General features: G+C 61.4%; 92 protein-coding genes (2 of these 92 only partly in view). 54 read left to right on the top strand and 38 right to left on the bottom strand.

The window, feature by feature from the left end:
* The 10 genes in view from CRN80_RS09570 to tagH are tightly spaced (at most 57 nt apart) and all read right to left on the bottom strand, a layout consistent with a single transcriptional unit that may run on beyond the window.
* Window positions 1-855: the 5' portion of an FtsX-like permease family protein gene (locus CRN80_RS09570; protein ID WP_032894526.1), read on the bottom strand. Its footprint begins 330 nt before the window's first position; only the first 855 of its 1185 coding nucleotides appear in the window; its start codon is at window positions 853-855; the stop codon falls past the left edge of the window.
* Window positions 855-1559, bottom strand: coding sequence for an ABC transporter ATP-binding protein (locus CRN80_RS09565; RefSeq protein ID WP_032894523.1), 705 nt, complete (start codon window positions 1557-1559; stop codon window positions 855-857). The genes CRN80_RS09570 and CRN80_RS09565 overlap by 1 nt, the downstream gene beginning before the upstream one ends.
* Window positions 1559-4537, bottom strand: a complete 2979-nt coding sequence (locus CRN80_RS09560; protein ID WP_098950038.1) for a serine/threonine-protein kinase — start codon at window positions 4535-4537, stop codon at window positions 1559-1561. Before CRN80_RS09560 ends, CRN80_RS09565 begins: the two co-directional genes overlap by 1 nt.
* Window positions 4534-5253 (bottom strand): PP2C family serine/threonine-protein phosphatase, encoded by a 720-nt coding sequence (locus CRN80_RS09555; protein ID WP_098950037.1) that lies wholly within the window; start codon window positions 5251-5253, stop codon window positions 4534-4536. The genes CRN80_RS09560 and CRN80_RS09555 overlap by 4 nt, the downstream gene beginning before the upstream one ends.
* Window positions 5254-5907: a type VI secretion system-associated protein TagF gene (tagF, locus tag CRN80_RS09550; RefSeq protein ID WP_047712083.1), complete on the bottom strand. Its 654-nt coding sequence runs from the start codon at window positions 5905-5907 to the stop codon at window positions 5254-5256.
* Complete coding sequence (tssM, locus tag CRN80_RS09545) at window positions 5904-9404, bottom strand: type VI secretion system membrane subunit TssM (RefSeq protein ID WP_034129106.1); 3501 nt, start codon at window positions 9402-9404, stop codon at window positions 5904-5906. The genes tagF and tssM overlap by 4 nt, the downstream gene beginning before the upstream one ends.
* Window positions 9401-10690: a DotU family type VI secretion system protein gene (locus CRN80_RS09540; protein WP_098950036.1), complete on the bottom strand. Its 1290-nt coding sequence runs from the start codon at window positions 10688-10690 to the stop codon at window positions 9401-9403. The genes tssM and CRN80_RS09540 overlap by 4 nt, the downstream gene beginning before the upstream one ends.
* Window positions 10691-10696: 6 nt before the next feature.
* A complete protein-coding gene (gene tssK, locus CRN80_RS09535; protein ID WP_098950035.1) occupies window positions 10697-12031 on the bottom strand; it encodes a type VI secretion system baseplate subunit TssK in 1335 nt (444 codons plus the stop codon).
* A gap of 18 nt (window positions 12032-12049) precedes the next feature.
* Window positions 12050-12559: a type VI secretion system lipoprotein TssJ gene (gene tssJ, locus CRN80_RS09530; RefSeq protein WP_098950034.1), complete on the bottom strand. Its 510-nt coding sequence runs from the start codon at window positions 12557-12559 to the stop codon at window positions 12050-12052.
* A gap of 57 nt (window positions 12560-12616) precedes the next feature.
* Entirely contained in the window at window positions 12617-13945 is a 1329-nt protein-coding gene (tagH, locus tag CRN80_RS09525; protein ID WP_098950033.1) for a type VI secretion system-associated FHA domain protein TagH, read from the bottom strand.
* A 393-nt stretch (window positions 13946-14338) separates the two neighbouring features.
* On the opposite strand from tagH, the gene tssA reads away from it, so the two are divergent.
* From tssA to CRN80_RS09465, 12 genes are all read left to right on the top strand, one after another.
* Complete coding sequence (gene tssA, locus CRN80_RS09520) at window positions 14339-15358, top strand: type VI secretion system protein TssA (RefSeq protein ID WP_032894509.1); 1020 nt, start codon at window positions 14339-14341, stop codon at window positions 15356-15358.
* Window positions 15359-15412: 54 nt separating this feature from the next.
* Window positions 15413-15919: a type VI secretion system contractile sheath small subunit gene (gene tssB / locus CRN80_RS09515; RefSeq protein WP_073526210.1), complete on the top strand. Its 507-nt coding sequence runs from the start codon at window positions 15413-15415 to the stop codon at window positions 15917-15919.
* A 2-nt stretch (window positions 15920-15921) separates the two neighbouring features.
* Window positions 15922-17418 carry a type VI secretion system contractile sheath large subunit gene (gene tssC / locus CRN80_RS09510; RefSeq protein ID WP_003195559.1) on the top strand — a complete coding sequence of 499 codons (1497 nt, stop codon included), beginning with the start codon at window positions 15922-15924 and terminating at the stop codon, window positions 17416-17418.
* A 155-nt stretch (window positions 17419-17573) separates the two neighbouring features.
* Window positions 17574-18062: a type VI secretion system tube protein Hcp gene (locus CRN80_RS09505; protein WP_003195562.1), complete on the top strand. Its 489-nt coding sequence runs from the start codon at window positions 17574-17576 to the stop codon at window positions 18060-18062.
* A 72-nt stretch (window positions 18063-18134) separates the two neighbouring features.
* Complete coding sequence (gene tssE, locus CRN80_RS09500) at window positions 18135-18650, top strand: type VI secretion system baseplate subunit TssE (RefSeq protein WP_003195563.1); 516 nt, start codon at window positions 18135-18137, stop codon at window positions 18648-18650.
* Entirely contained in the window at window positions 18647-20506 is a 1860-nt protein-coding gene (gene tssF / locus CRN80_RS09495; protein WP_003195564.1) for a type VI secretion system baseplate subunit TssF, read from the top strand. Before tssE ends, tssF begins: the two co-directional genes overlap by 4 nt.
* The gene (tssG, locus tag CRN80_RS09490) at window positions 20470-21513 is read left to right on the top strand and encodes a type VI secretion system baseplate subunit TssG (RefSeq protein WP_044269921.1); all 1044 of its coding nucleotides are present in this window, start codon (window positions 20470-20472) and stop codon (window positions 21511-21513) included. The genes tssF and tssG overlap by 37 nt, the downstream gene beginning before the upstream one ends.
* A complete protein-coding gene (gene tssH, locus CRN80_RS09485) occupies window positions 21506-24166 on the top strand; it encodes a type VI secretion system ATPase TssH (protein ID WP_098950032.1) in 2661 nt (886 codons plus the stop codon). Before tssG ends, tssH begins: the two co-directional genes overlap by 8 nt.
* A 142-nt stretch (window positions 24167-24308) precedes the next feature.
* Entirely contained in the window at window positions 24309-26252 is a 1944-nt protein-coding gene (locus CRN80_RS09480) for a type VI secretion system Vgr family protein (protein ID WP_032894502.1), read from the top strand.
* 15 nt (window positions 26253-26267) lie between these two features.
* Window positions 26268-26702, top strand: a complete 435-nt coding sequence (locus CRN80_RS09475; protein ID WP_060763892.1) for a DcrB-related protein — start codon at window positions 26268-26270, stop codon at window positions 26700-26702.
* Between the two features lie 12 nt (window positions 26703-26714).
* Entirely contained in the window at window positions 26715-31079 is a 4365-nt protein-coding gene (locus tag CRN80_RS09470; protein WP_256588792.1) for an RHS repeat-associated core domain-containing protein, read from the top strand.
* Window positions 31080-31092: 13 nt separating this feature from the next.
* On the top strand, window positions 31093-31755 hold the full coding sequence (locus CRN80_RS09465; protein ID WP_032894500.1) for a hypothetical protein: 663 nt from the start codon (window positions 31093-31095) through the stop codon (window positions 31753-31755).
* A 93-nt stretch (window positions 31756-31848) separates the two neighbouring features.
* Here the strand turns inward: CRN80_RS09465 and CRN80_RS09460 are convergent, their stop codons facing one another.
* The 3 genes from CRN80_RS09460 to CRN80_RS09450 all read right to left on the bottom strand — a co-directional run bounded on the left by CRN80_RS09460 (window position 31849) and on the right by CRN80_RS09450 (window position 33667).
* Entirely contained in the window at window positions 31849-32124 is a 276-nt protein-coding gene (locus CRN80_RS09460; RefSeq protein WP_003213368.1) for an HU family DNA-binding protein, read from the bottom strand.
* Window positions 32125-32314: 190 nt separating this feature from the next.
* Entirely contained in the window at window positions 32315-33463 is a 1149-nt protein-coding gene (locus CRN80_RS09455) for an NAD(P)/FAD-dependent oxidoreductase (protein WP_003195591.1), read from the bottom strand.
* A 36-nt stretch (window positions 33464-33499) separates the two neighbouring features.
* A complete protein-coding gene (locus CRN80_RS09450; RefSeq protein WP_014720509.1) occupies window positions 33500-33667 on the bottom strand; it encodes a rubredoxin in 168 nt (55 codons plus the stop codon).
* 195 nt (window positions 33668-33862) lie between these two features.
* Here CRN80_RS09450 and CRN80_RS09445 point away from each other — a divergent pair, with 195 nt between their 5' ends.
* On the top strand, window positions 33863-34426 hold the full coding sequence (locus tag CRN80_RS09445; RefSeq protein ID WP_098950031.1) for a chorismate lyase: 564 nt from the start codon (window positions 33863-33865) through the stop codon (window positions 34424-34426).
* Window positions 34426-35316, top strand: coding sequence for a 4-hydroxybenzoate octaprenyltransferase (ubiA, locus tag CRN80_RS09440; RefSeq protein WP_098950030.1), 891 nt, complete (start codon window positions 34426-34428; stop codon window positions 35314-35316). The genes CRN80_RS09445 and ubiA overlap by 1 nt, the downstream gene beginning before the upstream one ends.
* Window positions 35317-35436: 120 nt before the next feature.
* Here the strand turns inward: ubiA and CRN80_RS09435 are convergent, their stop codons facing one another.
* Window positions 35437-35814 (bottom strand): hypothetical protein, encoded by a 378-nt coding sequence (locus CRN80_RS09435; RefSeq protein ID WP_032894496.1) that lies wholly within the window; start codon window positions 35812-35814, stop codon window positions 35437-35439.
* A gap of 154 nt (window positions 35815-35968) precedes the next feature.
* On the opposite strand from CRN80_RS09435, the gene phoB reads away from it, so the two are divergent.
* The 3 genes from phoB to CRN80_RS09420 all read left to right on the top strand — a co-directional run bounded on the left by phoB (window position 35969) and on the right by CRN80_RS09420 (window position 39648).
* Window positions 35969-36658: a phosphate regulon transcriptional regulator PhoB gene (gene phoB, locus CRN80_RS09430; protein WP_003195617.1), complete on the top strand. Its 690-nt coding sequence runs from the start codon at window positions 35969-35971 to the stop codon at window positions 36656-36658.
* Between the two features lie 95 nt (window positions 36659-36753).
* Complete coding sequence (gene phoR / locus CRN80_RS09425) at window positions 36754-38040, top strand: phosphate regulon sensor histidine kinase PhoR (RefSeq protein WP_178110596.1); 1287 nt, start codon at window positions 36754-36756, stop codon at window positions 38038-38040.
* A 267-nt stretch (window positions 38041-38307) separates the two neighbouring features.
* Window positions 38308-39648 carry a hemolysin family protein gene (locus CRN80_RS09420; protein ID WP_003195620.1) on the top strand — a complete coding sequence of 447 codons (1341 nt, stop codon included), beginning with the start codon at window positions 38308-38310 and terminating at the stop codon, window positions 39646-39648.
* A 131-nt stretch (window positions 39649-39779) separates the two neighbouring features.
* Here CRN80_RS09420 and CRN80_RS09415 read toward each other — a convergent pair whose 3' ends face one another.
* The 7 genes from CRN80_RS09415 to CRN80_RS09380 all read right to left on the bottom strand — a co-directional run bounded on the left by CRN80_RS09415 (window position 39780) and on the right by CRN80_RS09380 (window position 49240).
* Window positions 39780-40679, bottom strand: coding sequence for a response regulator (locus CRN80_RS09415; RefSeq protein ID WP_014720514.1), 900 nt, complete (start codon window positions 40677-40679; stop codon window positions 39780-39782).
* A 164-nt stretch (window positions 40680-40843) separates the two neighbouring features.
* Window positions 40844-41605: a phosphate signaling complex protein PhoU gene (gene phoU / locus CRN80_RS09410; RefSeq protein ID WP_003195624.1), complete on the bottom strand. Its 762-nt coding sequence runs from the start codon at window positions 41603-41605 to the stop codon at window positions 40844-40846.
* A gap of 70 nt (window positions 41606-41675) precedes the next feature.
* The gene (gene pstB / locus CRN80_RS09405; protein ID WP_003195626.1) at window positions 41676-42509 is read right to left on the bottom strand and encodes a phosphate ABC transporter ATP-binding protein PstB; all 834 of its coding nucleotides are present in this window, start codon (window positions 42507-42509) and stop codon (window positions 41676-41678) included.
* A gap of 140 nt (window positions 42510-42649) precedes the next feature.
* Complete coding sequence (gene pstA, locus CRN80_RS09400; protein WP_078466300.1) at window positions 42650-44320, bottom strand: phosphate ABC transporter permease PstA; 1671 nt, start codon at window positions 44318-44320, stop codon at window positions 42650-42652.
* A gap of 15 nt (window positions 44321-44335) precedes the next feature.
* Window positions 44336-46369: an ABC transporter permease subunit gene (locus tag CRN80_RS09395; protein ID WP_169918549.1), complete on the bottom strand. Its 2034-nt coding sequence runs from the start codon at window positions 46367-46369 to the stop codon at window positions 44336-44338.
* 484 nt (window positions 46370-46853) lie between these two features.
* Complete coding sequence (locus tag CRN80_RS09385; protein WP_003195633.1) at window positions 46854-47840, bottom strand: phosphate ABC transporter substrate-binding protein PstS; 987 nt, start codon at window positions 47838-47840, stop codon at window positions 46854-46856.
* Between the two features lie 119 nt (window positions 47841-47959).
* Window positions 47960-49240, bottom strand: a complete 1281-nt coding sequence (locus tag CRN80_RS09380; protein ID WP_169918550.1) for an MFS transporter — start codon at window positions 49238-49240, stop codon at window positions 47960-47962.
* Between the two features lie 561 nt (window positions 49241-49801).
* Between CRN80_RS09380 and CRN80_RS09370 the strand changes: the two genes are divergently transcribed.
* Together CRN80_RS09370 and CRN80_RS09365 are read left to right on the top strand one after the other, a co-directional pair.
* Window positions 49802-50206 (top strand): acyl-CoA thioesterase, encoded by a 405-nt coding sequence (locus tag CRN80_RS09370; RefSeq protein WP_003176975.1) that lies wholly within the window; start codon window positions 49802-49804, stop codon window positions 50204-50206.
* Between the two features lie 58 nt (window positions 50207-50264).
* Window positions 50265-51164 (top strand): D-hexose-6-phosphate mutarotase, encoded by a 900-nt coding sequence (locus CRN80_RS09365; protein ID WP_098950026.1) that lies wholly within the window; start codon window positions 50265-50267, stop codon window positions 51162-51164.
* 143 nt (window positions 51165-51307) lie between these two features.
* Here CRN80_RS09365 and CRN80_RS09360 read toward each other — a convergent pair whose 3' ends face one another.
* From CRN80_RS09360 to purE, 4 genes are all read right to left on the bottom strand, one after another.
* Window positions 51308-51844, bottom strand: a complete 537-nt coding sequence (locus CRN80_RS09360; protein ID WP_098950025.1) for a DUF3299 domain-containing protein — start codon at window positions 51842-51844, stop codon at window positions 51308-51310.
* 77 nt (window positions 51845-51921) lie between these two features.
* Complete coding sequence (locus tag CRN80_RS09355) at window positions 51922-52167, bottom strand: GlsB/YeaQ/YmgE family stress response membrane protein (protein WP_003195642.1); 246 nt, start codon at window positions 52165-52167, stop codon at window positions 51922-51924.
* Window positions 52168-52272: 105 nt separating this feature from the next.
* A complete protein-coding gene (locus CRN80_RS09350) occupies window positions 52273-53358 on the bottom strand; it encodes a 5-(carboxyamino)imidazole ribonucleotide synthase (protein WP_032894489.1) in 1086 nt (361 codons plus the stop codon).
* Window positions 53359-53369: 11 nt separating this feature from the next.
* A complete protein-coding gene (gene purE, locus CRN80_RS09345; RefSeq protein WP_003195648.1) occupies window positions 53370-53861 on the bottom strand; it encodes a 5-(carboxyamino)imidazole ribonucleotide mutase in 492 nt (163 codons plus the stop codon).
* Between the two features lie 361 nt (window positions 53862-54222).
* Between purE and CRN80_RS09340 the strand changes: the two genes are divergently transcribed.
* Entirely contained in the window at window positions 54223-54876 is a 654-nt protein-coding gene (locus tag CRN80_RS09340) for a reprolysin-like metallopeptidase (RefSeq protein ID WP_098950024.1), read from the top strand.
* A gap of 62 nt (window positions 54877-54938) precedes the next feature.
* Here the strand turns inward: CRN80_RS09340 and CRN80_RS09335 are convergent, their stop codons facing one another.
* Window positions 54939-55853: a LysR substrate-binding domain-containing protein gene (locus CRN80_RS09335; protein WP_032894486.1), complete on the bottom strand. Its 915-nt coding sequence runs from the start codon at window positions 55851-55853 to the stop codon at window positions 54939-54941.
* 181 nt (window positions 55854-56034) lie between these two features.
* On the opposite strand from CRN80_RS09335, the gene aspA reads away from it, so the two are divergent.
* The 18 genes from aspA to CRN80_RS09245 all read left to right on the top strand — a co-directional run bounded on the left by aspA (window position 56035) and on the right by CRN80_RS09245 (window position 74422).
* A complete protein-coding gene (gene aspA / locus CRN80_RS09330) occupies window positions 56035-57459 on the top strand; it encodes an aspartate ammonia-lyase (RefSeq protein ID WP_003195657.1) in 1425 nt (474 codons plus the stop codon).
* Between the two features lie 409 nt (window positions 57460-57868).
* Window positions 57869-58705: an ABC transporter ATP-binding protein gene (locus tag CRN80_RS09325; protein ID WP_050499539.1), complete on the top strand. Its 837-nt coding sequence runs from the start codon at window positions 57869-57871 to the stop codon at window positions 58703-58705.
* A gap of 39 nt (window positions 58706-58744) precedes the next feature.
* Window positions 58745-59737 carry an ABC transporter substrate-binding protein gene (locus tag CRN80_RS09320; RefSeq protein ID WP_003195661.1) on the top strand — a complete coding sequence of 331 codons (993 nt, stop codon included), beginning with the start codon at window positions 58745-58747 and terminating at the stop codon, window positions 59735-59737.
* 27 nt (window positions 59738-59764) lie between these two features.
* Entirely contained in the window at window positions 59765-60541 is a 777-nt protein-coding gene (locus CRN80_RS09315; protein ID WP_032894483.1) for an ABC transporter permease, read from the top strand.
* Window positions 60538-61305: an SDR family oxidoreductase gene (locus tag CRN80_RS09310; RefSeq protein WP_169918545.1), complete on the top strand. Its 768-nt coding sequence runs from the start codon at window positions 60538-60540 to the stop codon at window positions 61303-61305. Before CRN80_RS09315 ends, CRN80_RS09310 begins: the two co-directional genes overlap by 4 nt.
* Window positions 61306-61318: 13 nt before the next feature.
* On the top strand, window positions 61319-61858 hold the full coding sequence (locus CRN80_RS09305; protein ID WP_032894482.1) for a cupin domain-containing protein: 540 nt from the start codon (window positions 61319-61321) through the stop codon (window positions 61856-61858).
* Window positions 61859-61862: 4 nt separating this feature from the next.
* On the top strand, window positions 61863-62741 hold the full coding sequence (locus tag CRN80_RS09300) for an alpha/beta fold hydrolase (protein WP_098950023.1): 879 nt from the start codon (window positions 61863-61865) through the stop codon (window positions 62739-62741).
* Window positions 62738-63571: an IclR family transcriptional regulator gene (locus CRN80_RS09295; protein ID WP_003195671.1), complete on the top strand. Its 834-nt coding sequence runs from the start codon at window positions 62738-62740 to the stop codon at window positions 63569-63571. Before CRN80_RS09300 ends, CRN80_RS09295 begins: the two co-directional genes overlap by 4 nt.
* Before the next feature lies 1 nt (window position 63572).
* Window positions 63573-64370, top strand: a complete 798-nt coding sequence (locus CRN80_RS09290; protein ID WP_098950022.1) for an SDR family oxidoreductase — start codon at window positions 63573-63575, stop codon at window positions 64368-64370.
* Complete coding sequence (locus tag CRN80_RS09285; RefSeq protein ID WP_047712100.1) at window positions 64363-66048, top strand: thiamine pyrophosphate-binding protein; 1686 nt, start codon at window positions 64363-64365, stop codon at window positions 66046-66048. Before CRN80_RS09290 ends, CRN80_RS09285 begins: the two co-directional genes overlap by 8 nt.
* Window positions 66049-66058: 10 nt before the next feature.
* Window positions 66059-66862: an aspartate dehydrogenase gene (locus tag CRN80_RS09280; protein ID WP_003195676.1), complete on the top strand. Its 804-nt coding sequence runs from the start codon at window positions 66059-66061 to the stop codon at window positions 66860-66862.
* A 9-nt stretch (window positions 66863-66871) separates the two neighbouring features.
* Window positions 66872-68368: an aldehyde dehydrogenase gene (locus tag CRN80_RS09275; RefSeq protein ID WP_098950021.1), complete on the top strand. Its 1497-nt coding sequence runs from the start codon at window positions 66872-66874 to the stop codon at window positions 68366-68368.
* On the top strand, window positions 68365-69330 hold the full coding sequence (locus CRN80_RS09270; RefSeq protein ID WP_098950020.1) for a VOC family protein: 966 nt from the start codon (window positions 68365-68367) through the stop codon (window positions 69328-69330). The genes CRN80_RS09275 and CRN80_RS09270 overlap by 4 nt, the downstream gene beginning before the upstream one ends.
* 13 nt (window positions 69331-69343) lie before the next feature.
* Window positions 69344-70486 carry an FAD-dependent monooxygenase gene (locus CRN80_RS09265; protein WP_098950019.1) on the top strand — a complete coding sequence of 381 codons (1143 nt, stop codon included), beginning with the start codon at window positions 69344-69346 and terminating at the stop codon, window positions 70484-70486.
* A 17-nt stretch (window positions 70487-70503) separates the two neighbouring features.
* On the top strand, window positions 70504-70731 hold the full coding sequence (locus CRN80_RS09260) for a recombinase-like helix-turn-helix domain-containing protein (RefSeq protein WP_098950018.1): 228 nt from the start codon (window positions 70504-70506) through the stop codon (window positions 70729-70731).
* Between the two features lie 19 nt (window positions 70732-70750).
* The gene (locus CRN80_RS09255; RefSeq protein ID WP_034134089.1) at window positions 70751-71785 is read left to right on the top strand and encodes an aromatic ring-hydroxylating dioxygenase subunit alpha; all 1035 of its coding nucleotides are present in this window, start codon (window positions 70751-70753) and stop codon (window positions 71783-71785) included.
* On the top strand, window positions 71782-72741 hold the full coding sequence (locus tag CRN80_RS09250) for a PDR/VanB family oxidoreductase (RefSeq protein WP_078804065.1): 960 nt from the start codon (window positions 71782-71784) through the stop codon (window positions 72739-72741). Before CRN80_RS09255 ends, CRN80_RS09250 begins: the two co-directional genes overlap by 4 nt.
* Window positions 72742-73195: 454 nt before the next feature.
* A complete protein-coding gene (locus CRN80_RS09245; RefSeq protein ID WP_098950017.1) occupies window positions 73196-74422 on the top strand; it encodes a hypothetical protein in 1227 nt (408 codons plus the stop codon).
* Between the two features lie 126 nt (window positions 74423-74548).
* Here CRN80_RS09245 and CRN80_RS09240 read toward each other — a convergent pair whose 3' ends face one another.
* From CRN80_RS09240 to CRN80_RS09230, 3 genes are all read right to left on the bottom strand, one after another.
* A complete protein-coding gene (locus tag CRN80_RS09240; protein ID WP_032894468.1) occupies window positions 74549-74938 on the bottom strand; it encodes a hypothetical protein in 390 nt (129 codons plus the stop codon).
* Between the two features lie 540 nt (window positions 74939-75478).
* Complete coding sequence (locus CRN80_RS09235) at window positions 75479-75868, bottom strand: hypothetical protein (protein WP_098950016.1); 390 nt, start codon at window positions 75866-75868, stop codon at window positions 75479-75481.
* Window positions 75865-77286, bottom strand: a complete 1422-nt coding sequence (locus tag CRN80_RS09230) for a PAAR domain-containing protein (RefSeq protein WP_098950015.1) — start codon at window positions 77284-77286, stop codon at window positions 75865-75867. Before CRN80_RS09230 ends, CRN80_RS09235 begins: the two co-directional genes overlap by 4 nt.
* Before the next feature lie 636 nt (window positions 77287-77922).
* On the opposite strand from CRN80_RS09230, the gene CRN80_RS09225 reads away from it, so the two are divergent.
* The 7 genes from CRN80_RS09225 to CRN80_RS09195 all read left to right on the top strand — a co-directional run bounded on the left by CRN80_RS09225 (window position 77923) and on the right by CRN80_RS09195 (window position 93268).
* A complete protein-coding gene (locus tag CRN80_RS09225) occupies window positions 77923-79368 on the top strand; it encodes a sodium:alanine symporter family protein (RefSeq protein WP_003195697.1) in 1446 nt (481 codons plus the stop codon).
* A 76-nt stretch (window positions 79369-79444) separates the two neighbouring features.
* Window positions 79445-80422: an asparaginase gene (locus tag CRN80_RS09220; protein WP_098950014.1), complete on the top strand. Its 978-nt coding sequence runs from the start codon at window positions 79445-79447 to the stop codon at window positions 80420-80422.
* A 114-nt stretch (window positions 80423-80536) separates the two neighbouring features.
* Window positions 80537-85174 carry a hypothetical protein gene (locus CRN80_RS09215; RefSeq protein WP_098950013.1) on the top strand — a complete coding sequence of 1546 codons (4638 nt, stop codon included), beginning with the start codon at window positions 80537-80539 and terminating at the stop codon, window positions 85172-85174.
* A 63-nt stretch (window positions 85175-85237) separates the two neighbouring features.
* Window positions 85238-86230, top strand: coding sequence for an AraC family transcriptional regulator (locus CRN80_RS09210; RefSeq protein ID WP_098950012.1), 993 nt, complete (start codon window positions 85238-85240; stop codon window positions 86228-86230).
* A 127-nt stretch (window positions 86231-86357) separates the two neighbouring features.
* Entirely contained in the window at window positions 86358-87392 is a 1035-nt protein-coding gene (locus CRN80_RS09205; protein WP_098950011.1) for a histone deacetylase family protein, read from the top strand.
* Window positions 87389-88480: a polyamine ABC transporter substrate-binding protein gene (locus CRN80_RS09200; RefSeq protein WP_032894452.1), complete on the top strand. Its 1092-nt coding sequence runs from the start codon at window positions 87389-87391 to the stop codon at window positions 88478-88480. The genes CRN80_RS09205 and CRN80_RS09200 overlap by 4 nt, the downstream gene beginning before the upstream one ends.
* A gap of 177 nt (window positions 88481-88657) precedes the next feature.
* The gene (locus CRN80_RS09195) at window positions 88658-93268 is read left to right on the top strand and encodes a dermonecrotic toxin domain-containing protein (RefSeq protein WP_098950010.1); all 4611 of its coding nucleotides are present in this window, start codon (window positions 88658-88660) and stop codon (window positions 93266-93268) included.
* A 6-nt stretch (window positions 93269-93274) separates the two neighbouring features.
* Here the strand turns inward: CRN80_RS09195 and CRN80_RS09190 are convergent, their stop codons facing one another.
* Window positions 93275-94813: a PLP-dependent aminotransferase family protein gene (locus CRN80_RS09190; protein ID WP_098950009.1), complete on the bottom strand. Its 1539-nt coding sequence runs from the start codon at window positions 94811-94813 to the stop codon at window positions 93275-93277.
* Window positions 94814-94900: 87 nt separating this feature from the next.
* Between CRN80_RS09190 and CRN80_RS09185 the strand changes: the two genes are divergently transcribed.
* The 3 genes from CRN80_RS09185 to CRN80_RS09175 are packed head-to-tail and all read left to right on the top strand — an operon-like array spanning window position 94901 to window position 96664.
* A complete protein-coding gene (locus CRN80_RS09185; RefSeq protein ID WP_098950008.1) occupies window positions 94901-95539 on the top strand; it encodes an FMN-binding negative transcriptional regulator in 639 nt (212 codons plus the stop codon).
* Window positions 95536-95982 carry a GNAT family N-acetyltransferase gene (locus CRN80_RS09180; RefSeq protein ID WP_098950007.1) on the top strand — a complete coding sequence of 149 codons (447 nt, stop codon included), beginning with the start codon at window positions 95536-95538 and terminating at the stop codon, window positions 95980-95982. The genes CRN80_RS09185 and CRN80_RS09180 overlap by 4 nt, the downstream gene beginning before the upstream one ends.
* A gap of 10 nt (window positions 95983-95992) precedes the next feature.
* Window positions 95993-96664 (top strand): GNAT family N-acetyltransferase, encoded by a 672-nt coding sequence (locus CRN80_RS09175; RefSeq protein WP_098950006.1) that lies wholly within the window; start codon window positions 95993-95995, stop codon window positions 96662-96664.
* Between the two features lie 196 nt (window positions 96665-96860).
* On the opposite strand, the gene CRN80_RS09170 is transcribed toward CRN80_RS09175, so the two are convergent.
* Window positions 96861-97763, bottom strand: coding sequence for a homocysteine S-methyltransferase family protein (locus CRN80_RS09170; RefSeq protein ID WP_098950005.1), 903 nt, complete (start codon window positions 97761-97763; stop codon window positions 96861-96863).
* A 114-nt stretch (window positions 97764-97877) separates the two neighbouring features.
* Between CRN80_RS09170 and CRN80_RS09165 the strand changes: the two genes are divergently transcribed.
* Complete coding sequence (locus CRN80_RS09165) at window positions 97878-98699, top strand: ABC transporter substrate-binding protein (protein ID WP_098950004.1); 822 nt, start codon at window positions 97878-97880, stop codon at window positions 98697-98699.
* Window positions 98696-99466: an amino acid ABC transporter permease gene (locus CRN80_RS09160; RefSeq protein WP_014720547.1), complete on the top strand. Its 771-nt coding sequence runs from the start codon at window positions 98696-98698 to the stop codon at window positions 99464-99466. The genes CRN80_RS09165 and CRN80_RS09160 overlap by 4 nt, the downstream gene beginning before the upstream one ends.
* A 3-nt stretch (window positions 99467-99469) precedes the next feature.
* Here CRN80_RS09160 and CRN80_RS09155 read toward each other — a convergent pair whose 3' ends face one another.
* Complete coding sequence (locus CRN80_RS09155) at window positions 99470-99748, bottom strand: helix-turn-helix domain-containing protein (protein ID WP_032894437.1); 279 nt, start codon at window positions 99746-99748, stop codon at window positions 99470-99472.
* Window positions 99745-101085: a type II toxin-antitoxin system HipA family toxin gene (locus CRN80_RS09150; protein WP_098950003.1), complete on the bottom strand. Its 1341-nt coding sequence runs from the start codon at window positions 101083-101085 to the stop codon at window positions 99745-99747. The genes CRN80_RS09155 and CRN80_RS09150 overlap by 4 nt, the downstream gene beginning before the upstream one ends.
* Window positions 101086-101308: 223 nt before the next feature.
* On the opposite strand from CRN80_RS09150, the gene CRN80_RS09145 reads away from it, so the two are divergent.
* Window positions 101309-104275 (top strand): autotransporter domain-containing protein, encoded by a 2967-nt coding sequence (locus CRN80_RS09145; RefSeq protein WP_098950002.1) that lies wholly within the window; start codon window positions 101309-101311, stop codon window positions 104273-104275.
* A 109-nt stretch (window positions 104276-104384) separates the two neighbouring features.
* Complete coding sequence (locus CRN80_RS09140; RefSeq protein WP_098950001.1) at window positions 104385-105686, top strand: autotransporter domain-containing protein; 1302 nt, start codon at window positions 104385-104387, stop codon at window positions 105684-105686.
* An 84-nt stretch (window positions 105687-105770) separates the two neighbouring features.
* Here the strand turns inward: CRN80_RS09140 and oadA are convergent, their stop codons facing one another.
* On the bottom strand, window positions 105771-107579 hold the full coding sequence (gene oadA, locus CRN80_RS09135; RefSeq protein WP_003195730.1) for a sodium-extruding oxaloacetate decarboxylase subunit alpha: 1809 nt from the start codon (window positions 107577-107579) through the stop codon (window positions 105771-105773).
* An 11-nt stretch (window positions 107580-107590) separates the two neighbouring features.
* Complete coding sequence (locus CRN80_RS09130) at window positions 107591-109006, bottom strand: acetyl-CoA carboxylase biotin carboxylase subunit (RefSeq protein WP_003195732.1); 1416 nt, start codon at window positions 109004-109006, stop codon at window positions 107591-107593.
* 194 nt (window positions 109007-109200) lie between these two features.
* Here CRN80_RS09130 and CRN80_RS09125 point away from each other — a divergent pair, with 194 nt between their 5' ends.
* Window positions 109201-110175, top strand: coding sequence for a LysR family transcriptional regulator (locus tag CRN80_RS09125; RefSeq protein WP_098950000.1), 975 nt, complete (start codon window positions 109201-109203; stop codon window positions 110173-110175).
* Here the strand turns inward: CRN80_RS09125 and CRN80_RS09120 are convergent.
* The 3 genes from CRN80_RS09120 to CRN80_RS09105 form a co-directional block, all read right to left on the bottom strand.
* On the bottom strand, window positions 110105-110302 hold the full coding sequence (locus CRN80_RS09120; RefSeq protein WP_073526287.1) for a PA3496 family putative envelope integrity protein: 198 nt from the start codon (window positions 110300-110302) through the stop codon (window positions 110105-110107). The two genes, CRN80_RS09125 and CRN80_RS09120, sit on opposite strands and share 71 nt — an antisense overlap.
* 757 nt (window positions 110303-111059) lie before the next feature.
* A complete protein-coding gene (gene hexR, locus CRN80_RS09110; RefSeq protein ID WP_003177007.1) occupies window positions 111060-111926 on the bottom strand; it encodes a transcriptional regulator HexR in 867 nt (288 codons plus the stop codon).
* Window positions 111927-112088: 162 nt separating this feature from the next.
* The gene (locus tag CRN80_RS09105) at window positions 112089-114962 is read right to left on the bottom strand and encodes an EAL domain-containing protein (RefSeq protein ID WP_098949999.1); all 2874 of its coding nucleotides are present in this window, start codon (window positions 114960-114962) and stop codon (window positions 112089-112091) included.
* Window positions 114963-115240: 278 nt separating this feature from the next.
* Here CRN80_RS09105 and uvrD point away from each other — a divergent pair, with 278 nt between their 5' ends.
* Window positions 115241-115343: the 5' end (the start) of a DNA helicase II gene (uvrD, locus tag CRN80_RS09100; protein WP_044270067.1), read on the top strand. It continues 2081 nt past the right edge of the window; 103 of the gene's 2184 nt are visible here — the first part of the coding sequence; it begins with the start codon at window positions 115241-115243; its stop codon lies beyond the right edge, outside the window.

Here is a 115343-nt window from a genome sequence, read left to right as displayed (position 1 = left end):
GCCCGCGAAAATAGCCGCAAACGCCCCGGCCAACGCCAGCCCGGCGATGATCCAGAACACAATCGACAGGTTGCGGCTCAACGATTGCACTTGAGCGATGGTGTGCGCCTGGGTTGAAACCAACAGGTTCTGCCCGGCGAAATACACCCGCAACGGTTCCACATCACTGAGGCTGCGCGCATACAGGCGAAACGCCGGGTAGATACGCTGTTCGCTCACGCTCGCCGCTTCACCGGCCCAACCCAACGCCGGCACCGCACGGCCATCGCGGTAATCTTCCGCTGCCTCCAGCAACCCCAGATCGGCAAACAGGCCCTCGCGAGCGAAGGCTTCCAGCGGCAACACCGCCAGCACCTGCAACCGCGTGCGCTGGGCCTCGACGCGCCCCGCCACCTGCCGCGCAAAGCTGGTTTCCAGCCAGTCACCGGGCCTTGCCGCGAGCTTTTCAGCGGCGGTATGGCTGAGCACGATCTGGTCCAGGCCGTGGGGCAGCGGCAAGCCTGCCAACAACGGGTCGCCTGCGGCAGTCGGCAGCATTTCCAGGGTCAAGGTGCCCACCTGCGCCGTGGCTGCAATCTGCCGTGTGCGCGGCACAGCAAAGGCCACATCGCTGCGCTCACCCAGTTGCGCGATAAACGCCGCGCTGAATCGGCCACCACCCAATGGGATGATTTCACGGCTTGCGGGGTCGGTCTCCAAGCGTTCGGTCAAACTGCTAACCAGTCCAAATTTCAGCCCGAATAACACCAGCAATGGCGCGATAACCGCCACCAATGCCAGCACCGAACAGGCCGACAGCCACCCATCGTTGCGGTAGTCCTGCCACGCAAGCGAGGCAACCAGGCCGATGCGCATCAGCACGCCTCCCCAAGGGTTGCGGTGACGCCGCCGTCTGGATCGCGCTGGCAACGGATACGCCGCACCTGCAAGCCACTGGCGCGAGCCAGCGGTTCGTCATGGGTGGCGATCACACAGGCCGCACGGTGTTCGCGGGCCTGGGCCAGCAGCGCCTGCATCACGCGCTCGGCATTGAGCGGGTCCAGGGACGCCGTCGGCTCATCGGCCAGCACCAGTTGCGGCCCATGGGCCAGAGCCCGCGCACAGCTGACCCGCTGGCGTTGGCCCACCGACAAGGCAGCCGGGCGCTTGGCCAACTGGTCGCTGATCTGCAACTGCTCGGCCAGGCGCGCCACGCAGCCGTCGTCCTGCAAGCCCAGCAGTTGGCGCGACAGCGCGATATTGCCGCGCACATCCAGAAACCCCAGCAAGCCTCCGGTCTGCGGCACATAGCCCAAGTGCTGGCTGCGCAACGCGGCCAGCGCCGATTGCCGGTCAGCACGCCACAGCGCACCGATGTCCTGTTGGTTGAACGCAAACTGCCCCACCTGATCCGGCGCCAACACCAGCGCCAGCACGTCCAGCAAAGTGCTCTTGCCGCAACCACTGGGGCCGACAATCGCCAGTTGTTCACCCGCACCCAGCTGCAATGCCGGGATCACCAGGCTGTAGCGCTGGCTACCGACGCCCCGGCTCTTGTGCACCGCGCTCAGGTTCAGCATTACGGCAGCGTCGACAGTGGCACGCGGTACAACGCATCGCCCGGTTCGGCATCGCCGAAACGGACCCAGTTGGCCACGTCGTTATGGAAGGTTTCATACAGGCGGATTTTCGAATCCAGCTCGTCGATAAAGTCTTCCTGCTCGGCCACGCTCAATGACAACCACAGGTCCTGTGTCATGTTCAGCGACTTGCTGCGGTACGGCAGGCCCTCGAGGTATTCACCGAGCAGGCCGCCGTCAGCCAGGTTGCCGCCCTTGCGCAGGGCCTGCGGGTCGCGGCTCATATAGGCCGAGGCACTGGCGATTTCCTGGAAGAAATCCTTGGGCGAGCTTTGGGTCTTGCGCGCCGCATCCACGATCAACTTCAACGATTGTTGCAGGTCGTTGAGTTGCAGTTTGGTCAGCATCACGCACACCTGGAACGCCGGCAGCGCTGGGTTGGTCAGGTCGCGGTCGGCGGTCCAAGCGCTGACCAATTGCGGTGCCTGGCTCGCGGTTTTGCGCCCGAGAAAGTCCATGTGCATGGCATAGCCGACGGCGGCGGACTTGTCCGCCAGACTCGGCGCGGCACTGAGCAACGGCACGGGCTGCGGCGTGTTGCTGCGAACCTGATGCACGAGGTTGGCGAACACCGTGCCGATCTCATCGACGCGCTCACCCAGCTTGCGCACATCGCCGCCTGGCACTGGCGTGTACAGGTCGCCGATCTGCGGGTTGGCGTCGGCGGTGAGGACGCGATACTGGCTCTCGGCGCCGGCATGGGTTTTCTTGCCGGCGTCGGTGCGCAGGTGCAGCGCATAGATCTTGATCTGCTTGCCCAGCGCGGCCTGGCGCACCTCGGCTTCGTTCATCTGGGTGGCGGCGAACGGGTCGTTCTTGCGCAACGCGCCAGCATCGGAAACCAGCAGGATGATGCGCCCGCCGTAGCCGGACCAGTCCATGCCGTCCACCGCCTGCATCACCCCGGCAAACGCGTCTTCGTTGAAGGAGTGACTGGACACCGTCGACGCTTTGACCTGGCGCGCCATCTCCAGAAAGCGCTGCGGGTCGCGGCCTTGGTCGAGACTGATCAGGGTCTTGGCGACATACTCAAGGCCCGGGGTTTTCTGGACGCTACTGCGAAAGCCGACCATGCCGAAGCTGACGCTGTCCAACTCGCCACGCTCGGCAATGCGGGTTTGCAGCTCATGCACCACGTCGCGAATCTGGTCGATGTAGGGCTGCATCGACACGGTGGTGTCCACCACCAGCACCACGGCCGTGCGGAACGCGTCGGCATGGGCGCTGAGCGTCGGGCTGGCCGGTTTGGCCGTGGCGCGGCTGCCTGGGTCGATGGAAGCCACGTTGAGCAACTGCACCGGTTGGCCGTTGTCGTCGAAGCTCTCTTTGGAATCAAAGATCGGCAACAGGTAAAACTGGTTCTGCGGCACCGCGCTGGCGGTCGGCTCCAGGGCCAGGACTTGCTGGTTGTCTTCACGGTTGTTCTGCGCCTTGGCCAAGGCGCTTTTCGCGGCGGCGGGGTCGGCCAGCAGTTTTTCCACCTCTGCGGGCTGGCGCAGGAACATCACGGGCGCCCGCCCCGAGCGCTCGGTGAACTTGAGCACCAGGCTTTGTTTCCAGTCGCTGACCTGGGAGGCTGGCAGCCAACCGTCGCTGCGACCATCGGTGGCGGCGCCGACGCGTACCCACGGGCTGCCGTCGACGTCTTTGCGCTGGTACACGTAGAGCACGGAAAACGCCGGCAACGCTTTACCCGGCGGGCTCCCTGCGTCCGCTGAAAGCTGGGCGCCAGGTTTGCTGAGTACGCGCTGGAACAAGGTTTTCTTGCCTGCCATCAGCAATGGGCGTTGACCGCCATCCACTTCAGCGACAGCCACCGGTGGCGTCACCTTGGGCACCACGGCGGCTGGCGACTGGGCCGGTTCATCGCCGCCGCTCAACCACCAGTAGCTGGCGCCACCAATGGCCAACGCGACGGCGACCGCCACGGCGGCCAAGGCCAATACCGGCCCACGGCGCTGCTCGGACGGGGCATTGTGCTGCGTCGGCGTGACCACCGGTTGACGCGCTATTGGCTGCGGCTGCGGTTTATCCGTCGGAATATCGACGGTGACAGGGGTCATGCCCGCCAGATCAAAGCTCAATGGAATCGGCAGCGGCCGCACCAGCGTGGCGTCCGATTCATCCGCCGGCAGTTGATCCAACGCCAACAACAACGCTGCCGCATCTGGATAACGTTCCGCTGGGTCCTTGGCCAACAACTTGCGCAGCACGCCCTGATAGCGCCCATGGTGCACGGGCAATTCCGGCAAGGGTTCGGTCAAGTGCGCCAGCGCGGTGGAGAGCGCATCGGTGCCGTTGTAAGGCAGCTTGCCGACGAGGATTTCATACAGCACCACGCCCAGCGCGTAGAGGTCGGCGCGGCCATCGATCTCCTGGCCTCGCGCCTGCTCGGGGCTCATGTAGCTCGGCGTGCCCACGGCAAACCCGGCCTGGGTGAATTGGGTGCGATCGTCCAACGACTTGGCAATCCCGAAGTCCGACAACACTGCCGTACCATCGGCCCGGAACAGAATGTTCGCCGGCTTGACGTCGCGGTGCACCAGCCCTTGGGCATGGGCATAGCCCAGGGCCGAGGCAATCTGGCGGATCAGCGTCACGCCCTGCTCCGGGGTCAGCCCAGCGGCAATGCGCTCCTTGAGCGTGCCGTTGGGCAGGTATTCCATGGCCATGTAATACAGCTCACCAACGTTGCCGATGTCATGGATGGTCACCGTGTGCGGGTGCGACAAGCGCGCCAGGGTCTTGCCCTCGCGCAGGAAGCGCTCGCAGAAACTCGGGTCGGCCGCCAGCGCTGCCGCCATCACCTTCAGCGCCACCTTGCGCTCCAGCGAGCGCTGGGTCGCCAGGTACACGCTGGCCATGGCGCCTTCGCCAATCTCGCCTTCGATGTCATAACCCGGGATGACAATGTTCATGACGAGACCTTCACGACGAGGGTGGTGATGTTGTCCGGTGCGCCGCGATTGAGCCCCAGGTGCACCAGGCTGCGCACGATTTCATCCGGCGCGTCATGGCTGAGCACGTCGCGGATTTCGTGGTCTTCGACGGTCTTGTTCAGGCCATCGCTGCACAGCAAATAGCTGTCGCCGGGAGCGATCAACAGGTCCACTGAAGCGACGTCCAACTGGGCCTCCACACCAATGGCGCGGGTGACGATATTGGAGCGCGGGTGTGTACGGGCGTCGGCTTCGCTGAGCAGGCCGCTGTCTTGCAGGTCTTGCACGTAACTGTGGTCGCGGGAAATGCTTTCCAGCACGCCGTCGCGCAGGCGGTACAGGCGGCTGTCGCCGGCCCACAGGCACACCCCGCGCAAGCCGCGCGCGGCGAACACCACCACGGTGCTGCCCATCATGGTCACGCCACGGTTGGCGGTTTCTTCGCGCACAGCCGCGTTGATGCGCAGCAGGTCGTTGCGCAGCGTCGCCGAGTATTCATCCAGGGAACGGCCCAGCGGCACATGGCGCAGGCTGTCGACGATCAAGCTGCTGACATAGTCCCCCGCCGCGTGCCCGCCCATGCCATCGGCCACCACCCACAAACGGTTTTCCGGCAGGTCCAGAAAGGCATCTTCGTTGACTTGGCGAACCATGCCCACATGGCTTTTGCTCGCGGATTTGTACGTCACGCCCATCTACACCACACCTTCTTGTCCGAGCAAAAACTGCGCAAAATCGCTGGCGGCAGGCAAGCCCTGGCACCGTAATAAACCGGGGGAGATACGCTGCGAACCTCGCCCCCACCACAGGCTTGCACCCTCGCACGCCTGTTCGGCCAGCGCGGTCATACGCTGGTGCGGCACGGTGGCTGCCACCCTTTGCAGGCCGGCAAAACGGCTGTCCACCGCTCGCGGCTCGCTGGCCGGCACACCCAGTTCGTCGAGCCCGGCATTGAAGCCTTCGAAGGTTGCGCCGCTGTCCAGGGTGCTGAGCAACAAGGTTTCAGCCTGCTCGAACCAGGCGTCCGAACCGCCCACCAGCGACGCCGGGTTAGTGTCGTGATCCAACAAGGTCACCACTGCCAGCGGAAAGTACCGCCCGACCCGGTCAATGCTCGGCATCACCACGCCCGCCGCCGCATCCGGCCCGCACACGCCCGGCGCCAGCACAAAGCGCCACAACGGGCTGACCAGGTACGCATTCAGCCAGTCAGCGCCGAGGCTGTTCTGGCTGGCGAGCAAACCCGCCGCCAGCCAGCTGTCCCATGGGCCGATAAAACTCTGGGGCAAGGCGCGGCTGACAAAGTCGCCGCGGCTGGCCAACTTGCCGTAAAAACCCAGGGTCGTCATAGCCGCTCCGGCAGGCTGAAGCCGCTGAGCACTCGGCTCTTGAACGGGTTGAAGGCACTGTTGGCGCGCAACTCGTAGGCGATGCTCGCGCCATCGACCCGCAGGCGCAGGTTGAAACGGTCCGGCGAGTTGCCTGCCGTGAGGTCCGATTGCTCCAGCAGGCGGAACCAGGCCCAAGGGCCGTCCAGGGTGATGCCGGAGCGACCACTGGCCGACGGCGGCATGATGGAAATACGCACCACGCCAATGCTGCCGGGGTTCGGCCATTGCATCGCTACTGGGCGGCTCGGGCCGTGGTCGTAGCTCAGTTGCTGGCCGTCCAGGTCCAGCAGGAACTGGGTGATGGTGGGGTCCATCGACACCGGCTTGAGCTCGAAACGCACGATGGGCTGGGTGCCACCGGAGCGGAAGAATGCGTCCCGAATCGTCGCCGCACGCTGGAAGGTTTGCAGCACGCCCGGCGCAATCCCCAGCTTCTGCGCCGCCCCCGGTTGCCAGCGCCAGGTCTGTGCCGACGTGTCCACATAGGGCTGCAGGTATTTGCGGAAGTAGTTGTCCATCACCCCGCCCACGCCGAAGAACTGGCCGAAGTCATCCAGGGTGGCGTCCCGCGCACTGCCCGGCGACATCGGGTAACGCCCGGCCAATGACTGGCGATACACGTTGACCACTTCACTGACCCAGGCGGCGTTCAGCTGGTTACGCACCCCGCCCATCATGCTGTTGGTGGTGGAATTGACCACCGACTTGACCATGCCCTGCACCAGCGGCGGCTGACGCTCGGCGTTCAGGCTGACCCGCGTGGCCGCTGCCGCCGCCTGGTTCTTGGCCTCGCCGAGCAAGGCATCGCCGCTGGCACCGACCATGGCGCTGACCTGCACATACAGTGCATTCATGTCCGACAGCAGGCCGTCGATGGCCGCCGGTTCGCCTTCGTTTTTGCTGACGATGCTGTTGAGTTCGGCAAAGTGCGCAGTCACCGGATCATCCGCCGGCGCCGGGGCATTCGCCGTCGGTTGCGCCTCGCCCAACAAGCTGCCGAGGCGCTCCTTGAGCTTGTCCACGCCGCCTTCCACCGGCACGCCTTTGGCGGCCAATTGGCGTTCTTCGGCTTGCAGGTCGGTTTCCCTGGCGACCGCCACCAGCAGCTTTTTCAACGGCGAGGTCGGCCCGGAAATCACCCGCAGCACATCGGCGGCCTGGGCCACGCTGGTGATCGGCACAAAGTCGATGTCAGCGAGCAACGCGTCCCACTGGCGCTGGTAATCCTGGAAGTACAAGCGGCGCACGTCGGCGGCCAGGCTCACCACGTTCTGCTGATCGGCCTGTTCATGGCCCAGCACCCATTGCTCTTCGGCCAGGGTGCCGGTCTGGTTCAGGCTGCTAAGCAAGAACGCCTGGCGATAGCCCTTGGCGGTGAAGAAGCCACTCAACGGTTCGCCCAACGGCTTGCCGCTCTTGCGGCTGAACACCAGCGCGGCATCGCGGCCAGCGGCCTCATTGAGCCGAAAGTCCGGGATACCCTCGGGCAGCTTCTGGCGCTTGACCCGGTCGTACACGCGCTGGGCCACGGGCAGTTGCTGCAACTGCCGACGCAGGTCGTCGATCAGGCGCGGGTCCAGGCGCGCACTCGGCGGGTGGCGTTCGAACAGCGCCTGCAAGTGCCCGGCCAGGGCCTGACGCTGGTCGGCCGGCAGGTCGCGGGGCAGGTTGCGGTCCCAGTCCAGGGCGATCCAGGCCTTGATGAAGTCCGGGTCGTAATGCTCGGTGTCGGCGAGCATCAGGTAAGCCTTGAGGCCCTCGTAGAGGAAGTCGGAATTGCCGCCGCCGTGCAGTTGTTCTTCGATACGCGTCACCAGGCGTGGTGCGAAGACCGCGATCAACAGTTTGCGGTACACGCTGGCGGACTCGGCTTCGAGCATATCGCCCTGGTACAGCCCCAGCCCTTCGGACCAGCTCGGCGAATCGCCCGCCAGGTTCTTCACGGCGTTGAGCAATGGCAGCACGGCAAGCACTTCCCGCTGTGCCGGGCTCAGGTTCTGGACGGTCTGACCCAGGGGCGCGACCTTCTGATCGACCTGGGCGATATACGCCTGGTTGGCGCGATAGCTCACCCACCACAGGCTGCTGACCACCACCACCAGCGCGACGGTGGCCGCCAGTACGCCACGGGCGATCCATTTGCGGCGCCGCTCGACTTTCGGGTTCACCCCCACCAAGCCGCGCTCGGCAAAGGCCACGGCGGTGAAGAGTTTTTCGATGAAGTAACTGCGCCCGGTGCCGCTCTGGCGCGCCAGGTGCTGGCGGTCCAGGTTCATGCTCTGGGCCATGGCACCGATCAGGCGGTCAATCGGGCTGCCTTCCTGTGTACCGCTGGTGAAGTACACGCCACGCAGCAACACGCGCTCTTCAAAAGCATTGGGTTTGAACACGCCTTCGAGAAAGCTTTGCAGGCAATCTTTCAACGCGCCGAACTGCTGAGGGAAACCGTAGATCAGGTCGCGTCGTGCCGGGTCGCGTTCCTGTTGCAGGCGCTCGACCAGGCGTTCGTTGAGGCGCTGCTCCAGGCCGGCGAATTCGCTTTGCAGGTGCGCCAGCGGGCTGTCGCTGTTTTTGCCGTCGTCCAGGGCAAAGGTCATGCCCCACACCTGGGCGCGCTCTTCCTTGCTCAGGTTGTCGAAGAACTCCATGAAGCCTGGCACCAGGTCGAGCTTGGTGAGCATCAGGTAGATGGGGAAACGCACGCCCAGTTGCGTATACAGCTCCTGGATGCGCAAACGAATCGCGGCGGCATGGGCGGCGCGCTCGGCGTCGGTGCCCAACAACAGATCCGAGAGGCTGATGGCAATAAACGCACCGTCGATAGGCCGGCGCGAACGCTGCTTTTTCAGCAGGTCGAGAAAGCCCAGCCAGGCGGCTTTATCCACCGTGGAGTTGCTGTCCTGGGTGGTATAGCGGCCAGCGGTGTCGAGCAATACGGCCTGGTCGGTAAACCACCAGTCGCAGTTGCGCGTGCCCCCCACGCCGCGCACCGCACCAGCGCCCAATTGCGCCGCCAGCGGGAAATGCAGCCCGGAATTGACCAGCGCGGTGGTCTTGCCCGAGCCCGGCGGGCCGATGATCACGTACCACGGCAACTCGTAAAGGTTGCGGCGCTCATCTCCGCCCAGCTTGGCTTTTTTCAGCAGTGCCAGGGCTTCATCCATACGCTGGCGCAGCGTCGACAGCTCTTCGGCAGTCGCAACGCTGTTGGGGTCGACCGGGGTTTCTGCGGCCAGGCTGCGCATCACTTCGGCGGCCTGGCGACGGGCCTGGATGATGCGGAACACGCGGTAGGCCACCCACAGCGCAAACACCAGCACGATCAGCGCCCAGCGACGCCCTTCGGGCACCAGCACGTCCAGCAACGGGCCCACAAACCAGATGATCAGGCTCAGGGCAATCAGGCCCAGCACGGGGATAACCCAGCGAATCATGAAACTGAAAAACGCCTTCACTCGACGCCCTCCGCCAATACGGTAATTTCAACCCGACGATTGCGGGCACGGCCTTCGGCAGTACTGTTGGTCGCCAACGGCTCGGTGTCGCTGCGGCCTTCAGCACTGAAGCGTTCGGCCTGGCCGGTCTTGGCCGCGAGAATTTCCAGCACCGACTTCGCCCGGGCTTCGGACAACGCCCAGTTGGACGGGAAGCGCAGCGTGGCAATCGGGCGGTTGTCGCTGTGCCCGGTGACACGCACCTGGCCCTTGACCTTGCGAATGGCGTCAGCGATGCGCAGCATCAGCGGCTGGTAGTCATCGACGATGCTGGAGCTGGCCGAGGCGAACAGCTCATCGCCACGGATGGTCACGACAGAGCGGTCAACCTTGTCTTCCACGGCCACGCGGCCGGCCTTGATGTCGTCGGCCAGGAACCCGGCCAGGCGCGGGCGCTCGATCACTTTGGGCTGCGCCACCGGACGGTCGATGGCCTGCACCGGGATCTCGCCCAGAGCATGGATGTTCTTGAACACCGGCTCGGCGTCCGAGGCCAGCTTCAGGCGCAGGCCGAACAGCAACGCCAACAGCAGCGCCAAGCCAATCGCCACGGCGATCCATGGCGGCATGAACTGCGCCAGGCGATCACGGGCAACCGTCACACCGCGCCAGTGCGGTGACAGCTCACGCTCGTGTTCGCCACGGGCGCTGCGTATCGCTGCGGCGGTGCGCTCGCGCAAGGCTTCCAACTGGCTGCGCCCGTCGGTCATCACGCGGTAACGCCCTTCAAAACCCAGGCACATGCACAGGTACAACAGCTCCAGCAGGTACAGGCGTTCCCGTGGGCTTTGCAGGCAGTGGTCAAGCAACTGGAAAACCTTTTCGCCACCCCAGGCTTCGTTGTGCACGGTAATCAGCAGGCTCTGTTTACCCCAGTCACTGGTGCTGCCCCACGGCGTGCTCAGCACCGCTTCATCCAAGGCGGTGCACAGCGCGTAACGGGCCAACAGCACTTCATTGCGTGCCACACCAGCGGCTTCGGCGCGCTCTTCGAACTGGCGCAGGTACGCCAGCAACTGCGCACGCAGGCTGGCCGGCGCGGGATGGGCGATGGTACTGCGCAACCGCGTCAACAACGCCAGCAACGGGCCGGCGGCGCTTTCCAGCGGGTTGAGGCCCTGGCTCTTGCCGGTGAGGATCGGCGCGGCCGGCATCGCCAGCGGCGCAGGTTCGGCACGCGCGGGTGCAGGTTCTCGGCCACCCGGGCGCGGCATGAACTGGGTGCGGTCATCATCATTGGGATGCATCGCCAATTATCCTCGGATCGCCCAGAAGGCCAGGTTCAAGCCCGGGAACTGCCCGGCGATATGGAAGGCGAAACCGCCGGAATTATTCAGCTGCTGCCAGTGCTCACTGCCACGGTCCAGCTCGTAGTAGGTGCTGCCCGCGTGGTAAGGCAACTGGCGTGGCGCCACCGGCAACGGCAGCAGACCGATGCCCGGCAGTTGCAGGTTGACCATGTCGCGGATGTGCTCCACGGAGCCAACCTTGCTCTGCTGGCCGAAACGCGCACGCAGGGTTTCGCCGGGCACATCGGCGCGCACCACGAGGATGAAACTGGCGTTGTCGAGCAGGGTCTTGTCGGCCAGCATCGCCACATGGATGCCGTAGGCTTTCTCCACAATCGGGATCGGCGTGGCCTTGCTGTCGATCAGCATCGACAGCGCCTCACGCAGGGCCGCCATCACCGGCATGTAACTCAGGGCCAGGTCGTCGTGCTGGTACTGCGGGTATTCCTGGGGGCGGCGGCCGGAGGTTGAGAAGGTGGAAAATTCACCGGCCAGGCTGACCAGTTCGCTGAAGAAGCGTTCCGGGTGCAGCGGGCTCAACTGGCTGAAGTGCTGGATCAGCGGCTGTGCGCGGTTGACCAGTTGCAGCAGCATGAAGTCAGCGATCTCCGAGGCACCACCGGCACCCGAGGCCACCACGCGGCCGGCCAGGGCTTCGCCACGCTGGTGCAACAGGCCCAGCAGTTCACTGCGAAAGGCCGTCAGCGGTTTGCTCGCGGCCACGTCCAGCACCGGCGGGATGTAGGTGTCATCGAGCACCAACGCGCGGTCGGCGCGTTTTTCCTTGATGCGTACCAGGCCGATGGCGGCGTAGTCGCTGATGCCGTCCTGCGCCGTCAGCAGGCGCAATGCCCGCGAACCCACGGCCACCGGTGCACGGTTTTCGAACGGGGCGTTGTCGTCGCGCACTTCACGCACCTGGCTCACGTAGCGGGCGGCTTCCAGGGCCTCGCCCTCGTCCACCGTGTCACGGGCGCCGGCGCGCTTGAGCGGCAGGGCCAGGTACACCAGGCCGTCGCGCAGGTTGTCGTCGATGTTCAACGGGCTCGGCGCCAGGTCATCCTGGGGAATATTGAACGGCGTGCCATCGGGCAGCAGGCCGCGGGCCGACACAATCGCCAGCTTGCCCTGGGCCAGCAGGCCCTGGTCGATCAGCAACTCGGAGAACCCCCAGGCACCCGCCGACAACGGGCGGCTGCGGGCGTCGATCAGGTTTTCCAGGTAACGGTCATGCTGCTGGAAGTGCTGCGTTCCGATGAACATGCCTTCCGACCAGACCACGCGATTGTTCCAGGACATGGGGGCTCCGATTGCTTGTTATTGGGCTGGGCTGGATGGGGAAGCCACGACGTCGGCGCGCACGGCATGCACGTCGAGGCTGATCTGGTATTCGCTGTATTGGCGCGGCGGCACATTGATGACGGCGCGCCATTGCGCACGGTCCAACTCGCGGTAGCCCACCAGCAGGCCGATCTGGCGCGTGGAGGGGTCGAGGTCGCGCTGCACGCTCAGTTGTTGGCCGGGCTGCACCATCACTTCGTCCTGGTCCAGCAAGTCCAGGCCGAGGGTGGATTGCGCACGGTCCGCCAGGGCGAAGTAATCGGAGCGTGAAAAGGTCGCGGCGTTTTTCAATTCGAAAATGCGCACCCGCACCGGCGCGGCCTGGCCGGTGGCACCGGGGTTAAGCCCGGCAATCGCGTGAAAATGCAATTCGACGGCGGCCGTGTCGGCTTCGGCCTCGGCAGCCGCCTGGGGTTTGACCGCGTCGTTGGCACACGCCGTCAGCAGCAGCGCGGTAGCGGCTGCGAGTAAAAACCTGGGAATCATCCTGCGTCCTCAATGACGTATTTAGCTATCCGTTTTATCCATGAGTGCGAGGCGTTTTCAGCCTCGCTGTCGTGCACTGTGTTCTTCGTAGGCCCGGCTGAACTCGCGACCGAACAGGTCCTGGAAATCGTCCTGGGCCTCGCGGGAAATGTTGCTGTAAAGCTCGGTGAACTGCTGCCAGTACTGGGCCTGGCGCGAACCGTTGAACAGACTCGAGAGGCCGCCGGGCTTGCCCATACGCTCCTCCAATTGCGCCGGTTCAAAGCGCGTGAGCAGGTGCTTGATCGCCGCTTCCACGCCAGCCATCACGGCCAACTGGTGGGCGCGCAGGTCGTCGAAACTGTCACGTACGGCGAGGTCCGGCGCCATGAATGCCTGGTTGCCATGACGCAGCAACAGCAGTAACGCTTCATCGGCATTCGGGGCGAATTTCAATGGGTTGTTTTCGGCGGGGCGGATCATCGTCTGCTGCATGCGAAACTCGCCCTTGAGGCTGGCACGGGCACGCAATACGTCGATCAAGCCCTCGACCATCAACCGGTAGCTGCGGCCGATACTTTCCATCTGCGCACAGGCGTCGGCTTTGTCCAGGCGCAACTGGTCCAGGCCCGCACCGCGCAGGAAGGCCTGCAAAAGGTCCGGTTGTAGCTCGGCATTGGCCACGGGGAGCGCAACAGGCTCGACCACGGGTGGCGGCGGGATGATCGGGTCTGGGGCGGGCGCAGCATTGACCACGGGCGCGGGCGCGTCGCCGAACAGGTCCCAGTCTTCGGGAATCACCGAGCCTTGCACCGCCGGCTTTTCGGGCGCCGGTACGGCCACTGGAGCCGGGGGGCGAAAATCGTGTTGCTCGGATGGCACATGGTCCGCCACGGTGGGCGGCGGCACGGCGGTGGGGCTGAGGAAGTCGAACAGGTCTGGCAGGGTTTCCATGGCCGAGGCGCCCTGGAACTGCGGGGCGATCATCGGCGTGGGCGCAGGCGGGCTCGCCACGGCGCCCATCAGCGCTTCAAAGCTGTTGGGTGAGTCACCGGCAAATGGCTGGCTGTCGATGGCCTGCACGTTGAAGTCGATGCGCGCCTGGATCTCGTAATCACCGATGCGGATCAACTCACCGTCTTGCAACGGCTCGCTGTTACCGCGACGCATACGAATACCCGCCTTGACCAATTCCACACCATTGGTGCTGTTATCGGTTAAGTAGTAACGGCCATCTTTGTATTGAATAACGCAATGTTGCGAAGAGACGAGACGCTCAGGGTCGGGCAATACCCAGTCATTGTCAGAACTGCGGCCAATAGCCATCACGCCCTGATCCATGGACTTTTCGGGGCATTGCCCGGGGGTGATCTTGTGATAACTAGTGATAGTCAAACACAGCGACATCTTGCCTCCTTGCTGATACGTCGCGCGCGGCCTACCCAGGAGGCAGTGCCACCCTGGAGAGTCCCGTCCTGTCGTAAAAACGACCGCCAAAATCTGCTTTTACCAGCATGATCGCTGATCTTAACTGGCTTCCATGACAAAAATCCGCTCTGGGCGCGCCTTTCGACCCGCCAGTCGCGCAGGTTGTTAAACACCGCACATCTGTCACAGAGGGCGAATAGCTTACCTTGACAAGCCATAAGTACTACACCAAAAATGCACAACTTCTTGAACATCAGTGATGGCGCAGTAGTGGCACGCTGAGTATATGACCAAGAAAACATGCAAAGTTCATTACGCAACTAGTGCATGCATTGCCCGCCGTCCAGCGGGCCGATAAGGAGATCGAATTCAGTGGATGTGCCGTTGCTGCTCACCGCCGTTTCCGCGACGTCGCCCTGTGGCGAGGACATGGAATATGACGCGCAATTTCTGCAGTTGGAACGTGATGCCAAGGGCCAACCCGAACGCAGCATGGGCGACTCGATCCTGCCCGCTGAGCCGCCCGAGTGGCGCAGCATCCAGCAGCAAAGCCTGGACCTGTTGCAGCGCAGCAAAGACCTGCGCATCACCCACTTTCTGCTGCAAAGCACCCTCGCCCTCCAGGGTGTGGCCGGGCTGGCCGAAGTCCTCACGCTGATCGACGCCTTGCTGCGCCAATACTGGGCCGAGCTGCACCCGCGCCTGGATGCCGACGATGACAACGACCCCACCGTGCGCATCAACGCCCTTACCGGCCTGACCTGCGAGACCAATATTCGCCTGCTGCGCGAAAGCATCCTGACGCGCTCGCGCACGTTCGGGCCCGTGACCCTGCGCGCAGCGCTCAACGCCAGCGGCCTGCAAAGTTTTGCCGATGAGCAGTTGGGCAACCAGCAACTCAACGCCGCGTTCCTGGACAGCGACCCCGAACAACTGCAAGCCACCCGTGACGCCTTGAGCGCGGCGCGTGCGGCGTGCGAGGCCATTGAGCAACAGGTCAATGACCAAGTCGGTTCCGCCCAGGGCGTGGACCTCAGCGCCTTGAAGCAGCCGCTCAAACAGGCCCTGCAACTGCTCAACCAAGCGGTGCCAGGCACCGACAGCAGCAGCGATCCCGAGGCCGTCAGTGAAGACAATGCCCCCTCGGTCGATAACGCCGCCGCGCCCGCAGCCCCTCGCCCTTCTGGCGACATCGCCACCCGCGACGATGTGCTGCGCAGCCTCGACAAAATCCTCGCGTACTACACCCGCCACGAGCCTTCGAGCCCGCTGCCGGTGTTGTTGACCCGAGCCAAGAATCTGGTGCATGCCGACTTTGCGGCCATCGTGCGCAATCTGATTCCCGATGGCATGTCCCAATTTGAAAACCTGCGCGGCCCCGAAAGCGAGTAAGCCGCCGGACCGTGCAGTAACAACACCGTCGCTCAAGCGACCAGGAGCAGCAACGTGGCGAAGCAAAGTTCTCAGAAATTCATCGCGCGCAACCGTGCGCCTCGAGTGCAGATCGAGTACGACGTCGAGCTTTACGGCGCCGAGAAAAAGGTCCAGCTGCCCTTCGTAATGGGCGTGATGGCCGACCTCGCCGGCAAGCCTGCCGAGCCGTTGGCACCCGTGGCCGACCGCAAGTTCCTTGAAGTGGACGTCGACAACTTCGACTCACGCCTCAAGGCCATGCAGCCACGCGTCGCGTTCCACGTCCCCAACGAGCTGACAGGCGTTGGCAACCTGAGCCTGGACATCACCTTCGAAAGCATGGACGACTTCAGCCCGGCCGCCGTGGCGCGCAAGGTCGACTCCCTGAACCAACTGCTCGAAGCCCGCACCCAATTGGCCAACCTGCTGACCTACATGGACGGCAAGACTGGCGCTGAAGAAATCATCATGAAGGCGATCAAGGACCCGGCATTGCTTCAGGCACTTGCCAGCGCGCCCAAGCCTGCAGGGGAGCAGTAATCATGACGGACAATACCGCCCGCGAAGGCAGCCAGATCCTGGGTACCACCGAAGAAGCCAGCGAGTTTGCGAACCTGCTGCTGCAAGAGTTCAAACCCAAGACCGAGCGTGCCCGCGAAGCCGTTGAAACTGCGGTGCGCACCCTGGCTGAACAGGCCCTGGCGCAAACCGACCTGGTGTCCAACGACGCAATCAAGTCGATCGAATCAATCATCGCCGCTATCGACGCCAAGCTCACCGCCCAGGTCAACCAGATCATCCACCACCAGGATTTCCAACAACTGGAAAGCGCCTGGCGTGGCCTGCATTACCTGGTCAATAACACCGAGAGCGATGAGCAACTGAAGATTCGCGTGCTCAACATCTCCAAGCCAGACCTGCACAAGACCCTGAAGAAATTCAAGGGCACTGCATGGGACCAGAGCCCGATCTTCAAGAAGATGTACGAAGAAGAATACGGCCAGTTCGGTGGCGAACCGTACGGCTGCCTGGTGGGTGACTACTACTTCGACCAGTCGCCGCCCGATGTGGAACTGCTGGGCGAGCTGTCGAAAGTCTGCGCCGCCATGCACTCGCCGTTCATCGCTGCGGCCTCGCCGACTGTGATGGGCATGGGCTCGTGGCAGGAACTGTCGAACCCACGCGACCTGACCAAGATCTTCACCACCCCGGAATACGCCGGCTGGCGCTCGCTGCGTGAATCGGAAGACTCGCGCTACATCGGCCTGACCATGCCGCGCTTCCTGGCACGCCTGCCGTATGGCGCCAAGACCGACCCGGTGGAAGCCTTCGCCTTCGAAGAAAACACCGACGGCGCCGACAGCTCCAAGTACACCTGGGCCAACGCCGCCTACGCCATGGCAGTGAACATCAACCGTTCGTTCAAGCACTACGGCTGGTGCTCGCGCATCCGCGGCATCGAGTCTGGCGGTGAAGTGGAAAACCTGCCGGCCCACACGTTCCCGACCGATGACGGTGGCGTGGACATGAAGTGCCCGACCGAAATCGCCATCAGCGACCGCCGTGAAGCGGAACTGGCGAAGAACGGTTTCATGCCGCTGCTGCACAAGAAAAACACCGACTTCGCCGCGTTCATTGGCGCCCAGTCGCTGCAAAAACCTGCCGAATACGACGACCCGGACGCCACTGCCAACGCCAACCTGGCCGCGCGCTTGCCGTACCTGTTCGCCACGTGCCGTTTCGCTCACTACTTGAAGTGCATCGTGCGCGACAAGGTCGGTTCCTTCAAAGAGAAGGACGAAATGCAGCGCTGGTTGCAGGACTGGATCCTCAACTACGTCGACGGCGACCCGGCACACTCCACCGAAACCACCAAGGCCCAGCACCCGTTGGCCGCCGCCGAAGTGATCGTGGAAGAAGTCGAAGGCAACCCGGGGTATTACAACTCCAAGTTCTACCTGCGCCCGCACTATCAGCTTGAAGGGCTGACGGTGTCGTTGCGTTTGGTATCGAAGCTGCCTTCGGCAAAAAGCGCATAAGTAACGATTGAGCTAGCTCGTTCCCACGCTCCGCGTGGGAATGCCGCCCGGGACGCTCTGCGTCCCGGTGACGCGTAGCGTCACAGGATGCGTTACCACGCAGAGCGTGGGAACGATCACCCAATCAAGTGGCATGGGCCACACAGGGAGAAAACATGGCTGTTGATATTTTCATCAAGATCGGCGACATCAAGGGCGAGTCCATGGACAAGGCCCACAAGGACGAAATCGATGTGTTGAACTGGAGCTGGGGCATGTCCCAGTCCGGCAACATGCACGTCGGCGGTGGCGGTGGCGCGGGCAAGGTGAATATCCAGGACCTGTCGCTGACCAAATACGTCGACAAAGCTTCGCCCAACCTGATGATGCACTGCGCCAGCGGCAAGCACATCGACAAGGTCAAGCTGACCGTGCGCAAGGCCGGTGGCGAGAGCCAGGTCGAGTACATGGTGATCAACCTGGAAGAAGTGCTGGTCACCTCCTTGAGCACCGGCGGTTCGGGCAGCGATGATCGCCTGACCGAAAACGTCACCCTGAACTTCGCCCAAGTGATGGTCGACTACCAGCCGCAGAAAGCCGACGGCACCAAAGACGGCGGCGCCATCAAGTTCGGCTGGAACATCCGTTCCAACACCAAACGCTGATAGCCCTTGTGGCCGTGGCCTGGTGCCACGGCCATTGTGTCCCTCTCGCAACCCGTCCGTGGAGCTGCTTTGGTGGTAACTGAAATCGCTTCCCGCGACCGTCTGCAACCGTCCCTGCTGGACCGGTTGACCGACGACGACCCGACCAACCCCAAGGAAAGCGCGGACAAACGCGTGCTGTCCCTGACCCAATTGAAGGCCTCGGTGCTGCGTGACCTGGCGTGGTTGCTTAACACCACCTCATTACTCGATACCGATGCCACGCTGCACACCCCGGCCGGCACGTCGGTGGTCAATTACGGCCTGCCGGCACTGGCGGGCAACAGCGCTTCGAGCGTCGATATCAAAGCCCTGGAAGCCTTGATTTACCAGGCCATCGCCACCTTCGAGCCGCGTATTTTGCGCCACACATTGCGGGTCAAGGCGCGCATGGGCCATGGCGAGATGAACCACAACGCCCTGAGTTTCGAGATTGAAGGCGACCTGTGGGCACAGCCGGTGCCGTTGCGTTTGCTGTTGCAGACCGACGTGGACCTGGAGTCCGGCCATGTGCGCGTGCTCAATGCCGACCAGCGGAGACGCCCATGAACCCGCGCCTGCTGGAGCTGTACAACCAGGAACTGCACCACGTGCGCGAAAGCGCCGCCGAGTTCGCCAAGGAATACCCCAAGATCGCCAGTCGGCTGACCCTGTCCGGTATGGACTGCGCCGACCCGTACGTCGAACGTTTGCTTGAAGGCTTCGCCTATCTCACGGCCCGCGTGCAGCTCAAGCTCGACGCCGAGTACCCGACCTTCACCCACAACTTGCTGGAAATCGCCTACCCGCACTACCTGGCACCGACGCCGTCGATGACCGTGGTGCAATTGCAGACCGACCCCGATGAAGGCTCCCTGGCTGGCGGTTTCCCGCTGCCCCGGGACACGGTGCTGCGTGCCGCCCTGGGCCGTGAAACCCAGACCTGCTGCGAGTACCGCACCGCGCACCCGGTGACGCTGTGGCCGTTGCAGGTCAGCAACGCCGAATACTTCGGCAACCCCGCCGCCGTGCTCGGGCGCCTGGCCGCCAGCGAACCGAAGGCCAAGGCCGGTCTGCGCCTGACCCTGCGCACCGGTGCCGAGCTGCCGTTCAACAGTCTCGACCTGGACACCTTGCCGCTGTACCTGAGCGGCGCTGATGAACAACCGTTTCGCCTCTACGAACAACTGCTGGGCAACGCCTGTGCGGTGTTTGCGCGCCAGCCCGGTGGCGATTGGGTCGAGCGCCTGCCCCAGGGCGCGTTGCGCTCGCGGGGGTTCGACGATGCCGATGCGGCCATGCCAGTGGTGGCGCGGGCATTCCAGGGCTATCGCCTGTTGCAGGAGTACTTCGCCCTGCCCCATCGCTTCCTGTTCGTTGAATTCGCCGAGTTGAGCCGCGCGGTCAAGCGCTGTGACGGCCAGGAGCTGGAACTGATCGTGCTGTTCGACCGACACGAACCGAGCCTGGAAGGCAGCGTCGGCGCAGCGCAGTTCTTACCGTTCTGCACACCCGCCATCAACCTGTTCCCCAAGCGCGTGGACCGTATCCACTTGTCCGACCGGGTCAATGAACACCACGTGATCGCCGACCGTACGCGGCCGATGGATTTCGAGATTCATTCCTTGAGCGGCATCACCGGCCACGGCACCGGGCCGGAGCAACCGTTCTTGCCGTTCTATGCGGTGCGCGATCCGTCGCGCTACGGCCGCGACCAGGCGTATTACAGCGTACGCCGCGAGCCACGGGTGCTGTCCAGCGACCAACGCCGCAATGGCCCGCGCTCCACTTATGTGGGCAGCGAAACCTTCGTCAGCCTGGTGGACAGCCGCCAGGCGCCGTATCGCCATGACCTGCGCCAACTGGGCGTGACGGCGCTGTGCACCAATCGCGACCTGCCGCTGTTCATGAGCGTGGGCAATGGCAAGACCGACTTCACCCTGGCCGACAGTGCGCCGGTACTGGCCGTGCGGTGCGTGGCGGGGCCAAGCCGCCCGCGTGCCAGCCATGCGCATGACGCCAAGGCCTGGCGCCTGATCAGCCAGCTGTCGCTCAACTACCTGTCCTTGAGCGAACAAGGCCAGGGCGCCGGCGCCTTGCGTGAACTGCTGCGCCTGTACGGCGACAGCAATGACGCCGCCCTGCAATTGCAGATCGAAGGCCTGCGCGAGGTCAGCAGCAAGGCGGTGACCCGACGCCTGCCGATGCCGGGCCCGATTGTGTTTGGGCGCGGCCTGGAAATTACCCTGGAGTTCGATGAAAACGCGTTTCGCGGCACCGGCGTGTTCCTGCTCGGTGCAGTGCTGGAGCGCTTCCTGGCACGCTACGTGTCGATCAACAGCTTTACCGAGACGGTGATCCGTACCACCGAACGCGGCGAGATCATGCGATGGAAAGCCAAGCCCGGACGGCGTCCGACCCTGTGAGAACCCTGGACGCGATGCACCAGGAGCCCTGGGAATACGACTTCTTCCAGGCATTGCGGCGCATCGAGTGCGAAACGCCCGAGCTGCCACGCCTGGGCCATTCCCTGCGCCTGGCCGATGATCCGCTGCGCCTGGGGCAGCAGGCCGATTGCACCTTCGCACCCGCCACCCTCGCCTCGGTCGACCCGGGAGGCGATGGCAAGCCGGCGCGGCTGGAGCAGTTCTTCTTCGGCCTCGGCGGCCCCAACGGCCCGCTGCCGCTGCATATCACCGAGTACGTACGCGAGCGCCAACGCAACAACGCCGACAGCACCAGCAAGCAGTTCCTGGATGTGTTCCACCATCGCCTGCTGACTCTGTTCTATCGGGCCTGGGCCGAGGCGCGGCCTACCGTCAGCCACGACCGCCCGGACGATGACTACTGGTCCGCCCGCCTCGCCGCCCTGAGTGGCCGTGGGATGCCGAGCCTGCTCAATCAAGGGCTGATCCCCGATACCGCGAAGCTGCATTACAGCGGCCATCTGTCGGCGCAAACCCGCTACCCGGATGGCTTGAAAGCGATCCTCGGCGAGTACTTTGGCCTGCCGGTAGCGATCGAAGAATACGTCGGCCAATGGCTGGAACTGCCCGAACGCAGCCGCGTGGGGGTCAGCGCCAACCAGTTGGGCGTGGACTTCTGCCTGGGCAGCCACGTGTGGGACCGCCAGCACAAATTCCGCATCCGCCTGGGCCCGCTCACGCTGGATGACTACATGGGCATGCTGCCTGGCCAACAGCCGTTCAACGAGCTGGTGGCGTGGGTGGCCGAGTACCTGGGCCATGAACTGGACTGGGACTTGAACCTGGTTTTGCAACAACCCGAAGTTCCGGCGCTGCAACTCAACGGCCAGTTCCGCCTGGGCTTCAACACCTGGCTCGGCCAACCTGCGCATGACGCCAACGACCTAATCCTGGCCCGGCATTACGCCGACCACGCCACCACCTCAAGGAATCCAGAGCATGGGTGAAATCAGTCGCGCCGCACTGTTCGGCAAACTCAACAGCGTGGCCTACAAGGCCATCGAAGCCGCCACGGTGTTCTGCAAGTTGCGGGGCAATCCGTATGTGGAACTGGCCCACTGGTTTCACCAGTTGCTACAACTGCAGGACTCGGACCTGCACCGCATCATCCGCCAGTTCAACGTGGAGCCGGCACGCCTGGCTCGCGACCTCACCGAAGCCCTGGACCGCCTGCCGCGCGGCTCCACGTCGATCACCGACCTGTCCTCCCATGTGGAAGAGGCCGTAGAACGCGGCTGGGTGTATGGCAGCCTGATGTTTGGCGAAAGCCAGGTGCGCACCGGTTATCTGGTGCTGGGCATCTTGAAGACGCCGAGCCTGCGCCATGCGCTGCTGGGTTTGTCCGGCGAGTTTGACAAGATCAAGGCCGAGGCCCTGAGCGAGCGCTTTGATGAATACGTCGGTGACTCACCGGAAAACGCCTTGAGCGCCAGCGACGGCTTCAATGCCGGTGTCCCTGGCGAAGCCAGCGGGGCCATGGCGCCCAGTGCAATGGGCAAGCAGGAAGCGCTCAAGCGTTTCACGGTGGACCTGACCGAACAGGCCCGCAGCGGCAAGCTCGACCCCATCGTCGGCCGTGACGAAGAGATCCGCCAACTGGTGGATATCCTCATGCGTCGGCGCCAGAACAACCCGATCCTCACCGGTGAAGCCGGGGTAGGCAAGACTGCCGTGGTCGAAGGTTTCGCCCTGCGCATCGTCGCCGGTGACGTGCCGCCTGCGCTCAAGGACGTGGAGCTGCGCAGCCTCGACGTGGGCCTGTTGCAAGCCGGCGCCAGCATGAAAGGCGAGTTCGAACAGCGCCTGCGCCAGGTCATCGAAGACGTGCAGGCCTCGCCCAAGCCGATCATCCTGTTTATCGACGAAGCCCACACCCTGGTGGGTGCCGGTGGCGCTGCCGGCACCGGTGACGCGGCCAACCTGCTCAAGCCTGCCCTGGCCCGTGGCACCTTGCGTACCGTGGCTGCCACTACCTGGGCTGAGTACAAAAAGCACATCGAGAAAGACCCGGCCCTGACCCGCCGCTTCCAGGTGGTGCAGGTTGCCGAACCGTCGGAAGAAAAGGCATTGCTCATGATGCGCGGCGTGGCTTCCACCATGGAAAAACACCACCAGGTGCAGATCCTCGATGAAGCCCTGGAAGCCTCGGTGAAGCTCTCCCACCGCTACATTCCGGCGCGCCAGTTGCCGGACAAATCCGTGAGCCTGCTGGACACCGCCTGCGCCCGCGTCGCTATCAGCCTGCACGCGGTACCCGCGGAAGTGGACGACAGCCGTCGGCGTATCGAGGCCCTGGAAACCGAGCTGCAAATCATCGCCCGTGAGCATGCGATCGGCATTGCCACGGGTACGCGCCAGAGCAACAGCGAAGCCTTGTTGAGCGCCGAGCGCGAGCGCCTGGCGACCCTGGAAAGCCGTTGGGCTGAAGAGAAAGCCTTGGTGGATGAACTGCTCGCCACCCGTGCCACCTTGCGCGAAAAAGCCGGTGTGGTGGACAGCGGCAACGATGCGTTGCGTGCGCAATTGGTCGACCTGCAACAACGCCTCACCGCTCTGCAAGGCGAAACCCCATTGATCCTGCCGACCGTGGATTACCAGGCCGTGGCCTCGGTGGTCGCCGACTGGACCGGCATCCCGGTGGGCCGCATGGCGCGCAATGAACTGGAAACTGTGCTCAACCTCGACCAACACTTGAAGAAACGCATCATCGGCCAGGACCATGCCTTGCAGATGATCGCCAAGCGCATCCAGACCTCCCGCGCCGGCCTCGACAACCCGAGCAAGCCGATTGGCGTGTTCATGCTGGCCGGCACCTCAGGTGTGGGCAAGACCGAAACCGCCCTGGCCCTGGCCGAAGCCATGTACGGCGGCGAGCAGAACGTCATCACCATCAACATGAGCGAGTTCCAGGAAGCCCACACCGTGTCCACGCTCAAGGGCGCACCTCCGGGCTATATCGGCTACGGCGAAGGCGGTGTACTGACCGAAGCGGTGCGGCGCAAACCCTACAGCGTGGTGCTGCTGGATGAGGTGGAGAAAGCCCACCCGGACGTGCATGAGATCTTCTTCCAGGTGTTCGACAAGGGCGTGATGGAAGACGGCGAAGGCCGGGTGATCGACTTCAAGAACACCCTGATCCTGCTGACCACCAATGCCGGTACCGAGCTGATCTCCCACGTCTGCAAGGAACCTGCGAACATCCCCGAGCCCGAGGAAATCGCCAAGGCCCTGCGCCAGCCGCTGCTGGAGATCTTCCCGCCGGCGTTGCTCGGTCGACTGGTGACCATCCCGTACTACCCGCTCAGCGATGAGATGCTCAAGGCGATCACACGCCTGCAACTGAACCGCATCAAGAAGCGTGTGGAGAACACCCATAAAGTCGCGTTCGAGTATGACGACGCCGTGGTCGACCTGATCGTCTCGCGCTGCACCGAGACTGAAAGCGGCGGGCGCATGATCGACACCATCCTCACCAACAGCCTGCTGCCGGACATGAGCCGCGAGTTCCTCACGCGCATGTTGGAAGGCAAGGCGTTGGCGGGAGTGCGGATCAGCAGTCGGGATAATGAATTGCACTACGACTTCAGCGACGCGGCATAAGCGCCACAATGCCTGACACCTGTAGGAGCGAGCTCGCTCGCGAAGAACTCGAGATCGCCGCGTTCATTCAGAATGCCCGCGTCATCGTTGACGACCTTCGCGAGCAAGCTCGCTCCTGCAGTTGAAATTGACGGATGAAATGATGCTATTCAACCAAGCCTCACGCCTGGCCAAGATCACCAGCCCCCTCGGGCCGGATGTGCTGTTGCTCAACGAAATGGGCGGCGGTGAAGAGCTGGGCCGGCTGTTCAACTATGAGCTGCAACTGACGTCCCTGGACGCCAACATCGACCTCAACCAGTTGCTGGGCAAACCGATGAGCGTGGGCCTGCAACTGGCCGACGGTGGCGAACGGTACTTTCATGGAATCGTCGCCCGTTGCAGCCAGAACATCGACCAGGGCCAGTTCGCCAGTTATCAGGCCACCCTGCGCCCCTGGCTGTGGTTGCTCAGCCGTACCTCCGATTGCCGTATCTTCCAGAACCTGAGCATCCCGCAGATCATCAAGCAGGTGTTCCGCGACCTGGGCTTTTCCGACTTCGAAGACGCCCTCAGCCGGCCGTATCGCGAGTGGGAATACTGCGTGCAATACCGCGAGACCAGCTTCGATTTCGTCAGCCGCCTGATGGAACAGGAAGGCATCTACTATTTCTTCCGCCATGAACAGGACCGCCATGTGCTGGTACTGGCCGACGCCTATGGCGCTCACACCAGCGTGCCCGGCTATGCGTCGATCCCCTACTACCCCAAGGACGAGCAACAGCGCGAACGCGACCATATGCACAACTGGCACCTGGCGCAGGAGGTGCAGCCGGGCTCGCTGGAGCTTAACGACTACGACTTCCAGCGCCCCAGCGCGAGCATCGATGTGCGCTCGGCCATGCCGCGCCCGCACACCGCCGGCGACTACCCGCTGTACGACTACCCCGGCACCTACGTGCAAAGCGCCGACGGCGAACACTATGCGCGCACCCGCATCGAGGCCCTGCAAACCCTGCATGAACAGATCGAGTTCAGCGGCAACGCGCGCGGCCTGGGCTCGGGCCATCTGTTCAGCCTCACCGGTTTCAGCCGCCAGGACCAGAACCGCGAATACCTGATCGTCGGTTGCCGTTACTTCATCGTGCAGGAAAGCCTGGAAAGCGGCGGCGGTTCAGGCTCGGCGCAGTTTGAAAGCAGCCTGACCTGCATCGACGCCCAACAGAGTTTCCGCCCACTGGCCAACACCCACCGCCCCATCGTCAAAGGCCCGCAGACCGCGCTGGTGGTAGGCCCCAAGGGCGAGGAAATCTGGACCGACCAGTACGGGCGCGTGAAGGTGCATTTCTACTGGGACCGCCACGACCAATCCAACGAAAACAGCTCGTGCTGGATTCGTGTGTCGCAATCCTGGGCCGGCAAGAACTGGGGCTCGATGCAGATTCCACGCATCGGCCAGGAAGTGATCGTCAGCTTCCTCGAAGGCGACCCCGACCGGCCGATCATCACTGGGCGCGTCTACAACGCCGAACAGACGGTGCCCTACGATTTGCCAGAGAACGCCACCCAGAGCGGCATGAAAAGCCGCTCCAGCAAAGGCGGCACGCCGGCCAACTTCAATGAAATCCGCATGGAGGACAAGAAGGGGTTGGAGCAGTTGTATATCCATGCCGAGCGTAACCAGGACATCGTGGTGGAGGTGGATGAGAGCCACTCGGTGGGGCATGACCGCAATAAAAGCATCGGGCATGACGAGGTCGTGACCGTCGGCAACGACCGGGTACGCGCAGTCAAGCACGACGACATGCTCATGGTGGGGTTCAGCAAGACAGACGCCATCAGTAAAAGTTACCTGATTGAAGTGGGCGAAAACCTGCGCCTGGTCTGTGGCAAAAGCGTGCTGGAGCTCAATGCCAGCGGGCAGATCAATCTCACTGGCGTTCAGATCAACGTGTACTCCGAAGGCAGCTCCGAGATCAACACCGGAGGCAATCTGCATTTGAACATTGGCGGCAAAGGCGGCACCACTCCCATGGGCCAGGGGGTCAAGGGCGACATTGACGCCGCCGTCAACGCCATGTTTCCCAAGCCGTCTTCCGGCCAATAACGAGACTCCGTTTCAATGACCTATCGACTCAATGAATTTGAATTCACCCTGCCCAGCGATGAGGTTCAGGATGCTTCCATCAATATCCTGAAGTTCGCCGCGCTGGGTACCTCGTTGATCGTCAGCCGCAGCCTGCTGGGTGATGGCGAGACGCTGCAGAGCAACTTCGAAGAGCAACTGGCGAAGCTGGAAAAGCAGGTACAGGACTTGCGCTACCAACCGGCCAAGGCTCTTCGTGTAGGCGCGGCGCAGGATATAGACGCCATCGAAGTACATAACCAGTTCAGCAAGGGCACCGAGCGTATCCATCAATACCAGTTGGCGCTTGTGATACCCGGCACTCGGCAGATGCTTGCCCTGAGTTATGTCAAAGCCCAACCCCTGGGCGATGCTGAAAGCGCCCATTGGGCAACCATCAAAAGCACCTTGCAGCTCAATCCCAAACCTTGAAGCCCTTAATCCATGTCTGACGCTCTCTGGGCGGCACGTCTCGGCGACGGCCTGCTGCACACCTCGGCGATGGCCGACATCCTGGGCGGCGTGCTGGAAATTGCGGCCAACATCGCTATTACGGCCGTCGCCACGGCTGCGATTGTGGCCGCCACCGGTATTACGGTCGTAACCGGCGGCCTAGGCTGCTTTGTACTGGGTGCCGTGGTGGGCATCATCGTCGGCATAGGCATGAGCAAGACGGGGGCAGACAAGGGACTGACAAAAGTTTGTGACTGGATAGGCAACGCGTTATTCCCGCCGGTGGTGATGGCAACAATCGCCACCGGCTCCCACAACACCTTTACCAACGGCATTCCCTCTGCACGTGCCGCAGGCGCAATCGGCCCGGTCAGCTCGCAGCCCGCCGAAGGTGGTAGTCCCGAAGAAGCCAGCTACCTTGACATGGCCAAAGGTTTCTTCTCGCAGATGTGGCGACCCACAGTGGCAGTTCCTGCTCCAGGCGCAGTCCCCAAACCGCTGGACATCGTCATCTGCACCAAGCATCCACCCATGCCACCGCAGTTTATTGCCGAAGGCTCCAGCAAGGTCACGATTAATGGTCAGCCGGCCGCCCGTAGCGGTGACCGAAGTACCTGCGACGCATCGATTGTCGAGTCGGGGATGATCTCCAGCAACGTGCGTATTGGCGGCAGCCCCGTGGTGGTGCGCGAGATCCGCAGCGGCAAGACCCCCGGTGTCGGGCTGGCGGTGACCGCGCTGTTGATGCTGCGCGGTGGTGGCTCCAAGTTTTTCAGCAAGCTGCCGTGCATGGTCGTTGGTGGACTGGTGTCGTGGGGCACCAGCCAAGTGACCAATGCCATTACCTCCGCAGTAGCAGGCTCGCCTAACCCGGTACACAGCTCCACGGGCGCGAAAATTCTTGATGGGGAAGACGATCTGGACTTCGCCCTGCCCGGCCTGCTCCCTATCGAGTGGCAGCGCTACTACAGCAGCCGGGACGAGCGTCGCGACGGTCTGTTCGGTGCCAGCTGGAGCGTGATCTACGAGGTCTGCGTCGAGATCGGCATACACCCCGAAGGTGGGGAACGGCTGGTCTATACCGATGAGCAAGCGCGACAGATCGACATGGGCGTGATCCCGCTGGGCGGTGCCGTATTCAGCGCAGGAGAAGGCTTGAGCGTACGGCGCAATACCAATGGCCAACTACTGATCGAAAGCGTTGACGGGCTGTATCGGCTATTCGAACCAACGCCAGGTAACGCCTCACGCCTGCGCCTTAGCCAATTGGGGGATCGCAACGACAACCGAATCTTCCTTGACTATGACATTCAGGGTCGGCTGAGCCACTTACGAGATACGTTCGACCATGTGCGTGTCGAATTTGTTTACAGCCAGCAATGGCCTGCGCGAGTGGAGCAAGTCAAACGGCTATACCCCGATCACAGCCAAGAAACCCTTGTCAGTTACGGCTACGATGCTCGCGGCGACCTGGCCGAAGTTCGCGATACCGACGCAAATGTGCAACGCCGCTTCACCTATGACAGCGGCCAGCGCATGGTCGAGCATCAGTTGCCCACCGGGCTGGGTTGTTACTACCAATGGGACTGTGTGGACGGTAGCGAATGGCGCGTGGTGCGGCACTGGACCGATGAAGGTGACGAGTACCGGTTCGACTATGACTTGCCGGGTGGCGTGACGCGCATTACTGATGGCTTGCAACGGGTCAGCACACGCCGCTGGAACCCGCAGTACCAGATAACCGAGTACACCGACAACCTGGGAAAAACCTGGCAGTTTGAATGGAATGACGAGCGTCAGCTGCTCAGCGCCACCGATCCACAAGGCGGCAAATGGCAGTTCGGCTACGACGAGTCCGGCAACCTGTGCAGCACCCAGGATCCGGTGGGGCGTATCGAATCGACGTTGTGGCTGGAGCATTGGTCGCTGCCGCTGGTGGAGACCGATGCGGCAGGCCACGCGTGGCAATATCAGTACGACCAGCGAGGCAATTGCGTCAGTGAAATCGACCCGTTGGGGCATGTCACACGGTATCGCTACGATACGTTTGGACAGGTGGTGGAGATCATCGATGCCACGGGCAAAAGCAAAACCCTGCGCTGGAATGAAACCGGACAGTTAATCCAGCATATCGACTGTTCGGGGTACCCCACAGCGTTCGAGTACGACCGCCAGGGTCATTTGCAGGTAGTCATCGACGCTTTGGGTGAGCGCCAGCGCTATCAACACGACAGCCAAGGCCGGTTGCTACAGAGCGAAATGCCGGACGGCCGCATCGAGCAGTACCTGCGCGATACCAGCGGTCTGTTGATCGGCTATACCGATGCCGCAGGTCACACCACCCGCTACCAGTACGGACGCCGCGGGCAGGTGCGCCAACGAATAGATGCCCATGGCCGGCAGATTGAGTTCCGCTACGACGCCTACGGACACCTCCAAACCCTGACCAATGAAAATGGTGAGAGTTACCGCTTTACCTGGGACCCGTGCGACCGTCTGGTAGAGCAGCAAGACCTCGACGGCAGCGCCCGACGTTATGCCTATGACCTTCTGGATAACGTAGCCGCCGTTGAGTACGTGCCCACAGGGCAGACACCTGAGCCTTCAATTGTGCATCGACTCGAACGCGATGCAGTGGGCCGCTTGCTGTTGAAACAAACCGATGACGGTCGCACCGAATACACCTACGACCCGTTGGACCAACTTACCGCTGTCACCTTCATCGGCAATGACGAAACCACCCAGGCACTGGCCTTCGCCTACGACGCGCGCGGCCAACTGCTCATCGAACAAAGCGCCGCCGGCAGCCTGAACTACCACTACGATGAGCTCGGCAACCTGATCCAGACGCAGTTGCCCGACGGCCGTTGGCTCAACCGCCTGTACTACGGCAGCGGCCACCTGCACCAGATCAACCTCGACGGGCGCGTCATCTGCGACTTCGAACGCGACCGCCTGCACCGTGAAGTCCTGCGTACCCAAGGCCAGATCACTACGCGCAGCGAATACGACCGCAGCGGCCGCCTGCGCTCACGGATACGCCGTCCCAACGGCCAGCCCACGCAACTGCCGGCCGCCCAGCAAAAACACTTCGACTATGACCCGGCCGATAACCTGATCGGCCGCCTGGAGCGTGACCGCGATAACCATCGGGATCAGCGCCAACTGCTCCACTACGACGCCACCGGGCGCATTATCGCCAGCCAGGACAACGCTCAGGGCCAGCGAGAAACGTTTGCCTATGATGCCGCCGCCAACCTGCTGGACGGTCCGTCAGCCAGTGCGGGGCTGGTGGTGCATAACAAGCTGTTGACCTATCAGGACAAACGCTATCGTTACGACGGCTTTGGCCGAATGATCGAAAAACGCAGTGCCCTACGCGGCGTACAGTTTTTTGCCTACGACGCAGAGCATCGCCTGATCGAAGTCCGTAGCCAGAAGGATGGACGCGAAACGGTCGTGAAAATGACCTACGACCCCCTCGGACGGCGCATCGCTAAAACCGAACATGACAGCAACGGTTATCCGTTGGGTGAAACCCGCTTTGATTGGGAGGGGTTGCGCCTGCTGCAGGAGCATCGGCATAGCCAGACCAGCCTCTATCTCTATGAAGAAGACGGCTATGTACCGCTGGCTCGCGTGGACGGCACGGGCGAGCATCAAAGCGTACGCTACTACCACAACGACCTGAATGGATTGCCTGAGCAACTGACCGAAGCTGATGGAAAAACGGTGTGGCAGGCGCGCTATCAGGTGTGGGGGAATGCAGACGAAGAAGTGCGTGAAGCGTACTTTATCGAAGAGCAGAATTTGCGGTTCCAGGGGCAGTATCTGGATCGGGAGATTGGGCTGCACTACAACACGTTTCGGTTTTATGATCCGGATGTGGGGCGGTTTACGACGCCGGATCCGATTGGTTTGGCGGGGGGTTATAACCTCTATCAATACGCACCCAATACGTCCGGGTGGATTGACCCGCTTGGGCTGCTCAAAGAAGGCGAAGTGGCAGGTTACGGTGCAAAGGCCCACAAGAATGATGGACTGGAAGCACACGAGATTGTCCGAAATAAATTTTTGGAAGAAAAAGGTATTGCCAAAGGTCGCCGCTACAAGGGCAACCCGTCCATCGCGCTGTCCCCTAAGCATCACGACATGGTACATGCCGAGGAAAATCGTTTGAGGCGCGCTCGCGGCATGGGCCCTAACCAAATGCTCAAGCGCGGCAAGCTGGAAATTCGCCTCATGTCTCAAGCCATACACAACTCGCTGGTCAAAACCGGCATCATTACGCAACAACAGGCCAGAACGGCGAGGCGCTCCGCCACTTCATTCGCCAAACGAAAAGGTTGTTTCTAAAGGATCACGCGCTATGGGCATCAACCAAATCATTCTCTCAGAGCAAGATCATGGCCTTGGACAAGTAGGTGGAGGCGCGTGGCTGACAGATCTTGATCTCTGGCCGAGAGATCCACAAACCGGCCAATTGATGCTGCCTGTGATGACGATGACTTCAACGTTTCTGAGTGTGCCATTCATTCCTCCTGGAATGGCGCTGACGGTGTTTGTCAGCGTTGAGCGAAATGACGAAACCTACACGCGGGCATCAGTGCGCAAGTTGGCTGTTCATCAACAAAGCGAGATGCAGAAACTTCAAACTGGCCATGGCCGTGTCCTGCTTCACACGCTCGCATCCGCTGAGCTCACACCCGCTACATTGGCTGATCCGATTCCACGAAAGTATATTGCACAGCAACCATTGACTCCCGAACAAATGGAAGAAGAACTGGAAGACGTGGAGTGTGGCGTAGGTATCAGCAAGGTTTTAGGGCGCCCCGCTTGGCTGCAAGACCCGCTGTATGAAAGCCCTCGCTACTATTTCCTGGCTCAGTTGACCGATACCGATATCGCAAAAGTAAGCGCTCGTCACGAAGGCATATTTGGTGGCGGTATAGGTTACGTGTTCGCCGATAATCGAGCGAAAAAAATGAAAGAAGGCGAAATGGGGGGCTATTTCCTCGTTCAATTTAGCTGATCACACAAACACAAAGAGCAAAAAAATGGGCACCCGACCCGCCGGCGTGCCCATTTTTCATACCCTCCCGCCTCCCTTCAGGCGGTACCACTATTACGGGTTGACGCTGTCTTTGAGCGACTTGCCCGGCTTGAACGCTACGGTGTTGCTCGCCTTGATTTTCACTGGCTCACCGGTTTGCGGGTTTTTGCCGGTGCGGGCGCCACGGTGGCGTTGCAGGAAAGTGCCGAAGCCAACCAGGGTGACGCTGTCTTTGCGGTGCAGGGCGCCGGTGATTTCTTCGAGGACGGCGTTGAGGACGCGGTTGGCCTGTTCTTTGGTGAGATCGGCTTTTTCAGCGATGGCGGCTGCGAGTTCTGGTTTACGCATATGTGAAGCCTCTTTGACGGTTTTTTGTTGTTATGTCCGTGCTGCTCTCTGGTGGAGCAGCGCCAAGGCGCCGCAGGCTCTACTCTGCGGCAGACGGGAGTGAGGATGGCATGCCCTCGGGCGCCGCGCCAGTCTCGCGGCGGCCTTTCTCCGGGTAAGAACGTGATGTTTGCGACAGAACGGGTGGTATTTACGCCAGCAGCGGCGGAAGTTCTTTGTTCAGCGCCAGTTTTTCCATGACGGCGCTGCCGGTCAACGCATAACCCAGCAGGCGGCCGCTGGCATCGCGGCACAGGGCCTTGATGTCGGCACCCTGCCCTTCGACGCTCCACACGCCTTCCGTGCCCCGTGGTGCAGGGGACACTACCAGCGGGCACACCGGGGTTTTCACGGTGATCGGCATAGGCCCATAGCTCACCGCCGTGGCGTTGCCGGCCAGTGTTTGCGCCAGGGCACGGGCGCAGCTCATCAGCGGCATCACGTACAGCAAGTTCAAGCCATCGACCTCGGCGCAGTCGCCCAAGGCATAGATGTTGGCGTGGGAGGTCTTGAGGTGGCGGTCCACCATGATCCCGCGGTTGATTTGCAGGCCGGCCGCTGCGGCCAGGTCTACACGCGGGCGTAGGCCAATGGCAGACACCACCAGGTCACAGTGGATCACTTCGCCGTCCGACAGGTGCGCTTCAAGGCCATCAGCCGTGCGTTGCAGGCGATTGAGCACCGGGCCCAGGTGGAAGCGCGCGCCGATGCCTTCCAGCCCGGCTTGCACCGCTGCGGCTGCCGCCGGGTGCAGCAGGGTCGGCATGACTTGCTCACACGGCGCGACCAGGTCGATTTCATAGCCACCCAGGATCAGATCATTGGCAAACTCACAGCCGATCAGGCCGGCGCCGAGCAGCAGCACGCGCCGTTTACCGGCAGCGGCGGCACGAAAGCGCGCGTAGTCTTCCAGGTCGTTGATCGGGAAAATCAGCTCAGCCGCATCGCCTTCGACCGGTACGCGCACGGTTTCTGCGCCCCAGGCCAGGACCAGGTCACGATAGGTCACCGCCTCCTCGCCGATCCACAGGCGCTTGTGGCCTGGGTCGATGCCGCTGATACGGGTATGGGTGCGCACCTGGGCCTTGAGTTGCTCGGCCATGGCGCCGGGCTCGGCCATGCTCAGGCCATCGGCTTCCTTGTTCTTGCCAAAGCCGGTGGAGAGCATGGGTTTGGAGTAGGAGCGTCCGTCATCTGCGGTGATCAGCAGCAACGGGGTCTCGCTGTCGAGCTTGCGAAACTCCCGGGCGACGTTGTAACCGGCCAATCCTGTGCCGATGATCACGACAGGTGCGTTCATTCCTTTCTCCTTGTAGTACGTTTCTTAAATTCGGGATTACGCGATTTCGATCATTTCGAAGTCCGACTTACCCACGCCGCAGTCCGGGCACAGCCAGTCTTCCGGGACGTCCTGCCACAGAGTGCCTGGTGCAATACCGTCATCCGGCCAGCCGTCCGCTTCGTTGTAAATAAGGCCACAGACGATACATTGCCACTTCTTCATTACGTGCTTCCTCAGGTTCAGGCGTGTTGGCCGGCGGTCGATGGATCCAGCGTTGCCGCGCGGCTCAGGGCGTTTTGTACTGATCGGGGCCGGCAGATGCAAGCACGTTCGACGCAAACGACGGGTTTGGCACGGCAAAAGCCCAGGGTGCCATGGTAAGCTCGCCGCCTCTTTTGCTGCCAATACTGACTCACCGTGCCGCACTCAATCGCCCTTCCCGACGCTTGCCAATGGCTGACCCAGAGCCTTCTGAGCCCCTTGCCCACGCCCTTGACCCTCAATTGGCTGTTTGACGAAGGCTCGCTGACGCGACGGCTGACGTGGCTGTCCAACGAGGGTTTCAGCGTGACGCCGTTGTTCGAAGGCTGGCAACCGTTGCGCGACGACGAATGTGCCGCCCTGGACCTGCCGCCGGCCAGTATCGGTTGGGTACGCGAGGTGTATTTGCGCGGGCACGGCCAGCCTTGGGTGTTCGCCCGCAGCGTGGCGGCCCGCAGTGCCTTGCAGGGCGATGGGCTGCACATGGACGAGTTGGGCAGCCGTTCGCTCGGCGAGTTGCTGTTCTGCGACCGCGCCTTTACCCGCCAGGCCATTGAAGTGTGTCACTACCCTCGTGCCTGGCTGCCGACAGCGGACCAGGCCGATAATCTGTGGGCGCGCCGTTCACGCTTCGACCGCGGGGCGCTGAGCGTGCTGGTGGCGGAAGTCTTTCTGCCGAGTTTCTGGCACGCGTTGCACGCTCATCCGGAGAACTGCTGATGTACCAACGTCTGCTCAAGTCCTTGAACCGCCTGAACCCCAGGGCCTGGGATTTCATTCAGTTGACGCGCATGGACAAACCCATCGGCATCTACCTGCTGCTGTGGCCGACACTGTGGGCCCTGTGGATCGCCGGCAAGGGTTCGCCGTCGCTGATCAATATCGTGATTTTCGTGCTGGGCGTGGTACTCACCCGGGCCGGCGGCTGCGTGATCAATGACTGGGCCGACCGCAAGGTCGATGGCCATGTGAAACGCACCGAGCAACGCCCGCTGGTGAGCGGCAAGATCAGCTCGAAAGAAGCGCTGGTGTTTTTTGCCGTGTTGATGGGCATCAGTTTTCTGCTGGTGCTGCTGACCAACGCCAGCACCATCCTGCTGTCCCTGGGCGGCCTGGCTCTGGCGGCAAGCTACCCGTTCATGAAGCGCTACACCTATTACCCCCAAGTGGTGCTGGGCGCGGCGTTTTCCTGGGGCATGCCGATGGCGTTTACCGCCGAGACCGGCGATTTGCCTGCCACGGCGTGGCTGCTGTACATCGCCAACCTGTTGTGGACGGTGGGCTACGACACCTATTACGCCATGACCGACCGCGATGACGACTTGAAGATCGGGGTGAAATCCACCGCGATTCTATTTGGCGATGCCGACCGCGTGATCATCCTCACGCTGCAAGGCCTGGCGCTGGCGTGCCTGTTGCTGGCCGGTTCGCGGTTCGAGTTGGGCGGGTGGTTCCACCTCGGGTTGCTGGCGGCGGCGGGCTGTTTTGTCTGGGAGTTCTGGTACACGCGGGACAGGGACCGCATGAAGTGCTTCAAGGCGTTCTTGCATAACCACTGGGCGGGGTTGGCGATTTTTGTCGGGATTGTGGTGGATTACGCGGTTCGCTGAGGATTCTGTGGTGATTTTTGGGGCGCCATCGCAGGCAAGCCAGCTCCCACATTTTGATTGTATTCGCACATCAAAAGTGGGAGCGGGCTTGCTCGCGAAGGCCTCAAAGCCGCCGCTTAGTCAGGGTTTGATGATGTGCCAAACGCTACCCTTGCCATCACCGGTCTTGTCACCGGCTTTCTTGTCGTCCTTGTAGGTATAGACAGGCTTGCCTTTGTACGCCCACTGGCTGGTCTGGTCGTCGCGGGTGATCACCGTCCAATCGCCGGTCTTGGTGTCGGTGGATTCTGCCTTCAGCGGTGGCCAGTTGGTCGCGCACTGGTCCTTGCACACTGATTTGCCATCAGCGTCCTTATCGAAGGTGTAGAGCGTCATCCCTTTGTGATCCACCAACATCCCGCCTTGGGTCATCGCTGGCTCTGCCGCAAACGCCAGGCCTGGCAGCGTCAACACCGCAGATACCAGCAGGGCTTTCCAGGAAACAGTGCTGTAAGTCATCGGAACCTTCCTTTTGTGGTTGTCAGGATTCGGACCCAAAGGGTAGTCCAGAGTGCCGTTAATTGCCCAAGCGACTAAATTACTGTCACACGACTGCAATAATTCCGTTATCTAATGCGGCGCAAGACAGTTAAATGACAAGAGGATTTTGAGCATGGTTGGCAGGAGCATTCTGATTGTTGACGACGAAGCGCCCATTCGCGAGATGATCGCCGTTGCGTTGGAAATGGCCGGCTATGACTGCCTGGAGGCGGAAAACTCCCAACAGGCCCACGCCATTATCGTCGACCGCAAGCCGGACCTGATCCTGCTCGACTGGATGCTGCCCGGCACCTCGGGCATCGAGTTGGCCCGCCGTCTCAAGCGTGACGAGCTGACCGGGGATATTCCGATCATCATGCTCACCGCCAAGGGCGAAGAGGACAACAAGATCCAGGGCCTGGAAGTCGGCGCCGATGACTACATCACCAAGCCGTTTTCCCCCAGGGAGCTGGTGGCGCGCCTCAAAGCCGTGCTGCGCCGCGCCGGCCCGACCGATGGCGAAGCGCCTATCGAAGTCGACGGCCTGATCCTGGACCCGATCAGCCACCGCGTGACCATCGACGGCAAGCCTGCGGAGATGGGACCGACCGAGTACCGCCTGCTGCAATTCTTCATGACCCACCAGGAGCGCGCCTACACCCGTGGCCAACTGCTCGACCAGGTGTGGGGCGGCAACGTCTATGTGGAAGAGCGCACGGTGGATGTGCATATCCGCCGCCTGCGCAAAGCCTTGGGCGATGCGTACGAGAATCTGGTACAAACCGTGCGCGGCACCGGCTATCGGTTTTCTACCAAAGGCTGAGCCAGCTGCTTCGTGACTTAATCGCCTGACTTAAACAGCTGACAAGGACGCATGTTCAAGTGAACCAAAACTGGCATGGCACCCTGATCCGCCACATGCTCTTGCTGGTCACCGGCTGCCTGCTGGTGGGGCTGGTCAGCGGCTACTACGGCTGGAGCCTGGCTGCGGGCATTGCCTTGTACCTGGGCTGGACCCTCAAGCAGTTGCTGCGCTTGCATGAATGGCTGCGCCAGCACAAACCCGATGAAGCACCGCCCGATGGCTATGGCCTGTGGGGTGAGGTGTTCGACAGCATCTACCACCTGCAACGCCGCGACCAACGGGTACGTGGGCGCCTGCAAGCGGTGATCGACCGGGTGCAGGAGTCCACCGCCGCGCTCAAGGACGCGGTGATCATGCTCGACAGCGACGGCAACCTGGAATGGTGGAACCGTGCCGCCGAGACCCTGCTGGGCCTCAAGACGCCCCAGGACAGCGGCCAGCCGGTGACCAACCTGGTGCGTCACCCGCGCTTCAAGGAATACTTCGAGCAGGACAACTACGAAGAAGCCCTGGAAATCCCCTCGCCCACCAACGACCGCGTACGCATCCAGCTGTACCTGACCCGCTACGGCAACAACGAGCACCTGATGCTGGTGCGTGACGTGACCCGTATCCACCAGCTGGAACAGATGCGCAAAGACTTCGTCGCCAACGTCTCCCACGAGCTGCGCACGCCGTTGACGGTAATCTGCGGCTATCTGGAGACGTTGCTCGACAATGTCGACGAGATCAACCCGCGCTGGAGCCGTGCCCTGCAACAGATGCAGCAGCAAGGCTCACGCATGCAGACCCTGCTCAACGACCTGCTGTTGCTGGCCAAGCTTGAGGCCACGGACTACCCCTCGGACAACCACCCCGTGGCCGTGCAGAGCCTGTTGCAGACGATCAAGAACGATGCCCAGGCGCTCTCGGGCGAACGCGGGCAGCAGATCACGCTGGAGGCCGACCCAACCGTACTGCTCAAGGGCAGCGAAGGCGAACTACGCAGCGCCTTCTCCAACCTGGTGTTCAACGCGGTGAAGTACACCCAGGACAAGGGCAATATCCGCATTCGCTGGTGGGCCGACGAGCACGGTGCGCACCTGAGCGTGCAGGACTCGGGGATCGGTATCGACGCCAAGCACCTGCCGCGCCTGACCGAACGCTTCTACCGGGTCGACTCCAGCCGCAACTCCAACACCGGCGGCACCGGGCTGGGCCTGGCCATCGTCAAGCATGTACTGCTGCGCCATCGGGCCCGCCTGGAAATCAGCAGCGTGCTGGGGCATGGCAGTACCTTTACCTGTCATTTTCCGCCGGCGCAGGTGACCCGTTCGCGAGCACTCGAAGAAGATAAATAATCTCGAAACACAACAGGGCTAAATGTGGGAGCGGGCTTGCTCGCGAATGCGGGGTATCAGTGAATGAATAAACTGACTGACCCACCGCATTCGCGAGCAAGCCCACACACACTGGATTTGTGTTGTTTCAAAGCAAGCATTGCAGCCCCGCCGGGCAGCGGGCACTAGGCAAGCGCCCCGTCAGCCGCTACATTGGCCGACTTGTGCCTGCCTTTCAGGCCCACCTGTCACCCCTTATTGAACACACGGAACCTGCAAAACCCCATCATGGACCCTTCCCCTGGTATTACCCTCGCTACACTCTTCGCCGATTTCGGCATGATTCTTTTTGCACTGATCCTGGTACTGCTCAACGGTTTCTTCGTTGCGGCGGAATTTGCCATGGTCAAACTGCGCGCTACCCGCGTCGAGGCCATCGCCCATAAGAACGGCTGGCGCGGGCAGATCCTGCGTACCGTGCACAGCCAGCTCGACGCCTACCTGTCGGCTTGCCAGTTGGGTATCACCCTGGCGTCCCTGGGCTTGGGCTGGGTCGGTGAACCGGCCTTTGCGCACATCCTCGAGCCGATGCTGGGCGCGGTCGGCGTGCAGTCGCCGGAAGTGATCAAGGGCGTGTCGTTCTTTGCCGCCTTCTTCGTGATTTCCTACCTGCACATCGTGGTCGGTGAGTTGGCCCCCAAATCCTGGGCGATTCGCAAACCCGAGCTGCTGTCGCTGTGGACGGCCGTGCCGCTGTACCTGTTCTACTGGGCGATGTACCCGGCCATCTACCTGCTCAACGCCAGTGCCAACGCCATTTTGCGCATCGCTGGCCAAGGCGAGCCTGGCCCGCACCATGAGCACCATTACAGCCGCGAAGAACTCAAGCTGATCCTGCACTCCAGCCGTGGCCAGGACCCCAGCGACCAAGGCATGCGCGTACTGGCCTCCGCCGTGGAAATGGGCGAGCTGGAAGTAGTGGACTGGGCCAACTCCCGGGAAGACCTGGTGACCCTGGATTTCAACGCCCCGCTCAAGGAAATCCTCGCGCTGTTCCGTCGTCACAAATTCAGCCGTTACCCGGTGTATGACGCGGTGCGCAACGAGTTTGTCGGCTTGCTGCACATCAAGGATTTGCTGCTGGAGCTGGCCGCGCTGGACCATATCCCCGAATCGTTCAACCTGGCCGAATTGACCCGCCCGCTGGAACGCGTATCGCGGCATATGCCGTTGTCGCAACTGCTGGAGCAGTTCCGCAAAGGCGGCGCGCACTTCGCCCTGGTGGAAGAAGCCGACGGCAAGATCATCGGCTACCTGACCATGGAAGACGTGCTGGAAGTACTGGTGGGCGATATCCAGGACGAACACCGCAAGGCCGAGCGCGGCATCCTCGCCTACCAGCCCGGCAAATTGCTGGTACGTGGCGACACGCCATTGTTCAAGGTGGAACGCCTGCTGGGCGTCGACCTGGACCACATCGAAGCCGAAACCCTGGCCGGCCTGATCTACGACACGCTCAAGCGCGTGCCGGAAGAGGAAGAAGTGCTGGAAGTTGAAGGCTTGCGGATCATCATCAAGAAGATGAAAGGGCCGAAGATTGTGTTGGCCAAGGTGCTGTTGCTGGACTGACTGTGGACCTGGCGCCTCCTGTAGGAGCGAGCTTGCTCGCGAAAAACGCACAGGCGCCGCGTTTATTCAGGACGCACGCGTTATCGTTGACGTTTTTCGCGAGCAAGCTCGCTCCTACAGGGGGCAGCGCTTTACGCCCCCGGCACGAAGTGCTTCTGCGCCGTGCCACGGGCGATCAAGCGGGATATGTAGTCCAGCTTCTGCGCATCCTGGTCGATAAAGCGGAAGGTCAGTTGCAGCCAGTCGCTGTCGGGCTTGGGCTCGTAGGCGACGATGGCGTGCAGGTAGCCGTTGAGCCGTGCGACTTCGGCGTTGTCGCCCTGCTCAAGGTCGAGCACGGCGCTTTCCAGCACCTGAGGCAGGACCTCGCCACGCTTCACCACCAGCAACGCTTCCTTGATGCTCAGGGCCTTGATCACGCATTGCTGGGTGCCGCTTGCGAGGCGCAACTGGCCCTGACCGCGACTGCCAGCCGGCGCCGCTGCTGCGGGGGCCTTCACGGGTGGGGTGTTGAGCAGGCCTTTGCTGGGCGCCGCCACCGGGGCCGGCTTGACCGCTTCGGGTTTGCCGCCGGTCAGGGCGCTCAGGGAGTCGTTGCCGAAGGCTGAGTTCATCTTGGTCGGCGCGCTGGCAATCAGCGCATCGAGGCGACCGATCTTGTGCAGGGCCTGCTTGACCTTGTTCAGCAACTGCTCGTTGGTGAACGGCTTGCTCACGTAGCCGGAAACGCCCGCCTGAATCGCCTGCACCACGTTTTCCTTGTCGCCACGGCTGGTCACCATCACGAACGGCATGGCCTTCAGGTGCGCTTGCTCGCGGCACCAGGTCAATAGCTCAATACCGGACATTTCCGGCATTTCCCAGTCACACAGCACCAGGTCGAAGGTTTCGCGCATCAGGATGGATTGCGCCTTTTTGCCGTTCACCGCATCTTCGATCTTGATTCCGGGGAAGTAATTGCGCAGGCACTTCTTCACCAGGTCGCGAATAAACGAGGCGTCATCCACCACCAACACACTGACTTTACTCATCGACCCTTCATCCTATAAAAACGTCTGCAAAACGCCTGACTGATGGCATTTTGCCAAAACTCGCGGGTCACAGAAGGACTTTATGGCGCCTGCTGTGCAAAAAATTCAGATGCCACAAACGAAAACGCCCGGCCAGAGGCCGGGCGTTAATTTCTCGGGCAACCTTACTTATCGTCAGATTCGCCCGAAACATTAGGGATTAGATCAGCAGTCCCTTCAACTTCGGCCTTCATGCGCTTGAGGCCCATGTGCCGCACGTCGGTGCCGCGCACCAGATAAATCACCAGCTCCGAGATATTGCGCGCATGGTCGCCGATACGCTCCAGGGAACGCAGCACCCAAATGATGTTCAAGACCCGCGAGATCGAGCGCGGATCTTCCATCATGTAAGTGGCCAGCTCACGCAGCGCGGTCTTGTATTCGCGGTCGATGATCTTGTCGTACTGGGCCACCGACAACGCCAGTTCGGCGTCAAAGCGGGCGAAGGCGTCGAGGGCATCACGCACCATGTTGCGCACCTGATCACCGATATGGCGCACTTCCACGTAGCCACGGGGCGCCTCACCCTCTTCGCACAGCTGGATGGCGCGGCGGGCAATCTTGGTGGCTTCGTCACCGATGCGCTCCAGGTCGATCACCGACTTGGAAATGCTGATGATCAAACGCAGGTCCGAGGCCGCCGGCTGGCGGCGGGCAAGAATGCGCAGGCACTCTTCGTCGATATTGCGTTCCATCTGGTTGATCTGCTCGTCAATCTCACGCACCTGCTGGGCCAGGCCCGAGTCGGCCTCGATCAGCGCGGTGACCGCATCGTTGACTTGCTTCTCCACCAGCCCGCCCATCGCCAGGAGGTGGCTGCGCACTTCCTCAAGCTCGGCATTGAACTGCGCGGAGATGTGGTGGGTAAGGCCTTCTTTGCTAATCATGTTGGCGTCCTTGGAGCGTCCGGTAAGGTGCGGAGAACCGCAGCGTCAGTACAATCAGAACCACAGCTTCCTAGCCGTAGCGACCGGTGATGTAGTCTTCGGTCTGCTTCTTCGCCGGATTGGTGAACAGGGTATCGGTATCGCCGAACTCCACCAGCTTGCCCATGTACATGAACGCGGTGTAGTCGGAAACCCGCGCCGCCTGTTGCATGTTGTGGGTCACGATGACGATGGTGAACTTGGACTTGAGCTCGTAGATCAGCTCTTCGACTTTCAACGTGGAGATCGGGTCGAGGGCCGAGCACGGTTCGTCGAGCAGCAACACTTCCGGCTCTACGGCGATGGTACGGGCGATCACCAGACGCTGCTGCTGGCCGCCGGACAAGCCGAGTGCCGATTCGTGCAGGCGGTCCTTGACCTCGTCCCACAATGCCGCGCCCTTGAGCGCCCATTCAACCGCTTCGTCGAGGATGCGTTTCTTGTTGATGCCCTGGATACGCAGGCCGTAGACCACGTTTTCGTAGATGGTCTTGGGGAACGGGTTGGGCTTCTGGAACACCATGCCCACGCGGCGACGCAGCTCGGCCACGTCTTCGCCCTTGCGGTAGATATTGGTGCCGTAGAGGTTGATTGCACCTTCTACACGGCAACCGTCCACCAGGTCATTCATGCGGTTGAAGGTACGCAACAACGTGGACTTGCCGCAGCCCGACGGGCCGATGAAGGCGGTCACGCGTTGCTTGGGAATGTTCATGCTGACGTCGAACAACGCCTGCTTGTCGCCGTAGTACAGGCTCAGGCCAGGGACTTCGATGGCCACGGTTTCCTGGGCCAGGCTCAGGCTCTGCTTGTCGCGACCCAGGGCAGACATGTTGATGCCGTGGGATTGGGTTTCGTGTTGCATGGGATGCTCCCTGTGCTACCAATTCATTGTGTGGGAGCGGGCTTGCTCGCGAAGGCGTCGTATCAGTCGCCAGGTGTGTTGAATGACACACCGCTTTCGCGAGCAAGCCCGCTCCCACATTTAATTCGCGCTCACTTCAATTAACTGTCCAACGCCTTGTACTTCTCGCGCAGGTGGTTACGAATCCACACCGCCGACAGGTTGAGCGTGGCGATCACCAGTACCAGCAGCAAGGCAGTGGCGTACACCAGTGGCCGTGCGGCTTCGACGTTGGGGCTCTGGAAGCCGACGTCATAAATATGGAAGCCCAGGTGCATGATCTTCTGGTCCAGGTGCAGGTACGGATAGTTACCGTCCAGCGGCAGCGACGGCGCCAGCTTCACTACACCCACCAACATCAATGGTGCCACCTCACCGGCGGCACGCGCCACGGCGAGGATCATGCCGGTCATCATCGCCGGGCTGGCCATCGGCAGCACGATCTTCCACAACGTTTCCGCCTTGGTCGCGCCAAGTGCCAGGGAACCTTCACGCACGGTGCGGGGAATGCGCGCCAAGCCTTCTTCGGTGGCCACGATCACCACCGGCACCGCCAGCAGCGCCAGAGTCAGCGAGGCCCAGAGCAGCCCCGGCGTGCCGAAGGTCGGCGCCGGCAGGGCTTCAGCGAAGAACAGACGGTCGACCGAGCCCCCCAATACATACACGAAGAAGCCCAGACCGAACACGCCGTAGACGATGGCCGGTACACCTGCCAGGTTGTTCACGGCGATGCGGATGATGCGGGTCAAGGTGTTCTGCTTGGCATATTCACGCAGGTACACCGCGGCCAGTACGCCAAACGGAGTCACGATCATTGCCATGATCAGGGTCATCATCACGGTGCCGAAGATGGCCGGGAAGATCCCGCCTTCGGTGTTGGCTTCCCGTGGGTCATCGCTGAGAAATTCCCAGACCTTGCTGAAGTAGAAGCCGATCTTGGTCATCGTGCCCATGGCGTTCGGCTGGTAGGCGTGCACCACTTTGCCGATGCCGATTTCCACTTCCTTGCCGTTGCCGTCACGTGCGGTGAGGGCGTCGCGGTTGAACTGTGCATGCAGGTCGGCCAGGCGCGCTTCGATGTCCTGGTAGCGGGCGTTCAGCTCGGCGCGGTCGGCATCCATGTCGGCCTGGGCGGCTGCGTCGAGCTTGCCTTCCAGTTCCAGTTTGCGACCGTGCAGGCGGATGCGCTCCAGGCCTGCGTTGATCGCGCCGATATCGGATTTTTCCAAGGTCTTGAGCTGAGCGGCGAGCTTGTTCACGCGGTCCACGCGGGCTTGCAGCTCCGGCCACGCGGCCTCGCCTTCGGCAATCACCTTGCCGTCCTGCTTGACGTTGACCAGGGTGCCGTAGAAGTTGCCCCACTCACGACGCTCGATGGCCATCAGGTTCGCAGGCTTGGTCTGGTCCTTCAGCCACTCGCCGACGATCCAGGTGAAGTCGTTGCCGTTCAGGTCGCGGTTGCCGACCTTGATCAGCTCACGGGTCATGAATTCCGGGCCTTGGTCCGGCACCGGCAGGCCCGCGCTTTTCAGACGCTCACGCGGCACTTCTTCTTTCTGCACCACTTCGCCGATCACGATGTGGTTGGCCTGGCCTGGCACGTTGTAGTTGGCCTGGATCAGGTCGGCCGGCCAGAAATGGCCCAGGCCCCGCACCGCAATCACAGCCAGCAAACCAATGGTCATGATGACCGCGATGGACACCGCGCCACCGCTGATCCAGACGCCGGGAGCGCCGCTCTTGAACCATCCATTCAGGGAGTTCTGTTTCACAGACTTCTACCTTTCTTAAAGCGACGAGTATTTCTTGCGCAGACGCTGACGAATCAGCTCGGCGAGGGTGTTCATGATGAAGGTGAACAACAGCAGCACCAGCGCCGAGAGGAACAGCACGCGGTAATGACTGCCGCCCACTTCCGACTCGGGCATCTCCACCGCAACGTTGGCCGCCAGGGTGCGCAGGCCCTCGAACAGGTTCATCTCCATCACCGGGGTGTTGCCGGTGGCCATCAGCACGATCATGGTCTCGCCCACGGCGCGGCCCATGCCGATCATCAGCGCCGAGAAGATGCCCGGGCTGGCAGTGAGGATGACCACGCGGGTCATGGTCTGCCACGGTGTGGCGCCCAGGGCCAGGGAGCCCAAGGTCAGGCCCCGTGGCACGCTGAACACGGCGTCTTCGGCGATGGAGTAGATGTTCGGGATCACCGCAAAACCCATGGCCAGGCCGACCACCAACGCGTTGCGCTGGTCGTAGGTAATGCCCAGATCATGGGAGATCCACATGCGCATGTCGCCGCCGAAGAACCAGGTTTCCAGGTACGGGCTCATGTACAGCGAGAGCCAGCCCACGAACAGGATCACCGGGATCAGGATCGCGCTTTCCCAACCATCGGGAACGCGCAGGCGGATCGACTCAGGCAAGCGGCTGAAGACAAACCCTGCGACCAGAATGCCAATCGGCAACAGCATCAACAGGCTGAAAATGCCCGGCAGGTGCCCTTCCACATACGGAGCCAGGAACAGGCCGGCGAAGAAGCCGAGGATCACCGTCGGCATGGCTTCCATCAGCTCGATCACCGGCTTGACCTTGCGGCGCAGGCTCGGTGCCATGAAGTAAGCGGTGTAGATCGCCGCAGCAACCGCCAGTGGCGCCGCCAGCAGCATGGCGTAGAACGCAGCCTTCAAGGTACCGAAGGTCAGCGGGGCGAGGCTCATCTTGGGTTCGAAGTCGGTGTTGGCGGCCGTGGACTGCCAGACGTATTTAGGCTCGTCGTAGTTTTCGTACCAGACCTTGCTCCACAACGCGCTCCACGACACTTCCGGGTGCGGGTTATCGAGCAACAGCGGTTGCAGCTTGCCACCCGCCTCGACGATCACACGGTTGGCCCGTGGCGACATGCCGAACAGGCCCTGGCCATCGACCACCGGGTCCACCAGCAAGGTGCGGTGGGCGGTGCTGTGGAACACGCCGAACTGGCCAGCAGCATCCAGGGCGGTGAAGCCTTTGCGGCGCTCTTCAGCGCTGATTTCGACGATGGGCGCGGTGCCCATCTGGAAGGTGCGGATCTGCTTCAGGCGTTGCTCGCCATCCGGGTCACGGGCCATGAACCACTGGGCCAGGCCGCCTTTGGAGTTACCCAGGATCAGCGAGATGCCGCCAACCAACTGGGTGCTGGCGGTGATTTCCGTGTCGGCGTCTTCCAGCAGTTTGTAGCGACCGTTGAGGCTCTTGTCGCGCAGGCTGAACACGTCGGCCAGGGCACGGCCGTTGATGACATACAGCCACTGCTGGCGTGGGTCGATGAAGATCGCTTTCACCGGCTCGGTCATCTGCGGCAGCTCGACACGCTTCTGCTCGCTGGTGACTTCACCGGTCATCATGTTTTCTTCGCGGCTCAGGGTCAGCACGTTCAAGTGCGAACCAGCGGAACCTGCCACCACCAGCGAGGTGTCGGTGGCGTTGAGCGCAACGTGTTCCAGCGGCCGACCGGCGTCATCCAGCACGATGGGCGTTTCGCCGTAGGGGTATTCGATCGCTGGGCTGATGGTTTTCTTGCCGTCCGGGTACGACACCTTATAGGTGTGGCGGAACACCAAAGACTGGCCATTGGACAAGCCGAGGATCACCAGCGGGCTACCCGGCTGGTCTTCACCAATGGAAGCAACGCTGGTACCGGCCGGAAGCGGCAGGTCGACACGCTTGAGCTCGGCACCGGTGTCCACGGCAAAGAACAACGCCTGGCCCTTGTCGGAGACCCGCATGGCAACTTGGTTCTGTTCTTCGAGGGAGATCATCAACGGCTTGCCGGCGTCTTGCATCCAGGCGGGCGTCAACGCGTCTTCCTTGGTCAACGAGGCGCCCTGGAACAGCGGCGCGACCACGTAGGCGAGGAAGAAGAAGATCAGGGTAATGGCCGCCAGCACGGCGAGGCCGCCGACCAGCACATACCAACGGGTGAAGCGATCCTTGAGCGCGCGGATGCGGCGCTTGCGTTGCAGCTCAGGCGTATTGAAATCAATGCGCTTGGGAGGGGAAGTCGTCGTCATGGTGGAATTGGCCAGATCATTCATGCGCACACCCTAGCGATCCTGTATGACAGAAAGATGACAGTGCAGTGACGCAACAAATCCGCCGCGAAGCAGGGCTGGCAGCGGATAAAAAATTAGGAGTCTCTGTAGGAGCGAGCTTGCTCGCGAAGATCGTCAACGATAACGCGCCATTTCTGAATAAACGCGGTGCCCTATCGTCTTTCGCGAGCAAGCTCGCTCCTACAGAAGGGCCGGTTTTACCCAGCCCAGCTACTTAGTTGCCTTCTTTCAAACCCAGGTCAGCCAGGGCCTTGGCGGCGACTTTGGCTGGCAGTGGGATGTAGCCGTCTTTGACCACGACTTCCTGGCCCTGCTTGGACAGCACCAGTTTCACGAACTCAGCTTCCAGCGGCGCCAGTGGCTTGTTCGGGGCTTTGTTGACGTACACGTAGAGGAAACGCGACAGCGGATACTTGCCGTTCAGGGCGTTTTCTTCGGAGTCTTCGATGTAGTCAGTGCTGCCTTTCTTGGCCAGTGGCACGGTCTTCACGCTGGCGGTCTTGTAGCCGATGCCCGAGTAACCGATACCGTTCAGCGAGGAGCTGATCGACTGCACGACCGAAGCCGAGCCCGGTTGTTCGTTCACGTTTGGCTTGTAGTCGCCTTTGCACAGGGCTTCTTCCTTGAAGTAGCCGTAGGTGCCGGATACCGAGTTACGCCCGAACAGTTGCACTGGCTTGTTGGCCAGGTCGCCGGTCACGCCCAGGTCGCCCCAGGTTTTCACATCGGCCTTGGCGCCGCACAGACGCGTCGAGGAGAAGATCGCATCGACCTGTTCCATGGTCAGGTGCTGGATCGGGTTGTCCTTGTGCACAAACACCGCCAGGGCATCCACGGCAACCGGGATAGCGGTTGGCTTGTAGCCGTACTTCTGCTCGAAGGCCGCCAATTCGGTGTCCTTCATCTTGCGGCTCATCGGGCCCAGGTTGGAGGTGCCTTCAGTCAACGCAGGTGGCGCAGTGGCAGAGCCGGCAGCTTGAATCTGGATGTTGACGTTCGGGTATTCCTTTTTGTAACCCTCGGCCCACAGGGTCATCAGGTTAGCCAGGGTATCGGAGCCGACGCTGGACAGGTTGCCCGACACACCAGTGGTCTTGACGTAAGCCGGGATTGCCGGATCAACACCAGCGGCCACCGCGTTGGCGGTCGCAACGCCAGCAGCGACAAAAGTCATTGCCGCCATCAAACGTTTCAGTTTCATGCCTTGCTCCTAGCAGATAGGGATAATTGGATCGGGGCCAAGTATCGGCAGGCCGTGTGAACACTCTATGTCTGAAATATGACAATTAGATGAAAGGCCACTATCTGAATGTGCAGGCTTCAGCGGCCGCGTTTCCACAGATACCCGCCCACCAGCATCCCCATCACACACAGGACAGCCACGTAGTAAGCCGGGCCCATCGGGCTCTCCTTCATCAGCAGCGACACCGCCAATGGCGTCAACCCGCCGAACACGGCATAAGCAACGTTGTAGGAGAACGACAGACCGCTGAAGCGCACCACCGGCGGGAAGGCTTTGACCATCACGTAGGGCACCACACCGATGGTGCCGACAAACAGGCCAGTCAAGGCATACAACGGGAACAGCCAGTCCGGGTGGGCCATCAGGCTGTGATACAGCGTCCAGGAAGTTGCCAGCAGCAGTGCGCAACCGGTTACCAGCACGCGGCCGGCGCCAAAACGGTCGGCCAGGGCACCCGAGGCGATGCAGCCCAGGCTCAGGGTCACGATGGCCAGGCTGTTGGCTTGCAGCGCAACCGTAGGGCTGAAGTGGTAGATGGTTTGCAGCACGGTCGGGGTCATCAGGATCACCACCACCACGCCGGCCGACAGCAGCCAGGTCAGCAGCATCGACAGCACAATGGCGCCACGGTGATCGCGCAACACGGCGCGCAACGGCAGTTCAGCGGCCAGGCTTTTGCGTTGCTGCATCTCGGCGAAGATCGGGGTTTCATGCAGCCAGCGACGCAGGTACACCGACAGCAGGCCGAATACGCCACCGAGCAGGAACGGGATACGCCAGGCGTAATCAGAGACCTGTTCCGGTGTATAGGCCGTATTAATAGCGGTGGCTACCAGCGAGCCGAGCAAAATACCGGCGGTGAGGCCGCTGGTCAGGGTGCCGCAGGCGTAGCCGATGTGGCGCGGCGGGACGTGCTCGGAGACGAACACCCAAGCGCCCGGTACTTCGCCGCCAATCGCTGCGCCCTGGATCACGCGCATCAACAGCAGCAGCAGCGGCGCCCACAGGCCGATCTGTGCATAGGTCGGCAGCAGGCCCATGATCAGGGTTGGCACGGCCATCATGAAGATGCTCAGGGTGAACATCTTCTTGCGGCCCAGCAGGTCACCGAAGTGCGCCATGATGATGCCGCCCAGCGGGCGCGCCAGGTAGCCGGCCGCGAAGATGCCGAACGTCTGCATCATGCGCAGCCATTCGGGCATGTCGACCGGGAAGAACAGTTTCCCGACCACGGTGGCGAAAAACACGAAGATGATGAAGTCGTAGAACTCCAGCGCCCCACCCAGGGCAGACAGCGACAGGGTTTTGTAGTCGTTGCGGTTAAGCGGTCGTGCGGGCGGCGCAATGCTTGAAGGCACTGTGGTCATGGCAAGGCTTCTCTTATTAGTCAGATCAGGAATCCGCAACAGCGTGGGTTTGCGCCTGGCAGGTCCGGCACGATAGCAAATTGCCCGGAAAAGCACAGTCCAAACCCTTGCGCCGCATCAGCGCCACCTCGCAAGCATCCCCACTTGCGAAGCGACTTATTCCCTTCCCGAATTATTATGGGGGGCCGAAAACGCCATCAAATACTGACGGCCAGCGCTAAAAAGAAACAATGGTCAAACCCCTCAACTTGAATGACCGTTTTGGCCAATTTTTTGACGCCTGGAAACTCGTCTATATAGATGCACAAAATCAGGAGCAGATGGTCGTCGCGCAGGCTATCGACCGATATACTCCCAGCCCTGCACCTGTCTATTGCGTGGAAGTTGCGCGAAACCGTCGTTGGCACCGGCCAGCCGATTTCGCAGAGTTTCCCTCAAGGCGCCTTTCGAAAAACGTGACGAACGTAGTATGTTCGGGGCTGAATCGTTTTTCCAAGACGGCTATTCACCGATTACATAGTCCAAGAGTCACGGGTCAGAGGCACCCCCGGCATGATCGAACTCGAACAAGAAGATCCTATCCCGCAAGGCGATCTCGCCCTGCAAATCACCGCGCTTCCGCGTGAAACCAACGGCTTTGGCGATATCTTCGGCGGCTGGTTGGTCGCACAGATGGACCTGGCGGGCACGGCAATGGCCAGCAAGGTCGCCGGTGGGCGCGTGGCCACCGTGGCCATTGATCGCATGGCGTTCCTGGTGCCGGTGGCCGTGGGCGCGCAGCTTTCCTTCTATACCCAAGCCCTGGAAATCGGCCGCAGCTCGATCCAGATGATGGTCGAAGTGTGGAGCGACGATCCGTTGTCCAGCGAATGGCGCAAGGTGACCGAAGCCGTATTTGTGTTCGTCGCCATCGATGGCAGCGGCCGCACGCGCTCGGTACCGTCACGGGCGCGTTAAACCTCGCCGGGTTTTAACGGTCAATTGCCCCATTGCCTGCCACTAAGAGAGCTTTGTCATGCCTACGCCCCACGTTGAGACGGTAAAAATCGACGAGCTGGACTGCTGGCGCATCCGCCACAACGGCGCCGAGTTGATGGTGGCCCAACAGGGTGCGCATATCTTCAGTTACCAGCGCGAGGGCGAACAGCCACTGATCTGGCCGAACCTTGAGGCCGTGTTCAAGCAGGGCAAAGGCATTCGTACCGGCGTACCGGTGTGCTGGCCGTGGTTTGGGGTGTTCGACCGCAACCCGCAAAGCGTCAAAGCCATGCGCCAGAGCGATCAGCCTGCCGGCGCCCACGGTTTTGTGCGCACCGCGCGTTGGGAGCTGGCCACCACCGAACTCGACGGCCAGACGCTGCGAGTGGACCTGGTATTGCCGGTGCCGGCGGGCGGCTTTCCAGGCTGGCCCCATCAGGTAGACCTGACGCTGAGCCTGCTGCTGGACGATCACCTGCATATCCGCCTGACCAGTCACAACCGTGGCACCGACACCGTGACCCTCAGCCAGGCCCTGCACACCTACTTCGCCGTGAGCGATGTGCGCAAGGTGCAGGTCGAGGGCCTGGATGGCGTGGATTACATCGATACCGCCGATGGGTGGGCCGAGAAGCAGCAAGCCGGGCTGCTGCACTTTCGCGCCGAGACAGACCGCATTTACCTGAATACGCCTGCACAGTTGAATATCGTTGATCGCGACTGGCAGCGCCGTATCCAGCTCACCAGCGAAGGCTCCAAATCCACCGTGGTCTGGAACCCCTGGACCGAACGCGCCAAGGCTTTCGACGATATGGCCGATGACGGCTGGCAGGGTATGTTGTGCATCGAGACAGCGAATGTGCTGGATGATGTGGTGGCTTTGGCACCCGGTGAAAGCCACACTCTGGGCGTAAGCATCACCGCTATCACCCTGTAGTAAATTGTAGGAGCGAGCTTGCTCGCGAAAAACCCACAGACGCCGTGTTTATTCAGGAAACACGCGTTATCGTTGACGTTTTTCGCGAGCAGGCTCGCTCCTACAGAGTTCAGGGCCCTCCCACATTGGTTATGTATTGGGCTTTAGAGATCAGATTCCTTTACTACCCGCACCTTCCCCGCCTCCAGCGCATACGCAGCATCCGCCAAGTCGTTATTGACCTTCTCCACCTTCAGCGTGCCCGTGACCCACAGCGGCGTGTAGATATCATCCAGCTTCAGCCCCTTGGGATAGCGCACCAGCACCAATTGATTGGGCGGCGGTGGCGGCACATGGATACATGCGCCCGGGTAAGGCACTAGGAAGAACAGCGTGCTGCGGCCCTTGGCGTCTGTTTCAAGCGGCACCGGATAGCCGCCAATGCGGATGTTTTTGCCGTTCATGGCCGCCACCGTCTTGGTGGAATACATCACCGCAGGCAGGCCCTTGCTCTGCTTCAAGCCACCCTTTTCGGTGAAGGTGCCTTGGGCTTCGGGGGAGTTGTGGTCGATCTCGGGCATGGCCTCGAGGGCTTTCTGATCCGACAGCGGCATCAGGTCGAGCCAGTCGGTTTCCGGCAGTTCGCCAGCGTGCGCCAGGCCAGAGCCCAGCAGAAGAAACGTTAACAGAAGACGGCGCATGGAGAGGCTCGGCAAATACAAGTGCCGAGCATTCTAGCCCTCTGCGCCTGCGCAGCGCAGAGGACTTTGTCGGCTGATTACTTCTTTTTGACCAGGCCGTAGATCACCAGCAACACGATGGCACCTACCAGCGCGCCGATGAAGCCTGCGCCCTGGCCTGCCTGGTAGATCCCCAGGGCCTGACCGCCGTAGGTGGCGGCCAGGGAACCGGCGATACCCAGCAGGATGGTCATGATCCAGCCCATGCTGTCGTCGCCAGGCTTGAGGAAGCGCGCCAGGAGGCCGACGATCAAGCCGATAAAGATGGTTCCGATGATACCCATGGCATTTCCCTCTGATTGGTATGAGTCATGCCAAAGCCTAGTCAGGCTTTGGCATCCTGCAATCAGAGAGACGCAGAACCCCAATGGTTCCCGCCAGGGCCAGGCTTATTGTTCGGCGATCAGCGCTTCAACCTTGAGGATCTGCGCCTGCAACGTCGCACGGTCCTTGCAACGCAGGTTGGCGTGGCCGACCTTGCGCCCAGCCTTGAAGGCCTTGCCGTAGTGATGCACGTGGCAATCCTTGATCGCCATCACGCGCTCTACCGGCGGCACAGAACCGATGAAGTTGAGCATGGCGCTCTCGCCGATCTTGGCCGTGGAGCCCAACGGCAAGCCCGCCACCGCCCGCAGGTGGTTTTCGAACTGGCTGCACTCGGCGCCTTCGGTGGTCCAGTGCCCGGAGTTGTGCACACGCGGGGCGATTTCGTTGGCCTTCAGGCCACCGTCGACTTCAAAGAACTCGAACGCCATCACGCCGACATAATCCAGTTGCTTGAGGACGCGGCTGGAATAATCTTCGGCCAGGGCCTGCAGCGGGTGGTCAGTGCTGGCTACCGACACTTTCAGGATGCCGTTGACGTGGGTGTTGTGCACCAACGGGTAAAAGCGTGTTTCGCCATCGCGGGCACGCACGGCGATCAGCGAGACTTCGCCGGTGAACGGCACAAAGCCTTCCAGCAGGCAGGCGACGCTGCCCAGCTCGGCAAAGGTACCGACCACATCGGCGGCGGTGCGCAGGACTTTCTGGCCCTTGCCGTCGTAGCCCAGGGTGCGGGTTTTCAACACCGCCGGCAGGCCGATGCTGGCAACCGCAGCGTCCAGGTCGGCCTGGGACTGAATATCGGCGAAAGCCGGGGTCGGAATGCCCAGGTCCTTGAACATGCTCTTTTCGAACCAGCGGTCGCGAGCGATGCGCAAAGCTTCGGCGCTCGGGTACACCGGCACGAACTGCGACAGGAAGGCCACGGTTTCAGCCGGGACGCTTTCAAATTCGAAGGTCACCAGGTCAACTTCATCAGCCAGTTGGCGCAGGTGATCCGGGTCGCTGTAGTCAGCGCGCAGGTGTTCACCCAGGGCCGCAGCGCAGGCGTCAGGCGCCGGGTCTAGGAAAGCGAAGTTCATCCCCAGCGGCGTACCCGCCAAAGCCAGCATGCGGCCCAGTTGGCCGCCACCGATTACACCGATCTTCATCAATAACAACCTCAGGCAATGCGTGGGTCTGGATTGTCCAGCACGCTGTCTGTCTGCTCAGCACGGAATTTTTTCAGCACCGCATGAAACTGCGGGTGCTTGGCGCCCAGGATGCTGGCCGACAGCAAGGCTGCGTTGATCGCGCCGGCCTTGCCGATCGCCAGGGTTGCCACCGGGATGCCGGCCGGCATCTGCACGATGGACAACAGCGAATCCACGCCCGAGAGCATCGACGACTGCACCGGCACGCCAAGTACGGGCAGGTGAGTCTTGGCCGCACACATGCCAGGCAAGTGCGCAGCGCCGCCGGCACCGGCGATGATCACCTCGATGCCACGGGATTCTGCTTCATCGGCATACTGGAACAGCAAATCCGGGGTGCGGTGGGCGGAGACCACCTTCACTTCGTACGGAATGCCGAGTTTTTCCAGCATATCGGCGGTGTGGCTAAGGGTGGACCAATCGGACTTGGAGCCCATGATCACGCCAACCAATGCACTCATCGTCGTGCCTCTTCTCTCTGGGCGCCCGCAGGCGCGTCAAAAAACAACAAGCCACGCAGGAAATCCGGCGTGGCTTGGTGTACGAATTAAGGCCGGTTGGACCGGCCGAAGGCCGCGCAGTATACCGTAATAATCCAGATAAACAGCCCCTGGGATGACCATCTGTCATTCCTAGCTACCGAGCGATTTATTGACTCTAAGGTCAGCCTCTAACGCACCCAAAGCACGACACTCACGTCCGCTCGCCAAACCGACGTACCGTCGAGAATTAATTACCGCCAGAGGGAACGCCCTCATTCAATAAACTCACCGGCATCCTGATTCACTATCAATTACTTTTAACTTCTTGAAGGATTAAAGGATGACTCAGACAATCGAAGGTACATCCAAAAAAGACATTACCATTATCGCTGTTATTCATAATGACGTGGCACAGTCCAAACGAAAAACCATTTACGCTGATTATTTTCACGCCGTCGTAAAAGAGCTGGAGAGCTTCGCAGAGCGGAAAATCAATGTCATCTTCGCGCAGGGCGAGCCCCAAAGCAGTATGGAATACAAAGGTGATGATTTTGATGACGCTGCAACACGCTGGACAACTCTCGGCGCTAAAATTCTCGACGAAATGACTAAAAACGGCTTAAAAACCAATGATTTGACCAAAGTCGTTCTCGTTACCAACGACAAATTAAACGATAGAGTTTTAGGCGCCGCGAGGACATATGGGGAAAGCAAAGGCGGAACATTCGCCATCGCTTCATTGGTCTCGCCAGAAGTCGTCGCGCATGAGATCGGTCATTTACTAGGGGCCAAACATGACGACTCTGAAGTGCATATCAAGCGCCGCTGGGCCAGTGGTATTAAGCTCCTTGAGGCTTGGCGGCTATTCGGAAGCTGGTACGAGGACATTAAGACTTATACCTATATGGCACCCCACAGTAGTAGTTCCACCACTTACACTTTCAGCCCCGCCAATCGGCAAAATATTAAGAATTATCTGGCCAGTAAAGATTAATACCAACTGCGCTTTTACCGTTTTACTTCCATCAGCTCGAACAATCACTGACCTGCCTCCGCTCATGCGGAGGAACTCACTGCGATGCCACTCTCGAGCTTGCGCCACAACAACCGCACATTCGCCTTGCGCACCAACGCGCAGCGATACAAGCGAATCTCCAGGGGCACATGCCATTGCGGCCCGCCGCACACCACCAGTTCGCCGCGCGCCAGCTCTGCACGTACGCTCAACTGCGGCACCCAGGCGATACCCAAGCCTTCCAGCGCCATGCTCTTGAGGCTGTCGGCCATGGCGGTTTCGTAAATGGTCGTAAAGCGCAGGGCACGCTGGCGCAGCAGCAAATTCACCGAGCGGCCCAGGAACGCGCCGGCGCTGTAGGCCAGCAGCGGCACACTGCCCTCGCCTTCCAGGTCGAACAGCGGCTTGCCATCGGCATCGGCGGCGCACACCGGGAGCATTTCGGTGTTACCCAGGTGCAGCGACGGGAAAATCTCGGCGTCCATTTGCATCGCCGCGTCCGGGTCGTAGAACGCCAGCATCAGGTCGCAACCGCCTTCGCGCAGGGCGTGCACGGCGTCGCCGACGTTGGTGGCCACCAGCCGCGTGGCAATGTTCAGCCCTTCGTTGCGCAACTGCGCGATCCAGCGTGGGAAGAACCCCAAGGCCAGGGAGTGGGCGGCCGCCACTTGCATGACTTCGCCCTGCCCGCCTTCCAGGTGATGCAAATGGCGCAGCACTTCGCCCAGCTGTTCGACCACCGTGCGCGCCGTCACCAGAAACAACTGCCCGGCCGCTGTCAGCTCCACCGGCGTGCGTGAACGGTTGACCAGCGTCAGCCCCAACGCGGCTTCCAGGCTGCGGATACGCCGACTGAACGCCGGCTGGGTGACAAAGCGCCGCTCAGCCGCCTGGGAAAAACTACGCGTCGCCGCCAGGGCGCTGAAGTCTTCCAACCACTTGCTCTCAAGGTTCATCACTGCCTCCCACGGAATGCACCATTTTGGCACACACGCCCGCCAAGATAACCGGGTCACATCCACATTATGCCGTTTGTGCATAGGCCAGTGTTTAACAGCATTGGCCCAAAAAGTTCTACAAGCCTAGCATTCGCAGCGTTCCGGCCAGTCCCGGGTCCATATTGAGATGATTTCCGTCATGTCCTCTGCTGCATCTTTCCGTACCGAAAAAGACCTGCTTGGCGTACTCGAAGTACCGGCTCAAGCGTATTACGGCATCCAGACCCTGCGAGCGGTGAATAACTTCCGTCTCTCGGGCGTTCCGATTTCGCATTACCCGAAATTGGTGGTCGGTCTGGCAATGGTCAAGCAAGCAGCGGCTGACGCCAACCGCGAGTTGGGCCAGCTCAGCGAAGCCAAGCACGCTGCCATCAGCGAAGCCTGTGCTCGTCTGATCCGCGGCGATTTCCACGAAGAGTTCGTGGTGGACATGATTCAAGGCGGCGCTGGCACTTCAACCAACATGAATGCCAACGAAGTCATCGCCAACATCGCGCTGGAGGCCATGGGTCACCAGAAGGGTGAGTACCAGTACCTGCACCCCAACAACGACGTGAACATGGCGCAGTCGACCAACGACGCCTACCCGACCGCGATCCGCCTGGGCCTGCTGCTGGGCCATGACGCGCTGCTGGCCAGCCTCGACAGCCTGATCCAGGCGTTCGCCGCCAAAGGCGCCGAGTTCAGCCATGTGCTGAAAATGGGCCGCACCCAGTTGCAAGACGCCGTGCCGATGACCCTCGGCCAGGAATTCCGCGCCTTCGCCACCACCCTGGGTGAAGACCTGGCCCGCCTGAAAACCCTGGCGCCAGAGCTGCTGACCGAAGTGAACCTGGGCGGCACAGCGATCGGTACCGGCATCAACGCCGACCCGCGCTACCAGGCCCTGGCCGTACAACGCCTGGCTACCATCAGCGGCCAGCCGCTGGTACCGGCGGCCGACCTGATCGAAGCCACCTCCGACATGGGCGCCTTCGTACTGTTCTCCGGCATGCTCAAGCGTACTGCCGTGAAGCTGTCGAAGATCTGCAACGACCTGCGCCTGCTGTCCAGCGGCCCACGCACCGGCATCAACGAGATCAACCTGCCGGCTCGCCAGCCAGGCAGCTCGATCATGCCCGGCAAGGTCAACCCGGTCATCCCGGAAGCGGTCAACCAGGTAGCGTTCCAGGTCATCGGTAACGACCTGGCCCTGACCATGGCAGCCGAAGGCGGCCAACTGCAGTTGAACGTGATGGAGCCGCTGATCGCCTTCAAGATCTTCGACTCGATCCGCCTGCTGCAACGCGCCATGGACATGCTGCGCGAGCACTGCATCGTCGGCATCACCGCCAACGAAGCCCGCTGCCGCGAACTGGTGGAACACTCCATCGGCCTGGTCACCGCGCTGAACCCGTACATCGGCTATGAAAACGCCACCCGCATTGCGCGTATCGCGCTTGAAAGCGGGCGCGGCGTGCTGGAACTGGTACGCGAAGAAGGCTTGCTCGACGACGCCATGCTCGACGACATCCTGCGCCCGGAAAACATGATTGCCCCACGCTTGGTCCCGCTGAAGGCCTAAGCGTTTGTTGCACCGCTCACCAGGCTGAGGGACTAGACACCTCTCACCTTTTGAGGGCTTGAAGACTCGTTCTTCAGGCCCTTTTTTTTGCCCGTAATTCCTCTCCTTATATAAAGCGCTGTTAATGCGTTTCACCTATAAAACATCACGCCTGCGGCGTTACTTGAAAAAGCATTGATTCATTGCAAGTTCCCATTGCGTGCACAAACGGTGTGCAGTTTCGTGCCATATAAAAACAATGGTTTCATATATGAAACGCTCAATAAATAACCTTAGTCTCGCAACCAATTAATTTAAAAGGGAATTCAACAAAAATTTGTAGGAATTAACTCACTGGCATTGTTCATGCACTAAACGGCGTATCACCTATAAAACAGACCAGAGTACCTTCCTGATGGCTGTGAAAGAGATGTACGCCGTGACGCCCCAATGGAATACGCCCGCACTTAAGGAAGAGCTGGAGCCGACTGAAATTGAATTCCGTAATGTCGGTAAATGTTTCCCAGCCAAAGGTAAAACAGAAGCGCCATTTGCCATTCGCGATGTGAACTTCAAGATTCGTCGCGGCGAGGTCGTGTCGATCATCGGTCCGTCCGGCTGTGGCAAGAGCACCATCCTCAATATGGGTTCTGGCCTGTATCGGCCCACTGAAGGTGAAGTCTTCGTGGGCGGCGAGCCGGTGACCGGGCCTGTGCCACAAGTCGCGTTCATGCTGCAAAAAGATTTGCTGATGCCCTGGCGCAGCATTCGCCGCAACGTCGAACTGGGCCTGGAGATTCAAGGCGTGCCCAGCGCGACCCGGCAGAAGGTAGCCCTGGACTTGCTCGACCGTTGCCACCTCAACGGCTTCGCCGACCACTACCCGTTCCAACTCTCTGGCGGCATGCGCCAACGCGCCGCCCTGGCACGCACCCTGGCCATCGACCCCCAGGTGTTGTTCCTCGATGAGCCGTTTTCCGCCCTCGACGCCCAGACCAAGATGATCCTGCAGCAGGACATGGCGCGGATGCTGTTCGATGAAAAGAAGACTGCGCTGTTCATCACCCACGACCTGATCGAGGGCATCGCCATGTCCGACCGGTTGCTGGTCATGAGCGCCCGCCCCGGCACCATCATCGAAGAAATCAGCATCGACCTGCCATTTCGCGATAACCCGCTGGAGCGCCGCAAGCTACCGGAGATCGGCCCGCTGGTCGGTCGTCTGATGGAGCTGCTGCACGTCGGCGCCGACACCGAACTGCACTGATTACCGCGCTTGCGGCCCTCAACCGATTCAGGAGTTCCCATGCTCAAGTCTCTGTTCCAACGTTTTTGCGCGCTCAGCCTTGGCCTCGGCCTGACCTGCGCGGCCCAGGCGCAGCCAACCGACGTCACCTACCTGCTGCCGGCCCCGCCCAACTTGCCAGCCTTTGCACCGTGGATCATCGCCAAGGAAAAAGGCTATTACGCGGCCCAGGACCTGAACCTCACGTTCATTGCCGCCAAAGGTGGTGTGGATGTGGCCAAGCAGATCGGCGCCGGCAATGCCCTGCTCGGCGGTGCCATCGGCGACACGCCGATCATGGTGCGCGGCAACGGTATCCCGGTGCGCGCCGTGGCGGTGCTGGGCGCGGGCGGCGTGACCATGATCGCCACCCATTCCAAGGACAACATCAATAACGTCAGCGACCTCAAGGGCAAGACCATGACGGTGATGTCGTATTCGGACACCACCTACTACGCGCTGCTCGCTTCGTTGCGCAAGGCCGGCCTTGGCAAGAACGACGTGGACATTCAGGCCGCGGGGCCTGCCGGGGTCTGGCAGTTGTTTACAGCCAACAAGGCCCAGGCCATGGCCGGTGTGCCGGATTGGATGGTCACCGCCGAAGAAGCCGGCGCGCAGATCAAGCTGATTCCCCAGGAGCAGATTTTCGAAAGCATGGCCCAGGCCATCCTCGCCTCGGATGACGCCATCAAGAATCACCCCCAGGTGGTACGCGGCGTGGTCCAGGCCACCCTCAAAGGCATGCACGACATTATCCAGGACCCGCGCGCCGCCGCCGTCACCTTTGCCAAGGCGGTCCCGACCTACGCCGGCAAGGAAGACTCGCTGGAGAAGATCTTCAAGCTCTATGTCGAGCACGTCTACGCCAACCAGCGCGTGCTGGGGCACATCGACCCCGAGCGTCTGGACAAGGTGCGTCAGTTCTACGTGAGCGAAGGCATCGTCCCCCGGGAAACCCCGCTGGATGAGCTGTTCACCAACCAATTCGTCGACAGCCCGGTCGCCGCGCAATAACGCACCGGACAACAAGGTACGCATACGATGAAAAACCTGAACCCCTCCGTGCTCGGTAGCGTGGCGCTGCTGATCCTGTTCCTGGCGCTCTGGCAATGGGGCCCCGGGCTGCTCGGCATGCCCGAGTTCGTCATGCCCAAACTCAGCCGCGTGGCCCAGGAAAGCCTGGTGATGTGGCACAGCGGCGGCCTACTGGAACACACCCTGATCACCGCCATGGAGATCGTCGTCGGCTTTGCCCTGGGCGCCTTGCTGGGCGTGATGATTGGGGTGTCCCTGGGCCTGTCGCCCGCGGCTGAAGCGATGCTGTCGCCCTACATCCTGGCGTTGCAGATTGCACCGAAGGTCGCCTTTGCGCCGCTGTTCGTGATGTGGCTGGGCTACACCATCTACCCGAAGATTCTGATCGCGATCCTGATCGTGTTTTTCCCGGTGATGATCAACGTGCTCTCGGCGATTCGCACGGTCGACCCGGACATGATCAACCTGGTGCGCACCATGAACGCCAGCCGCTGGCAGATCTTTCGCCTGGTGGAATTTCCTTCCGCCATGGCCGCGCTGTTTTCCGGCCTGCGCATCGCCTCCACCCTGGCGGTGATCGGCGTCACCGTCGGCGAGTTGGTCGGCGGTAACCAGGGCCTGGGCTTCCTGTTGGTGGACGCCGAGGGCCAAGGCAACACGGCCGGGGTATTCGTCGCCATCGTCATGCTCACCCTGATTGGGGTGGTCGCCTACGGCGCCGTGGTGTGGGCAGAAAAACGCGTCCTGCACTACATGCCCAAAGCCATGTTGAGCACGCAATGATGAACAATCAAAACCGTTTGCTCGAAGGTCGTCGCGTACTGGTAACCGGCGGTGCCCGTGGCCTGGGTTACGGGTTCGCCCAGGCCATCGGCCAGGCCGGTGCTCGCGTGGTGATTGCCGATGTGCTGCAAGACCGTGTGCAACAGGCGGCGTGTGAACTGCAAGCCCTGGGGCTGGACGTGCAGGCTGTCACTGTCGACCTGGCCCAGCCTGAGTCGATCCAGGCATGCATCACCGCGACACTCGATTTGCTGGGCGGCCTCGATGGCCTGGTGAACAACGCCTCCATCACCAACTCCGGTGGCAAAGGCTGCGAAGACCTGAGCATCGACACCTGGGACCAGGTGATGCAGGTCAACGTGCGCGGCACCTGGCTGATGACTACCGCCTGCCTGCCGGCACTGCGTGCCAGCGGCCACGGCGCCATCGTCAACCTGGCCTCCGACACGCCCCTGTGGGGCGCGCCGAACCTGTTGGCCTACGTTGCCAGCAAGGGCGCAATCATCGCCATGACCCGCAGCCTGGCCCGCGAGCTGGGCGCCGACAACATCACGGTCAACGCCATCGCCCCTGGCCTGGTGCTGGTGGAAGCCACCGCCTACGTGCCCGAGGCACGCCACCGTTTGTACAACGACCAGCGGGCGATTCAACGCCCGCAATTGCCCGAAGACGTCAGCGGCGCCGTGCTGTTCGCGCTGTCCGACCTTGCCCGCTTCATCACTGGACAAACCCTGCCGGTCAACGGCGGGTTCGTCATGCCTTGATCTGGAGACTGTCATGACTGATCTATCTGCCCAAAACGACACCCCGAAAAGCTGGGATCGCCCGACCGGCGCCAGCCTGGAAAGCTGGATGAACACCCGTATCGCCCGTTACGAAACGCGCAAGTACGACTGGGATGCGCTGAAGTTCCAGGCCGACTACGACCCCAAGTTCCGCCGCGCCCAGATGCGCTACATCGGCACCGGTGGCACCGGCATCAGCACCGACATGAACACCATCCCGTCGGAGCATTTCACCTTCTCCACCATGGTGATCCCGGCCGGCCACGAAGGCCCGCCGCACCTGCACATCGATGTCGAAGAAGTGTTCTTCGTGCTGCGCGGCAAGCTCAAAGTGGTGCTGGAAAAAGACGGCGAGCGCTTCGAGACCATCCTCACCGACCGCGACGTGATTTCCGTGCCACCGGGCGTGTACCGCGAAGAGATCAACATCGGCGATGAAGATGCGTTGATGTGCGTGATGCTCGGCGCGAAAAAACCCATCACACCGACCTACCCGCCAGAGCACCCTCTGGCCTCGATCAAGCGCGGATAAGCCCATGCTGCCAGGACTCTCTCAAGCCGCGCCGACGGCCGACCTGCAAGCCCAACTGGAGCGTGATTTCCCCCAACGCCTGGTGGCCTCGGCCGGTGGGCAACAGGCATTGCGTGAATGTGGCGCGGGGCCGGTGGTGGTGCTGCTGCACGGTATCGGCTCCGGGGCGGCGTCCTGGCTGCAAGTGGCGCGGCAACTGGCGCCCCAGGCCCGGGTTATTGCCTGGGACGCACCCGGCTACGGCGACTCCAGCCCGCTGGAGTCGGATGCGCCCAAGGCCGAGCAGTACGCAGCCCGTCTGGCGCAGATGCTGGATGCACTGGGTGTCGAGGAATGTGTGCTGGTCGGCCACTCCCTCGGCGCCCTCACCGCCCTGGCGTTCGCCCGCAGTTCACAGGCCCACCGCGTCAATCGGCTGGTGCTGATCAGCCCGGCGCGCGGCTACGGCGCACCAGCCCTTGGCCAACAGCGCCAACAGGTGCGTCAGCAACGCCTGGACAACCTGCAACGCCTGGGCATCGCTGGCCTGGCTGAACAACGCAGCGCCCACATGCTGTCGCCCCGCGCCACGCCCCAGGCCATGGCCTGGGTGCGTTGGAACATGGCGCGCCTGAACCCCGTGGGTTATCGCCAGGCCATTGAATTGCTGTGCGGCGATGACCTGCTGCGCCATGGCCAACCGGCCATGCCCTGCGAGGTGCATTGCGGTGAAGCCGACAGCATCACCCCCGCCGAGGCCTGCCTGAGCGTGGCCAAGGCGCTGGGCGCCAGCTTCAACCTGATTGCCGACGCCGGCCACGCCAGCCCCATCGAGCAACCCCAAGTGGTAGCCGGGCGCCTGGCCTGCGCCATTCATCAATCCCTGACTGGTAGAACCCTATGAACGATTCCGATCTGCTCAAAGACGCTCAGGACAAATACATCGTTCCAGGCCTGGAGCGCGGCCTGCTCCTGCTCTGTGAGTTCAGCCGGCGCAACCGCACCCTGACCGCGCCGGAGCTGGCACGTCGGTTGGCACTGCCCCGCTCGACCATTTTCCGCCTGCTGACCACCCTGGAGACCATGGGCTTCGTCACCCGCAGCGGCAATGAATACCGCCTCGGCATGTCCGTGCTGCGCCTGGGCTTCGAGTACCTGGCGTCGCTGGAGCTGACCGAACTGGGCCAGCCGTTGCTGGCGCGCTTGTGCGACCGGGTCAACTACCCGAGCAACCTGGTGGTGCGTGACGGTCGCTCGATTGTCTACGTGGCCAAGGTTTCACCGCCGTCGGTGTTCTCCAACGCGGTCAACGTCGGCACCCGCCTGCCCGCCCACGCCACCGTGCTGGGGCGCATCCTGCTCGAAGACCTGTCGCTGGCCGAGTTGCGCGAGTTGTACCCCGAAGAGCACTTGGAACAACACTCGCCCTGCACGCCGAAAACCGTGATGGCGCTGTTCGACCTGGTCCAGGCCGACCGCCAGCGCGGTTTTGTCAGTGGCGAAGGTTTTTTCGAATCGGCGATTTCCACCGTGGCCGCGCCCGTGCGTGACCAGAGCGGCGGCATCGTCGCAGCCCTGGGCGTGACCATCCCCACGGCGCAGATCGGCCACGTCAACTTTGAGGAACTCTTGAATCAGGTCCGGCGCAGCGCCGACGAGTTGTCACGCCTGCTCAACTACAACGGCGGCGCCCATAACGGTCAGCCGCGCGTCACCGCCTTGATGAGAGACTGACATGAGCCTTTACCAATTGCAGGGCCGCGTCGCCATTGTCACCGGGGGTTCTTCGGGCATCGGCCTGGCCTGTGTCGAACTGCTGCTGGAAGCCGGTGCGGCGGTGGCGTTCTGCGGTCGCGATCAAGAGCGCCTGCGCCGTGCTGAAGCCGGTTTGCGCGAACGTTTCCCAAAGGCCCGACTGCTGGCCCAGGCCTGCGATGTGCTCGATGCCGAGTCGGTCAACGCGTTTGCCGCCGCCAGCCTGGCTGCGCTGGGAGCGGCCAATGTGCTGATCAACAACGCCGGGCAAGGCCGGGTCTCGACCTTTGCCGACACCACCGACAGCGCCTGGACCGAAGAGCTGAACCTGAAGTTTTTCTCGGTGATCAACCCGGTCCGCGCCTTCAAGCCTCAGCTGGAAAGCCAGCCTGACGCCGCCATCGTCTGCGTCAATTCGCTGCTGGCCAGCCAGCCCGAACCGCACATGGTCGCCACCTCCGCCGCACGCGCCGGGCTCAAGAACCTGGTGCGCTCGATGGCCACTGAATTCGCCCCGCAGGGCATCCGCGTCAACGGCATCCTCATCGGCCTGGTGGAGTCCGAGCAATGGCGCCGGCGTTTCGAAGCGCGCGAAGAACGCGACCTCGGCTGGGCGCAATGGACCGCGCGGCTGGCACAACAAAAACACATTCCCCTGGGGCGCCTGGGCCTGCCGATTGAAGCGGCCCGCGCGATCCTGTTTCTGGCCTCGCCTCTGTCGGCTTACACCACAGGCAGCCATATCGATGTATCCGGAGGCCTGTCCCGCCATGCGTAATGAAAACAACACTGTCACCGTGGGCGCTGCCATCACCGCCTTTCTCGAGCAATGCGACGTCAAGGCTGTGTTCGGCGTGATCTCGATCCACAACATGCCGATCCTCGATGCCTTTGCAGTGCGCGGCAATATCCGCTTCGTCATGGCCCGGGGCGAAGCCGGCGCCGCCAACATGGCCGACGCCTATGCCCGCACCACCGGCGGCCTGGGTGTGTGCCTGACCTCCACCGGCACCGCCGCCGGCAATGCCGCTGGCGCGATGGTCGAAGCCCAAACCGCAGGCACCCCGCTGCTGCACATCACCGGGCAGATCGAAACGCCGTACCTGGACCAAGAACTGGCTTATATCCACGAAGCCCGCGACCAGTTGAACATGCTCAAGGCCGTATCCAAGGCCGCCTTTCGCGTACGCAGCGTCGAGACCGCCCTGAGCACCATGAAGCTCGCGGTGCAGACCGCCCTCACCGCGCCCACCGGGCCGGTCAGCGTCGAAATCCCTATCGATATCCAGTCCACCTTTATCCCGATGCCCACCGACCTGTCGCCCCTGCCGATCCCGGTGGCCGTGCCCGCGCCGGAAGCCCTGGACCTTATGGCCGACCGCCTGGCCAGCGCCAAGCGGCCGATGCTCTGGCTCGGCGGCGGCGCCCGGCACGCCGGCGCACAGGTCAAGCGCCTGCTGGCGATGGGCGTGGGCGTGATCACTTCCACGCAAGGACGCGGCGTGGTCAATGAAGACGACGAGCGTTGCCTGGGGGCTTTTTCGCAGAACAAGCGCGTCGAACAGTTCCTGCAAACCTGCGATGCGCTGCTGATCGCCGGCTCGCGGCTGCGCAGTAACGAAACCTTCAAGTACGCGCTGAAACTGCCTTCGAACCTCTTGCGCATCGACGCCAACCCGGCGATCGAAGGCCGTAGTTACGCCAGCGAACTGTTTGTCTGCGGCGACGCGGCGCTGGCGCTCGAAGGCCTGGCTGATCGCCTGGAAGGTCGCTTGCACACCGACCCGAGCTTTCTCGCGGAACTCAAAGCCGTGCGCGAGCAATCACGTAGCCAACTGATGGCCGACCTCGGGCCGTACTCGGCCATGGTCGAGCAATTGCAGGCTGTGACCGGGCGCAACTTCTCCTGGGTACGCGATGTGACCCTGTCCAACAGCATCTGGGGCAACCGCCTGCTGACCCTGTATCACCCACGGGCGGGTGTTCATGCGTTGGGCGGCGGGATTGGCCAGGGGTTGGCCATGGGCATCGGCGCAGCCGTCGCGGCAGCGGAAACCGCGCCTGAGCGCAAAGTGTTCGCCATCGCGGGTGACGGCGGTTTCATCCTCAACCTGGGTGAGCTGGCGACCCTGGTGCAGGAGCGCGCCAACCTGGTGATCCTGCTGATGAACGACCAGCGCTACGGCGTGATCCGCAATATCCAGGACGCGGTCTACGGCAGCCGCCATTGCTACGTCGACCTGCACACTCCGGACTACACCAAGCTCGCCGAGTCCCTGGGCCTGCGCCATGGCCTGGTCACTGATCTCAAGGACTTCGGCAAGGTGGTGGACAGCGCCCTGAGCCAGCCGGGCCCGTTCCTGCTGGAAGTGGACATGCTCAGCGTCGGCAACTTCGCCACCCAGTTTGCCGGCCCGCCCAACAGCGAAACCAAAGCCCAGAAGGCCACCGCCTGAGGATCGCACCATGTTGCATATCACCATGATCGGCTGCGGTGCCATTGGCGTCGGTGTGCTGGAGCTGCTGGAGAACGACCCACAGCTGTGCGTGGATTACGTCATCGCCTCCGAGGGCTCCGAAGCCTTGGTGCGCCAGCGCCTGGCCAGTTTCAAACAGCCGCCGCAGGTGCTGACGGCCTTGCCCGCCGATGCCCGCCCGGATTTGCTGGTGGAGTGCGCCGGGCATCGCGCCATTGAAGAGCATGTGCTGCCGGCGCTGGAGCGTGGGATTGCCTGCCTGATTGTATCGGTGGGCGCGTTGTCCGAGATCGGCCTGGTGGAGCGCCTGGAGGCGGCGGCGGAACGCGGCAAGACCCGCATCGAATTGCTGCCTGGCGCCATCGGCGGCATCGATGCGCTGTCGGCGGCCAAGGTCGGCGGGTTGGACGCGGTCAACTACACCGGCCGCAAGCCGGCCCGCGCCTGGAAGAACACCCCTGGCGAGCAGGCCTGCGACCTGGACACCATCGAGCAAGCCACGGTGATCTTCCAGGGCAGCGCCCGCGAAGCGGCGCGCCTGTACCCCAAGAACGCCAACGTTGCGGCCACCCTGTCGCTGGCCGGGCTGGGCCTGGACCGCACCCATGTGACGTTGATCGCCGACCCCCACAGCGATGAAAACGTCCACCACTTCGAAGCCCGTGGCGCCTTTGGCCGTTTCGAGTTGAGCCTGCGCGGCAAGCCCTTGCTGGCCAACCCGAAAACCTCGGCGCTGACCGTGTACAGCGTGGTCCGTGCCTTGGGCAACCATGCCCACGCAATTTCCATTTAGGAGCCGTCGATGAACACCGAACAGACGTTACCCATCTGCATCGCCGGCCAGTGGCGCACAGGCCGTGGCGAGCGCTACGCCAGCCGCTACCCGGCCACCGGCGAAGCCGTGGCCTGGCTCAATGCCGCCGACCTGCAGGATGTGGAAGAGGCCATCCAGGGCGCGCACCAGGCGTTCCTGCACAGTGGCTGGGCCCAGCGCAAACCCCATGAGCGCGCCGGTGTGTTGTACCGCATCGCCGAGCTGATCCGCGTGCACAGCGAAGAGCTGGCGCAGCTGCAACGCCAGGACAACGGCAAGCCAATCAACGAAACCCGCGCCTTGGTAGCCAGTGCGGCGGGCACCTTTCAGTTTTTCGCCGCAGCCTGCGAAACACTGGAAGAAACCATCACCCCGTCACGCGGTGATTTCATCAGCATGAGCGTGTATGAACCTATGGGCGTGGTCGCCGCGATCACCCCGTGGAACTCACCGATTGCCAGCGAGGCGCAGAAGGTTGCGCCGGCACTGGCAGCCGGCAATGCGGTGGTGATCAAGCCTGCGGAAATCACCCCGCTGCTGGCCCTGCGCCTGGCGCGTCTGTGTGAAGAAGCCGGCTTGCCCAAGGGCTTGATCAGCGTGCTACCGGGCAAGGGTTCGTTGCTGGGGGATGCGCTGACCCGCCACCCGCTGGTCAAGCGCGTGTCGTTTACCGGTGGTACCCGCACCGGCAAGCACATCGCCCATATTGCCGCCGACAAGATGATGCCGGTGTCCCTGGAGCTGGGCGGCAAGTCGCCGACCATCGTCCTCGATGACGCCGACCTTGAGCATGCGGTGGCCGGGGTGCTGTACGGCATCTTCAGTTCGTCGGGCGAAGCCTGCATCGCCGGCTCACGGTTGTTCATCGCCCGCGCCTTGTACGAGCCCTTCATGCAGCGCCTGGTCGCCGCTGCCGCGAACCTGCGGGTGGGTGACCCGGCCGACGAACGCACACAGATGGGGCCGTTGATCAGCGCCAGCCATCGCGAGTCCGTGGAACGTTACGTCGCCCTCGGCCTGGCCGAAGGTGGGCGCCTGCGCCTGGGTGGGCAGCGCCCCAGCGGTGAACTGTATGACCAGGGTTACTTCTACCCGCCGACCATCCTCGAGGGTCTGAGCAATCACCAGCAAGTGTGCCAAGAGGAAATCTTCGGGCCGGTATTGGTCGCCATGCCGTTCGACGACGAAGCCCAACTGCTGGAGCAGGCCAACGACAGCGTCTACGCCCTCGCCGCTGGCATCTGGACCCGTGACTACAAGCGCGCCTGGGCCCTGGGCCGGCGTTTGCAGGCCGGTACGGTGTGGATCAACACCTACAAGCAGTTCTCGATCTCCACGCCGTTTGGCGGCTGGCGCGACAGCGGCCTGGGCCGCGAAAAAGGTCGCCTGGGCATCCTGCAGTACATGGAACAAAAGAGCCTCTACTGGGGCATGAACGAACAGCCACTGGCCTGGGCCGGTGTGCCACGAGAGGTAGCGCAATGAGCGTGTTAGGGATTGATGAAGTCACCTATGGCGTCGAGGACCTGGACACCTGTGTGCGTTTTTTCAGCGACTGGGGCCTGACGCAAGTCAGCGCGCAACCGGATGAAGTGGTATTCGAGACCCTCAACGGCTGCCGCGTAGTGCTTGCCGACCTGAACAAGCCGGGCCTGCCACCGGCCATCGAAGCCGGCTCCACGGTGCGCGAAGTGGTCTGGGGCGTGGCCAGCACCGCGGACCTGGCGCTGTACAGCCAACGCATCGCCAATGACCCCGGGTTTATCGAACGCGACGGGCGCATCGGCTGCACCGACCCCAATGGTCTGGCGATCCGCCTGCAAATCACGCGCAAGCGTGAACTGGAGATTGAATGCAGCGGCCACAACACCTGGCAGACCAAGGGCCGGATCAACAAGGCCGCGCCGATCTATGAACGCGCCACACCGATTGAGGTCGGCCATGTGGTGTTTTTCGTCAAGGACGTAAACGCCTGCGAAGCCTTCTATCACGAGCGTTTCGGCTTCCAGGCCTCGGACCGTTACCCCGACCGCGGGGCCTTCTTGCGCACCGCCGAAGAAGGTGGCCATCACGACCTGTTCATGCTGCAACTGCCGGCGCCACGGGCCGGGCTGAACCACGTGGCGTTTACCGTGCGCGATGTTCATGAGGTGTTTGGTGGTGGCATGCATGTGTCCCGCAGCGGCTGGCCGACCGAGATCGGGCCGGGCCGCCACCCGGTGTCTTCGGCGTTTTTCTGGTACTTCAAGAACCCGGCGGGCGCGCTGGTGGAGTACTACGCCGATGAAGACCAACTGACCGGCGAATGGCAGCCACGCACCTTTGAGCCCGGCCCCACAGTGTTCGCTGAATGGGCCATTGCTGGCGGTATCGACGGCAACACCCGGCGCCAGCAACACGTGGAGGCGCCGCAAGGCAAGTTCCTCACCGACAAACCCAAACCTTGAGCAGGAGTCGCCCATGCCTTCCCTGAATATTGCTATCGCCGGTGCCGGTATCGGCGGCCTGACCGCCGCCATCGCCCTGCATCGCGCCGGTCACCAGGTCACCGTGTTCGAACAGTCCAAGGCCTTTTTGCGCGTCGGTGCCGATATCAACCTCACCCCCAACGCGGTCCGTGCGCTGGATGGCCTGGGTATTGGCCCCGCCGTGCGCATCCCGGCCGCCCGCCCCACTCACCGCATCAGCCGCATGTGGGACACCGGCGAGGAGACTTCGCGCCTGGAAATGTCCGACGCCGCCGAACAGAAATACGGCGCGCCGCAATTGACCATCCACCGCGCCGACCTGCTCGCGGCCCTGGCCGAGGTGTTCCCACTGGGCAACGTGCAGTTCGCCAAACGTGCCGAACGGGTCGCACAGGCGGACGACGGCATTACCTTGCACTTCAAGGATGGTAGCCAGCACCGCTGTGACGTGTTGATTGGCGCCGACGGTATCCATTCGGTGGTGCGCAACGCGCTGTTTGGCGAAGAGCATCCGCGCTTTACCGGCGTGGTGGCGTATCGCGCGGTGGTGCCGGCCGAGCAGGTGGCGCATGTGCCGAACATCCAGGCGTTCACCAAATGGTGGGGGCCGAACCCGCAAAGCCAGATCGTCACCTTCCCGCTGAACCAGGGCAAAGACATCTTCATCTTCGCCACCACCGCCCAGGACAGCTGGCACGAAGAGTCGTGGACCAGCGCCGGCGATGCCGATGAGCTGCGCAGCCACTACCAGGCGTTCCACCCGGACGCCCGCGCCCTGCTCGATGCCTGCACCGATGTGCTCAAGACCGCGCTGTATGAGCGTGACCCGCTGCCGTTCTGGTCCAAGGGCGCGATCACCCTGCTGGGCGATGCCTGCCACCCAATGATGCCGTTCATGGCCCAGGGTGCCGGCCAGGCCATCGAAGATGCGGTGGTGCTCGCGCGCTACCTGCAAGACCTCGACAGCCAGGCCTCGGTGGCCGGTGCCTTGCAGGCTTACCAGCAAGCGCGTCTTGAGCGTACCAGCCAGATCCAGATCGGCTCGCGGGGCAACCAGTGGCTCAAGGACGGCGGTAACGCCGATTGGGTCTACGGCTACGACGCCTGGGGCGTCTCGACAACTCACGCAGCCTGAATACGGAGGTCAACACCATGAGTACTCACGAACCCTACCTGCAACCCCATCAGGCGCGTAAACGGCCCAACAACCAGTTCGAAGAGTTGCTGGGCGACTCCATCGAGCGCGCGTTCGGCAGTGGCGTGACCGAGCTTGCGGCCCTGCTCGCGCACTTGAACCTGGCCGGCCCGCCGTGCCCGCTGACCAGCGGCGAGTGGACCGAAGATGCCTACAAAACCCTGATGGCCCGGCTGGGCGAATGACCCGGCAGAAGGAAAAAAAATGAACATGCAACTGACCGTCGACCCTGTTGAACAGCATCTGGCCAATGGCCTCAAAGACCTCTGGTTCCCGGTATTGCCGTCGGACCTTTTGGGTGAGAAGCCGCTGTCGATACGACGCCTGGGCTACAAGATCGCCCTGTGGCGCGACAACGATGGCAGCGTTCACGCGCTGGAAGACCATTGCCCCCATCGCGGCGCCCCGCTGTCCCAAGGGCCGGTGCTGGGCGATCGCCTGCAGTGCCCGTATCACGGCGTTGAAGTGCGCTGCGACGGCACCGTCACCAAAGTACCCGGCAGCCCCGGCTGCAAGCTCGAAGGCAGCCGGCCCACGCGTATGTTCCACACCCGCGAAGCCGCAGGCGCGATCTTCTTGTTCAACGCCACCGACCCGCACCTGGACGTTGCGCCGCAGCTGGTGCTGCCCGAACAATTGACCTCGCCCGAGTGGAGCAGCTTCGTCTGCTACACCGAGTGGAAAGGCGACTATCGCTACGTGATCGACAACGTCATGGACCCGATGCACGGCACCTACCTGCACAAGATGTCGCACTCGATGAGCGAAGGCGAAGCCACCGCCAAGTTCGTCACCCGCGACACCGACACCGGCTTTTTCTTCGAGAAGGAAGGCCAGCGCGGCGTGAACTTCGACTGGACCGAGTTCGTGGACAACGGCTGCCACTGGTTGCGCCTGGAAATCCCCTATCCGAAAACCGGCGGCCCCGGCGGCAACTTCACCATCATCGGCAGCTACACCCCCAGCAGTCGTTCGCTGGCCGCCGCGTTCCACTGGCGCTGCCGCCCGCTGACCGGCTGGCAGCGTGACACTTGGCGCTTCTTGTACAAGAACCGTCTGGAAGCGCGGCATTGGGCGGTGCTGGAACAAGACCGGGTGCTGCTGGAATTCATGGAGCCGGATGCCAATCAACGTGAAAACCTCTACCAGCACGACCTGGGCGTAGTGCGGCTGCGGCGCTACCTGAAGAACGCCGCCAAGGCCCAGCTCGAGTTGATCGACGCGAAACAATTGCCATGAATAAAGCCGCGCTCCTCAACGCCCGCGTCCACACCCTGCGCTATGAAGCCGAAGGCATCATCAGCGTCGAACTGCGGCCTTTGGGCGATACCGTATTCGCGCCGTTCGACGCCGGCTCGCACATCGACCTGCACCTGGCCAACGGCCTGGTGCGCAGTTATTCGCTGCTCAACTCGCCCAGCGACCGTGGGCGTTATGTGGTGGGTATCCTGCGTGACCGCAACAGCCGTGGCGGGTCGGAGTATGTACACAGCCAGTTGCGGGTCGGCATGCCGCTGTCGATCTCGCCGCCGCGCAACAACTTCGAACTGGACCTGAGCGCCAGCCACAGTGTGCTGGTGGCCGGTGGCATCGGGATCACGCCGATCTACTGCATGTTCCGCCAGTTGCTGGCGCTGGGAAAATCCGCCGAGCTGATCTACTGCGCCCGCTCACGCCAGGAGGCAGCGCTGGTGGAAGCCTTGAGCGGGCTCGATGCGCGGGTGACCTACCACTTCAACGACGAAAAAGGCGTGCCGCCTGATCTTGCCGCCTACCTCGCCGGCCAACCTGCCGATACCCATCTGTACTGCTGCGGCCCGACGCCGATGCTCGACGCTTTCGAAAGTACCTGTGAGCGCCTGGGTTATCCCCATGCCCACATCGAGCGCTTTGCCGCCGCCGAACTGCCGCCCAGCGAAGACGCCCAGAGCAGCTATAGCGTTGAGCTGAAAAGGTCCGGCAAAACCCTGGCGGTGGAACCTGGCTTGAGTTTGCTGGATGTGTTGTTGGAAGCGGGCTGCGACATTGATCACAGCTGCCGCGAAGGCGTGTGTGGCTCCTGTGAGACACGGGTGGTGGAAGGCGAAATCGACCACCGCGACGGGGTGCTGACCAAGGCCGAGCGGGCGGCGAACAAATCGATGATGGTGTGCGTTTCTGGCTGCAAGAGCCGACGGTTGGTGCTCGACCTCTAACCCCCCCCCACCCCTTGTAGGAGCGAGCTTGCTCGCGAAGAACTTTCAGGCACCGCGTTATTCAAGGGTGCACGCAGTATCGTTAACGTTTTTCGCGAGCAAGCTCGCTCCTACAGGATCACCCGCAAAGTGCCCGTTTCATAGGCAGCGTGCAATAAATACGCACCTATCACGGGCAACTTTGTTACCGCACTTGCGGGTTGTTTCACGGGTTATACAAACAGCTTTGTTTCCCATATAAACAACTGTTTTTGATAATGTTTTTTATAAAAAACAAACTAACAGCCTGCCTGGCACACTTCCTGCTCTACTCCTGTGCATTCACTGATTAAACGGCGTTTCGCCGATAAAACAATAATAACCAACACTTAAACCCGGTAAGACCCGCTCCCTCCTTAGTTGCCTTTAAAGGCAAGCGGACGAGTGTTGCCGATCACCCGGTAGAGAGGTCTCTATGAAGCGCGTCTTGTGTGCAGGTTTGATGTTTGCCAGTTTCAGCAGTTTCGCCGCAGAACCCATTCCCTCCGAGCCGGTGCGGGCCAACGCCGCCAACAAACCTTTCCCGCATATCTCCTGGCGCAGCGATAGCGGCGACAGCAGCCTGGACATCGGCGGGGCGCTGCGCACCAACTATCGCGACGAGCATTGGGACACCACCGAGAATAACGGCCGGTTTCTGTTCGATACGTTCCGCCTGGATGTGCAGGCCACCTACAAGAGCCTCTACAGCGATGTCGGCTACTGGTTCCAGGATGACGGCAAGCGTTCCATTGACCGCGGGTTTGTGGGCTACCGGCTCAATGCCAACGCCAACCTGCAACTGGGGGCACCGTTCAAACCCTTCGGCCTGGAGCCTTATCCGCAATTTGGCTGGAGCTACCACCTGCCGTTTTTCATGGGCTACGCGGTGAGTGCCGGCACCGGCCTTAAATACAGCTACAAGGACCAGGACTGGGACGTGCAGCTCGGCTATTTCCCACGCATGCTGCCCAGCGACCTGCGTTACTCACCGGAAGTGGGGCGTTACGCCGACTTGAATGACAACGCGATTGCCTTCACCCAGTCGCGCCAGGACAACGAGAAGCGCAACCAATTCAACGCCCGCGTGGCGCGCACCTTCAACAACGATGGCTGGAAGACCGAAGTCGGCGCCTCGCTCGCCACCGCCCAACTGTACAACGCCACTACCAAAGACAATGGCGACTACTGGGCCGCCGGCGTGCACGCCATCATCAGCAAGGGCCTGTGGACCGTCACCACCCAAGCCATCCGCTACGAATACGACCCCGAAAACCCGAGCGGCGTGAGCAACGACTCGGTGCTGATGGGCGGCAATGGCCTGACGCCTGCGTACCTGATCGCCTCCAAGGCCAGCCTGGCCTCGCTCAACGTCGGCTACGACATCCACACGCCACGGCTGGGGCAATTGAAGAAGATCAAGCTGTACAGCGATTACAGCCGAATGATGAAAGACAAAAGCGCCTGGGACGACTCGCAGATGTTCACCGTGGGCGCGCAGTTCCTGGCGATGCCGGTGATGGCCTGGGTCGATCTCACGTGGGCGCGTAACGCCAACCCCTATGGTGGTGCGGAGAATGGCAGCGGCTTTACCAGCACCAATTCGGTGGGCAGCAACGACTGGTATTACCGCACCAACGTCAACATCGGCTACTACTTCTGACATCGACCCCCTGTGTGCGGGCTTGCTCGCGAAGGCGGTGGGTCAGTCAACGCATGCAGTGGTTGATATGGCACATTCGCGAGCAAGCCCGCTCCCACAGGGGGCGGCCTCATTATCAATCACCCACTACTTCAGTTTCAGCAATACGCCCACGATAATAATCCAGCTAAAACCAACGATTTTCATCGCTGCATCAATGAACAAAAGACGTTTCAGGTAGGGCGGAAAGTTTTCAAGATCAACAGGGTTTACATCTCCAGTTCGGATATACGCTTTTGACCATGTGACCATTCCTGCGATTTTCGCTATTTCCAAAAGAGACCAAATCACGCCCCGTCTCCCCAAACTTGGCCCCCATAGATAAATGTAGCGGCTATTCTTCAGGGCTTCCTTCATGGCATCCAAGTGACGGTGGCTCAGGTAAAGGGTGTATGCAGTGCTCACAACCCCAAGAATAATTGGCCCCCCAGTCACAAATATCGCAACCCAAGGTGACCAAGTGTCGATACTGGTCATGGTTGAGAAACCTCATAAATTTTATCTCCCAAATACTCGCCCCCTCCACCCTGACAGATGAAATGACCTACGCTCATTTTCTTGCCTCTTACCCATGGTTTTTTGCCCTGATTTCCTGCTCATCTCGATAAGAAAACTGACGCGTGGCGCGTTCTAATCGAGGTAAACGAGTCAGGAAAAGTCAGTGGCAAGCCAAACTTTGGAGAGGGATTTACTTAGGGTAAAGTCAGACGATTCCGTGTTCTTAGTCGTATAAATCTGCGATTTCAATGACGACAGCAGGCACCTGATGTCACCCACCAGCGGCCAATTTTTTTGGGCGCGTGGTTACTCAAGGCTGGAGTCGGCTGGTACCTCGTCAATCAAAGGCGAGCGCCATCGGTGGCCAGGGAACTTGCTCTCGCTGGGGCCTCAGGGGAGACAACGCCAGTGGGGATGAGCATTGCTACAGCCCCCCCTGGACTGTGACTTTATCCCGTTGAACACTGGCTGGCTGTTGACCGTTAGGGGGCTGTCAGTTTGAAACAGTTGGCTGTTGACCTATCTGAGCTTTATCAGCACCGCAGCCATTACCGCCCAAGCCACACCAGTGAACAACATTGTCGTTAGGATAATCAGACGGCGTTTTAGCTGAGGCGGGAAGTTTTTCAGATCGACAGGATCCAGTTCTCCGTTAATGATCGCTGCCTTGGGCCACACTATCATTCCGGCGATCTTTGCCATCTCGTAGAGGGACCAAATCAAGCCACGCTTCCCTAGGCTCGGCCCCCAAAGGTAAATGTAACGGCTGTTTTTCAGGGCCTCTTTTATAGCCTCCAGATGGTGGTGGGTCATGTACAAGCTGTATGAAAGGCCGACGATGGCCAGCAGAGTTGGACCTCCAACAAAAATCAGCGCAACCCACGTTGGCCAGGTATCGATACTGGTCATGGCTGAGTAACCTCGTAAATTAACTCGCCCATGTATTCGCCCCCCAATCCACCGACTGTCGTACCGGCCCATGTACTACCCCCTACTACAGCTGCTACACAGACAACGCCCCCAATACCTCCGGTGGCTACGCCAATCGCCAAGCAGATCGAACCGCTGGCAGACGCAGCCGCCGCCCCACTGAAAGCGCCAATGAACGTTGAACTGATGAATTTTCCTCCCTCAGTAAACTTGACCTTCCTGCAAGCCGCTCCAGAATCAGCCTTACACACCTGATCAATAGCCAGCAACGAAGACACTCCGCCAAGACCAATACCGATGTAACCACCTGCCTTCATATACTTGGTAGCCCGACTCGTCGCCTCCACATGAGCCGCATACCCCGGAATCTGCCCCGGCCCACCCGCCTTGTCCCAGTGATGCACCAAGCTGCGACTGGATATACCCAGGGCCGTTTTCAACTTGGGGTGATCGCCCAAGGTGGTCTGCCCGCGCAGGCGGGTGGAGTTGAGCAGATGAGCATCCAACTGGTTCATCAACCGTTGGCGATCAGCAAAGAACTGCGCTGACCTAAGATGCCCGTGCTGCCGATAGCTGTCTTGATGCAGGCGCTCCATCGCCTGCAGCGTGTCGCGCAGGTTGCTCAAGTGCTTTTCCATCACCACCGCACTGACGCCGAGCCAGGTTGAGGTTTGGCCGATGAAACCGGCGATCTCTGCACCGTGGCGATACAGAAAGTCAGCCTCGTCCGGCGTCAGTTCGTCCAGTGATGCGCTGACGTGTTGCGCGGCCTGCATCAACTGAGCTTCTTCATACGTGCAGGAGGTGTTTTTCGGATCGCTGAGCACGATCATCGAACCAGCTTTGACGTGGCCTGTGTTGGGATTCAGCGATTGAAACTTGCGCATTACAGCCGGGTAGAGCGTCGGAAAAAGTGTGGCTTCCAGCGCCTCGCGGCTCATGCTTTTGGGCACGATGTAAAAACCTGGTTCTTCGCCTATTAGCGCTTTAAATGCGGCAAATGCGGATTGGGGCGACTCACTTGGCGAGGTGGAGGTGCGTTGAGAGGACGCTGCCCAGTGGGTTACTGGCTGGACCGGCTCAGCGGCCAGTCTGTTGGCGCTTACGACCGAGCCACCTCTGCCGTGGTACTCGCCGAATAACGCCAAAGGAATCAGCTCGGCTTTACAGGGACAGCCGCTGTAACTATCCACCGTACCGGCAGCAAGCCGGCCATTGCTCTCCATGAAGGAAATGCCGCCGATGATCTTGTACGTTTGCCCATCCTTGCCGCAGGTAACTGGGTCACCTTCGCAGGCACGAAGACGGCCATTCATGTGGGTTGTTTGATCTACGCCCAGCACTTCCCCGCCGCAACTGGTTTTGTCACCTTGACAGATGAAATGACCTACGCTCATTTTTTCGCCTCTTATCCGTGTTTTTTTAGCCGTGCTTTCCTGCTCGTCTCGATAAGAAAACTGACGCGTGGCGCCTTTTAATCGAGGTAAACGAGTAAGGAAAAGTCACGTAGCAAGCCAAACTCTGGAGAGGGATTTACTTAGGGTAAAGTCGGACGATTCCGTGAGTTTTGTCGTATAAATCTGATGGGTTGCGACGCCCGATGCCGTGCACCGGGCGCGTATTACTCGTTGCCACCAACGTTTCCAGGCACAGTCGTCAAATGGCTGTTGTGGCGAGGGAGCAAGCTTGCGCTGGGACGCGAAGCGGCCCCGGAAAATGGGACTGCTGCGCAGTCCAACGGGAGCGAGCTCCCTCGCCACAGGTAAGCTATTTATCGGCCCCAGCGCGATTTTTCCGATTGACCGTTCCTCGGTCAATTACGCCCCTTGCAGACGGCTGGCGCGCACCTAGGTATAGTGCCGCCCCTCTTCGCGTCTGCGGCCGTCGGTAACGAGGCCCGGGTACACCGCGAAAGCGCATGAATAACAACACCCGCAAAAGGATGGGGATCGAGCGTCGTGCACTGCCTGGTGCCGAGCGATGCGTCGGACCGTCCTGCGTTTGCCATTAGAAAAATCAGCGAGGAACACTCCATGCTCGAAGTCATCAACGACTTCCTCTCAGGGAAAGTACTGATCGTGCTCATAGTCGGGCTCGGCGGTTATTTCACGATCCGCTCGCGTTTCGTGCAATTGCGTCACTTTTTCCACATGTTCTCGGTGTTTAAAGACAGCCTCAAGAGCAGCGCCGGTCAACTCAGCTCGTTCCAGGCGCTGATGCTCAGCCTGGCGGGCCGCGTGGGTGCCGGTAACATCGCCGGTGTCGGCATTGCCGTGACGTTGGGTGGCCCGGGTGCCGTGTTCTGGATGTGGGTCACCGCGCTGGTGGGCATGTCGTCGAGCTTTATCGAGTGCTCCCTCGGCCAGTTGTACAAGCGCACCGACGCTGAAGGCACCTACCGTGGCGGCCCGGCGTATTACATCCAGCACGGCCTGCACAAGCGCTGGCTGGGGATGGTCATGGCGTTCCTGCTGCTGGTGACCTTCGGCTTTGCCTTCAACGGCCTGCAAGCCCACGCTGTCACCCACTCGCTGAACAACGCTTTTGGCCTCGACACCACCTACACCGGCCTTGCCCTGGCGGTGTTGCTGGGCCTGGTGTTCATCGGCGGGATCAAGCGTATCGCCTCGATCGCCGACCTGCTGGTGCCGGTCAAGACCCTGGTCTACATCGCCGTGACCCTGTACGTAATCGTGCTGCAATTCGACCACGTACCGGCCATGCTCGCGACCATCGTCAAGAGCGCCTTCGGCCTCGACCAAGCCTTCGGTGGCCTGGTGGGCAGCGCGATCATCATGGGCGTGAAGCGCGGCGTGTTCGCCAACGAAGCAGGCCTGGGCAGTGCGCCTAACGTGGCGGCAGTGGCGTCGGTAGAACACCCGATCGCCCAGGGCGTGGTGCAAGCGTTCAGTGTGTTCCTCGATACGTTCGTGATCTGCACCTGCACGGCGTTGCTGATCCTGCTGTCCGGTTTCTACACCCCAGGCTTTGAAGGCGACGGCATTGCCCTGACCCAGAATTCCCTGGCGGCGGTAGTGGGTGACTGGGGCCGCATGTTCATCTCCGTGGCCCTAGCGTTGTTCGTGTTCACCTCGATCATGTACAACTACTACCTGGGCGAGAGCAACCTGCGCTTTCTGGTGGGCAACAACCGCAAGGTGCTGATGGGTTATCGCGCCCTGGTGCTGGTGCTGATTTTCTGGGGTTCCATCGAGAACCTGAGCACGGTGTTCGCCTTCGCCGACATCACCATGACCATGCTCGCGTTCGTCAACCTGTTCGCCCTGGCGTTCCTGTTCAAGATTGCCATGCGCATCCTCAACGACTACGACAACCAGCGCGCGGCGGGCATCAAGACCCCGGTGTTCGATTCCAGCCAGTTCCCCGACCTGGACCTAGACCGCAAAGCCTGGCCGGCTAACCCGGTGAAAACCGAAACGGCCCCGGCAGCAGAACTGAGCGCTCAAGCGCAACGTTAATCACAGCTAGATGACACGCCGCCCGGCCTTGGGCATGCTCTGGGCCCGGCGGCGTTTTTCGTTCAGGAGATTTTCGATGCAATCAGCTAATAACGTGATGGTGCTCTATACCGGCGGCACCATTGGCATGCAGGCCAGCGCCAACGGCCTGGCGCCCGCGTCTGGTTTTGAAGTGCGCATGCGTGAACAGTTTGCCGACGCAGACCTGCCCGCGTGGCGCTTTCAGGAAATGTCACCACTGATCGACAGCGCCAACATGAACCCTGCCTACTGGCAACGCCTGCGCAGCGCCGTGGTCGAGGCGGTAGATGCCGGTTGCGACGCCGTGCTGATCCTGCACGGCACCGACACCCTGGCCTACAGCGCAGCGGCCATGAGCTTCCAACTGCTGGGCCTGCCGGTGCCGGTGGTGTTCACCGGCTCGATGCTGCCAGCCGGTGTGCCCGACAGCGATGCCTGGGAAAACGTCAGCGGTGCGTTGACGGCTTTGGGCGAGGGGTTGAAGCCGGGTGTGCACCTGTACTTCCACGGCGCGTTGATGGCGCCGACCCGCTGCGCGAAGATTCGCAGCTTTGGGCGCAACCCGTTCGCAGCCTTGCAACGCCAGGACGACTTCGCCCGTGCCCACACCCTGCCGGCAGCGCTGGATTACCGCCAGCCCAAAGCCTTGGCGAACGTCGGCGTACTGCCGCTGATACCCGGTTTCGAGGCTGCACAGCTGGACGCAATCATCGGCAGCGGCATTCAGGGCTTGGTGCTGGAGTGCTTCGGCAGCGGCACCGGGCCGAGCGATAACCCGCAATTCCTCGCCAGCTTGCAGCGTGCGCAGGATCAAGGGGTGGTGGTGGTCGCCATCACTCAGTGCCATGAAGGCGGTGTGGAGCTGGATGTCTACGAGGCCGGCAGCCGCTTGCGGGGCGCCGGCGTGTTGTCCGGCGGTGGGATGACCCGCGAAGCCGCGTTCGGCAAGTTGCACGCCTTGCTCGGTGCCGGCCTTACCGTGGAGCAAGTGCGGCGCCTGGTAGAGCTGGACCTGCATACCCAGCCAGCTTGAACGCTTAAGACAGCCCTACATAAGCACTGCAATTCCCTGCTTGCCGATACCTAACATGGAAAACCCGAGCCTACGCTCGGCTTTTCCATTGATCGGCAAGACAGGGATGCCCGCATGACGACCTCCAGTTCCACACCCTCGCAGCAAACGCCTCCAGACACTGAAACACACAAGCTGGCCACCCAACTGTCCGTCGGACCTTCGTTCCGGGAAGCGGCTCGCGAACTGCTGCGCCAGTCTTTGCTGGAGAAATACCCCGACCTGGACATCGACCCGGCCATGACACTGATGGGCACTTCCACCTGGGAGCTCATCGATGACCAGATCGTGTCAGGGCCAACACATTATGAAACCCTGAGCAGCATCCTGGCCCGGCAGGCCATCCTCAAAGTGCCGACGCTGTGCGTCGAGGGCAATCACTTCCTGACCCTGAAGCCGGTAACCGACCCCCCGCTTCATTTGCCCGTGCGTATTGTCGAAGTCGCCAACCTGATCAACACCCTGGCGCCGGTGGTCTACCGGGCCTTTCAGGAACAGCTGGTAACGTTCTGGAACCAAAGCAACGGCAACGGTCCTCGCTGGCAAACACTCGCCCAGAGCCTGCGCGGAGCCTGGAATGTGCAACACGTCGATGCCTGGACCGACGAAGACTGCACGATGGCCCGCACGCTGTTCCATGCACCCACCCGCTCCGCTCGCCAAGACAAAAATCGTTATAGCAGCCGCGCTTACCTGATTGATGCCGACCTGGTCAAAGGTTCCAAGACGCAGCACACCGACCAAGTGTTCATGACCGTGCTGGAGGGCAAACTCGAAGACAAAACGCTGATCCTCTGTTACTCACCCTTCAAGGGATACGAGAAATACGACACCTACCAACAGCTAGGCGATTCGTTGAAGGATCACCTGGAGCAACCCGAGGCCTTTGATCGCCTGGAGTGGCGCCTTTATGAACCCGACGGCGATTTTTTCGAACACGCAGCCTGCAAGCTGATCGCCCTGCAGCTTGAGACCGTGGAAGGTCTCAAAACCAGTGATGGCAAACAGCCCAGCACCCAACAGTCACCCCTGCTCACACTCCCGACGCCTGCCGAAAAATCGGTTGCCAAGGGCCCGGGGCCGGGCTGGTATCAAACCCTGCTGCCAGACTGGCTGACCGATGCCTCTGCCAGCGATCAATCACTCTATGCACGCCACCTCAAGGACTTGGCCGCGCTCAATAGCCTGAATGCCGGCAAGACCTATGAGGACGGTATTCCCAGCATTCATCAATTCGCCTTGGACCAGTTGAAAACCGAGCTGCTCAAGGACCACCCGACCCTGCAACACCTGAAGCTCGACAAGCTGAAAATCCAGGTCAAGAGCCTGGTGGTGTGGGGCCTTTTCACCGTGCCAGGGCAGTACGAAACCACCACGTTCAGCCTTGCCGAACTGGCCCTGCAAAACCTGATTGCACTGCCCACCGGTAATAAAACGTTGCTGAGCGACGTCGGCCACTCCATACCGAATCAGATCACCGTGGCTTACCTTGAGACACTGATCAGCCGCTGTAATATCGGTGCCACCTACCCAAAACTGATCCGCAGCAAACTGCTGGATGACTCGGCTGAGGCCTCACGTCGCAAAAAACTGTACCGCGATCACCTGCGAGTCCAGCTGCCGATGTTGGCCTTGCAGCACAAGATCCGCCGCATTGGCGGGATTGACGAGCGCGGCTACCGCTACGTCGTAGCTGTGATGCAGGACGAAAGCGGCGACCAATACGTCGACGGCAAAGCCATCGTGATACGACGCCTGAGCTTCAACCCCAAGCGCCGGCTCATCAACAGCAACGATGATGTCACCAACATGTACATCATCGGCCCAGAAAATGCGCAAGACGGCCCTTGCGTGCTGTACCGCCCGTTGTTTGAACCCGCGTTGCTGCAATATCCATCACCGGCGAACTTACTGTATGCCATCAGCCAGTCGCGCACTTTGCGAGACTCGGTGGTTACCTGGCTACCGGACTCGGTGCGTCACCACTACACCAATTATGTCTTTACCAGTCATTGGCCTTCGCCATGGCTTGTCGCCGAGTTTCTGGTCAACCCCAGCGATCTATGGACCTATAGCGGCCCCGTGAATCTTGGTGAGGAGGTGCTCAATGGGGATAGGTTCAAGACACTGTTCGATAGCAATGCCAATGCGCTGGTTGAACTGGCGGACCGCCAGTCGGTATCGAATGCCGAACGCCGCTGGGACACGTTGAAGCAAGCCGGTTGGGTGCTCTTCAACGCGGCCCTGCCCTTTATGGGGCGCGTGGCAAGCACTAGCGCATGGATCTGGCAAATCGTCGAACAACTGGATACCTTTGCCCAGGCCCATGAGGAAGGCGATAAACCCGCACAATGGTCGGCGCTGACCGACGTGCTGCTTAACCTGGGCATGGCGATCACCTTGCACAGCGCCCAGCGCAGCAGACCTAAGTTCGAACCGGCCAAGATCGAGCCCACCAAGGTCAAGACGACCGAGCTTGCGCCTGAAACGCCAGGCCCCTCCAGCACGATAAGCTTCACCGTCGAGCAACTGCCTGAGCGCACCTCTCTGGCACCGCCTCCCGATCACGAGATCGCGCTGAACACGAGCGGCGCAATCAACCGCACGCCAGCGCTGGAAACCTCGATGCTTGAAGGCTTTAAAATAGAAAAACCCGATGACCTCGGCTCCGTGATAGACCAGCCGGCTGCTGACCAATACCTGTATCAGTTGGGTGAGCAGCACTACGCTCCCGTCGGCAAAAACTGGTTCATGGTGAAAGTGGACGATGATAAAAACATCGTTGTCATTGACCCCAACCAGACCCACCGCATCGGGCCCATGCTGGTTCACAACGCCCAGGGTCAATGGTCCGTCGATCATCGGATACGCCTGCGTAAATCCAGTACCGATCGGTTGAAAAATACCGCCAAGGACCTGGCAATCAGCGAAGCCGACGCATCGCGCAGGAAATTGAAAGCGTTTGAAACCGCAAAAAAAAACCAGCAGAACCTACTGCAAGAAACCCGCAAAGCAATGGACGAGGCCCCCAGTACCAGTGCCCAAGCCAAACGCCAGGCCTACCTGGACACGCTCAATCGCCAATCAGAAGACTACGAAAAAGCACGCCAACACTTGCTGACCATGGCCGTCTTCACCTCGGAGCCTGAATTCCAGATAAAAGCCATTGGTTACCTACAGGCTCAACTGGAACTCAATGAAGCGGGGGTAAACGAAGAGCTCATCACCTTTGCGCCAAAACTCTCGCCCGTCCTGGACCAGCTCCCAACCCATGCACCGTCACCTCATACCAGCGATATAGCCGACCACCAACAGGTCGTCGAGATGAGCGACAGCATGATCAAGCGCCTGGATTACGCTCAATCACGCTTCACCGAGCTGCGCAAATTCGGCCCGGCCGGATTCGACGTGATCAGAGAGCGCCAGCGCAAACTGCCCAGCTATACGAGCGACGATCTCAGGGCCCTGCAGGTGACGTTGGCCCGTCACTTGTGCCTGGCCCCTGAATCCCTCACCACCGAACCCCAGGCCTGGGAGTTGCTCAACGACACGCTCGACAGCGCCGACGTTGCAGTACAGACCCTGCGTGACACCCTGGATGAGCGAAGCGAATATCGCCTAGACGAGCGTATTGACGCCTTGAGCAACCTGGTGGAGCAATTCAAGTTCATCGATGAACGCTTGCAGGACCTTTCTCAAGAGTTCTCCGAGCAGATCCAGGCCCAACCCTTGAAACGCCTGAGCCAATCGCTGCAAGGGTTCGCCAATCGCGCCAAGGCGGCACTTGTCCCGCTGCACGAGGAACAGAACCTGAAGCGCATCAAGCCCACCCCTCCTCCTACGCCGCCCAGGCCGCTGAAGAGGTTTATCCAGACACGCTACAACGGCGTGCTGATTGGCGAACCCCGCTTGGACCCGATAGGGACCGTATCAAAGTTCGTTGATATCAAGTCCCCGATAACCGGCCAGGTCCTGGCTACCTTTCATGAGAAGACCCCTGGCATGTGGGTCGAGCACATCGAAACGTCCCCGGCACAGGCCACATCTACAGCGCTCACGCTCCACGACGCCACCACCGCGGGCGAAAAATTACTCGCCCAATTGCCGAAGTTTCAAGAACGCGCCAGCCAACAAGCCGACGATCCCACGCGCACAGCCATCGGCATCGAGCACATGTTTCACCAGCACGCCTGGTTGCTCGAACGCAGCAAGCAAGATATCGACGAGGCATTGATCAAAGCCAAAGTCACGGCGCAAACCAAGCAGTCCAGCGCAGACCTGCGCAGAAGACTCAAAGCCGCCACAAAAGCACTTTACGAACGGGCCACTGAAACCGTGGCCAAGCTCATCAAGCGACAGCCTCCGACCATTGCCCATGTCGATTGGCTCATTAACCACCGCGAAATTGCGATCAAAAAGATCATGACCCGCCAGCCCCTCAAGGGCGCCACTTGGAGCTATCAAGATGAGTATGCGGTCATTGATCTGTCTACCAGCAAACCTCTCTGGTATGCGCATTTCCAATACTCGAGCGCCCACGCTTCACTCAATAGATTTCTCTACGCACGACTCAAAACCCCAGCAGAACAACAGCTCAAAGAGGTAGCTGACACGCTCACCGGCTTAACCGCAGAGCAACAGCTCGACTACTACCGCAGTTCCATCAACCTGACCCAAGCCCAGCGCTTGTTTTTCCCGCCAGAGGTCTATTGACGGCGCGCTCGCCCAACGGCACATAACTTGCTCCAGCCTGACAAACCCAGGCTGGACTCGATCATGCTGCATTCACACCTGACCACCCTCAATGCGGTCTCGCTGATTCTGGAGACGTTCAAGCCCGACGGCATACCCAGCCAGACCCTGCTGGCTGGCAGTGGCATCGCCAGTGCCGACCTGAGCCGCGCCGACACGCGTATTACCACTCATCAGGAAATGCGCGTATGCGCCAACGCCGTGGCATTGCGTCGGGACATCGGCCTGGAACTGGGCCGGCGCATGCATGTGTCGTCCTACGGCATGCTCGGTTATGCACTGCTCACCAGTGCCACCTTCGGTGACGCTTTGCGCCTGGCCCTGCGCTACCCGGCGCTGTTGGGAACACTTTTTGAACTGAGCCTGGAAGAGGACGACCAGCGCGTCTGGTTCCGCGCCAGCGACTATCGCGAAGACCCAGCCCTGGGCGCCTTCAATGTGGAGTTCTGCCTGCTCTCGCTGAAAGTCATCTGCGACGACCTGCTCGGCCAGCCGCTGCCATTGCTCGGCGCACGCTTTGAATACCCAGCGCCCGACTATCGAGCACGCTACGCCGAACGCTTCGACTGCCCGCTGCAATTTGGCGCCGCCACTAACGCCTTTGCCTTCGACCGTGAGTGGCTCGACCAGCCCCTGCCGCTGGCCGATGCCGTCACCCACTGCGCCATGGTGGAGCGCTGCCGTCGGCAGAACGCCGAGTTCACCGGTCGCCAGGCCTGGCTGGGGCGCGTGCGCTTGTTACTGGCCGCGCAATTGAATGCCGCTCCGGGCCTGGATGGACTGGCAGGGCAAATGAACTGTTCGGCACGCACCCTGCGCCGGCATTTGCATGATCTGGGGTGCAGCTATCAGGAGTTGCTCGACGAGCTACGCTTCGAACGCGCCAAGCAGTTACTGGGGGAGGATGAACTGCCGATCTACCGCATCGCCGAACAACTGGGCTTCAGCGAGACCGCCAGCTTCAGGCATGCGTTCGTGCGCTGGAGCGGTGTGGCGCCGAGTCAGTTCAGGCCCTAGCAAGGGGCGAATAGCGGACAAACACATTGGCCATATCGATCCCCTTTTGGCCGCTCCTGCCGTTCTCCAAACCCCGGCGTCTGGCAACACTGCATGGCATACCCCTGAGCCTTTGGAGAACAACAACATGCTGACGATCTACTCGGACGATCATCATTTGCACCATGGCCGCTGTGAGCTGATGGACGGGCAACTGATGCCCTGCTTCGAAATGCCCTCGCGCGCCGACCATGTACTGCAACGCGTCAAAGAGCGGGAGCTGGGGCCGGTGCAGGCGCCGCAGGATTTCGGCCTGGCGCCGCTGCAACGTATCCACAGCCGCGACTACCTCGACTTCTTCAAAGACGCCTGGCAGCGCTGGACCGAATACGGCCAGGACGGCGACCTGTTGCCCTACACCTGGCCGGCGCGCACGTTGCGCCGCGTGCTGCCCACCAGCCTGCACGGCCAGTTGGGCTATTACAGTTTCGACGGTGGCGCGCCAATCACCGCAGGCACTTGGCAAGCGGCTTACAGTGCGGCGCAAGTGGCCCTCACGGCCCAGGCCGCCATCGCGCAAGGCGCCCACAGTGCCTTCGCCCTGTGCCGCCCACCGGGGCATCATGCCGCCAGCGATTTGATGGGCGGTTATTGCTACCTCAACAACGCGGCCATCGCAGCCCAGGCATTCCTTGACCAGGGCTGTAAAAAGGTCGCGATCCTCGACGTGGACTACCACCACGGCAACGGCACGCAGTCGATTTTTTACGCGCGCAACGACGTGCTGTTCACCTCGATTCACGGCCATCCGGAGGCGGAGTTTCCGTTCTTCCTCGGCTATGACGATGAGCATGGCGAGGGCGAAGGGGTTGGTTTCAACTTCAATTATCCGTTGCCAGCACGCTCCGGCTGGCAGGCCTGGAGCGCCGCGCTGGAACAGGCCTGCGCCGAGATCGAGCGCTACGCCGCCGACATCATCGTGGTGTCCTTGGGCGTGGACACTTTCAAGGACGACCCTATCTCGCAGTTCAAGCTCGACAGCCCGGACTACCTGGCCATGGGCGCACGCATTGCCCGCCTGGGCAAACCCACGCTGTTCGTGATGGAAGGCGGCTACGCGGTGGAAGAAATCGGCATCAATGCCGTCAACGTGCTGGAAGGTTTCGAGGAAGCAGCCCAATGAACATGCTCAAGTCGCTCGCCCTGTGCGCCGTGGTTGTCAGCGGCGCAGCCCAGGCCGAAGAAAAAACCCTGAAGGTCTACAACTGGTTCGACTACATCACGCCCAAGGCGCTGGAAGACTTCAAGGCCCAGCACCCGTCGATCAAGCTGGTGTACGACATTTTCGACACCAACGAAGCGCTGGAAGCCAAGTTGCTCACCGGCAACTCCGGCTATGACGTGGTGGTGCCTTCGAACGTGTTCCTGGCCAAGCAGATCGAGGCCGGCGTGTTCCAGCCGATGGACCGCAGCCAACTGCCCAACTGGAACCACCTTGATCCCAAGCTGATGAAGCTGATCGAAGCCAACGACCCCGGCAACCAGTACGCCGTGCCCTACATGTACGGCACCATCCTGATCGGCTTCAACCCCGCCAAAGTCAAGGCCGCCCTGGGCGACAACGCGCCCGTGGACAGTTGGGACCTGATCTTCAAGGAAGAGAACATCAGCAAGCTCAAGCAATGCGGCGTCGCCCTGCTGGACTCGCCCTCGGAAATCCTGCCCCTGGCCTTGCAGCACCTGGGCCTGGACCCCAACAGCAGCAACCCCAAGGACTACGACAAGGCCGAAGCGCTGTTGATGAAGATCCGCCCGTACGTCACCTACTTTCATTCCTCCAAATACATGGCCGACATCGCCAACGGCGATATCTGCGTGGCGGTGGGCTACTCCGGCAGTTTTTCCCAGGCCGCCAACCGCGCCAAGGAAGCCAAGAATGGCGTGACCGTGGACATGCGCCTGCCCAAGGAAGGCGCGCCGATCTGGTTCGACATGCTCGCCATTCCCAAAGGCGCTAAAAACCCGGGCGATGCCTACACCTTTATCAACTACCTGCTGCAACCCAACGTCATCGCGCCGATCAGCGACTTTGTCGGTTACCCCAACCCCAACAAGGACGCCAGCGGTTTGGTCGACCCGGCCATTCGCAACAACCCCAACCTGTACCCGACCGACGCGGCCATGGCCACGCTCTACACCCTCAAGCCCCTGGACAGCAAAGCCGAACGCGCCAGGACGCGGGCCTGGACCAAGATCAAATCCGGGAAGTAACGCACCGGTTCTCTGATTGGACGTTTTTCTTTAAAACGAGGGCCGCTTGCGCCCTCGCCACCCTTGCAGCACTGAGCAGCTGCGCCTCGACGTATCTACCGCCCTCACCGCCATGGCGCTCGCTACCTTGCCCATTCCTGAAGCCCGTCCGGGCCATCGAATGCAGAGGAGCTGCGCATGCCCAATGACATCGCCAATAACCACCGCCCACCGACGACCTATGAACTGCTCACCCAACTGACCACTGGCCCCACCACCCGTGAAGTGGCCGCCACCACACTGCGCTCGGCACTCAAAGAGCTGTATCCCACGCTGAATATCGACCCCGACCTGGCGGTGGTGGTCAGCCCTCAATGGGAGGTGATCGGCGAGGCTGTCGAACGCGCCCCAGCGCTTGTCGAATCGCTCACGTCGGTGCTCGCGCGTCAGGCGCTGTCCAACGACAGAGTCACCTACATTGACGGCCAACACTTCCTGACGCTGCAGCCCAATGCTGCGGCACCTGTCCACCTGGCCGCGAAAATCGACGCCATCGCACGCCTGATCAACGAGCTGTCCGGCCTGTTGTTCACTGCGTTCCAAGAACAGCAATTGGACTTCTGGAACGCGTCCAACGGCGCCGCCGGCCCTCGTTGGCAGTCCTTCTCCAACGCCCTGCGCAAAGTATGGAACCTCACCGAAGAGCAAGGCTTGGATGAACACGAATGCGCCATGGCGCGCACGGTGTTTCAGGAACCCGACCGGGCCAAGCGTTCACGCAAAGACCCTTACAACAGTCATGCCTACCTGGTTGATGTGGATATCCTGGCAGAGGGTCAATCCACCCACGTGAACTTTCTGGACATCACCGTGTTAGTGGGCCAGTACCAGAAGCGCCAGATGGTCCTCACTTACTCATTGGTCAGTGGGTATGAAACGTTCGAATCATTGGCCGCGTTCGGTGCCTCGTTGCCCGCCAGGCTGAGTGCTCCAGAACGAAACACCACCTTGCAATGGCGCCTGTATGAACCCGACGGCAACTTCTTCGATGCCCTGGCCTGCATCCTGATTTCGCTGCAAATACAGGTGATTGCCAGTTTCGGCGAGACGGATGTGCGGGAACAGCCCCGTGCCCCCGGCGTGGTGAGCATCGTGCCCAGCATTGAAGAGATGAGCGATCATCAATTGTCGAGTATCCGCGACATTCACCAACAACTTCCCAACTGGCTGGCGTCGGCATCAGACTCCGATACCGCCGCCTACAGCCGCTACCTGATCGACCTGGCCCACCTGCACACCCACTACCAAGGCGAGACGTTCCAGGACGGCATTCCAGCCATTCGTGACTATGCGCGAACCCAGTTGCAAAGCCGCATCCGTGCCCCGAAAAAGAACGCGCACCTGAACCTGGACAAGATCGAGATCGTCATCGAGAGCCCGGTCCTGTGGGGCACCTTTATCATCCCAGATGCCGTGGACATTACCCGTCGCAGCCTGATCGACCTGGCCCTGGAGAACCTCACCGGCCTGCCCACCGGCAATACCACGGTGCACTACAACGGCAAGGACAACGGCGTACCCGACTGGCTGACCTACGGCTACCTGAAAGACGTAATCGAAGACATCGATATTGGCCAGTACTACCCTGCCCTGGTCAAACAGAAACTCCTCGAGGACCCGCAGCAATCCAGCCGACGACAGCAGCTCTACACCAGCCACTTGCAGGTGCAATTGCCGCTGCTGGCCCTGCAGATGAAGATTCGCCAACAGGGCGGTATCGATGAACGCGGTTACCGGTATGTCGCCGCGGTGATGCGTACCGAGGAACATGAGCGCCAGGTGGACGGGCAGCCTATCGTCATCCGCTGCCTGGCGTTCGTGCCCACCCTGCGCCCTGGGCATGAACAAGACGGGGTCGCCAATATGTTCGTGATCGGCCCACGACAGTCCGACGCTGGCCCCTGCGTGCTCTATCGGCCCCTGCTTGAACCGGCGCTGCTGCAATTTGCGTCGCGGCAAAACCTGCTGTACGCCATCAAACATGAACGATCGTTGCGCGAATCGGTTTTGGCCTGGCTGCCCGAGGCACAACGGTTCAATTACGCCCAATACGTGTTTCCCGACACCTTGCCGTCGCCTTGGACGGTGGTGCGTGCGCTGGTCGAGCCCCTGACCGTGCTGTACATGAGCGGCCCGATCACGCTGACCGATGAAGAAGTGGGCAATGACACACTGGCCACGCTGTTCAAGGCCAATGCCAATGCCCTGGTCGAATTGGCAACCCGCCAATCGGTGTCCAACGTGCAAAAGCGCTGGGCGACCTTTCGACATGCCGGCTGGCAGATATTCAATGCCGCATTGCCGTTCATGGGCCGCACCCTTGGCGTCGCCGCCTGGATCTGGCAAATCATGGACGACCTGCAAGCCGCCGAGGAAGCGGTGAACAAGGACGACTCGCCCGCGTCCTGGACAGCGCTGGTGGACGTATTCCTCAACCTGGGCATGGCGCTGACCCTGCACATCGCTCTGCGCCACCCTAGCGCACTGGAGCATTTCGAGGCGCCCAAGGTCGAGACCGAATCCGAATCAACCGCCCTCCAAACGATAGATAAGCCTGCGGTGCCCGAGGCAACATTCAGCGCAGATCAACAAGCCAATATTCCCGACAGCCAAGTACCCGCCAAGCATCAAGGCCCGGTGCACATCAGCGGGGCCCTGAGTCATAGTCACCTGGGCCTGGCCAGCACACTCGACAGCTTCAGCGTGACCAAACCTGAGGCACTGGGCGAACAGAACAAAACCCCCGGTCGCCACCTGAATCTCTATGCGCTTGCAGACAAGTGGTATGCCCCGGTGGGCAAGCGTTGGTTCGAGGTGATGGTCGACGACAATGACAGCGTCATCGTCATCGACCCGAACACCCCATCGCGCACCGGCCCACCGCTGATCGGCAACCTGGCGGGCCAGTGGTTTGTGGATGTGCGGCTGCGACTGCGCGGTGGGGGCCTTCGAAACCGTCGACGGGCAGTCAAGGTCGATCAGCCTGCGCGCATTTCGGCGCTCAAGACTTCGCTCAACGCTTTCGATGCGGTCGCCGCCAGCAAACAACTGGACGTGCTTGAATCCAAGCCCGCGCTGGACGCCGCTGCCGGCCCTTCCACCGACCAACAGCGAAGTGCGTTCCTCGATAAAGTCGATGGCCGGCTGGTCGAATACGACGAAGCGATCAACCAGTTGAAGTCCTTGAGCATCATCGACGCGGTGCCCACCTACCAGAGCAACATGAGCGGCTACCTGAAGCAACAAGTGCAATTGACTCAGATTGCCTTGGAACAGCAACTGGTGAGCTACAAGGAGGCGCTGCTGTCGTCGTCGCCCGTCCTTGAAGCCGAGGCAGATATTAACTATCAGGACCAGGCACAAAGCGCACAAAACCTGTCCACTCTGAACCGGGGGATCATCGAGCGCCTGGCGTTCATCAACGAGCGTTTCGGCGATCTCAAAGCGCTGGGAGATGAAGGCGCAGCCGTCATTCGTAAAACCATGGAATCATTGCCCTCGTTCACGCTTATCGAACTCAAGGCGCTGGATATCAGCTTGGGCCGCTACCTGTGTATCGACGAAGCGCAAAGCCAGATCCCAGCCACACTGCGCGAGCGAATGGGCCAGGTCGTCGATACCGCCGAACTCAACGTCGAAAGTTTCGTTGAGATCGTGGAGCGCGGTAACGGTACGTCGCTGGATGAACGCATTGACGTCCTGGACAGCCTGGTTGAGCAATTTTCCAGCGCCGATCAGCGCCTGCTGGACCTGCATGCCGATTACCCGCGGTACCTGCTCAAGCCTCGCTTGGAAAGCCTACGCCAGCAGATTGGCGAATTCAGCCAGCGGGCCGTGCGCGACCTGGCTTACCTCCTGCGCCAGAAAAAAGCTCTGGAACCCAAGCCCGGCACCTCAAAGGCCGAGCCCCCGCCACGGCGCAAAGTCATCAAGACACGCCATCACGGCCTGGTGATGGGCGAACCGCGTGAAGCCGACAGCAGCCTGGTGGACATCAAGGCCGGCGTCACCGGCAAAGTGATCGCCACGTTCCATGAAAAGGCGCCCGGCGTGTGGGTCAAACGGCAAACAACCTCGTCACAGCCACCTGCGCCGGCCTCCGTTGACCTGGACACCAGCATCAACGCCGGGCAAACGCTACTGGATGGAGAACAGACTGAAATCCGCAAAAACCAGGGGTTCTCCAGGAAGCCCTGGCACGCACCGCAGGACATTCAAGACATGTTCAATGCCTATGCCAGGAGGCTTGAAAGCGCATCCAACAACATTGAAGAGGCCCTGACTCGCCGCAACCTTACCGAGAGCGATCACACTTCCGCCGCCTCGACCAACCGCAAGCTCAACGAGGCGGCACAACGGTTTTATCGGCTCGGCAAAAAAACCTACCTGGAGATGGTCAAACATCAAGCACCCACTGCCGAGCGCGTGGAGTGGCTGCATAGCCAAGGCTTGATCCGCATCGTCAAGGTCGTGAGCCGCCGCGCACTCAAAGGGCCCAACAAGGGCTATCTGGATGAGTACGAGATTCGCGATAAAGAGAGCGGCAGGGTGTTGTGGTACGCGCACTTTCACTATGGGACGAAGGATGCCGCCCTTGAGGATTTCACCGCAGACCACCTCAAGACTCGCGAACAACAAGGGCTCGGGGGGTCCCATCAACGCACTGGCCCTAATGACTGGGACATCATCGAGATTCACCGCCGCAAAATCGGCAAGCCACTGGCCAAGTCGCTGTTCTTCAACACCTGAACGTCTTTACGGCAACCACGCCTGATGCAGACGTGCCAGCGCTTGTGCGATGTCGGCTTCGGGCACGGCGGCAAACCCCATCACCAGGCCGGCACGCTGGTCCGCAGGTGGGCTGGCGCCTGCCAGCCAATAGCTGCTCAGGCCGTTGATTTCGACACCTGCGGCATGGGCCTGGGCGAGCAGTAACTGTTCACGCGCCAGGCTTTCCACCCGCACCGTCATGTGCAGCCCCGCCGCAACGCTGGGCAAGGGCCCGACGCCGGGCAAGCCATCGGGCCAACCGGCCAGCAAAGCATTACGTCGGCTCAATGCGGCGCGGCGCATGCGGCGAATGTGGCGCTGGAAATGCCCCGCCGCCATGAACTCGGCCATCACCGCCTGGGTGCTGACTTCGGAGTGGCGCACGTCCACGGCGCGGCGCCGGGTGAACGCTTGCACCAGGCCCGGGGGCAACACCAGGTAACCCAGGCGCAACGCCGGGAACGCCACCTTGCCGAAGGTGCCGACGTACAGCACGCGGCCATTGCGATCCAGCGCAGCCAACGGTGACAGCGGCGCGCCGCTGTAGCGGTACTCGCCGTCGTAATCGTCCTCCACGATCCAGCCGCCTGAACGTTCGGCCCAGGCCAGCAATTCCAGGCGCCGTGCCAGGCTCATCACCACCCCCAGCGGGTACTGATGGGAAGGCGTGACATACGCCACACGGCAGTCATTGAGAGTACCGAGCACTTGGCAATCCATGCCCTCGCCGTCGACCGGCACGCCATGCAGTCGCCCGCCGGCCAACGCGAATGCATGGCCGGCCGCGCGGTAACCGGGGTTTTCCACCGCCACGCCGTCCCCAGGCTCTACCAGCAACTGTGCACAAAGGCTGATGGCCTGCTGTGCGCCACTGGTGATCACAATTTGTTCAGCCGTGCATTGCATGCCGCGCGAGCTGCGCAGGTACGCGGCGATCAAACCACGCAGACGGCCGTCACCTGCCGGGTCGCCATAGCACAGCTGTTCCAGGTCGGGTTTGCGCCAGAACGCCCCATTAAGCTTGGCCCAAACCTCAAACGGGAACAGATCAAAGGCCGGTACACCAACGCGAAAGGCCCGAGGTGGCCCCACAGGCGGCTGGGGCAAGTGATGGTCTTTTACCCGCGCCAACCCGGCACTGTGGATAACTTCATCGTCCAAATCTTCGGGTAAATTCGCCCATTTTGTGGATAAACCTGGGGATAAGCCTGTTGACAACCCTGTGGATACTTTTGTGGATAGTTTTTTGGCCATCGGTAATTGGGCAACGTAGGTGCCATCACCTACCCGGCACTCGATAAACCCTTCCGCATACAGCTGATCGTAGGCGCGTACCACGCTGTTGCGGGAAATCGACAAGGCCGCCGCCAGATCTCGGGTTGCGGGCAACCGCGTGCCACTGACCAGTCGCCCATCCAGCACCCGCTGGCGCAGGGCCTCATAGAGTTGGCGCGTGAGGCCCTGGCGGCGGTCCAACTCGATACCGGCGGGGTTGAAGGACAACGGCGGCGAAATGGGCGGCATATTGGACCTATGAAAATAGCGCTAGATGGCTCTTACAACGAACCAATAGCCTGCCTAGGATGCAGGCATTCGCCAAGGAAAATTTCCATGTACACACCCCGCGCCTTTGCTCTCGATGACTTGCCCGAAATCCAGCAACTGATCCAGCACACTCGTTTGGCGCAGTTGATCACCCTGGGTGAAAACGGCCTGCAAGCCAGCCATCTGCCCTTGCTGCTCAACCCCGATGAAGGCCCCAACGGCACGCTGTACGGCCACTTGGCCAAGGCCAACCCACAATGGCGCGAGCTGCAAAATGGCAGTGAGGCGCTGGTGATCTTCGCCGGTGCCGACGCCTATATCAGCCCGGCGTTTTACCCCGCCAAGGCCGAGCACGGCAAAGTGGTGCCGACCTGGAACTACATCGCCGTGCACGCCTATGGCACGCCTGAGGTGTTCAGCGACGCCGAGCGCTTGCTCAAGGTGGTCACCGCCCTCACCGACCGCCATGAAAGCGGCCGCGCCCAACCCTGGCGTGTCAGCGACGCACCGGCGGACTACATTGACGGCATGCTCAAGGCCATCGTCGGCTTCGCCCTGCCGATCGAGCGCCTGGTGGGCAAACGCAAACTCAGCCAGAACCGCAGCGCGGCCGACATGGCCGGTGTGCGTGACGGCCTGGCCGCCAGTGCCGATGTACGCGACCAGACCCTGGCCCGCTTTATTCCCCAAGGAGTTTCAGAATGAGCTTGATCGACATTCGCCAGGTGACAGCGGCTGACCACGCCGCCTGGCTGCCGCTGTGGCAGGCGTACTTGAAGTTCTATAACACCGAACTGCCGGACGCCGTCAGCCAAAGCACTTGGCAACGCCTGATAGACCCCAGCGAGCCGACCCATTCGGCACTGGCCTGGCAGGACGGCAAGGCGGTGGGCATGGTCAACTTCATCTACCATCGCTCCAACTGGAGCATCGAGAACTCCTGCTACCTGCAGGACTTGCTGGTGGACCCGGCTCAACGTGGCACCGGCGTGGGTCGCCAATTGATTGAATTCGTCTACGCCACCGCCAAAGCCGATGGCTGCTGCAAGGTGCACTGGTTGACCCATGAGACCAACACCACCGCGATCCAGCTCTACGAGCGCATCGCCGAACGCCCAGGCTTCATTCAATTTCGCAAAGGTCTCTAAGGAGCGCATCATGACTAATTCCCTCGCCGACTGGAAAGGCGCCCCGGCGCCCACCGCGCACCTGCTTGAAGGGCGTTTTATCCACCTGGAAAAGCTCGACCCGGCGCGCCATGCCGACCAACTGTGGCAAGCCCTTGAAGGTCCAGGAGCCGACCCGAAGCTGTGGGATTATTTGCCCTACGGCCCGTTCACCGAGCGCAGTGCCTTCGATGCCTGGCTGAACAACCACGCCGCCCACAGCGACCCGTACTTTTTCAGCGTGATCGACCGTGCGACGGGCCAGGTCCAGGGCATCCTCAGCCTGATGTCCATCGTCCCGGCGCAAGGCCGCATCGAAATCGGCCACGTCACCTTCGGCGCACCGATGCAGCGCTCGCCGAAAAGTACTGAAGCGGTGTACCTGCTGGCCAAGTATGCGTTCGAGCAGGGCTACCGTCGGCTGGAGTGGAAGTGCAACAACGGCAACGCGCGGTCCAAGTACGCGGCCGAGCGGTTGGGGTTCAGTTTTGAAGGGGTGTTCCGCCAGCACATGGTGGTCAAGGGACAGAACCGCGATACGGCGTGGTATTCGATCCTGGATTCGGAATGGCCGAAGGTCGGTGCCGGGTTTGAGGCGTGGTTGTCGGAAGCGAACCAGAGTGGTTCGGGCCAACTGAAGACACTCACAGAGTGTCGCAATTAACACTCAACTCTGTAGGAGCGAGCTTGCTCGCGAAAAACGTCAACGATAACGCGTGCTGCCTGAATAAACGCGGCGCCTGTGAGTTTTTCGCGAGCAAGCTCGCTCCTACAAAAAAGCCTTAACTCACATCTGTAGGAGCGAGCTTGCTCGCTCCTACCTAGGCAAGCCCCCTCCCACAGGTTTGACTAGCGCTGAATCAGTCGGCCAGGCGCTGGGCCAGCACCGCAATATGCTCCGGCCCGATGCCGCAGCAACCGCCCAAATGGCTGGCGCCGCGTGCCTGCCAATCTGCCGCCCAGTGCAAGTAACCCGGCGGGTCGAGGTCGTCGCGCAACGGGTCCAGGCCATCGTTGGCCGTGGCTTCCTTGGGTTGCGGTGGGAAGGCGTTGGCGTAGGCGCCGATCTGAATCGCTACACCCAGTCGTTCGAAGGTTGCACGCGCCGCATCAATGGCCGTGCCGATCACTTCCGGCTGGCTGCAGTTGAACAGCAATACCTGCACGCCCAGTTGCGCCGCCGCCTCGGCTGCGTCCGCCACCGGTTCGCCGGAGCGCAGGCGCGGGACCTCGTCGGTGTCTTCGTCTTTCAAGGTAAACGACAGCCAGAACGGCTTGCCATCTTTAGGCAGACCGGCATGAATCGCCCGTGCTTCAGCGATCGAGCTCTGGGTCTCCGCCAGCCACAGGTCTACATGCGGGGCCAGGCCGTTCACCAACGGGGTGAGCAACTCACTGACGCGCTCGGCCTGGAACAGATCAGGGCGATAAGAGCCAAACAGCGGCGGCAGTGAGCCGGCGACCTGCACGGCTTTACCGGAGGCTTGCACCGCCCGTCGCGCCAACTCACCGGCCAACGCGGCCAGCGCCTGGCCTTCTTGGGCAAACCGCGCTTCGCCAATGTGGAACGGCACCACCGCGTAACTGTTGCTGGTGATCACATTGGCGCCACTGTCGATGTAGGCCGCGTGCACCGCCTCCACCGCTTGTGGCGCCTCGCTCAAGGCCAGTGCCGACCATTCCGGCTGACGGAACGGCGCGCCACGGCGTTGCAGTTCACGGCCCATGCCGCCATCGAGAATTACTGTGCTTACTGCGCCCATATGCTTTTTACTCATATGCTTATGAAAATAACTCACTATGAGAGTCGTTCTTATAACTATTTAATGCGTACCGTTCGGTTAATAACAACCTCTTTTTTATTCAGGTGTTCGATTTTGAAATTCAGACCGCTGTTGGCCCTGGGCCTGACGATGTTGGCTGCTTCAACCCAAGCCTTTGGCGGTGCCACGCTGGATCGTGTCGAGCAGAAAAAAGAACTGGTCGGCGTGCTGATGGAAAGCTACCCGCCGTTTTCATTTCTCAATGACCAGAACCAGCTCGACGGTTTCGACGTGGACGTGGCCAAGGCCGTGGCGCAAAAACTGGGCGTGAAGTTGCGCCTGGAAACCCCGTCCTGGGACGTGATCGCCGCCGGCCGCTGGAGCGGGCGCTACGATATCTGCATCTGCTCCATGACCCCAAGCAAGGCACGCGCCGAGGTGTTCGACTTCCCGGTGGAGTACTACGCTTCGCCGGCCGTGATCGTGGTCAATGCCAAGGACGATCGCATCCACGAAGCCCGGGACCTGAGCGGCAAGAAAGTCGGCCTCACCAGCGCCTCCAGCTACGAAAGCTACCTGAACAAGAACCTGGTGATCGAAGGCGCTGAAGACACGCAATTGCAGTACCCGTTCGAGGAGGTGCAGATCGCCCCGTACGACACCGACAACGTGGCATTCCAGGACCTGGGCCTGGGTGCTGGCGTGCGCCTGGATGCGATCCTCACCAACCTGGTCACCGCGCAGCCGCGCCTGACCCAGGACAAGCGCTTCAAGCTCGCCGGTGCGCCGCTGTACTCGGAGCCCAACTCGGTGGCCATCGAGAAAGGCGACCCGCAGTGGGACAGCAAAGTGCGTGAGGTCTTCGCCCAGCTCAAGCAGGACGGTACCTTGAGCGCGCTGTCGCAAAAATGGATCGGCGCCGATATCAGCCGATGAGTTTTCGCCTACGGCTTTACCTGACCTGGGCGGCACTGTTCGCCCTGTTTGCGAGTTTCTTCCTGAGCTTTGACCTGAAGTTCTCGATCATCCTCGACAAGCTGCCCAACCTGGTCGGCCTGCACCTTGCGCCCAACGGCTTCCTGCAAGGTGCGGCGCTGACACTGTTCTTGTGCCTGTGCGCCATTGTCGCCTCATCGGTGCTGGGCTTTATCACCGCGCTGGGGCGCCTGTCCAAAAGTGCGGTGGCGTTCGGCATCGCCAGTTTCTACGCCTCGTTCTTTCGCGGCACACCGCTGCTGATCCAGATCCTGTTGATCTACCTGGGCCTGCCGCAACTGGGGCTGGTGCCAGGCGCCATCGTCGCCGGGATCATCGCGCTGTCGCTGAACTACGGCGCCTACCTGAGTGAAATTTTCCGCGCCGGCATCCTCGGCGTGCCCCATGGCCAACGCGAGGCTGCGCTGGCCCTGGGCATGCGCGACAGGGCGATCTTCTGGCACGTGACCCTGCCCCAGGCCATGCGCACCATCATCCCGCCGGCCACCAACCAGTTCATCTCGATGCTCAAGGACTCCTCCCTGATCTCGGTGATGGGTGTGTGGGAAGTGATGTTTCTGGCGCAGTCCTATGGCCGCTCAAGCTACCGCTATATCGAGATGCTCACGACGGCGGCGATCATTTATTGGGTGATGTCCCTGGGGCTGGAATTGATCCAGGCGCGCATGGAGCGGCATTTCGGCAAGGGCTACGTGCGGCGCGGTTGAAGGTCAGGGCCCGTTGCGCCGCACCTTGACCACGCCCATCTGCAAACCGAAGGGCCGAAACACGGCATTCAGCGATTTCAGGGTTGGGTTGCCCTCGCCATGTTCGATATGCACCAGAGTGCGCACCGAGATTTTGCACATTCTGGCGAACTGGCTTTGGTGCAGGCCGGTCACTTCGGTGCGCAGGCGGCGCACGGCGGCGCCCAGCTCGAGCGAGCCATCGGCCAAGCCTTGTTCGACGCTGTCGATCAACAGCGCACGGGCGTCCATGCTGATCGTCATCTCAACCCCCACTGTTTGAGGCGCAGGTCCAGCTTCCCCAGTGGAACGCTGGGGTGATTCAAGGTCACAGCGGGCACGCCACTGGTCACCAGAAGATCCGGTAATGCACGCAGGTGCTCGGCTGTTTGTCGCAGGCGTTCAAAGCTTTGCTCGGGGTCGACGAGGTCGGCCAAAGCCTCGCATACCGCTCGCCAATTGATATCCCCGGCGATTTCCAAGGGTTTGGGCCATTTGGTGGTTCGAGTGACGGCTTCAGCGTCCATTACCATGGGTGCCAAATCATAAATGGGGGCCAGGCGCAGCGCCTTGGGCTCGCGGATGATCGATGTATTGCGGCCGTGGTTATCCGAATTACCCAGCACTTTATTCAGCAAATCCCGGCGCAGGTACTCTGCGACCAGATCTGCGATTTGGGCCTCTTGGCCCACTGCTCGCCATTGATCGACCAACAGCCTCACCACCTCCAGATGATCCATGTAGCTGCCAGGGGTGGTTACACCGGCCAAGGAATAGATCGACTCGACGGCCAGCCGTTCAACACCGCCCTCACCCAGCCTGCGATCAAAACGATGCATCCACAGGCTGGGTTTTGTCGCCTCTTCCAGCGCCAGCCCTTGGGTGGCGACCGTTTCGATGCCAAGAGACTCAAGCGCCCGGTAATAGTGGTACTCACTTCGCAGGATATCTTGATCAGTCTGCGTGGCCTGGTTGCGCGCGAACTTGATGAACCAGTGCTGAGCGACGTCAGCGTCATTCAGAATCGCATCTGGGTACAACAAGCCATCGGTACCTTGGGTCATCAATAATTTCGGCGCCTCGCCCCCTGCTCCGGTCGCACCACCGATGGCAGCACCTTGTTCATAGGCATATTCCAGGAAGCGGCTGTCGCGACTGACGACCTCATGTCGTGCAAATCCCATCGGTGTTTCACCGCCCAGGGCTTGGATGGACTCCTTGATCCGCATGTTGCCAATCGGTGCCGGCGTACTGCGCCCCAGTAAGAACAAATCGTCATCGATGGCCTGGGGTTTCTCACGACCAAGACGCTGCATCAAAAAACGCTTGGCCGCGCCGGCTGGCGCGATATCGTGCAAAAAAGCGGGGGCTGACTTGAGCACTGTCACGTCCCAATCCAGCGGGAACCGGGCACTGACAGCGGTGCAGAAAGGTTGCTGGATCTCTTCGAGGTGATCGACCAGATAATCCTGGCGGTAATGAAACCTGCAGGGCCCGACAAAACCCTGTTGCGGTTCAGGAAATTCAAGTCGCATAGCATCACGCCAGTGCCCGGCGGTGAAAATCTGCAGCGTCAAAGAGTAAGCGGTGTCTTTCTGCAATTTAGTGCACCTGCGAGGCGGAAACGGGAGCGACACATGCAATATAGTGCATATCCTACGAATGACGAGCCTTTATATACGCATTAAAATGCAGATATCGAGGGAAAATACCTGAAAACATGCAATTTAATGCAAACGGCTTAACCGTCATCACTGCGCCACATTTCTGCAACGACCTTGCGCTATACCAATCGACTCGCTTGCCATAACAAGGTCGTCCAGCATGCCCCCGTCTCCTCAACGCCTCGCGCTCGCCATCACCCTGTTGGCCAGCGGCGGTTTCATTGAAGCCGCCGCAGCAAAAAACCTGCAGATCGACACACCTACTACCCAGGGGCAAACCCTGGGTGGCAGTGATACGTTGACCACGTCGGCGCCTGGCAGCATTACAACTTCCGGGGTAGCGGTGACGCTCAAGGACGGCACCCGCGGTGAGGGGGTGGTAGTCACCAACGCGGGCAAGCTGGCCTCCACTGGCGGCCGGGGTATCGACAGTTCGGGCAGTGTCAGCGGGGAGCGCAGGTACAGCATTTACAACCTTGCCGGTGGGGTGATTCAAGGCGCCAATGATGCGTTGCGCATCAACAGTAACTTCGCCAGCGGCAGCGTGCTGATCGACAACAGCGGCACCCTTCGCTCGGCCACCGGCCAAGGGCTGGACCTGGATGCGCTGCGCAGCAGTAACGTCACTACCACGATCATCAACCGTGCCGGTGGCTTGATTCGCGGGGAGGCCAGCGACGGCATGAAGACCGGCGCCAACGCCTCTATCACTAACTACGGTGAGATCTCCACCGGCAACACCTTCTCCCGCGATGACAAGTTCGATGGCGTGGACATCGACTCCGCCAGCGGCGTGACGGTCACCAACTACGGTCTGATTTCCGGTGGCCGCCATGGCATCACCACGGACGAGGGCGCCACGCTGACCAACTACGGCACGGTGATCGGTCGCAACGGCTCGGGCTTTGGTTCCGATGGCGACGGCACTGTGATCAACCACGGCACCATCACCGGCGCGTTCTCCGGGCTGCAACCGGATGGCGACGGTGACGGCGTGGACATCGACAAGATCGCCCATATCGAAAACTACGGCGTCATCCAGGGTGTAGGCGCCGGAGGTGTCGACAAGAACGGCTTTGCCAACGGCAGCGAAGGGATCGCCCTGGGCGGCGGCTCTCTCTACAACGCCAAAGGCGCGTTGGTCAGTGGTGCCAACAATGCCATCTTGGTGGACGACGGCAGCGATGGTCCGGGGCTCGCGGCCACCACCCTGGAGAACCACGGCACGATTGAAGGCCTGGATGGCTTTGGCGTGAAGTTCGTCGGCAACTATGCCGATACGGTCATCAACAGCGGCACCATCAGCGGCAGCAGTGGCCTGGCCCTGGATTTGGGCGGCGGCGATGACCAGCTGATCTTGCGCAACGGCAGCCGCTTTATCGGCACGGTGGACGGCGGCAGCGGTTACGACCGACTGACCCTGGACGACGTCGCCGGTGGCAGTTTTGGCGACAGCCGCAACCTCGAACGGCTGAACGTCAAGCAAGGCACCTGGACGTTGACCGGCCAGGGTGACTTCAGCGACGGCGGCGAGATTTCCAGCGGTGCCAAGCTGGTCAACCAAGGCGGCATTGTCGGGGACGTGACGGTCGACACAGGCGGTGTGTATGCCGGCGGCGGCTCGGTGGGCAGCCTGGTGGTGAACGGCACCCTGCAGACCAACACCGCGCTGGGCACCGCCAGCATCAACCGCGACTTGCGCATGGGCAGCGGCTCGACCCTGGCCTATGGCGTCAACGCCGACGGCAGCAGCGCGCCGATCAAGGTCGGCGGCACCGCTTACCTCAATGGCGCGACCCTGGCGGTCAACCCCGGCGAAGGCACCTACCCCTGGCAAAGCCATTACAGCGTGCTGCAAGCCGGCAGCATCAATGGCACGTTTGGCAAGGTCACCAGCGACTACGCCTTCCTGACCCCGACCCTGGATTACAGCCCCACTCAGGTCGGCCTTACGTACACCCGTAACGACATCGCCTTCAACCAATTCGCCAGCACCGGCAATGGCGCCAACGCCGCCAACAGCCTGGCAGGCCTGGGCACGAACAACCCGCTGTACAACGCCCTGCTCAATACCACCACCGCCACAGCCGGTGCCGCCATCGAGCAACTGGCGGGCAGTAGCACCGCCAACCTCACCAGCGCCACCCTCAATGCCAGTGCGCAAGTGGGCAACAGCATGCTCGCCGCCATGCATCAGGTGGGCGGCGGTGCGGGACTGCTGGTGGGGCTCAATGACAAAGATACGCCGGTACTGGCCGCCACCGGCGTGCCCGCCGAAGTGCGCAACCTCAATGACCCGAACGCCCGCGGCCGCCTGTGGCTGCAAGGCATCGGCAGCTACGGCAAGCTCGATGGCGAGCACGGCAGCAACGGTTTGACCCAACGCACCAAAGGCACAGTGCTCGGCGCCGATTGGGCGCTGGACAGCGACTGGCGCCTGGGTGTACTGGGCGGTTACTCCAAGACCGACCTGGACACCACCGGTGTGGACGGCAGCGTCGACAGCTGGCACGCCGGCGTCTATGCCCTGCGCCAGAGCGGCCCATTGGCGTTGCGCCTGGGTGCGGCCTACAGCAGGCACCAGGGCGACAGTAAACGCACGGTGGCCTTCAACGGTTTTAACGACCGCCCCAAAGGCGACTATGACGCCAACAGCCAGCAGGCTTTTGCGGAACTGGGCTACGCCCTGGGCAGCGGTCGCTTGAGCGCAGAACCGTTCGCCAACCTCGGCTACCAGCGCTACCAGCGCGACGGCTATAACGAAAAAGGCGGCGCCGCTGCGCTGCATGTCGAGGGCCAGACCCAGGACAACTTCAGCAGCACCTTCGGCCTGCGCCTGGCGCACTTGAGCCAGCTGGACAACGGCGTCAGCCTCACACCTCGTGCCAGCGTTGGCTGGAAGCACACCTATGGCGATGTCGACAGCACCACACGCCAGGCTTTCCTGGCCGGTGGCACCGCCTTCAATGTGCAAGGCAGCGCCCTGGACCGCGACAGCCTGTTGCTCGAAGCAGGCCTGGACGTAGGCTTATCCGCCCGTCATCGCCTGGGCCTGGGCTATACCGGCGAAGTGGGCAGCAACAGCCGCAACCATGCGCTGACCGGCCAATGGCAGATGAGTTTTTAATCGCACCGTACTAGAGACAACTCCCGCACATCAGCGGTCGATAGGCTGACAGTTATCCCCCCGCGCCTCGCCTAAATTCCCGGCCTCATTCATCAGAGGTTGGGAATTCATGCCCTTTACACTTCAAAGAATCGCAATCGTCATCAGCTTGGCAGTGGCCGCCAGTTTTCAGCCAGCCCATGCGCGCGGCGATATTGAATACAAGCCCTACGGCAGCTATCCCTATGACGCCGCCGACTATAGCGGAGTATTTATACCCCAGTTCGAAGCGCCGCCCCTTCCACCGCCCTTCGACGGGTTCCTCACTCAGCAGGCCACTTCGCACAACGGCCTGCAAGTCGCCAAGGTGCTGGAGCCGGCAGTGATTCAACTGGTGGCCTCCGGCGAGTTGGACGCGGAAGACCTCAAGGAGCTGCAAAAATCGCTCGAACAATTGAGCAAACAACCTGGAGGGATCGGCGCAGCCCTTGAGCAACTGGCCGCCAGCCAAAACGCCAACCTGGCCACCGCAACCCAGGCCACCACCCAACACCTGAGCCGCCAATTGCTCGCCACCCTGCGCACACTGCCTACTGACGACGACGGCCACTTCTGGGTGCAAGGCCTGGGCAACGGCGGCAGCCTAGACGCACAACACGGCAGCGCCGGCTTGAAACACGATACCCAAGGCCTGTTGCTGGGCGCCGACTGGGCGGTCGACCATGCGTGGCGGGTGGGTGTCATGGGCGCCAAGACCTCCAGCCGCTTCGATGCCCCGCGTTATGCCGCCGACCTGGACAGCTGGCACTTGGGCGGCTACGCCGTGCGCCAGGACGGCCCCTTCGCCCTGCGCCTGGGGGCGATCTACAGCAACCATGCCGGGCAGAACAAACGCAGCGTCAGCCTGCTCAATTACCACGACTCGCTCAAAAGCAAATACAACGCCAGCAGCCAGACCCTGTTCTCCGAACTGGGCTATCAATTGGGCAGCGGTGATTCCACTGTCGAACCCTTCGTCGGCCTCGGCTACCAACGCTACCAGCGCGACCGTTTCAAAGAGAGCGGCGGCGTGACCGCATTGAACGTCGGCCCACAAACCCAGCGAAACCTGAACAGCACCTTTGGCTTGCGCTTGGCAACGCTGTATCGCTTCGACAACAACATGAGCCTCACGCCCCACCTCAGTACGAGCTGGAAACACCTCTACGGCGACGTCAACAGCCAGGTCCGCCAAACCTCGCGCTATGCGCCGGGCCTGATCGACGGTTACACCATCACCGGCACCGCCCTGGACCGCGATAGCTTTGACCTGCAAGCAGGCCTGGACCTTGCCTTGTCCACCCAACACAGCGTCGGCCTGACCTATACCCGCCAAGCCGGCAACCATGGCCACGACCAAGGCCTGATGGGCCAGTGGAAAATGAGCTTCTAAGCCCGTGAACGCCTGAATTGCAGGCGAAAAAAAAGGGGAGCACCTGCCCCCCCGAGGATTAACCGTTAGTCTCGAAGGCTGTGATCAGCCTTCGATCTCAATCAGGATTTCGCCAGGGTTCACCCGGTCGCCCTTGGCCACATGCACAGCGCTCACCTTGCCGGCAATCGCTGCCTGCACTTCGGTTTCCATCTTCATGGCTTCGGTAATCAGCACGGCCTGGCCGGCCTTGACCACGTCGCCGACCTTGACCAGCACATCGACGATATTGCCCGGCATCGCCGTGCTGACATGGCCCGGCTCGGTGGCGTGCTTGCGCTTGCTGCCGCCGCTGCTGACAAACTCGTTGAGCGGTTCGAACACCACTTCTTCCGGCATGCCGTCGATGGACAGGTAGAAGTGGCGCTTGCCTTCGGCCTTCACGCCGACACCGGTGATATCCACGCGGTAGCTTTCGCCGTGCACGTCGATAACGAATTCGGTCGGTACGCCTTCGCCGCCAGCACGGGCCACGCCACCCGCTTCGGGGATCGGCAACAGCACTTCAGGAGCCAAGGTGCCGGCGTCACGTTCTTCGAGGAACTTGCGCCCGATGTCCGGGAACATGGCGTAGGTCAGCACGTCTTCTTCGGACTTGGCCAGTGCGCCGATTTCGCCGCGCAGTTTGGTCATTTCCGGCTTGAGCAAATCTGCCGGGCGCACGTCGATCACGTCTTCGCTGCCGATGGCCTGGCGGCGCAGTTTTTCATTCACCGTGCCCGGCGCCTTGCCGTAACCGCCTTGCAGGTAGAGCTTCACTTCGTTGGTGATGGTCTTGTAGCGCTCACCAGCCAGCACGTTGAAGAACGCCTGGGTGCCGACGATCTGCGAGGTCGGTGTTACCAGTGGCGGGAAGCCGAGGTCTTCACGAACCCGCGGGATCTCGGCCAGCACTTCACTCATGCGGTTCAGAGCGCCTTGCTCTTTGAGCTGGTTGGCCAGGTTGGAGATCATCCCGCCCGGCACCTGGTTGACTTGCACACGGGTGTCGACGGCGGTGAATTCACTTTCGAACTGGTGGTACTTCTTGCGCACGGCGTAGAAGTACAGGCCGATCTCTTGCAGCAGTTCCAGGTCGAGGCCGGTGTCGAACTCGCTGCCTTTAAGGGCCGCGACCATCGACTCGGTACCCGGATGGCTGGTGCCCCAGGCAAAGCTGGAGATGGCCGTGTCGATATGGTCGGCACCGTTTTCGATGGCCTTGAGTTGGCACATCGCGGCCAGGCCGGCGGTGTCGTGGGAGTGGATAAAGATCGGCAGGTTCTGCTCGGCTTTGAGTGCCTTGACCAGCTCGCCAGTGGCGTAGGGCGTGAGCAAGCCAGCCATGTCCTTGATCGCGATGGAGTCGCAGCCCATGGCTTCCAATTGCTTGGCCTGGGCCACGAACGCTTCCACGGTATGCACCGGGCTGGTGGTGTAGGCGATGGTGCCCTGGGCATGCTTGCCAGCGGCCTTGACCGCTTCAATGGCCACGCGCAGGTTACGCACGTCGTTCATTGCATCGAAAATGCGGAACACGTCGATACCGTTGACCGCCGCCTTGGCCACGAAGGCCTTGACCACGTCGTCGCTGTAATGGCGGTAGCCCAGCAGGTTCTGGCCGCGCAGCAGCATTTGCAGGCGCGTGTTGGGCAGCGCGGCGCGCAGTTGGCGCAGACGCTCCCACGGGTCTTCCTTGAGAAAGCGCACACAGGCGTCGAAGGTCGCGCCGCCCCAGACTTCCAATGACCAGTAGCCGACTTTGTCGAGCTTGTCGCAGATCGGCAGCATGTCGTCGGTGCGCATGCGGGTGGCCAGCAACGATTGGTGGGCGTCGCGCAGGATGGTGTCGGTTACGAAGATCTTCTTGCTCATTGTTATATTCCTCACAGGCCTGCGTGGGCGGCGATGGCGGCGGCGATGGCCAGGGCCAGCTCTTCGGGTTTGCGCTTGATCGAGTAGTTGGTCAGCTCAGGATGGCTTTCCACAAAGCTTGTATTGAACTGGCCGCTACGGAATTCCGGGTTGCGCAGGATTTCCTGGTAGTAGGCGGCGGTGGTCTTCACGCCTTGCAGGCGCATGTCGTCCAGGGCACGCAGGCCGCGGTCCATGGCTTCTTCCCAGGTCAACGCCCACACCACCAGTTTCAGGCACATGGAGTCGTAGAACGGCGGGATGGTGTAACCGGTGTAGATCGCCGTGTCGGTCCGCACGCCGGGACCGCCGGGGGCGTAGTAACGGGTGATCTTGCCGAAGCTTGGAAGAAAGTTGTTCTTCGGGTCTTCGGCGTTGATACGAAACTGCAACGCGAAACCCCGGTGCTGGATGTCTTCCTGCTTGACCGACAACGGCAGGCCGGAGGCGATGCGGATTTGCTCGCGAACGATATCGATGCCGGTGATTTCTTCGGTGATGGTGTGTTCCACCTGCACCCGCGTGTTCATCTCCATGAAGTACACCTCGCCCTCGGCGAGCAGGAACTCCACGGTGCCGGCGTTCTCGTAGCCCACGGCCTTGGCGGCACGCACCGACAGGTCGCCGATGTAGGCGCGCTGTTCTGGGGTGAGTTGCGGGCTGGGGGCGATTTCGATCAGCTTCTGGTTGCGACGCTGGATCGAGCAATCACGCTCGAACAGGTGCACCACGTTGCCAAAGCTGTCACCGAGGATCTGCGCCTCGATGTGCTTGGGATTGACGATGCATTTTTCCAGGAACACTTCCGCCGAACCGAAGGCCTTGGTGGCTTCGGAAATCACGCGGGGGAAGGCTTGTTCAAGTTCTTCGCGACTGTTGCAACGACGAATGCCACGACCACCGCCACCGGAGGTGGCCTTGAGCATCACCGGGTAACCGATGCGGTCGCCTTCGGTAAGGGCTTCATGGATATCGGCAACGTTGCCTTCGGTGCCCGGCGTAACCGGCACACCGGCCTTGATCATGCTGCGGCGCGCTTCGGTCTTGTCGCCCATGCGGCGAATCACTTCTGCCGAGGGGCCGATAAACTTGATGCCGCGTTCGGCACAGATGTCTGCCAATTCGGCGTTTTCCGACAGGAAACCGTAGCCGGGGTGCAGCGCATCGCAACCGGTTTCCACCGCTAGGTTCACCAGCTTGCGCGGGTTCAAGTAACCGGCCAATGGCTCGGCACCGATGCTGTGGGCTTCGTCGGCACGCTTGACGTGCAACGCGTGGCGGTCGGCGTCCGAATAGACCGCGACCGAGCGAATGCCCATCTCGGCGCAAGCACGCACGATTCGTACGGCAATTTCACCACGGTTGGCGATCAGGATCTTTTTTATCACTTGGAAATTCCCTTGAGCCGATTTGCGTGCTTCGACCCGTTGCAGCCGGGCCGGCGCGTGACCAAATGTTTCATGACAGTCGCGAGACACACACTATGCGCACAGGAGAATTAACAAAAATCAATAATTATTGGGTTGTGTATAAGTAAAGACTTATAGTTGGCCGGAATAACGGGGAGCTAAGGGTTTGTAAAATGCGTAAGTCGTTGATGCGTATGACATTGCGTCAATTGCAGATCTTCAATGAAGTGTGCGATTTGCGTTCCTACAGCCGTGCCGCCGAGGAAATGTCCCTCACCCAACCGGCGGTCAGCCTGCAAATTCGCCAGTTGGAAGAGCTGATCGGCCAGCCGCTGTTCGACTATGTTGGCAAAAAGCTCTACATGACCGAGGCCGCCGAAGCCCTGCAACGGGCCAGCCGCGATATTTTCGGGCGCCTGGAAAACCTCGATATGCAGCTGTCGGACATGCAGGGTTCACTGCAAGGCCAACTGAAACTGGCGGTGGAATCCAGCGCCAAGTATTTCGTGCCGCACCTGTTCGCCGCCTTCAAGCGCCAGCATCCGGAAGTGCAATTGCAGCTCACGGTGGTCAACCGCGCCCAGGTGATCCGCAGGCTCTCGGACAACCGCGACGACTTGGTGATCATGTCCATGGTGCCCCAGGACATGGGCCTGGAGTTCCTGCCGTTTCTCAACAACCCGATTGTGGCCGTGGCATTGCCGGATCATCCCCTGAGCCTGCAAGGGCCGCTGCGCCTGCAAGACCTGGAGCCTTATACCCTGCTCATCCGCGAACCGGGCTCTGGCACGCGGCTGGCCTGCGAAGAGTACTTCAAGGAAAAACGCGTGCACTTCACCCAGACGGTAGAAGTGGCCTCGGCGGAGGCACAGCGTGAGTGCGTGGCGGCAGGGTTGGGCGTGGCCCTGCTGACGCGCCACGCCTTGAACCTGGAGCTGGCCACCGGCGGGCTCAAGGAGCTGCCGGTGGAAGAACTGCCGCTGTACCGCAGTTGGTGCCTGGTGCAGGCCAAGGCTAAACGCCTGTCACCGGTGGCCCATGCGTTCCTGGGCTTTATTCGCAGCGAACGGGTGCAGATCAGCGCGCTGGCTGAGCGTTTCGCTGGGCAGCCACGGGTGCCTGCCAATGCAGTTCCGGGTAGTCACTGATGCTCTGGAGCAACTGGCGCTCCTCGCAACGGTCTTCGATGGCGCGACGGAACGCCATGCGGCGTTGGTCTTCCTGCTGACGACGGGTCTTGACGGTGCTGTTGCTGTCTTCGTAGGGCCGGGTCATTTGGAGTCTCCCAATGCGAGTACGGGGAGTACAGGATGGGCGTGGGGGATGACGGTTTGGCGGCGCGGGGGTTACAGGATGATGAATCTTGCGCATATGGCGCAAACCCATGTGGGAGCTGGCTTGCCTGCGATAGCCATAGGTATCTACACAACTTTGTAGGTTACAGCAGCCAACGGTAACCACGATGCGAAGCGAGCCGCTCTTGATCTTGATCTGCTTTTGATCTCAAGCGCCCCGTCAAACCACGCTGGCCGGAATTCGACAGGGATTTGGTGGGTAAACCGGCAGGGATGCCGGTTTAGCCGCCCCGCGCCATGGATGGCGCGTGGCGGCGGCCCCCCAAATCACTGGCGGATTACGGGCACACCGAGCCTAAGCGAGGTGCCGAGTGGTGGGGCAAGAGCCCTTTTGGTTACTTTTGGGGCTCTTTTCCAAAAGTGACCCGCCGTCAGGGCGGAACCCTAAGGGGCCGTTACCGCAGGAATGGATATGCACCCGGTCTAACTGTGTTGACTGTCAGGCCGTCTTCGCAGGCAAGCCAGCTCCCACATTTGGATCCTGGGGCGCCAGGGAGATAGGCGCCGGCCGTCAGGGCGTCACGGGAGCAAGCTCCCTCGCCACAGGTCCAGCGTCACACCAAAGATATGTAGATACCTATGCTGCGATAGCGGCCTGCCAGTCGCCATCTTATCAACTGACCCACCGCTATCGCAGGCAAGCCAGCTCCCACATTTTGACCAAGTATGGCCTGGGCTCAGTCGTCGAGGGCTTTGACGGATTTTGGCGAGAGGCGCAGGCTGCGCAAGCTGCGCTTCACGCTCTTGAGGTGGTTGACCAGGCTCGGGCCACGGGCCATGGCCACGCCCATCGCCAGCACATCTATGACCACCAGGTGGGCAATGCGTGAGGTCAGCGGCGTGTAGATCTCGGTGTCTTCATGCACGTCGATCGCCAGGTTCACCGTGGACAGCTCCGCCAATGGCGTCTGGCTCGGGCACAGGGTGATCAGCGAAGCGCCGCTCTCACGCACTAGGTTGGCGGTGATCAGCAGGTCTTTGGAGCGACCCGATTGGGAAATGCAGATGGCCACGTCAGTGGGCTTCAGGGTCACCGCCGACATGGCCTGCATGTGCGGGTCGCTGTAGGCCGCGGCGGTCAGCAGCAGGCGGAAGAACTTGTGCTGGGCATCGGCCGCCACCGCGCCGGACGCACCGAAGCCGTAGAACTCGACGCGCTGGGCCTGGGACATCGCGGTCACGGCCTTTTGCAGCTCCACCGGGTCGAGCTTCTCACGCACTTCCATCAGGGTGTGCAAGGTGGTGTCGAAGATTTTCAGGCTGTAGTCGGCGACGGAGTCGTCTTCATGGATCGCAAACTGGCCGAAGCTCGCACCGGCAGCCAGGCTTTGCGCCAGCTTGAGTTTCAGATCCTGAAACCCGGAGCAACCAATGGCGCGGCAGAAGCGCACGATGGTCGGCTCACTGATGCCCACGCTGTGGGCCAGGTCGGCCATGGAACTGTGCATCACGGCCGCAGGGTCAAGCAGCACATGATCGGCAACCTTGAGTTCCGATTTGCGTAACAGGTGGCGCGACTGGGCGATATGTTGCAACAGGTTCAAAGGGCAGGACTCTTGTTATTGGCAGACGCCAGGGATGTAGCAAGCTTGTAGTTATACTACAAGAATTGTCGTTTTGCCCGTCCGATGCATCACTAAATCGCCCCGCTCCCCCCTGATTCAGCGGGCAGGCGCTATGTAGCCATAAAGGCGGCCTACGCTGCGTTAAGAAAAATCTGCATTTTTGCGTAACAAATCCGCCAGCCCTTCGGCTCGCATGGGCGGGCTGATCAGGTAACCTTGCACCTCGTCACACTGCTCACCGCGCAGGAAATCCAGCTGCTGCTGATCCTCCACGCCTTCGGCCACTACCTTGAGCGCCAACCCGTGGGCCATGGCGATGATCGCGCGGGTGATCGCCGCATCCTCGCGTCCCTGGCCAAGCCCGCGGATAAAGGCCTGGTCGATCTTTACGTAGTCCACCGGGATGCGCTTGAGGTAGCTGAGGGATGAGTAACCGGTGCCAAAATCGTCGATGGCCAGCTTCACCCCCAGGTCACGCAATTGCTGGAAGGTGGCGATGATGTGTTCAACGCTGTCGAGCAACTGGCTTTCGGTCAGTTCCAGCTCCAGGTACTGCGGGTCCAGTGCGGTTTCTTCCAGCACTTGGCGCACCAGGCTGACCAGCTTGCCCTGGCGCAGCTGATGCACCGACAAGTTGACCGACACGCGAATCGGCGCCAGCCCCTGGCGCTGCCATTCGCAGGCCTGCCAGCAGGCCTGGCGCAGCACAAATTCGCCCAATGGCACGATCAAGCCGGTTTCTTCCGCCAAACCGATAAAGTCACTCGGCGGCACCATGCCCCACTGCGGATGCTCCCAGCGGACCAACGCCTCGGCAGCCTTCAGCTTGCCAGTGGCCAGGCACAGCTTGGGTTGGTAGAACACCGTGAGCTGACGCTCGTCGATGGCTTTGCGCAGGTGGTTTTCCAGCTGCAAACGCTCCAGGGTGCTGGCTTGCAGGCTGTCGGTGAAGAACTGGAAATTATTCCCGCCCAAGTGCTTGGCATGCTGCATCGCCATATTCGCCTGGCTGACCAGTGCAGAAATTTCCCGTGCGTTATCCGGCAACAGGCTGACGCCCATCGAAGCGCTGACCACCAGTTCATGCCCCTCCACATTCACCGGCACGCGCAATTTCGCCAGCAGCCGGGTCGCCACCCGTGCCAGGCTCGATAAGTTGCCATAGGCGTCAAACAGCACGGCGAATTCATCCCCGGACAGGCGCGCAATGGTGTCGGCCTCCGGCAGCGCGTTGATCAAGCGCCGCGCCATTTTCTGCAACAGTTGATCGGCCACTTCATGGCCCAGGCTGTCATTGAGCAACTTGAAGCGGTCGAGGTTGATATGCAGCAGCGCGAGGCTGCGACCGCCTTGGCGCACGCGCTGTTGAGCTTCGCGCAGCCGTTCGCGAAACAGCGAACGGTTGGCCAGGCCGGTCAACTCGTCGTAGTGAGTGAGGTAGCGCATGCGCTCTTCAGACTCGCGCCGCGCCGACAGATCGGCGAAGAACCCGACGATATGACTGACGTTACCCCGTACATCGCGCACCACGTTCAGCTGTAGCCATTGCGGGTAGAGTTCGCCGTTCTTGCGCGTTTCCACCAATTCACCCTGCCACGTGCCGTGGCTGAGCAATGCCTGGCGGATCAGCGGGAAGTGGCGCCGCGCATCGCGACTGCAGGGCAGTTCCACGACGTTGCGGCCAAGCATGTCGTCGATGTCGAAACCGGTGACGCGGCTGAACGCCTGGTTCACGGCGATCAACGCATAGTTCGGGTCGAGGATCACAATGCCTTCGCTGGCCGCCTCGAACACCGTCGAGGCCAGACGTTGCTGCTCTTCCACCGCCTTGGCGGCGCTGATGTCACGGCGCGTGCCGAGCATACGGATGACCCGGCCACTGGGTGTGCGCTCCACGGCGCGCCCGCGGTCTTGGATCCACACCCAATGCCCATCGCCATGACGTATCCGGTATTCCACCTGATAGTCCTCGCTGCGGCCTTTGAGATGCTCGACCAGCGCGTGCTTGAGCAAGGGCAGATCGTCGGGGTGCAGGCGCGGTTTGAGGTGGCTGAGCATCGCCGTGACGTATTCGGGCTCCAGGCCGAACAACTCTTTGAGTTGTGTGTGGTGGACCTCGTCGGTTTGCAGGTTCCAGTCCCACAGGCCCAGTTCACTGGCTTGCAGGGCCATGGCCAGGCGCGCTTCGCTTTTACTCAAGGCGAGACTGGCAGCATCCAATTGCTGGCTGCGTTGCGCCACACGGTCTTGCAGGCCGACCTGGGCTTCACGCAAGTCCTGCTCCACCTCGCGGCGCTGCTCGACTTCGCGCACCAGCTCCAGGTTCAACTGCTCACTGCGTTGCTGCGCCTGCTGTAGATGCTCGATCAGGGCCTGGTTCTGGAAACGGCGCACCAGCCCGCGCTGGATCAGGCGGTTGACCTGCCACGCAACCAGGCTCAGGGACGCCAGCAGGATCAGCCCGAGTACGCCCCAGCCTTGTTGCTGCGGGGTGCCATCCCAGAACAGGTAAACGATGGCCGGCACCAGGCACGGCAAGGCAAACGACAGGTAGGCCCACAGGCTCACGGCATAGGCCACGCTGGCCGACAAGGTGGCGGCGCCAATCAGGCCAAACACCCAGGCCTGATGCATGAAGCTGTCCGTGGGCACCAAGGCAATGGCCGCAACCGAGAGGGTCAGGCCACTGACCGCCGAGCCGAGCATGAACATACGCCGCCACACGGGCTGGGCCTGCCGGCTGGGCATGGCCGAATCAAAGGCCGCCACTTGGATTACGCGCATCGCCACCAGGGCGAGCAGCCAGAGCAGCCAGACGCTGTCCAGCAGGTACTGATCGGGGTTCCACAGCAACCAGGCGCAGACCAGGCCATTGACCAGCATCAGCAGCGTCGGCAGCAACGAACCCTGATAGAGCAGGCGCGTGCGCTCAACCGCGATTTCGGTTGCATAGTGTTTACGGATGACCTGTGCGGGGGCCGGCGAGGGGCCAAACAGGTCGGTGCTAAGGGTCATAGGCGGTGTTCTTATAATGGTGAGCCCGAAACGTCGACGGAGCATACACAAGCAAGCGCCAGGGCCAAACTGCTACAAGTCATAAAAAACCTGTTGCGATTGGCCGCAAACCTTTGGCCCAGACCGCTTGGGCAAGACGCGGCACGGGCTGCGGCCGATGACCAACCGGTCATCACCCCCGCCAGAATGCTCGCCCCGGCGCTAGCGTGCAGGCGTTTTGCATCGACCATCCGGCATTGGGATTTGCCCAGGCCCCCCAAGGCCCATAGAATGCGTCGATGCGCGATGATCTCTCTCTTTTGCTGAACTCCCTCAACGATGCCCAACGCCAGGCCGTAGCGGCCCCCGTTGGCCGTCAGTTGGTCCTGGCCGGTGCTGGCT

The organism is Pseudomonas sp. FDAARGOS_380, assembly GCF_002591235.1.
GTDB lineage: Bacteria > Pseudomonadota > Gammaproteobacteria > Pseudomonadales > Pseudomonadaceae > Aquipseudomonas > Aquipseudomonas salmasensis.
Note: the sequence above shows the minus strand (reverse complement) of the source record. Positions and strands in the feature narration are given on the sequence as shown.

Bases quoted from the DNA above. Each gene is read 5' to 3' on its own strand.
- CRN80_RS09565 (WP_032894523.1), bottom strand. From the start codon at position 1,559: ATGCTGAACCTGAGCGCGGTGCACAAGAGCCGGGGCGTCGGTAGCCAG.
- CRN80_RS09560 (WP_098950038.1), bottom strand. From the start codon at position 4,537: ATGAACATTGTCATCCCGGGTTATGACATCGAAGGCGAGATTGGCGAA.
- CRN80_RS09555 (WP_098950037.1), bottom strand. From the start codon at position 5,253: ATGGGCGTGACGTACAAATCCGCGAGCAAAAGCCATGTGGGCATGGTT.
- tagF (WP_047712083.1), bottom strand. From the start codon at position 5,907: ATGACGACCCTGGGTTTTTACGGCAAGTTGGCCAGCCGCGGCGACTTT.
- CRN80_RS09540 (WP_098950036.1), bottom strand. From the start codon at position 10,690: ATGCATCCCAATGATGATGACCGCACCCAGTTCATGCCGCGCCCGGGT.
- tssK (WP_098950035.1), bottom strand. From the start codon at position 12,031: ATGTCCTGGAACAATCGCGTGGTCTGGTCGGAAGGCATGTTCATCGGA.
- tssJ (WP_098950034.1), bottom strand. From the start codon at position 12,559: ATGATTCCCAGGTTTTTACTCGCAGCCGCTACCGCGCTGCTGCTGACG.
- tagH (WP_098950033.1), bottom strand. From the start codon at position 13,945: ATGTCGCTGTGTTTGACTATCACTAGTTATCACAAGATCACCCCCGGG.
- tssC (WP_003195559.1), top strand. From the start codon at position 15,922: ATGACGGACAATACCGCCCGCGAAGGCAGCCAGATCCTGGGTACCACC.
- CRN80_RS09505 (WP_003195562.1), top strand. From the start codon at position 17,574: ATGGCTGTTGATATTTTCATCAAGATCGGCGACATCAAGGGCGAGTCC.
- tssF (WP_003195564.1), top strand. From the start codon at position 18,647: ATGAACCCGCGCCTGCTGGAGCTGTACAACCAGGAACTGCACCACGTG.
- tssG (WP_044269921.1), top strand. From the start codon at position 20,470: ATGGAAAGCCAAGCCCGGACGGCGTCCGACCCTGTGAGAACCCTGGAC.
- tssH (WP_098950032.1), top strand. From the start codon at position 21,506: ATGGGTGAAATCAGTCGCGCCGCACTGTTCGGCAAACTCAACAGCGTG.
- CRN80_RS09480 (WP_032894502.1), top strand. From the start codon at position 24,309: ATGCTATTCAACCAAGCCTCACGCCTGGCCAAGATCACCAGCCCCCTC.
- CRN80_RS09475 (WP_060763892.1), top strand. From the start codon at position 26,268: ATGACCTATCGACTCAATGAATTTGAATTCACCCTGCCCAGCGATGAG.
- CRN80_RS09470 (WP_256588792.1), top strand. From the start codon at position 26,715: ATGTCTGACGCTCTCTGGGCGGCACGTCTCGGCGACGGCCTGCTGCAC.
- CRN80_RS09465 (WP_032894500.1), top strand. From the start codon at position 31,093: ATGGGCATCAACCAAATCATTCTCTCAGAGCAAGATCATGGCCTTGGA.
- CRN80_RS09460 (WP_003213368.1), bottom strand. From the start codon at position 32,124: ATGCGTAAACCAGAACTCGCAGCCGCCATCGCTGAAAAAGCCGATCTC.
- CRN80_RS09455 (WP_003195591.1), bottom strand. From the start codon at position 33,463: ATGAACGCACCTGTCGTGATCATCGGCACAGGATTGGCCGGTTACAAC.
- CRN80_RS09450 (WP_014720509.1), bottom strand. From the start codon at position 33,667: ATGAAGAAGTGGCAATGTATCGTCTGTGGCCTTATTTACAACGAAGCG.
- ubiA (WP_098950030.1), top strand. From the start codon at position 34,426: ATGTACCAACGTCTGCTCAAGTCCTTGAACCGCCTGAACCCCAGGGCC.
- CRN80_RS09435 (WP_032894496.1), bottom strand. From the start codon at position 35,814: ATGACTTACAGCACTGTTTCCTGGAAAGCCCTGCTGGTATCTGCGGTG.
- phoB (WP_003195617.1), top strand. From the start codon at position 35,969: ATGGTTGGCAGGAGCATTCTGATTGTTGACGACGAAGCGCCCATTCGC.
- phoR (WP_178110596.1), top strand. From the start codon at position 36,754: ATGCTCTTGCTGGTCACCGGCTGCCTGCTGGTGGGGCTGGTCAGCGGC.
- CRN80_RS09420 (WP_003195620.1), top strand. From the start codon at position 38,308: ATGGACCCTTCCCCTGGTATTACCCTCGCTACACTCTTCGCCGATTTC.
- CRN80_RS09415 (WP_014720514.1), bottom strand. From the start codon at position 40,679: ATGAGTAAAGTCAGTGTGTTGGTGGTGGATGACGCCTCGTTTATTCGC.
- phoU (WP_003195624.1), bottom strand. From the start codon at position 41,605: ATGATTAGCAAAGAAGGCCTTACCCACCACATCTCCGCGCAGTTCAAT.
- pstB (WP_003195626.1), bottom strand. From the start codon at position 42,509: ATGCAACACGAAACCCAATCCCACGGCATCAACATGTCTGCCCTGGGT.
- CRN80_RS09395 (WP_169918549.1), bottom strand. From the start codon at position 46,369: ATGCAAGACGCCGGCAAGCCGTTGATGATCTCCCTCGAAGAACAGAAC.
- CRN80_RS09385 (WP_003195633.1), bottom strand. From the start codon at position 47,840: ATGAAACTGAAACGTTTGATGGCGGCAATGACTTTTGTCGCTGCTGGC.
- CRN80_RS09370 (WP_003176975.1), top strand. From the start codon at position 49,802: ATGATCGAACTCGAACAAGAAGATCCTATCCCGCAAGGCGATCTCGCC.
- CRN80_RS09365 (WP_098950026.1), top strand. From the start codon at position 50,265: ATGCCTACGCCCCACGTTGAGACGGTAAAAATCGACGAGCTGGACTGC.
- CRN80_RS09360 (WP_098950025.1), bottom strand. From the start codon at position 51,844: ATGCGCCGTCTTCTGTTAACGTTTCTTCTGCTGGGCTCTGGCCTGGCG.
- CRN80_RS09355 (WP_003195642.1), bottom strand. From the start codon at position 52,167: ATGGGTATCATCGGAACCATCTTTATCGGCTTGATCGTCGGCCTCCTG.
- CRN80_RS09350 (WP_032894489.1), bottom strand. From the start codon at position 53,358: ATGAAGATCGGTGTAATCGGTGGCGGCCAACTGGGCCGCATGCTGGCT.
- purE (WP_003195648.1), bottom strand. From the start codon at position 53,861: ATGAGTGCATTGGTTGGCGTGATCATGGGCTCCAAGTCCGATTGGTCC.
- CRN80_RS09340 (WP_098950024.1), top strand. From the start codon at position 54,223: ATGACTCAGACAATCGAAGGTACATCCAAAAAAGACATTACCATTATC.
- CRN80_RS09335 (WP_032894486.1), bottom strand. From the start codon at position 55,853: ATGAACCTTGAGAGCAAGTGGTTGGAAGACTTCAGCGCCCTGGCGGCG.
- aspA (WP_003195657.1), top strand. From the start codon at position 56,035: ATGTCCTCTGCTGCATCTTTCCGTACCGAAAAAGACCTGCTTGGCGTA.
- CRN80_RS09325 (WP_050499539.1), top strand. From the start codon at position 57,869: ATGTACGCCGTGACGCCCCAATGGAATACGCCCGCACTTAAGGAAGAG.
- CRN80_RS09320 (WP_003195661.1), top strand. From the start codon at position 58,745: ATGCTCAAGTCTCTGTTCCAACGTTTTTGCGCGCTCAGCCTTGGCCTC.
- CRN80_RS09315 (WP_032894483.1), top strand. From the start codon at position 59,765: ATGAAAAACCTGAACCCCTCCGTGCTCGGTAGCGTGGCGCTGCTGATC.
- CRN80_RS09310 (WP_169918545.1), top strand. From the start codon at position 60,538: ATGATGAACAATCAAAACCGTTTGCTCGAAGGTCGTCGCGTACTGGTA.
- CRN80_RS09305 (WP_032894482.1), top strand. From the start codon at position 61,319: ATGACTGATCTATCTGCCCAAAACGACACCCCGAAAAGCTGGGATCGC.
- CRN80_RS09300 (WP_098950023.1), top strand. From the start codon at position 61,863: ATGCTGCCAGGACTCTCTCAAGCCGCGCCGACGGCCGACCTGCAAGCC.
- CRN80_RS09295 (WP_003195671.1), top strand. From the start codon at position 62,738: ATGAACGATTCCGATCTGCTCAAAGACGCTCAGGACAAATACATCGTT.
- CRN80_RS09290 (WP_098950022.1), top strand. From the start codon at position 63,573: ATGAGCCTTTACCAATTGCAGGGCCGCGTCGCCATTGTCACCGGGGGT.
- CRN80_RS09285 (WP_047712100.1), top strand. From the start codon at position 64,363: ATGCGTAATGAAAACAACACTGTCACCGTGGGCGCTGCCATCACCGCC.
- CRN80_RS09280 (WP_003195676.1), top strand. From the start codon at position 66,059: ATGTTGCATATCACCATGATCGGCTGCGGTGCCATTGGCGTCGGTGTG.
- CRN80_RS09275 (WP_098950021.1), top strand. From the start codon at position 66,872: ATGAACACCGAACAGACGTTACCCATCTGCATCGCCGGCCAGTGGCGC.
- CRN80_RS09270 (WP_098950020.1), top strand. From the start codon at position 68,365: ATGAGCGTGTTAGGGATTGATGAAGTCACCTATGGCGTCGAGGACCTG.
- CRN80_RS09265 (WP_098950019.1), top strand. From the start codon at position 69,344: ATGCCTTCCCTGAATATTGCTATCGCCGGTGCCGGTATCGGCGGCCTG.
- CRN80_RS09260 (WP_098950018.1), top strand. From the start codon at position 70,504: ATGAGTACTCACGAACCCTACCTGCAACCCCATCAGGCGCGTAAACGG.
- CRN80_RS09255 (WP_034134089.1), top strand. From the start codon at position 70,751: ATGAACATGCAACTGACCGTCGACCCTGTTGAACAGCATCTGGCCAAT.
- CRN80_RS09250 (WP_078804065.1), top strand. From the start codon at position 71,782: ATGAATAAAGCCGCGCTCCTCAACGCCCGCGTCCACACCCTGCGCTAT.
- CRN80_RS09245 (WP_098950017.1), top strand. From the start codon at position 73,196: ATGAAGCGCGTCTTGTGTGCAGGTTTGATGTTTGCCAGTTTCAGCAGT.
- CRN80_RS09240 (WP_032894468.1), bottom strand. From the start codon at position 74,938: ATGACCAGTATCGACACTTGGTCACCTTGGGTTGCGATATTTGTGACT.
- CRN80_RS09235 (WP_098950016.1), bottom strand. From the start codon at position 75,868: ATGACCAGTATCGATACCTGGCCAACGTGGGTTGCGCTGATTTTTGTT.
- CRN80_RS09230 (WP_098950015.1), bottom strand. From the start codon at position 77,286: ATGAGCGTAGGTCATTTCATCTGTCAAGGTGACAAAACCAGTTGCGGC.
- CRN80_RS09225 (WP_003195697.1), top strand. From the start codon at position 77,923: ATGCTCGAAGTCATCAACGACTTCCTCTCAGGGAAAGTACTGATCGTG.
- CRN80_RS09220 (WP_098950014.1), top strand. From the start codon at position 79,445: ATGCAATCAGCTAATAACGTGATGGTGCTCTATACCGGCGGCACCATT.
- CRN80_RS09215 (WP_098950013.1), top strand. From the start codon at position 80,537: ATGACGACCTCCAGTTCCACACCCTCGCAGCAAACGCCTCCAGACACT.
- CRN80_RS09210 (WP_098950012.1), top strand. From the start codon at position 85,238: ATGCTGCATTCACACCTGACCACCCTCAATGCGGTCTCGCTGATTCTG.
- CRN80_RS09205 (WP_098950011.1), top strand. From the start codon at position 86,358: ATGCTGACGATCTACTCGGACGATCATCATTTGCACCATGGCCGCTGT.
- CRN80_RS09200 (WP_032894452.1), top strand. From the start codon at position 87,389: ATGAACATGCTCAAGTCGCTCGCCCTGTGCGCCGTGGTTGTCAGCGGC.
- CRN80_RS09195 (WP_098950010.1), top strand. From the start codon at position 88,658: ATGCCCAATGACATCGCCAATAACCACCGCCCACCGACGACCTATGAA.
- CRN80_RS09190 (WP_098950009.1), bottom strand. From the start codon at position 94,813: ATGCCGCCCATTTCGCCGCCGTTGTCCTTCAACCCCGCCGGTATCGAG.
- CRN80_RS09185 (WP_098950008.1), top strand. From the start codon at position 94,901: ATGTACACACCCCGCGCCTTTGCTCTCGATGACTTGCCCGAAATCCAG.
- CRN80_RS09180 (WP_098950007.1), top strand. From the start codon at position 95,536: ATGAGCTTGATCGACATTCGCCAGGTGACAGCGGCTGACCACGCCGCC.
- CRN80_RS09175 (WP_098950006.1), top strand. From the start codon at position 95,993: ATGACTAATTCCCTCGCCGACTGGAAAGGCGCCCCGGCGCCCACCGCG.
- CRN80_RS09170 (WP_098950005.1), bottom strand. From the start codon at position 97,763: ATGGGCGCAGTAAGCACAGTAATTCTCGATGGCGGCATGGGCCGTGAA.
- CRN80_RS09160 (WP_014720547.1), top strand. From the start codon at position 98,696: ATGAGTTTTCGCCTACGGCTTTACCTGACCTGGGCGGCACTGTTCGCC.
- CRN80_RS09155 (WP_032894437.1), bottom strand. From the start codon at position 99,748: ATGACGATCAGCATGGACGCCCGTGCGCTGTTGATCGACAGCGTCGAA.
- CRN80_RS09145 (WP_098950002.1), top strand. From the start codon at position 101,309: ATGCCCCCGTCTCCTCAACGCCTCGCGCTCGCCATCACCCTGTTGGCC.
- CRN80_RS09140 (WP_098950001.1), top strand. From the start codon at position 104,385: ATGCCCTTTACACTTCAAAGAATCGCAATCGTCATCAGCTTGGCAGTG.
- oadA (WP_003195730.1), bottom strand. From the start codon at position 107,579: ATGAGCAAGAAGATCTTCGTAACCGACACCATCCTGCGCGACGCCCAC.
- CRN80_RS09125 (WP_098950000.1), top strand. From the start codon at position 109,201: ATGCGTAAGTCGTTGATGCGTATGACATTGCGTCAATTGCAGATCTTC.
- CRN80_RS09120 (WP_073526287.1), bottom strand. From the start codon at position 110,302: ATGACCCGGCCCTACGAAGACAGCAACAGCACCGTCAAGACCCGTCGT.
- CRN80_RS09105 (WP_098949999.1), bottom strand. From the start codon at position 114,962: ATGACCCTTAGCACCGACCTGTTTGGCCCCTCGCCGGCCCCCGCACAG.